General features: G+C 69.4%; 84 protein-coding genes and 5 pseudogenes (1 of these 89 cut by a window edge). 37 read left to right on the top strand and 52 right to left on the bottom strand.

Features of this window, described 5'->3' with window-relative positions; translation table 11 throughout:
• Positions 1 to 124: 124 nt before the first annotated feature.
• Genes ACIBLC_RS28990 through ACIBLC_RS29000 form a run of 3 tightly spaced genes read right to left on the bottom strand, consistent with a single transcriptional unit; the run spans position 125 to position 2,600 of the window.
• Complete coding sequence (locus ACIBLC_RS28990; RefSeq protein WP_399214222.1) at positions 125 to 862, bottom strand: hypothetical protein; 738 nt, start codon at positions 860 to 862, stop codon at positions 125 to 127.
• A gap of 29 nt (positions 863 to 891) precedes the next feature.
• On the bottom strand, positions 892 to 1,410 hold the full coding sequence (locus tag ACIBLC_RS28995) for a flavin reductase family protein (RefSeq protein WP_399214223.1): 519 nt from the start codon (positions 1,408 to 1,410) through the stop codon (positions 892 to 894).
• An 8-nt stretch (positions 1,411 to 1,418) separates the two neighbouring features.
• Positions 1,419 to 2,600: a hydroxylase gene (locus tag ACIBLC_RS29000; RefSeq protein WP_399214224.1), complete on the bottom strand. Its 1,182-nt coding sequence runs from the start codon at positions 2,598 to 2,600 to the stop codon at positions 1,419 to 1,421.
• Positions 2,601 to 2,938: 338 nt separating this feature from the next.
• On the opposite strand from ACIBLC_RS29000, the gene ACIBLC_RS29005 reads away from it, so the two are divergent.
• Positions 2,939 to 4,396 carry an MFS transporter gene (locus tag ACIBLC_RS29005; protein ID WP_399214225.1) on the top strand — a complete coding sequence of 486 codons (1,458 nt, stop codon included), beginning with the start codon at positions 2,939 to 2,941 and terminating at the stop codon, positions 4,394 to 4,396.
• A gap of 40 nt (positions 4,397 to 4,436) precedes the next feature.
• On the opposite strand, the gene mftF is transcribed toward ACIBLC_RS29005, so the two are convergent.
• From mftF to mftA, 5 genes are read right to left on the bottom strand one after another with little or no spacing between them, the layout of a single operon-like run.
• Positions 4,437 to 5,822 (bottom strand): mycofactocin biosynthesis glycosyltransferase MftF, encoded by a 1,386-nt coding sequence (gene mftF, locus ACIBLC_RS29010; protein WP_399214226.1) that lies wholly within the window; start codon positions 5,820 to 5,822, stop codon positions 4,437 to 4,439.
• Positions 5,819 to 6,580 carry a mycofactocin biosynthesis peptidyl-dipeptidase MftE gene (mftE, locus tag ACIBLC_RS29015; protein WP_399214227.1) on the bottom strand — a complete coding sequence of 254 codons (762 nt, stop codon included), beginning with the start codon at positions 6,578 to 6,580 and terminating at the stop codon, positions 5,819 to 5,821. Before mftE ends, mftF begins: the two co-directional genes overlap by 4 nt.
• Positions 6,577 to 7,806 carry a pre-mycofactocin synthase MftD gene (gene mftD, locus ACIBLC_RS29020; RefSeq protein WP_399214228.1) on the bottom strand — a complete coding sequence of 410 codons (1,230 nt, stop codon included), beginning with the start codon at positions 7,804 to 7,806 and terminating at the stop codon, positions 6,577 to 6,579. Before mftD ends, mftE begins: the two co-directional genes overlap by 4 nt.
• Positions 7,807 to 7,852: 46 nt before the next feature.
• Positions 7,853 to 9,367: a mycofactocin radical SAM maturase gene (gene mftC / locus ACIBLC_RS29025; protein ID WP_399214229.1), complete on the bottom strand. Its 1,515-nt coding sequence runs from the start codon at positions 9,365 to 9,367 to the stop codon at positions 7,853 to 7,855.
• Between the two features lie 8 nt (positions 9,368 to 9,375).
• On the bottom strand, positions 9,376 to 9,519 hold the full coding sequence (gene mftA, locus ACIBLC_RS29030; RefSeq protein ID WP_399214230.1) for a mycofactocin precursor MftA: 144 nt from the start codon (positions 9,517 to 9,519) through the stop codon (positions 9,376 to 9,378).
• Between the two features lie 274 nt (positions 9,520 to 9,793).
• Here mftA and mftG point away from each other — a divergent pair, with 274 nt between their 5' ends.
• Both mftG and ACIBLC_RS29040 read left to right on the top strand, forming a co-directional pair.
• Positions 9,794 to 11,338: a mycofactocin system GMC family oxidoreductase MftG gene (mftG, locus tag ACIBLC_RS29035; RefSeq protein WP_399214231.1), complete on the top strand. Its 1,545-nt coding sequence runs from the start codon at positions 9,794 to 9,796 to the stop codon at positions 11,336 to 11,338.
• Positions 11,339 to 11,760: 422 nt separating this feature from the next.
• On the top strand, positions 11,761 to 12,348 hold the full coding sequence (locus ACIBLC_RS29040) for a DoxX family protein (protein ID WP_399214232.1): 588 nt from the start codon (positions 11,761 to 11,763) through the stop codon (positions 12,346 to 12,348).
• A gap of 42 nt (positions 12,349 to 12,390) precedes the next feature.
• Here ACIBLC_RS29040 and ACIBLC_RS29045 read toward each other — a convergent pair whose 3' ends face one another.
• Together ACIBLC_RS29045 and ACIBLC_RS29050 are read right to left on the bottom strand one after the other, a co-directional pair.
• On the bottom strand, positions 12,391 to 13,674 hold the full coding sequence (locus ACIBLC_RS29045; RefSeq protein ID WP_399214233.1) for a HupE/UreJ family protein: 1,284 nt from the start codon (positions 13,672 to 13,674) through the stop codon (positions 12,391 to 12,393).
• The gene (locus ACIBLC_RS29050) at positions 13,671 to 14,876 is read right to left on the bottom strand and encodes a DUF3500 domain-containing protein (protein ID WP_399214234.1); all 1,206 of its coding nucleotides are present in this window, start codon (positions 14,874 to 14,876) and stop codon (positions 13,671 to 13,673) included. Before ACIBLC_RS29050 ends, ACIBLC_RS29045 begins: the two co-directional genes overlap by 4 nt.
• Before the next feature lie 177 nt (positions 14,877 to 15,053).
• Here ACIBLC_RS29050 and ACIBLC_RS29055 point away from each other — a divergent pair, with 177 nt between their 5' ends.
• Both ACIBLC_RS29055 and ACIBLC_RS29060 read left to right on the top strand, forming a co-directional pair.
• A complete protein-coding gene (locus ACIBLC_RS29055; RefSeq protein ID WP_399214235.1) occupies positions 15,054 to 15,794 on the top strand; it encodes a response regulator transcription factor in 741 nt (246 codons plus the stop codon).
• Positions 15,791 to 17,248 carry a sensor histidine kinase gene (locus ACIBLC_RS29060; protein WP_399214236.1) on the top strand — a complete coding sequence of 486 codons (1,458 nt, stop codon included), beginning with the start codon at positions 15,791 to 15,793 and terminating at the stop codon, positions 17,246 to 17,248. The genes ACIBLC_RS29055 and ACIBLC_RS29060 overlap by 4 nt, the downstream gene beginning before the upstream one ends.
• A gap of 336 nt (positions 17,249 to 17,584) precedes the next feature.
• On the opposite strand, the gene ACIBLC_RS29065 is transcribed toward ACIBLC_RS29060, so the two are convergent.
• The 5 genes from ACIBLC_RS29065 to ACIBLC_RS29085 all read right to left on the bottom strand — a co-directional run bounded on the left by ACIBLC_RS29065 (position 17,585) and on the right by ACIBLC_RS29085 (position 25,462).
• Entirely contained in the window at positions 17,585 to 18,493 is a 909-nt protein-coding gene (locus tag ACIBLC_RS29065; protein WP_399214237.1) for a glycoside hydrolase family 16 protein, read from the bottom strand.
• Between the two features lie 341 nt (positions 18,494 to 18,834).
• A complete protein-coding gene (locus tag ACIBLC_RS29070; protein ID WP_399214238.1) occupies positions 18,835 to 19,878 on the bottom strand; it encodes a LacI family DNA-binding transcriptional regulator in 1,044 nt (347 codons plus the stop codon).
• Positions 19,879 to 19,977: 99 nt separating this feature from the next.
• A complete protein-coding gene (locus ACIBLC_RS29075; RefSeq protein WP_399214239.1) occupies positions 19,978 to 22,479 on the bottom strand; it encodes a glycoside hydrolase family 3 C-terminal domain-containing protein in 2,502 nt (833 codons plus the stop codon).
• Between the two features lie 67 nt (positions 22,480 to 22,546).
• Positions 22,547 to 24,295 carry a discoidin domain-containing protein gene (locus ACIBLC_RS29080; RefSeq protein ID WP_399214240.1) on the bottom strand — a complete coding sequence of 583 codons (1,749 nt, stop codon included), beginning with the start codon at positions 24,293 to 24,295 and terminating at the stop codon, positions 22,547 to 22,549.
• 72 nt (positions 24,296 to 24,367) lie between these two features.
• On the bottom strand, positions 24,368 to 25,462 hold the full coding sequence (locus ACIBLC_RS29085) for a DUF1996 domain-containing protein (RefSeq protein WP_399214241.1): 1,095 nt from the start codon (positions 25,460 to 25,462) through the stop codon (positions 24,368 to 24,370).
• 325 nt (positions 25,463 to 25,787) lie between these two features.
• Between ACIBLC_RS29085 and ACIBLC_RS29090 the strand changes: the two are divergent.
• Positions 25,788 to 26,141 (top strand): annotated as a pseudogene (locus tag ACIBLC_RS29090) (hypothetical protein); the annotation flags it as partial.
• A 470-nt stretch (positions 26,142 to 26,611) separates the two neighbouring features.
• Here ACIBLC_RS29090 and ACIBLC_RS29095 read toward each other — a convergent pair.
• A complete protein-coding gene (locus ACIBLC_RS29095) occupies positions 26,612 to 27,091 on the bottom strand; it encodes a MarR family winged helix-turn-helix transcriptional regulator (RefSeq protein ID WP_399214242.1) in 480 nt (159 codons plus the stop codon).
• A gap of 87 nt (positions 27,092 to 27,178) precedes the next feature.
• Between ACIBLC_RS29095 and ACIBLC_RS29100 the strand changes: the two genes are divergently transcribed.
• Entirely contained in the window at positions 27,179 to 28,078 is a 900-nt protein-coding gene (locus ACIBLC_RS29100) for an alpha/beta fold hydrolase (RefSeq protein WP_399214243.1), read from the top strand.
• A gap of 255 nt (positions 28,079 to 28,333) precedes the next feature.
• Here ACIBLC_RS29100 and ACIBLC_RS29105 read toward each other — a convergent pair whose 3' ends face one another.
• Entirely contained in the window at positions 28,334 to 28,957 is a 624-nt protein-coding gene (locus ACIBLC_RS29105) for a cutinase family protein (RefSeq protein WP_399214244.1), read from the bottom strand.
• 282 nt (positions 28,958 to 29,239) lie between these two features.
• Between ACIBLC_RS29105 and ACIBLC_RS29110 the strand changes: the two genes are divergently transcribed.
• On the top strand, positions 29,240 to 30,763 hold the full coding sequence (locus ACIBLC_RS29110; RefSeq protein WP_399214245.1) for a LuxR C-terminal-related transcriptional regulator: 1,524 nt from the start codon (positions 29,240 to 29,242) through the stop codon (positions 30,761 to 30,763).
• A gap of 236 nt (positions 30,764 to 30,999) precedes the next feature.
• Here the strand turns inward: ACIBLC_RS29110 and ACIBLC_RS29115 are convergent, their stop codons facing one another.
• Positions 31,000 to 31,956 carry an NTP transferase domain-containing protein gene (locus ACIBLC_RS29115; protein ID WP_399214247.1) on the bottom strand — a complete coding sequence of 319 codons (957 nt, stop codon included), beginning with the start codon at positions 31,954 to 31,956 and terminating at the stop codon, positions 31,000 to 31,002.
• A 97-nt stretch (positions 31,957 to 32,053) separates the two neighbouring features.
• Between ACIBLC_RS29115 and ACIBLC_RS29120 the strand changes: the two genes are divergently transcribed.
• The 6 genes from ACIBLC_RS29120 (at position 32,054) to ACIBLC_RS29145 (ending at position 49,514) form a co-directional block, all read left to right on the top strand.
• Positions 32,054 to 33,259, top strand: a complete 1,206-nt coding sequence (locus tag ACIBLC_RS29120; RefSeq protein WP_399214248.1) for a glycosyltransferase — start codon at positions 32,054 to 32,056, stop codon at positions 33,257 to 33,259.
• 151 nt (positions 33,260 to 33,410) lie between these two features.
• A complete protein-coding gene (locus tag ACIBLC_RS29125; protein ID WP_399214249.1) occupies positions 33,411 to 33,800 on the top strand; it encodes a signal peptidase I in 390 nt (129 codons plus the stop codon).
• 580 nt (positions 33,801 to 34,380) lie between these two features.
• Entirely contained in the window at positions 34,381 to 38,376 is a 3,996-nt protein-coding gene (locus tag ACIBLC_RS29130) for an amino acid adenylation domain-containing protein (protein WP_399214250.1), read from the top strand.
• The gene (locus ACIBLC_RS29135) at positions 38,373 to 47,684 is read left to right on the top strand and encodes an amino acid adenylation domain-containing protein (protein WP_399214251.1); all 9,312 of its coding nucleotides are present in this window, start codon (positions 38,373 to 38,375) and stop codon (positions 47,682 to 47,684) included. The genes ACIBLC_RS29130 and ACIBLC_RS29135 overlap by 4 nt, the downstream gene beginning before the upstream one ends.
• Before the next feature lie 26 nt (positions 47,685 to 47,710).
• Positions 47,711 to 48,583 carry a TauD/TfdA dioxygenase family protein gene (locus ACIBLC_RS29140; protein ID WP_399214252.1) on the top strand — a complete coding sequence of 291 codons (873 nt, stop codon included), beginning with the start codon at positions 47,711 to 47,713 and terminating at the stop codon, positions 48,581 to 48,583.
• A gap of 265 nt (positions 48,584 to 48,848) precedes the next feature.
• Entirely contained in the window at positions 48,849 to 49,514 is a 666-nt protein-coding gene (locus ACIBLC_RS29145) for a class I SAM-dependent methyltransferase (RefSeq protein ID WP_399214253.1), read from the top strand.
• Between the two features lie 73 nt (positions 49,515 to 49,587).
• Here the strand turns inward: ACIBLC_RS29145 and ACIBLC_RS29150 are convergent, their stop codons facing one another.
• A complete protein-coding gene (locus tag ACIBLC_RS29150) occupies positions 49,588 to 50,118 on the bottom strand; it encodes a hypothetical protein (protein WP_399214255.1) in 531 nt (176 codons plus the stop codon).
• A 258-nt stretch (positions 50,119 to 50,376) separates the two neighbouring features.
• On the opposite strand from ACIBLC_RS29150, the gene ACIBLC_RS29155 reads away from it, so the two are divergent.
• From ACIBLC_RS29155 to ACIBLC_RS29170, 4 genes are all read left to right on the top strand, one after another.
• Complete coding sequence (locus ACIBLC_RS29155; protein WP_399214257.1) at positions 50,377 to 52,620, top strand: MMPL family transporter; 2,244 nt, start codon at positions 50,377 to 50,379, stop codon at positions 52,618 to 52,620.
• Positions 52,621 to 52,627: 7 nt separating this feature from the next.
• Entirely contained in the window at positions 52,628 to 53,959 is a 1,332-nt protein-coding gene (locus ACIBLC_RS29160; protein WP_399214258.1) for a sensor histidine kinase, read from the top strand.
• On the top strand, positions 53,956 to 54,648 hold the full coding sequence (locus ACIBLC_RS29165; protein ID WP_399214259.1) for a response regulator: 693 nt from the start codon (positions 53,956 to 53,958) through the stop codon (positions 54,646 to 54,648). Before ACIBLC_RS29160 ends, ACIBLC_RS29165 begins: the two co-directional genes overlap by 4 nt.
• Positions 54,649 to 54,835: 187 nt before the next feature.
• A complete protein-coding gene (locus tag ACIBLC_RS29170; RefSeq protein WP_399214260.1) occupies positions 54,836 to 55,534 on the top strand; it encodes a 2-phosphosulfolactate phosphatase in 699 nt (232 codons plus the stop codon).
• Between the two features lie 40 nt (positions 55,535 to 55,574).
• Here ACIBLC_RS29170 and ACIBLC_RS29175 read toward each other — a convergent pair whose 3' ends face one another.
• Positions 55,575 to 56,105: a pyridoxamine 5'-phosphate oxidase family protein gene (locus tag ACIBLC_RS29175; protein WP_399214261.1), complete on the bottom strand. Its 531-nt coding sequence runs from the start codon at positions 56,103 to 56,105 to the stop codon at positions 55,575 to 55,577.
• Positions 56,106 to 56,443: 338 nt separating this feature from the next.
• Between ACIBLC_RS29175 and ACIBLC_RS29180 the strand changes: the two genes are divergently transcribed.
• Positions 56,444 to 57,184, top strand: a complete 741-nt coding sequence (locus ACIBLC_RS29180) for a BTAD domain-containing putative transcriptional regulator (protein WP_399214262.1) — start codon at positions 56,444 to 56,446, stop codon at positions 57,182 to 57,184.
• 126 nt (positions 57,185 to 57,310) lie between these two features.
• Here ACIBLC_RS29180 and ACIBLC_RS29185 read toward each other — a convergent pair whose 3' ends face one another.
• The 5 genes from ACIBLC_RS29185 to ACIBLC_RS29205 all read right to left on the bottom strand — a co-directional run bounded on the left by ACIBLC_RS29185 (position 57,311) and on the right by ACIBLC_RS29205 (position 63,802).
• The gene (locus ACIBLC_RS29185) at positions 57,311 to 58,459 is read right to left on the bottom strand and encodes an MsnO8 family LLM class oxidoreductase (protein ID WP_399214263.1); all 1,149 of its coding nucleotides are present in this window, start codon (positions 58,457 to 58,459) and stop codon (positions 57,311 to 57,313) included.
• Positions 58,456 to 59,763 carry an MFS transporter gene (locus tag ACIBLC_RS29190; protein ID WP_399214264.1) on the bottom strand — a complete coding sequence of 436 codons (1,308 nt, stop codon included), beginning with the start codon at positions 59,761 to 59,763 and terminating at the stop codon, positions 58,456 to 58,458. Before ACIBLC_RS29190 ends, ACIBLC_RS29185 begins: the two co-directional genes overlap by 4 nt.
• Positions 59,760 to 62,513 (bottom strand): class III lanthionine synthetase LanKC, encoded by a 2,754-nt coding sequence (gene lanKC / locus ACIBLC_RS29195; protein ID WP_399214265.1) that lies wholly within the window; start codon positions 62,511 to 62,513, stop codon positions 59,760 to 59,762. Before lanKC ends, ACIBLC_RS29190 begins: the two co-directional genes overlap by 4 nt.
• Positions 62,514 to 62,655: 142 nt before the next feature.
• The gene (locus ACIBLC_RS29200; protein ID WP_399214266.1) at positions 62,656 to 62,778 is read right to left on the bottom strand and encodes a hypothetical protein; all 123 of its coding nucleotides are present in this window, start codon (positions 62,776 to 62,778) and stop codon (positions 62,656 to 62,658) included.
• Positions 62,779 to 63,019: 241 nt separating this feature from the next.
• Positions 63,020 to 63,802, bottom strand: a complete 783-nt coding sequence (locus ACIBLC_RS29205; protein WP_399214267.1) for an IclR family transcriptional regulator — start codon at positions 63,800 to 63,802, stop codon at positions 63,020 to 63,022.
• A gap of 652 nt (positions 63,803 to 64,454) precedes the next feature.
• Between ACIBLC_RS29205 and ACIBLC_RS29210 the strand changes: the two are divergent.
• Positions 64,455 to 66,821, top strand: a pseudogene (locus tag ACIBLC_RS29210) (ATP-binding protein); the annotation flags it as partial.
• A gap of 312 nt (positions 66,822 to 67,133) precedes the next feature.
• Here the strand turns inward: ACIBLC_RS29210 and ACIBLC_RS29215 are convergent.
• From ACIBLC_RS29215 to ACIBLC_RS29225, 3 genes are all read right to left on the bottom strand, one after another.
• Entirely contained in the window at positions 67,134 to 67,985 is an 852-nt protein-coding gene (locus tag ACIBLC_RS29215) for a carbohydrate ABC transporter permease (protein WP_399214331.1), read from the bottom strand.
• Positions 67,982 to 68,950 (bottom strand): carbohydrate ABC transporter permease, encoded by a 969-nt coding sequence (locus ACIBLC_RS29220; protein ID WP_399214268.1) that lies wholly within the window; start codon positions 68,948 to 68,950, stop codon positions 67,982 to 67,984. Before ACIBLC_RS29220 ends, ACIBLC_RS29215 begins: the two co-directional genes overlap by 4 nt.
• A 77-nt stretch (positions 68,951 to 69,027) precedes the next feature.
• Complete coding sequence (locus ACIBLC_RS29225; RefSeq protein ID WP_399214269.1) at positions 69,028 to 70,344, bottom strand: ABC transporter substrate-binding protein; 1,317 nt, start codon at positions 70,342 to 70,344, stop codon at positions 69,028 to 69,030.
• Positions 70,345 to 70,629: 285 nt separating this feature from the next.
• Between ACIBLC_RS29225 and ACIBLC_RS29230 the strand changes: the two genes are divergently transcribed.
• Together ACIBLC_RS29230 and ACIBLC_RS29235 are read left to right on the top strand one after the other, a co-directional pair.
• Positions 70,630 to 73,029, top strand: coding sequence for a glycoside hydrolase family 2 protein (locus ACIBLC_RS29230; RefSeq protein ID WP_399214270.1), 2,400 nt, complete (start codon positions 70,630 to 70,632; stop codon positions 73,027 to 73,029).
• Entirely contained in the window at positions 73,026 to 74,054 is a 1,029-nt protein-coding gene (locus tag ACIBLC_RS29235; RefSeq protein WP_399214271.1) for a LacI family DNA-binding transcriptional regulator, read from the top strand. Before ACIBLC_RS29230 ends, ACIBLC_RS29235 begins: the two co-directional genes overlap by 4 nt.
• Positions 74,055 to 74,300: 246 nt before the next feature.
• On the opposite strand, the gene ACIBLC_RS29240 is transcribed toward ACIBLC_RS29235, so the two are convergent.
• Positions 74,301 to 74,864 carry a TetR/AcrR family transcriptional regulator gene (locus tag ACIBLC_RS29240; RefSeq protein ID WP_399214272.1) on the bottom strand — a complete coding sequence of 188 codons (564 nt, stop codon included), beginning with the start codon at positions 74,862 to 74,864 and terminating at the stop codon, positions 74,301 to 74,303.
• Positions 74,865 to 74,969: 105 nt separating this feature from the next.
• Here ACIBLC_RS29240 and ACIBLC_RS29245 point away from each other — a divergent pair, with 105 nt between their 5' ends.
• The 3 genes from ACIBLC_RS29245 (at position 74,970) to ACIBLC_RS29255 (ending at position 78,824) form a co-directional block, all read left to right on the top strand.
• Complete coding sequence (locus tag ACIBLC_RS29245) at positions 74,970 to 75,893, top strand: NmrA family NAD(P)-binding protein (protein ID WP_399214273.1); 924 nt, start codon at positions 74,970 to 74,972, stop codon at positions 75,891 to 75,893.
• 487 nt (positions 75,894 to 76,380) lie between these two features.
• A complete protein-coding gene (locus ACIBLC_RS29250) occupies positions 76,381 to 77,322 on the top strand; it encodes an oxygenase MpaB family protein (protein WP_399214274.1) in 942 nt (313 codons plus the stop codon).
• Positions 77,319 to 78,824 carry an aldehyde dehydrogenase family protein gene (locus ACIBLC_RS29255; protein WP_399214275.1) on the top strand — a complete coding sequence of 502 codons (1,506 nt, stop codon included), beginning with the start codon at positions 77,319 to 77,321 and terminating at the stop codon, positions 78,822 to 78,824. The genes ACIBLC_RS29250 and ACIBLC_RS29255 overlap by 4 nt, the downstream gene beginning before the upstream one ends.
• A gap of 49 nt (positions 78,825 to 78,873) precedes the next feature.
• Here ACIBLC_RS29255 and ACIBLC_RS29260 read toward each other — a convergent pair whose 3' ends face one another.
• On the bottom strand, positions 78,874 to 79,500 hold the full coding sequence (locus ACIBLC_RS29260) for a TetR/AcrR family transcriptional regulator (RefSeq protein WP_399214276.1): 627 nt from the start codon (positions 79,498 to 79,500) through the stop codon (positions 78,874 to 78,876).
• 129 nt (positions 79,501 to 79,629) lie between these two features.
• On the opposite strand from ACIBLC_RS29260, the gene ACIBLC_RS29265 reads away from it, so the two are divergent.
• Positions 79,630 to 80,769: an acyl-CoA dehydrogenase family protein gene (locus tag ACIBLC_RS29265; protein ID WP_399214277.1), complete on the top strand. Its 1,140-nt coding sequence runs from the start codon at positions 79,630 to 79,632 to the stop codon at positions 80,767 to 80,769.
• Between the two features lie 78 nt (positions 80,770 to 80,847).
• Here the strand turns inward: ACIBLC_RS29265 and ACIBLC_RS29270 are convergent, their stop codons facing one another.
• The 5 genes and pseudogenes from ACIBLC_RS29270 to ACIBLC_RS29290 form a co-directional block, all read right to left on the bottom strand.
• Positions 80,848 to 82,680 carry an AMP-dependent synthetase/ligase gene (locus tag ACIBLC_RS29270; protein WP_399214278.1) on the bottom strand — a complete coding sequence of 611 codons (1,833 nt, stop codon included), beginning with the start codon at positions 82,678 to 82,680 and terminating at the stop codon, positions 80,848 to 80,850.
• 237 nt (positions 82,681 to 82,917) lie between these two features.
• A complete protein-coding gene (locus ACIBLC_RS29275; RefSeq protein WP_399214279.1) occupies positions 82,918 to 85,119 on the bottom strand; it encodes a 3-hydroxyacyl-CoA dehydrogenase NAD-binding domain-containing protein in 2,202 nt (733 codons plus the stop codon).
• 48 nt (positions 85,120 to 85,167) lie between these two features.
• Positions 85,168 to 86,382: an acetyl-CoA C-acetyltransferase gene (locus ACIBLC_RS29280; RefSeq protein WP_399214280.1), complete on the bottom strand. Its 1,215-nt coding sequence runs from the start codon at positions 86,380 to 86,382 to the stop codon at positions 85,168 to 85,170.
• A 78-nt stretch (positions 86,383 to 86,460) separates the two neighbouring features.
• Positions 86,461 to 86,824, bottom strand: a pseudogene (locus tag ACIBLC_RS29285) (acyl-CoA dehydrogenase family protein); the annotation flags it as partial.
• Positions 86,806 to 87,972: a CaiB/BaiF CoA transferase family protein gene (locus ACIBLC_RS29290; RefSeq protein ID WP_399214281.1), complete on the bottom strand. Its 1,167-nt coding sequence runs from the start codon at positions 87,970 to 87,972 to the stop codon at positions 86,806 to 86,808. The pseudogene ACIBLC_RS29285 and the gene ACIBLC_RS29290, both read right to left, overlap by 19 nt.
• Positions 87,973 to 88,234: 262 nt before the next feature.
• Between ACIBLC_RS29290 and ACIBLC_RS29295 the strand changes: the two genes are divergently transcribed.
• The 4 genes from ACIBLC_RS29295 to ACIBLC_RS29310 all read left to right on the top strand — a co-directional run bounded on the left by ACIBLC_RS29295 (position 88,235) and on the right by ACIBLC_RS29310 (position 92,199).
• Positions 88,235 to 88,972, top strand: coding sequence for a TetR/AcrR family transcriptional regulator (locus ACIBLC_RS29295; protein WP_399214282.1), 738 nt, complete (start codon positions 88,235 to 88,237; stop codon positions 88,970 to 88,972).
• Between the two features lie 193 nt (positions 88,973 to 89,165).
• Positions 89,166 to 89,675 carry a DUF4334 domain-containing protein gene (locus ACIBLC_RS29300; protein WP_399214283.1) on the top strand — a complete coding sequence of 170 codons (510 nt, stop codon included), beginning with the start codon at positions 89,166 to 89,168 and terminating at the stop codon, positions 89,673 to 89,675.
• Positions 89,672 to 90,763, top strand: coding sequence for an NAD(P)-dependent alcohol dehydrogenase (locus ACIBLC_RS29305; RefSeq protein ID WP_399214284.1), 1,092 nt, complete (start codon positions 89,672 to 89,674; stop codon positions 90,761 to 90,763). The genes ACIBLC_RS29300 and ACIBLC_RS29305 overlap by 4 nt, the downstream gene beginning before the upstream one ends.
• A gap of 239 nt (positions 90,764 to 91,002) precedes the next feature.
• Entirely contained in the window at positions 91,003 to 92,199 is a 1,197-nt protein-coding gene (locus ACIBLC_RS29310) for a TetR/AcrR family transcriptional regulator (RefSeq protein ID WP_399214285.1), read from the top strand.
• 124 nt (positions 92,200 to 92,323) lie between these two features.
• On the opposite strand, the gene ACIBLC_RS29315 is transcribed toward ACIBLC_RS29310, so the two are convergent.
• A complete protein-coding gene (locus tag ACIBLC_RS29315; RefSeq protein ID WP_399214286.1) occupies positions 92,324 to 93,523 on the bottom strand; it encodes an oxygenase MpaB family protein in 1,200 nt (399 codons plus the stop codon).
• Between the two features lie 791 nt (positions 93,524 to 94,314).
• Here ACIBLC_RS29315 and ACIBLC_RS29320 point away from each other — a divergent pair.
• Positions 94,315 to 95,544 carry a hypothetical protein gene (locus ACIBLC_RS29320; protein ID WP_399214287.1) on the top strand — a complete coding sequence of 410 codons (1,230 nt, stop codon included), beginning with the start codon at positions 94,315 to 94,317 and terminating at the stop codon, positions 95,542 to 95,544.
• A gap of 383 nt (positions 95,545 to 95,927) precedes the next feature.
• On the opposite strand, the gene ACIBLC_RS29325 is transcribed toward ACIBLC_RS29320, so the two are convergent.
• The 11 genes from ACIBLC_RS29325 to ACIBLC_RS29375 form a co-directional block, all read right to left on the bottom strand.
• Entirely contained in the window at positions 95,928 to 96,206 is a 279-nt protein-coding gene (locus ACIBLC_RS29325) for a hypothetical protein (protein ID WP_399214288.1), read from the bottom strand.
• Positions 96,207 to 96,423: 217 nt separating this feature from the next.
• Positions 96,424 to 97,422: an endonuclease/exonuclease/phosphatase family protein gene (locus ACIBLC_RS29330; RefSeq protein WP_399214332.1), complete on the bottom strand. Its 999-nt coding sequence runs from the start codon at positions 97,420 to 97,422 to the stop codon at positions 96,424 to 96,426.
• A 137-nt stretch (positions 97,423 to 97,559) separates the two neighbouring features.
• Positions 97,560 to 98,687, bottom strand: a complete 1,128-nt coding sequence (locus tag ACIBLC_RS29335; protein WP_399214290.1) for a sensor histidine kinase — start codon at positions 98,685 to 98,687, stop codon at positions 97,560 to 97,562.
• Positions 98,680 to 99,375 (bottom strand): response regulator transcription factor, encoded by a 696-nt coding sequence (locus tag ACIBLC_RS29340; protein ID WP_399214291.1) that lies wholly within the window; start codon positions 99,373 to 99,375, stop codon positions 98,680 to 98,682. The genes ACIBLC_RS29335 and ACIBLC_RS29340 overlap by 8 nt, the downstream gene beginning before the upstream one ends.
• Before the next feature lie 524 nt (positions 99,376 to 99,899).
• Positions 99,900 to 101,039 carry a hypothetical protein gene (locus tag ACIBLC_RS29345; RefSeq protein ID WP_399214293.1) on the bottom strand — a complete coding sequence of 380 codons (1,140 nt, stop codon included), beginning with the start codon at positions 101,037 to 101,039 and terminating at the stop codon, positions 99,900 to 99,902.
• Positions 101,040 to 101,226: 187 nt separating this feature from the next.
• Positions 101,227 to 101,379: a hypothetical protein gene (locus tag ACIBLC_RS29350; RefSeq protein WP_399214294.1), complete on the bottom strand. Its 153-nt coding sequence runs from the start codon at positions 101,377 to 101,379 to the stop codon at positions 101,227 to 101,229.
• Between the two features lie 275 nt (positions 101,380 to 101,654).
• Positions 101,655 to 102,464 carry a DUF1963 domain-containing protein gene (locus ACIBLC_RS29355; protein WP_399214296.1) on the bottom strand — a complete coding sequence of 270 codons (810 nt, stop codon included), beginning with the start codon at positions 102,462 to 102,464 and terminating at the stop codon, positions 101,655 to 101,657.
• A gap of 100 nt (positions 102,465 to 102,564) precedes the next feature.
• Positions 102,565 to 103,884 (bottom strand): Nramp family divalent metal transporter, encoded by a 1,320-nt coding sequence (locus tag ACIBLC_RS29360; protein ID WP_399214297.1) that lies wholly within the window; start codon positions 103,882 to 103,884, stop codon positions 102,565 to 102,567.
• Between the two features lie 115 nt (positions 103,885 to 103,999).
• Positions 104,000 to 104,686 (bottom strand): SDR family NAD(P)-dependent oxidoreductase, encoded by a 687-nt coding sequence (locus ACIBLC_RS29365; RefSeq protein ID WP_399214298.1) that lies wholly within the window; start codon positions 104,684 to 104,686, stop codon positions 104,000 to 104,002.
• A 90-nt stretch (positions 104,687 to 104,776) separates the two neighbouring features.
• Positions 104,777 to 105,169: an ester cyclase gene (locus ACIBLC_RS29370; protein ID WP_399214299.1), complete on the bottom strand. Its 393-nt coding sequence runs from the start codon at positions 105,167 to 105,169 to the stop codon at positions 104,777 to 104,779.
• 76 nt (positions 105,170 to 105,245) lie between these two features.
• On the bottom strand, positions 105,246 to 105,986 hold the full coding sequence (locus ACIBLC_RS29375; RefSeq protein WP_399214300.1) for an SDR family NAD(P)-dependent oxidoreductase: 741 nt from the start codon (positions 105,984 to 105,986) through the stop codon (positions 105,246 to 105,248).
• Between the two features lie 94 nt (positions 105,987 to 106,080).
• On the opposite strand from ACIBLC_RS29375, the gene ACIBLC_RS29380 reads away from it, so the two are divergent.
• Positions 106,081 to 106,689 (top strand): TetR/AcrR family transcriptional regulator, encoded by a 609-nt coding sequence (locus tag ACIBLC_RS29380; RefSeq protein ID WP_399214301.1) that lies wholly within the window; start codon positions 106,081 to 106,083, stop codon positions 106,687 to 106,689.
• Positions 106,690 to 106,772: 83 nt separating this feature from the next.
• On the opposite strand, the gene ACIBLC_RS29385 is transcribed toward ACIBLC_RS29380, so the two are convergent.
• Both ACIBLC_RS29385 and ACIBLC_RS29390 read right to left on the bottom strand, forming a co-directional pair.
• Entirely contained in the window at positions 106,773 to 107,123 is a 351-nt protein-coding gene (locus tag ACIBLC_RS29385; RefSeq protein WP_399214302.1) for a DoxX family protein, read from the bottom strand.
• 40 nt (positions 107,124 to 107,163) lie between these two features.
• The gene (locus ACIBLC_RS29390; RefSeq protein ID WP_399214303.1) at positions 107,164 to 107,934 is read right to left on the bottom strand and encodes an alpha/beta fold hydrolase; all 771 of its coding nucleotides are present in this window, start codon (positions 107,932 to 107,934) and stop codon (positions 107,164 to 107,166) included.
• Positions 107,935 to 108,406: 472 nt separating this feature from the next.
• Between ACIBLC_RS29390 and ACIBLC_RS29395 the strand changes: the two genes are divergently transcribed.
• Positions 108,407 to 108,775 (top strand): winged helix-turn-helix transcriptional regulator, encoded by a 369-nt coding sequence (locus ACIBLC_RS29395; protein ID WP_399214304.1) that lies wholly within the window; start codon positions 108,407 to 108,409, stop codon positions 108,773 to 108,775.
• A 10-nt stretch (positions 108,776 to 108,785) separates the two neighbouring features.
• Here ACIBLC_RS29395 and ACIBLC_RS29400 read toward each other — a convergent pair.
• Positions 108,786 to 109,435 (bottom strand): annotated as a pseudogene (locus tag ACIBLC_RS29400) (helix-turn-helix transcriptional regulator); the annotation flags it as partial.
• Between the two features lie 226 nt (positions 109,436 to 109,661).
• Here ACIBLC_RS29400 and ACIBLC_RS29405 point away from each other — a divergent pair.
• Positions 109,662 to 110,762: a winged helix DNA-binding domain-containing protein gene (locus ACIBLC_RS29405; RefSeq protein WP_399214305.1), complete on the top strand. Its 1,101-nt coding sequence runs from the start codon at positions 109,662 to 109,664 to the stop codon at positions 110,760 to 110,762.
• A gap of 120 nt (positions 110,763 to 110,882) precedes the next feature.
• On the opposite strand, the gene ACIBLC_RS29410 is transcribed toward ACIBLC_RS29405, so the two are convergent.
• The gene (locus ACIBLC_RS29410) at positions 110,883 to 111,926 is read right to left on the bottom strand and encodes an NAD(P)-dependent alcohol dehydrogenase (RefSeq protein WP_399214306.1); all 1,044 of its coding nucleotides are present in this window, start codon (positions 111,924 to 111,926) and stop codon (positions 110,883 to 110,885) included.
• Positions 111,927 to 112,024: 98 nt separating this feature from the next.
• Between ACIBLC_RS29410 and ACIBLC_RS29415 the strand changes: the two genes are divergently transcribed.
• The 3 genes and pseudogenes from ACIBLC_RS29415 to ACIBLC_RS29425 all read left to right on the top strand — a co-directional run.
• Positions 112,025 to 112,612, top strand: a complete 588-nt coding sequence (locus ACIBLC_RS29415; protein ID WP_399214307.1) for a TetR family transcriptional regulator — start codon at positions 112,025 to 112,027, stop codon at positions 112,610 to 112,612.
• A gap of 141 nt (positions 112,613 to 112,753) precedes the next feature.
• The gene (locus ACIBLC_RS29420; protein ID WP_399214308.1) at positions 112,754 to 113,503 is read left to right on the top strand and encodes an SDR family oxidoreductase; all 750 of its coding nucleotides are present in this window, start codon (positions 112,754 to 112,756) and stop codon (positions 113,501 to 113,503) included.
• A 550-nt stretch (positions 113,504 to 114,053) separates the two neighbouring features.
• Positions 114,054 to 114,479 (top strand): annotated as a pseudogene (locus ACIBLC_RS29425) (DUF899 family protein); the annotation flags it as partial.
• A gap of 53 nt (positions 114,480 to 114,532) precedes the next feature.
• Here the strand turns inward: ACIBLC_RS29425 and ACIBLC_RS29430 are convergent.
• Positions 114,533 to 115,343 carry the 3' portion of a transposase family protein gene (locus tag ACIBLC_RS29430; protein WP_399214333.1) on the bottom strand. Its footprint extends 104 nt past the window's final position, so 811 of the gene's 915 nt are visible here — the last part of the coding sequence; its start codon lies off the right edge, out of view — the gene reads right to left on this strand; it ends in the stop codon at positions 114,533 to 114,535.

Consider the following 115,343-nt stretch of genomic DNA (forward strand, 5'->3'; position numbering starts at 1 on the left):
CCGGGGCTCGAGGGGGTGGGTCTGGGGGGTGTGGGCGGTGGGGTGGTCGGGGGGGGGGGGGGGGGGGGGGGGGGGGGCCCGGGGGGGGGGGGGGGGGGCACCCCCCCCCCCCCCCCCACGAGCCCTACGCGCTCGCCAGTTGAGCTTCCGAGGTCTCCGCGAGCTCCGCCTCCTCGGATTTGACAGCACGCAACAGCACGATGGGCGTGGCGATCTTCCAGACGAGGTAGGCCATCGAGGGGATCACGTTCGCGAGCAGCCCGTTCCATGCCAGCGGACCGGTCTTGTTGAGGAAGACGAAGGCTCCCGGGATGAGGAGGATCCCCAGCACGATGTTGAGGTGACCGAACCATCGGGGGAACACCGGCTTGGGACCACGGTCGACAAGAGCCGCCAGCCCGATCGACCAGACCTGTAGGACAAAGATGCAGGCATTGCCCACATACATGAGCCAGAACGTGTCACTCATCGCGGACAGGAGGTCGGGAGAGTGGATCTCCGGCCGGTACGCCGCGGCCGCGAGTATCGCCAGCGGGAAGAAGAATCCGATGGGGGCGACCACACCGGTGGTGAGCTGGATCATCGACAGCATGCCCCACCCGCCCTCGATCCTGCGGATCTGCAGGCTGGTCACGATGACGAACGGATACTCGAACGGGATGAACAGCACCATGAGCGCGACGCAGAGCAGAATCCGCGTCTGGTTGTCGGTCAGGAAGTCGACGATCTGCTCAGGAGTGTTTGTGGGGCTCATGGGCCTGAGGAGGTTGCCTACCGCGAAGGTAGCCAGCATCCCCACCAGCAGGACGAATCCGAACCACGCCGAGAGGCGTTCCAATCTGATGTGCAGCTCTTTCCGCATGGACGATCTCCTTTGATCGTGTCTGCCCTCTACCAGCCGACGAGCCTGTCCAGCACGAGAGTTGTGGTGGAGAGGTAGTCGCCGTATCCGCCGCGGAAGAAGAGGAGTGGGGTCCGCTTCGACTCGACGCGAAGATGTCGGACGCGTCCGACGACCAGGAAGTGGTCACCTATTTCGACGACTTGCTCCAGCGCACAGTCGACCCACGCGACGATCCCTTCCAGAACGGGATTTCCGAGGGGGGACGTCTTCCAGGTCACGCCCTCGAACCGGTCGGTTCCCCGGGCCGCCAGCTGCCGGGACAGTCGTTCCTGGTTACCCGCGAGCGAGTTGCCGCAGAAGCGCCCGGCGGTTCGAATCGTCCGCAGTGTCGTGGAGGAACCGTCCACCAGGAACGAGACCAGGGGCGGGTCCAGGGAGACGGACATGAAGGTTCCGACGACCAGACCCTGGGGCCGCTGGTCGGTGTCCGTGGTGGTTACCGCGACCACGCTTGTCGGGAAGTGACCCAGGACGTTGCGGAAGTACCGCCCGTTGATGGTGTCCATGCGCGGCCTCAGATCAGGACGCGCATCGACTCGGGGAGCTCCAGACCCATCTGGGCCAGGGCATTTGCGTGGTACGCGGTGCCGGGGACGTGGATCATGTGCTGGAGTCCCACGTGCGCGTCCCGCCAGTACCGCTGCAGCGGGTTGCCGTGCCGGATCGCGTTCCCGCCCGACCTCGTGAAGATGTCGTCCAGCGCCGAGACGGCCCGCCAAGCACAACGCACCTGGTTGCGGCGGACGTTGGCCCGGTCCTCGATGGTGATGGGCCGTCCGGCCTCGACCTGGTCGTACAGCCGGCTGATGCCGTCGATCAACTGGACCCGTGAGGCGGCGATCTCCGCCGCCGCTTCTCCGGCGGCGTAGAGCACGTACGGATCGTCACGCACCTGGACGCCCGTCACGGCGACCCGCTCGCGCTGCTGGCTCAGATGGAGCGCCAGCGCTCCCTCACAGATGCCGACGACCGCGGCGGTGATCCCGAGCGGGAACATCGCGCTGAAGGGCAACTTGTACAGGGTCTCGGTGAGCCCGACCGCCTCGGCGGCCGCCCCCTCGGTGACCAACTCCTGGCGGATCGTACGGTATTCGGGGACGAAGGCGCCTTTCACGACGACGTCCTTGCTGCCGGTTCCCGACAGTCCGATCACGTCCCAGGTGCCATCGATGATCTCGTAGTCCGAGCGCGGCAGGACGACGTGCAGCACGCTGATCGGCCCCGCCGGCTTTCCCTTGCCGTCGCCGACGAGCGCTCCGAGAAAGTCCCAGGAGCAGTGGTCGGAGCCCGAGGAGAACGGCCAGCGTCCGTTGAGGACGTATCCGCCCTCGACGGGATCGGCGATTCCGTTGGGCATGTAGGGCGAGGCGATCCACGTGTCCGGGTCCTCGTCCCACACCTCGTGGGCCAGCCGGGAGTCCAACTGGGCCAGCTCCCACGGGTGCACCCCGACCACACCGCACACCCAGCCCGCGGCCCCGTCGTGGCTCGCGACCGCCATGACCGTTTCCGCGAAATCCCGGGGATGGGCTTCGTAGCCGCCGAACTCCTTCGGCTGCAGGAGCCTGATCACGCCTGCCGAGCGAAGCAGTGCGACGGTCTTGTCGCTCAGCTTGCCGAGCTGCTCGTTCTCTTCGGCGAGCGCGGCCAACTCGGGCCCGATCTCCTCGATACGACCGACTACTTCGTGCGCCACGCCGCACACCTCCTGCGTACCGGTGAATCACGTGTGCCGCGCGTCGGCGGCGGGATCGCCTCATTGTCATTTCGCGGCCCGAGCGGCCGCTGAGGGCTTTCCGCTGACCGGGACAGACACGGACGGGAACCGGCGTACCGGGCGCTCGAAAACTCCTTCTGCGCCGTTCATTGATTGTACCGACCGTTAGGTCTACGTTACGGACGTCGCGTTGCCGACAGGTCGAAACGGACGCCGTTCCCGATCCGTTCAACCCCGGCAAAGGTACGGCCACCGCGACACGGGAACCGACGAGCACCGCTCTCCCCGCACCCTCCGATCACCCACGGAAGGCCCCTATGTCCGAGACCCGAACCGCTCCCCCGCAGGCTCCCGAGCCCACCCGCTCCACCGCGCGTAACGCGTTGATCGTCGTCGCGCTGCTGTGGGCGGTCCAACTGGTGTCGCTCGTCGCCGCGTTGTCCGGCATCGCGCAGGCAGAGGTCGCGATCCACTTCCGCACCACCGAGATCGCCTGGTTCACTCTCATGACCCTGCTGACCGGGACCTTCTTCCTGCCCTTCGTGATCAAGGCAGCGGCCATCTTCGGCAAGAAGCGTGTCCTGCTGGTCGCCACCGGGCTCGGCCTCGTCGGCGACCTGATCGCCGCCGTCGCCACCGACTACCGCACCCTGCTGATAGGCCGCGGTATCGCGGGCCTCTACGCGGCGGCGGCCCCCCTGGGATACGCGATGACCCGTGACGTGTTCCCGCGCCGCTGGGTCGGAGTCGCCAGCGGCATCATCGCGGGCGGCGTGGGCCTCGTCGCCTTCGGCGGGCCGTTCCTGTCCGGCTGGCTCCTGGACAGCTACGGTTTCCGTGGCGTGCTGTGGTTCATGGCCATCGCCACCGCCGTCGGCTTCGTGCTGGTCGCCGTCTTCGTCCCCGAGAGCCCAGTCCGCGAGCGGGGTGGCCGGATGGACTGGCTCGGCGGAGTCCTCCTCGGCGGTGGGGTCACCCTGCTCATCTACGCCGTCGGCCGGGGGACGCACTGGGGTTGGAGCAGCGGCAAGTTCGCCTCGTGCATCGCCGGAGCGCTGATCGTGCTGATCGCGTTCCTGCTCGTCGAGCGCCGGGTCGCCGAACCGCTGTTCCCGCTGTCCATGACACGGCGCCGCTCGGTGTGGAGCGTCCTGCTGGCCACGTCCATCGCGGCCGGCTCACTCAGCGCCGTCGGCGTGGTGATACAGCTGCTGATTCTGATGCCGGACATCCCGTCCGTCTCCGAGGGGCTGGGCTGGTCCGGCACGCACAACGCCCTGGTGACCAGCCCGATCAGCGCCATGATCATCCTTGCCGCGGTCGGCACCGGCGTACTCGCCCGCCGCGTGGACGCCCGGATCCTGCTGGGCACCGGCTCCGCGCTGACGGTCCTCGGGTACGGGATCGGCACACAGTTGCACCACAGCGCCGCGCAGATCATCGAGATGGGCCTGATCGCCGGGGTGGGCACGGGCATGGTCCTGGCCGTCATACCCATCATGATCATCGAGGTGGTCAGCCCCGAGGAGCAGGCCCTGGCCAACGGCGCGCAGACCCTCGCGCAGGGCGTCGCCCAGATCGTGGTCTCCCAACTGGCCTTCGTCGTCATGGCCCAGAACGGGACGGTCCTGCACGGAACCCAGTTCTACCTGGACGCCGGCTTCACGAACGGGCTCTGGCTGGTCGTCGGATGCTGCAGCGTCGGCGCGTTGCTCGTCTTCCTGATCCCGAAGAGCAAGCGCCTCGACGAGGCCACCGTCGGTCAGGCGGCCTGACACACCGCGGCGGTGAGGGGGTGGCCGACGGCCCGCCCCCTCACCGCGTGATCCGCGGCTTGAGGGCCGCGGTGGAACGGCCCTTGAGGGCGGAGAACGATACGCCGGCTCCGTAGGCGAGGTCGTCGAGACGCCGGGCGACGCCGTAGCGGACCGGGTCGAGGTGCGCGCCGTCGCGCCGGTACTCAAGGACGGTGTCTGCCAGGGCGGCGACCGCCGTGGCCCGGCGCACCCGGCGCGACACCGTGCAGCCGAGCGCCGTGAGCGGCCACCAGTGCCGGGTCATCAGGGCGGAGGCCTGCGTCAGGGCGCCCGCGACTCCGTTGGCGGTGAGCCGAAGGGCCAGCCGGTGGGGATGGCCGGTGCCGTCCAGCTTGCGGGCGATGCCCAGGGCGGTCGCTCCGGCTACGGCTGCCGCGACGGGCAGCGACCAACGGCGTTGGGCGAGCAGTACGGCGACCAGCGCGGTGCTCCACGGGGCGAGTACGGCGGGAGCGATGAACTCGGGGTGGCGTTCGGCGAGCGGGTGGGCGCCCGTGCCGTAGACCGCCTTGCGCAGCAGCCAGTCGCCCAGGCGCCCGCGGTGTTCATGGGCGGCCTGGACCGCCGGCTCGTACCGTACCCGCCAGCCGTTCTCGATCAGTCGCCAGCACAGGTCCACGTCCTCCCCGACACGCATGCGCTCGTCGAAGCCGTCTGTCAGCGCGTCCACCCGCGCCACCGTGCAGGCCGTGGACGCCCAGGAGACAGGACTCCCCGGTCGTACAGCGGCCGGGTGAGCACCGAGGTCGAGCGAGGAACGAGCGTTCTCGTAGCGTCCGATCCAGGTCGTGGCCGCGACCGGCAGCCCGGTGATGCGGGGTACGGCCATGGCGAGGCGGGGGTCGGCGAAGTGCCGGAGCAGTGTGGGGACGGTATCGGGGGCGAGCACGATGTCGGAGTCGGCGAAAACCACGAAAGGGGTGGTGACGAGCCGGAGGCCGGCGTTACGCGCTCCGGCAGGGCCCGCGTTGGCGGACAGGGTGTGCAGTCGGGCCCCGTGCCTGGCGGCGACGGCGGCGACGGTCTCCGGGCGCCGTGAGGCGTCGTCGACCACGATCACGGGGTGGCCCCGCTCGATACTGCCGAGCAAACGGTCGAGTTGGCGGGGGCGGTCACGGACCGGCACGACGACGGTGTAACGCGGGTCGGGATTCGGTGGGAGCGCGTGGACGACGGGGTTGGCCATACCTGTGTCGAGCAGCCGGCCCGCCAGAAGCGCGCCCGCCGCGTCCCGTACCGCGACCGTCCGGCCGGTGAGGAGACAGCGGGCTCGCGGGGTCAGGCGCAGTAGTCGGGTCGGGAAGCCGCCGAGAAGGGCGCGGCCGCCGTCGATGACCCGGGTGTGGCGGTCGAGCGCGACAACGAAACCCACGGGAAGAGTCATCCGCGCGCCGCGTTCGGATGCGACCTTCCCGACGGCTCGACGAGGCGGCCCCGACCGTCCACCACGTGAGCGGCGATCCGGCGGACGACGGCGGCCACCATCGACTCCACGGTCCGGCGCCCCTCCGCGGCCGAGGCACCCGACGGATCACCGAGTACGCCCGAGGGCGAGACCGCGCGGACCCCGCGGGCCATCAGGTCCGGCAGCAGAACGGCCAGGGGCCGCGTGTCTCCGGCGACGGCCCTGTCCGTCCGCACCGTGTCGGGAGCAAGGTGCAGCATCACCGAGGTCTCCGTACGGCCGGCGTGTGGATCGCCTCCTGGCACGTCGCAGCCGGTCCACGCGGCGTCATGGCCCTCGGCACGCAGTCGGCTCACCGCCGCGTCCAGGGTGGTGAGGTTCCCGCCGTGGCCATTGACGAGGACGACGCGCCCGGCCCAGAGCGCCAGGGACCGCACCATCTCCACGATCACCGCCTCCAGCGCCTCGTGCCCCATCGAGACGGTCCCGGGGAAACCGGCGTGTTCGCCGCTGGCGCCGTAGGCCAGCACCGGTGCCACGAGCGGCGGGCCGGCCGGTCCCCCGGACAAGGTGTCGGCGGCCCGCCGTGCGACGGCTCGGGCCACGACGCTGTCCGTGTCGAGTGGCAGGTGCGGGCCGTGCTGCTCGGTGGACCCGATCGGAACCAGGACCAGCGCACCGTCAGGTACCGCCGGCCACACGGTGCGTGCGAGATCGCCGCCGCCCGGCTCGGTCACGCGACCGTTGCCCGGCCGGCGGCCGGCACATCCGGGCCCCGGGTGTCCGCGCCCGCGCCGAGGGCCAGGGTGAACCCCGAGGGGATCACCAGGTCGTCCGGCGACAGTTCGTGGACGGAGGAATGCCCCAGGCCCAGTACGGCCGAGTCGAGGCCACCGCGCAGGATGTCCAGGACGTTCTCGACCCCGGCCTGTCCGTTCGCGGCCAGGCCCCACAGGTATGCGCGGCCGATCAGAACGGCCCGGGCGCCGAGGGCGAGTGCCTTCGCCACGTCCCCGCCGCGGCGGACACCGCCGTCCAGGAGGACCTCCACCTGGTCGCCCACCTCCTCGACGACGGACGCGAGGACACGGATGGTCGCCGGTGTGGTGTCCAGGTTGTTGCCTCCGTGGTTGGAGACCGAGAGCGCCGACACGCCGGCGTCGACCGCGCGCCTCGCGTCGTCGACCCGGGTCACACCCTTCAGGAGGAACGGGCCGCCCCACTCCTCGCGCAGCCACCTGACGTCGTCCCAGATCGGCGGTGTGGTCCGCATCCATTCCCCATAGGCACCGAAGAACGTCGGCGCCTCACCGCCGGGTGGCCGGAGATTGGGCACCGTGAGGTCGGGGACACGGCCGGACTTCGCGTACCGCCACAGCCATCCCGGGCGGGGCAGTACGTCGGGGGCGTACCGCAGCACGGCCCTCAGGTCGAGTTTCTCCGGGATGGCCGGGCTGCCCCAGTCGCGGCCGTGGGAGAAGGACCAGTCGAGGGTGACGATGAGAGCCTTGGCGCCGGCCGTCCGGGCGCGGTCCATGCGCTGCACCATCGTCTCGCGGGTGCCGCTCCAGTACAGCTGGAAGAAGAGGTTCGGATTGGCCTGGGCGGCCTCCTCCACGGGCTTGCTCGCGTATGAGCTGAGCCCCATGATGACGCCGCGGCTCGCCGCCGCACGCGCCACGGCCACCTCTCCGTCCGGGTCCACCGCCTGGACCCCGGTCGGGGAGATGAGCACGGGAAGTGCGGTCGGCACGCCGAGCACGGTCGTGGAAAGGTCGCGCTCGGCACGCTGGCCCACGACGTGCGGGGCGAAACCGAGTTCGGCGAACGCCGCGATGTTGTCGTCGATCGTGCGGCCTCGCTCCGAGCCGGCGACGAGTGCGCCGTAGACCGAACTCGGCAACCGCTTCTTCGCCCGGCGCTCCGCCTCGGCGACCGTCTCGAACCAGGGGTTCCTGCCCATGTACGTCGTCCCCTTTCTCTCTGCGTGAAGCGCAGGCCGGTTGTCTCTACGTGAAGCGCAGGCCGGCCAGTGGATCCTCGGCGCAGTCGGCCACCGGGGGCCGGTCCAGCTCCTCACGGCGTGTGAGAACCAGGTCGACGGGGGCCGGGCGCCCGGGCGGAGAGGTCCGGTGGGAGTGGTCGGCCGACGGTTTGGGGAGGTGGGCCCTGCCCTGCGGGCGCCGGGCGAGTCGCTCCTCGCCGCACCCGCGCACGCACTCGGGGTCGGGGCCGTCCAGCGGGAGCCCGGTGAAGAACTTCGCGGCCATGCATCCGCCCTTGCATCTGTCGTAGAAGCCGCAGGAGGCGCAGGCTCCCCCCTGCTGCGGGGTACGCAGGCGCCGGAAGAGTTCCGACCCGCGCCACACCTCCGTGAAGCCGCCCGGCTCGCGGATGTTGCCCGCGAGGAACTCCTCGTGAATGGCGAACGGACACGCGTACACGTCTCCGACCGGGTCGATCAGGCAGACGACGCGTCCGGCGCCGCACAGGTTGAGGCCGGGAAGCGCCTGGCCGTAGGCCGAGAGATGGAAGAAGGAGTCACCGGTCAGCACGTTCTCGCCGTGCGCGAGCAGCCAGTCGTACAGCTCGCGCTGCTGCCCGGCCGTCGGACGCAGTTCGTCCCACACGTCGGCGCCACGCCCGGAGGGGCGCAGCCGGGTCAGGCGGAGCTGGGCGCCGTGCCGGTCGGCGAGTTCCTTGAACGCGTCGAGCTGCGGGATGTTGTGGCGGGTGCACACCACGGAGAGCTTGAAGTTCCGCACTCCGGCGTCGGCGAGGTGGCCCATCGCGCGCAGTGCCGTCGCGTACGAACCGGCGCCGCGCACCGCGTCGTTGACGTCCTGCGTGGCGCCGTCGAGGGAGATCTGGACGTCCACGTAGTCGTTGCTCGCGAGCCGTCGGGCGGCCTCGGGGGTGATCCGGACGCCGTTGGTTGAGAACTTCACACCCACCTGGTGCGTGGTGGCGTAGTCCAGGAGTTCCCAGAAGTCGGGGCGGACGGTGGGCTCGCCGCCGCCGATGTTGACGTAGAAGACCTGGAGCCGCTGCAACTCGTCGATGACGGCCTTGGCTTCCCCGGTGCTCAGTTCGCGTGGGTCGCGGCGGCCGGAGCTGGAGAGGCAGTGGGTGCAGGCCAGGTTGCAGGCGTAGGTCAGTTCCCAGGTGAGGCAGATGGGAGCGTCGAGACCGGACTCGAACAGGTCGGTCAGCCGTGTGGAGCTGGACGCGGTTCCGGGTGCCTGGGGTGATGAGACCCTTCCGACGACCATCGACGACTGGGCGAGTGCGGCCAGAGCCCTTCCGTAGTGCGGCAGTTCGGACTCGCGAATGCCGACGGCCAGGCAGGCGTCCCGGGCGGTGGGCGCGTGGGAGAGGGACTGAACGACCGCGAGCAGTCGGCGGTCCTTGAGGAACGTGAGCTTGCGGGTTCCGAAGTGGTACAGCAGCGCGCCGAAGGGTTCCGGTCGTACCGAGACCTGCGTGTGCAGGTCCCAGGCGTGGTCGAGGTCCGTCGTGGTCATCTCGTGGCCTAGTAGACGCCGCACATGCCGTCGATGGAGATCTCCTCGATCAGGTCCTCGGCATCGATCAGCGACTCCGTGGTCACGGCCTCCCCGGCCTGGACCTCTTCGGCCCGGACCTCTTCGGACGGGGCGGACTGGAGCTCGTTCATGTGACTCTCCCTAGGCATCCCACGGCTCCGCGGTCGTGCACCACGGGCCGCTCCCATCGGATGACGGGAGGCTATGGGCACCGTGAGCCGGAATCGAAGCCTCGGTCCCGGTCACCGGAACGGTCGCGCCGGGCCGTCGTCACGAGCTGATTCGCTTGCCCATGGAGCAAAGCGACCGCGAGGAGAACCTCTCGCGCCTACCGTTGCGCCGCGGCCGACAACACATGCGGCAGCGCGGCGAGTTGTGCACCGCGGACGACACGGATGCGGCCCGGTGAACCGCCCTGATGTCATCGTCGTGGGAGCGGGGGGCAGCGGTGCCGCACTGGCGGCCCGCCTCAGCGAGGACCCCGCCCGCACCGTGCTGGTGCTCGAGGCCGGCCCGGCGCCGCGTCACCGCTCGGCGTTCGCGCCCGAGTTGCTGGACGCACGGCTCGTCCCGGGTGCGCAGCCCGGCCATGCCGCTCTCCAGCCGTACGCCGTTCACCTCACCCCGCGGCATCCGTACACGGTCGTCCGGGGGCGCATCCTCGGTGGCTCGACCACCGTCAACGGCGGGTACTTCGTCCGCGCCCGCCGCGACGACTTCGACCGATGGTCGGCCGTCGGCGGCGCCGCCTGGTCCTACGACCGGGTGCTTCCGCTTCTGCGCGCGCTGGAGACCGACCTGGACTACGGTGCCGACGACCTGCACGGTGCCCGCGGGCCGGTACGGATCCGGCGCACGGATCTCCGTCACCCCGCTGCCGTCGCGTTCCGGGAGGCCGCCCGCGAACTGGGCTTCCCCGCGGAACCGGACAAGAACGCCCAGGCCGCTGCCGGGTTCGGCCCACTGCCGTCCAACGCCGAGGACGGACTGCGCATCAACACCGGCATCAGTTACCTCCTGGACGCGCGCGGTCGCCCGAACCTCACGGTGGTAGGCGACAGCACGGTCCGCGGTGTCGTCGTCGAGCGTGGCCGGGCCACCGGCGTGGCGGTCGAGCGCGACGGGCGCCGCAGCACGGTGGCGGCCGGCGAGGTGGTGCTCTGTGCGGGGGCCTTCTCCTCCCCTCACCTGCTGCATCTGTCGGGAATCGGACCGCGACACGATCTGGAGCGTCTGGGCCTCCCTGTTGTCAGGAACGCTCCCGCCGTCGGGGCCCGTTTCAGCGACCACCCCCAGGTGGTGATGGAGTGGACGCCTCGGTGGCCGATGGCCGAACCCACCGGCTCGTGGCTCGGCGGCGCCCTGCATCTCTCGTCGTCGGGCGGCGCCTACCCGGGCGACCTCGAGATCCTTCAATCTCTGGTCCCCATTACGGGGTTGGTCAGCGGGACGGTGGCCCACCCCGGCGCACCTCTCGCGTTCCTCGTGTCGGTCCAGTCACCAAGGCTCAGTGGCCGGATGCGCACCCGGTCCGCCGACCCGGCCACTCCCCCGCGCCTCGACTACGGATATCTGAGAACCTCCGAGGACAGACGCCGCATGCGTGAAGCGGTCCGCACCACGGCCGCGCTGGTCGCCACCAACGCCTTCGACGAGATCTCCGTCGGGCTCGCGGAGCCCGGACCGGAGGAACTGGACGACGACGATGCGCTCGACCGATGGATCCAGAGGCGCCTCGGGACCTCCCAGCACACTTGCGGCACCGCTCCGATGGGCCCTGCCGAGGATCCCCGGGCGGCCGTCGACCACTACGGAAGAGTGCACGGCGTCAGCGGTCTTCGAGTCGCGGACACCTCGATCCTGCCCGCGGCACCGCTGCGCGGCCCGGCGGCAACCGCCGTTCTGATCGGCGAACTCATAGCCGACGCCATGCGGCGTGACCTGACCTGAAGCGGCTCGAACCCACGGACCCGTACCTGGGACACGGCAGCTCGCGGCTCCAGGAAGGCGCCGTCCAAAGGCACTTGGCGGATGCTACGCGCGGACCGGAGCCTGCGTGGCAGGGATCACATCCGAGCGCCAAGGCGCTTGTGGGCTAGGGTAGTTGCTCTGTCGCCGCCTCCCTCTCGGGAGGCGGAGCTGAGTCCGCCGAGCGGCTTTCGCGCTCGGTGCACCGCCTCAGCGACCGGGGCGGATGGCCGGTCCCGAGGAGCGCTTCGCAGGGCTCGATGGCTGACGCGATCAACGGGGACACCCTCCCTTGGTGAGGCTCCGCACGTCCGGGCGGTTCGCCCGACCCGGAACCGACCCGCCCTCTCCAGTTGCCAGGCTTCGAGATCCGAGCAAGTTCCGCCACCGACAAGGAGCTTCCGATGGCAGACCCGAATTCGTCCCAGCCGGCCGCCGCAGGAGTGGGCCGGGACGCGGCAGCTCTCGCCCTGCGCGGCGTTCTGGGGCCGATGCTGTTCGCACACGGCTGGAACAAGGTCGCGGGACCGGGGGGTCTCGAGGGCACCACAGGCTGGTTCGAGTCCCTCGGCCTGCGCCCTGCCGCGGTACACGCCCGGTTGGCCGCCGGCACCGAGATGGCAGCCGGGGCCGGACTCGTCCTCGGGCTGGCCAACCCCCTGCCGGCTGCCGCCGCCGTCGGGCTGATGGTGGTGGCCGCCCGCACCGACCACCGCGGCAAGGGCTTCTTCGTCTTCAAGGGCGGTTGGGAGTACACCGGAGTTGTCGCCGGCGCTGCCGTGGCCCTGGCCACGCTGGGCCACGGCCGCTTCTCCTTGGACGGCTTGCTGGGCCGCCGCAGCGAGGGTCCCGCGCAAGCCGTGTTGGCCGGCACGTTGGGGGCCATAGCTGCCGCCGGGATGTTGAAAGCCTGTTACCGGCCGAACCAAGCAGAGGTGGAACCAAGTGACCAAGCGAGTGGCCTGATCCAGCCAGGCACCACAGTCTCCTGATTCGTCCTGCCTCCGAGGCGTCCTGATCGAGCCGCGCACGGCTCATTTCCCGGCCGGCGTCCAGGGCACCCGGCATCGGAGGCGGGCGGCGACGGCGAGTGAAGCGACCGATCCGGCAACCAGCAGGGGGTGCCCGACCAGCCAGGTCTGGACGCCCTCGAAGGGGTCGGAGGGCGTCAGCGTCGCGCGCTCCAGCATCCAGGACACCGAGAACACCAGCCCGATGACGGCCACCCCGATACGGAAGGCGGGGTAAAGAGGCGTGCGGGCCAGGAGCAGCAACGACGGCATCATCAGGGCGACGACGAGCAACTGGGTCAGTTCGATGCCCAGGTTGAAACCCAGCAGCGTGGTCACGAGCGAACCGCGGTCGAGGCCGAGGTCGCCGATGAGCGAGGCGAAGGCGAGGCCGTGGACCAGTCCGAAACCGGCCGCGATCAGTACTTCGCCGCGTGCCACCAGAGGCCGTAGCGCATGGACCGCGGACACCGCGATCGAGAAGGCGATGAGCGTCTCGACCGGCCGGGAGGGTACGTGGACCACTCCAGAGGCCGCCAGGGCGAGGGTGAGCGAGTGGCCCACGGCGAACGCCGACACCACGTGCACGACGCGTAGGACACTGCGGCGGGGTGGGCTGTCTCCGGCACGCCATCGGCCGCGGGCCGCCACCAGCGGAGCCGGGATGAGCAGCATCAGCAGGAACAGCAGGTGGTCGGCGCCCTCGCCGACATGCTCGATGCCGAGTCCCGCCGTGGTGGCGAAGCCCTTCAGCCAGGAGCCCTCGGCGGCCGGCACCTTCAGGCTCTTGGTGTCCCAGTCGAGGACGCCCAGGGTCTCGGCGTCGTCCGTCTTGAGGATGCCGCGGTCGAAGTCGTACCGGACTGTGGCGATGACCTTGTGGGTGAGGAGTTCCTCGACGATGACGTCGTAGCGCAGGTCGAAGTCGGTGACCTGGCCGTCCGGCGGACGGATGGTGAGCGGATAGACGAGGTGCGCCGTCCCGTCGATCGTCCGCACCGACCCGGTGCCGAGCGTGACGGTCCAGGAGTCGCCGTCCTCGCCGGCGGCGCTGATGTGCCGAGCCGCGTACCGCTTCAGGAACGCCCGGTCGGCGCCGAGGACGCTCTCCCGGGTGAGGTCGCGGTCGACGGCGATCGCCAGGCGGTCGATGGGCAGCTGCACCTCGCCCTCGACCCGGTCGTCCCGGATGTCGAGCAGGACGGCCGAGGTGCTCATCGGGTGGGCGCCGGCCGGCGACGCGAGGCCGCCGACCAGCAGGAACGCCGCGAGCAGGAGCGTGGTGAAGAGACGGCGCACGGACGTCATTCCCAGCCGTAGTCGGAGGTCTCGTCCCGGAAGATCGTGTGCTGGTGGATCTCGTCGGTCGAGGCGCCGGGCTGGTTGGAGAACTCGATCCAGGCGGACGGCCCGTCGAGACGGACGTACGTCTGGTCGTTGTCGATGGTGGTTCCGCCGCTCCACCCGATGTATGTCTCGTCGTACTCGGAGACGTACTTCTTCAACAGCCGTGACGCGGCCTGCTCGTCCAGGTCGTCGACCCAGGTGCGCAGCATCGCGGTGACCTTGGCCTGCTGCTTCTTGGTGAGGTCGCTGACGAGGACGCCCTCGGGATCGGTCGGGAAGGGGCCGTCGTTGCCGGGGCCGAGGTAGAGGTCGTCGAAGCTGCCGTCGATCTCGGCGGCGGCCAGCTCGTCCTCCGTGAGCGACTGCACGGCGCCGATGGTGGCGGCCCGCTTGTCGGCGAGCGGGGCGTAGGCCTTGTCGTTCCAGATGAACTCCTCCGGCTCGACCGCCGTCAACGTGGGCGACATCGTCACGTTCTTCCCGGCGTAGGTGATGTTGTACGCCGCGTGGTGGCCGCCGTACTGCACGGTGAACTCGCCGGTCTTGCTGGGCGTCCCGAAGAACGAGATGTAGTACCACTCCGAGCCGAAGTTGGCGCCGCCTCCGCCTCCGCCGCCTCCGGGGCCGCCACTGGGCGTACCGGACGGTGTACCGGACGCCGTGGCCGTGGGCGAGGCGGTGGACGTGGCGTTGTTGCCGCCCTCCGAGGCGTCCGTCTCCGCGGCGAGGTAGTCGTCGGCCTTGCGGATCTCGACGAGCTCCTCGTAGCCCTGCTTGCTGAGCGCGGCCTCCATGACCTTCATGGCCGCCGCGTCCTGCTCGGCGGTGAGGTCACCCAGCTTGAGGCCGTTGCGTTCCACGACCGGCGTCGGGAAGTTCGACCAGCCGGTCGTCTTCGCCTCGTCGTCGAAGTCGTAGAGAACGGTCTCCTTCTGCTCGTCGGACAGCGTCGCGAGGAAGGCGCCCGCGGCCTTCACGACCTCGGCGGTGTTGGCGCCACCGGCTCCGGTGCGGGCCGCGGACGCCGGGATGGCCTTCTTGGCGACCGCCGCCGAGGCGGACCCGGGGTCGAACGCGAGGTAGCCCGCTGTGCCGAGGGCGATGCTCAGGCACGCGGCGAGCACCACGGGACGGCGCAGCACAGGGCGAGTATGGGACGGCATGGCACTCCTGTGGCGTGAGGGGTTGGTGCCCTCATCATCGGAGCGCGGTCTCAGAGCCCGGCGGGATCCTGTCCGGAATCCGATGAGAACCGGTTCGACCGGATCACAGGATGCTCTGGCCCTGACCCACAGGATGCTCCGGCCTCGACTCACAGGGTGCTCTGCCACGATGCGGGCATGCCGGATCGTGTGCTCGTCGCCGACGACGACCGCGCCGTCAGGGAAGCTGTCGCGCGGGCCCTGAAGCTGGAGGGGTATGACGTCGTCACCGCTGACAACGGGGTGGAAGCCCTTGTTCTGACGCGCCGGGACTCCTTCGGCGCGCTCGTCCTCGACGTGATGATGCCGCACATCGACGGTGTGGCCGTGTGCCGGGTGCTGCGCGCCGACGGTGACCGCACCCCCGTACTGATGCTCACCGCACGAGCCGGGATCCCCGACCGGGCGAACGGTCTGGACGCCGGCGCCGACGACTACCTTCCCAAGCCCTTCGAGGTGCCCGAACTGCTCGCGCGCCTGAGGGCACTCCGGCGCCGGGCCGCCCTGACGGCACCGCCCGCCTCGCCGGTCGAGGAGGACGAGGCGGGAGAGGTCGGCGATGCGGGTGAGCGCCCCGGTGACGTGCTGCGGATGGCGTCACTGCGCGTCTCCCCCGGCACGCGACGCGCGTGGTGGGGCACGGTGGAACTCCAGCTGACCAGAACCGAGTTCGACCTGCTGGAGCTTCTGGTGCACAACGAAGGTCTCGTACTGGACCACGCCGCGATCTACCGGGACGTGTGGGGACCTGACGCCGGTGTGGACACGAAGAACCTCGCCGGTTACGTCGGCTATCTGCGGCGCAAGCTCACTGAAGCGGGCGCACCCGACCTGATCCGCACGGTACGCGGCGTGGGTTACGCGGCGCGGCGGCCATGAGCCTGCGCTCGCGGTTCGCGCTCGCCTTCGCCGCCGTCGGTGCCGTGGTGGCGGTGGCGGTCGGTGCGCTGAGCTACCTGGCCGCCTCCGACCGCGTCTTCGCGGAGGTCGACCGGACGCTGCGATCGACCACCGTGGCGCTGACCCGTGGCATGGAGGAACGCCAGGAGAAGCAGGTTCCGGCCGACGCGGTCACCCGGAGCCCCGTCCCCGCCCCCTTCTCCGGGCTGGACCTGCCCGACCTGGGAGAGGCGGCACCACAGCCGGTCCTGCAGGCCGTGGGCCGGGACGGTACACCCATCCGCCTGAGCGGCCCGCTGGAGGAACTGGCGGTGTCCGACGCGGCGCGCGCCCTCGCCGCCTCCGGCAGGGCCGGGCAGTCGGACACCACCGAGATCGACGCGGACGGCCACAGCTACCGCCTGCTGACGACAGCACTCGGCGAGAGCCGCGGCGCGCTGCAGGTGGCCGTCCAGGTCGATCAGACCCGCCAGGTGCTGGCCGGCATGGCACGCCAGATCGCGGTGGTCAGTCTGGCGGTCATGCTCGTCGCGGCGGCTGCGGGCAGACTGCTCGCCGGACGCATCACCCGGCGCCTGGCCCGGCTGGCCGAGGTCGCCGAGGAGGTCAGCACGGACGGACGGGTCGCCTACGTCGGCACGGAACTGGTGGGCGGACGCGACGAGGTCGGACGGCTGTCCGCGTCCCTCGGCACGATGCTCGGCCGCATCGTCGCCGCCCGCGAGGCCCAGGAACGCCTGGTGCACGACGCCGCTCACGAGCTGCGGACCCCGCTGACCAGCCTGCTGGCCAACGCCACCGTGCTGCACCGGGTCACCGAGCTGTCCCCGGACTCCCGCGACCGGCTCCTCCACGACGTCCAGGACGAGACGCGCGAACTCAGTCACCTCGTCGACGAACTCGTCGAACTGGCCCTGGCCGGTGGCCGCGAGGAAGCCGAGGAACCCGTGGACCTGACCGAGGTGGCCCGCCGTGCGGCGCGGCGCGTGTACCGGCGTACCGGCCGCCTGGTCCATGTGGACGCCGATGACTCCGTGGTCCGCGGCCGCCCCCTGGGCCTCGAACGCGCGGTGGGCAACCTCCTGGAGAACGCCGCCAAGTTCGACGCCGATGGCGGCGAGCCCATCGAGGTACACGTCCGCCGGGGAGCGATCACCGTCCGCGACCGGGGCCCCGGCATCGCCGCTGACGACACCCGCCGGGTGTTCGACCGCTTCTACCGGGCCGACAGCGCTCGCGGTCTGCCCGGGTCCGGACTCGGCCTCGCCATCGTCCTCGACGTCGCGGAGGCCCACGGCGGAACCGTGTCGGCGGGTACGCGGCCCGGCGGCGGCGCCATCGTGGGCTTCACCGTGAGCCCGTCACGTCTCCTGCCCGGGTCCGGCCGACGAAGGACGACCGCGGCGACGGACAGGACCACGACCACAAACTGAACACACGGCCGGCCTCACCGCGCAGCGGCTACCGGGAACTGGTCCGCGAGGACTACGGCGACCGGGCCGGACACGTCCTGGAGCTGTACCCGCTGCAGAACTTCGACTACCCGTGGGACGCCATCATCCAGAATCCGGCCGGACGCCCAGCGGGCCTGCGGCAACCACCAGGCCGCGCAGGGCCGGAGGAGGACTACTGCGGGCGGCCGAGCCGGTACTGCTGTCGGGGGGGGAGGCCCCTCTTGGCGACTCGCGCCACCACGACCAGTCGGGCGGGTGGCACGGTTCGGGGCGGTGAGGGGGACGGGCCCGCGCCCCATGGCGTGGGGCGGCGGGTCACTTCCACCCGTACGCGTACGCCGCCACCCACGTGATGTCGATCTGAGCGCTGCTGCCGGGCGCCGCCCCAGGGCCTTCCAGGGCACTTTCGTTCTGCATCACCCAGGAGAGAGGGCCGTCCGGCACACCGCGGTTGTCGTGACCCGTCTCACGGCCGTCGACGAAGAACCGCACATGGCCGGGCGTCCATTCCGTGGACACGGTGTGCCACTCGGTCCAGTCGTCGGCGCCGGGGAAGTAGCCCTGTTCACCGCCCCCGCACGGATGGTGGAAGGCTGAGAGCGCGCCCGTCCACTCCCCCTCGGGATGGTCCATCTCGCATCCCCCGCCGTAGTGCAGCCAGGCGGACTTGTAACCGGGCGCTGCTTTCGTCACCTTGATGCGTGCCGAGTACTTGCCGTAGGCCATGCCCATGACCGCGCGAGGCACCACCGCCGCGGAGTGGACGGGTCCGCCGTCGGCGGGACGCCACATCCGGATGAACATCCGTCCGTCGCCGTTCGGAGCGGGACCCACGCTCACGGTGTCCTCCGGGTGGTACACACCCACCACCTCCCGGCCCCGGTTCTCGGCCGTGTCGGGCCAACCAGTGGGATAGGCCCACCAGTTGTCGCGGAACGTGCCGCGTAGTCCTCCGCAGTAGGCACCGGAGGTGTCGACGTGGTGATCGCAGTCGCTGAACGAACCGCGCGGCACGCGGTCGCCGTTGAAGTCCTCCGCCAGAACCTGCCAGAAGGGACCACAGTCTCCGCGGGGCAGACGCACGGCCGTGGAACCGCAGGCGTCGGCCGAAGCGGGTGCGGCGTCGGCACGGGGAAGCCACAGGAGCGCGGCCACGAGCACGACCACCGTGGCCACCAGCAGGAAAGCGGGCCTTACCCGGTGCGTCGCCGCGTGCGAACCCATCACAGACTCCTCGGCTCTCGACTGCCGGAGTCGTCCGCCCGCACGAAGAACCAGGCGCCGAACGCCTGGAACCGCCCGGGAGGACGCCGCGTTACGTGAGAACATCCTCGCCGCTGGGATCGGCCGACGCCATCCCCAGTACCGCGGTACCGTCCTGGATCCGTCCGAGCGTGTTCCTGGGCGGCCGGGCACGATTCACCCCACGTCGACCCCGGCGGCGACGAAGCAGGGCCGTGCGCAACGCAGTTGACGGAGTCCGTGACCAGAGGAGCGCCGCCGTCGCCCCACGTCAGGACGGTCGCCCCACAACACGCCGATGGTGCAGCGCGGCGGAACCGGCCCTACGCCGATTCCCGAACCACCAGCTCGGGATCGAAGATGATCGAGGTCGGCTCGGTGCGCACGCCCCTGATGTGCTCGGCGAGCAGCCGGGCCATCGCCGCCGCCATGTCCTCGACCGGCTGACGGACGGTGGTCAGCGGTGGCCTGCAGGTGACCGCCACGCTCGAATCGTCGAACCCGACGACCGCGACGTCGTCCGGCACCCGGCGCCCCCGCTCCCACAGCACCTGGCAGATCCCCTGAGCCATCAGATCGTTGGCCGCGAACACCCCGTCCACGTCCGGGTGTTCGGCGAGCAGCTCCGTCATCGCCGCCATGCCGCTGTCGACCGTGAAGCCCCCCTGGACGAGCGGGACGTACGCGTGTCCATGACGGGCCATCGTGTCGCGGAACCCGGCCAGTCGCTCCTGGCTCGCGGACACGGCCAATGGCCCGGACACGGTGACGATCCGTCGGCAGCCCCGGCCCAGCAGGTGCTCGGCCGCGAGACGCCCGCCGTCCCGGTGCGCGAGGTCGACATAGCTGAGGGCGACCGGCCGGGAGGGCCGGGCGAACAGCACGGCGGGCAGTCCCGCACCGGCCAGCAGCGCGGGCAGCGGATCGTCCGCATGCGTCGAGACCACCAGGGCCCCGTCCGCGCTGCCCTGCCGCAGATACGTCACGACTTCCTGTCGCGCCTCGGCGGTCTCAGCGAACATGAGCACCGGATGCATCGAACGCGGACGCAGATGACCGACGACCCCGCTCACCACCCGGCCGAAGAACGGGTCGGCCAACGCCCGCGCGGCGAAGGCGTTCTGCTCCTCGTCCGAGACGTCACCGGCGCCGGACACCACGAGTGCCACAGTCTCGGTACGCCGGGTCACCAGCGATCTGGCCGCCTGGTTGGGCGCGTAACCCGTTCTGCTGATCGCCTGGCGGACTGCTTCCTGGATGGCGGGGTCGACGTTGCGGACACCGTTGATGACGCGGGAGACGGTCGCGCGGGAGACGCCCGCCTCCCGGGCCACATCCTCCAGGGTCGGGGCCAGTCTGCTGCTCATCCCCGCACCCTAACGGCACAGGTTACGGACGGCATAGAGCGCTCTCCCGGAGCACCGGATCACCCGCTCACCCGCTCACCCGCTCACCCGCTCACCCGCTCACCCGCTCACCCGCACCTCCACGCCGAGGGCCAGCGGGAGGTTCCCCGCCGAGCACCCCGCGAGCACCTGGCACGGGCCCGGTTCCGTGCGCCACGCCCTGTCCCCGATGGACCAGTGGCGCAACGCCCTGGCCGGTACGTACACCGACGCGGTCACCGTCTCACCGGGCCGCGCGCGTACCGCGGTGTATCCCGCGAGCCACCGGTGTGGGTACTCCACCTCTACGCCGGCCCGCACCAGGTAGACCTGAACGACCTCACGGCCTGTCCGCGAACCCGTGTTGCGGACCCTGACGTGCACGGTGAACGGCTGGCCGGCGGCGACCTCGCGCGGCCCGGTCAGCTCCTCGTAGACCCAGTTCGTGTAACCGAGTCCGTGACCGAACCAGTAGGCGGGGGTGCGATGTCGGCGGAGCCATGCGCGGTAGCCGGTGTGGAGGCCCTCGTCGTAGTCGAGTCCGCCCCTGACCGGCTGCGTACAGCTGATCGGAGCGTCGGAGAGTGCGACCGGCCAGGTCGTGGGCAGGCGCCCGCCCGGTTCGGCCCGCCCCAGGAGCACGTCGGCCAGGCCGGCGCCTCCCTCCTGCCCCGGGAACCAGGCCAGCAGGAGGGCGCCGACCTCGTCGCGCCACGGGAGTTCGACCGGGCCACCGCTGTTGACGACGGCAACCGTACGAGGATTGGCGGCGGCCACCGCACGGACCAGGGCGTCCTGCGCGTCCCCCAACGCGAGGCCGGAGCGGTCGTATCCCTCCGACTCGCTGTGCTCCGGGGTTCCCACCACCACGACGGCCGCGTCCGCCGAACCGGCGGCACGGGCCGCTGCCGTGATCGACCGCAGGACGTCGGGGTGCGGCGGGAGCGCGCTCACGATCGTCGCTCTGCCGGTGCCGGGCGCGAGTTCGCGCCGCGCCACGAGCAACACGTCCTGCCCCGCTGTCAGTTGCGCGACGGCGTTGTGCACCGGCGGGTTCACGTGCACGAGTGCGGGATCGTCCGTCTGTCTGGTGAACTCGTCGTCCACCAGGACGTGTTCGTCCAGGCTGAGCCACAGGCGCCCGAAGCCCGCGATGCCCAGTGTCCAGTGCCCCGTCACCAGCGGGCGCAGCCGGGCCCTGATCTCGACGGTGTGGGCGCCGGGAACAAGGGGCGGCTCCAACTGCCGTGCGCTGCCTCGGTGTTCTGCGTACAGCTCGGCTCCCGACGAGTCGAGCACACGCAGCAGAACCCCGGGCCGGCTCGACCGGGGATCCTCGCACAGGTCGACGCCCAGTGCCCGAGCGGGCTCGTCGGGTGCCGGACCGGGAACGTGGACTACCTCGGCCCGGCCGCGCAACAGAGCCCGCAGGCCCTCCAGGACGGACACCTCGTGCCGCGGGAAGACACCGGCGCTGCCCCCGCCCTGCGAACGCGTGCGAGCGGCGTACGTCCCGATGACGGCGAGTGTCCGCAGCTCCCGCCCCAGAGGGAGGACGCCCCGGTTGGCCAGCAGGACCGCCCCCGCAGCGGCCGCGCGACGCAGTTGAGCCCGGGCGTCGCGAGAGCGTACCCCCGTCGGCGCGTGGCGCTGCCGTTCATCCCGATCGCGCTCATCCGGATCGCGGTCATCCGAACCGTGATGATCCGAATCGTGGTCAGCCGATCCGCCGAGTGCCCCGACGTGCGCCGCGAGCCGGAGCAGGTGACGCACCTTGTAATCGACGGTCGATTCCGGCACGCCGCCGTCCTCCACCGCCCGGGTGAGGGCCTCGCCCCAGACGCTGTCGGGCCCCGGCATCGCGAGGTCGAGACCGGCCCGTGCGGTGTCGAGAGTGGTGCGCACGGCACCCCAGTCGGATATCACCACCCCGTCAAAGCCCCACTCGCTCCTGAGCGGGTCCGACAGCAACGGACTCGCCGTCATCGTGCGGCCGTTGACCGCGTTGTAGCCTGCCATGACGGCCATCACCCCGGCGGCGACGGCGGTTTCGAACGGGGCGAGATACACCTCCCGCAGGGCCCGCTCACCAACCCGCACATCGACGGTGAGCCGCTCGGTCTCGGAATCGTTGGCCACATAGTGCTTGGCCGCGGCGGCGACACCCTGCGCCTGGATACCGCGGATCAGCGCGGCGCCGATACGGCCGGTGAGCTCGGGATCCTCCGAGAAGCACTCGAAGTGCCGACCACCGAGAGGGCTGCGGTGCAGATTGAGGTTCGGCGCAAGGACCACGTCCACGCCCTTGCGCCGTGCCTCGGCGGCGAGGAGTGTCCCGAGCCGCTCGACCAGGTCGTCGTCCCACGTGGCACCCAGCGCCGATGCCGACGGCAGCAGCAATGCGGTCCGCCGCTCGTCCCACGACTCACCGCGTACCCCTGCCGGGCCGTCCGACATCACCAACTCCCGCAGGCCGACCGCCGGTTCGGCCGCGGTGCGCCAAGTGGACGCCCCGCTGAGCAGCCGGACCTTGGCCCGGAGTGTCAGCTTGTCGAGCAACCGGTCGAGATCGTCTTCGGTCATCCTCGCCCGTTCGTCCCTTCTCCGGGCCCGCGGGACAGGCCGGCTGCCCGCGCCGGCCGTCCGCAGGTCAGTTGTAGACGCCGAACTCGTAGAGGGAGTAGCCCCATCCGGTACCGCGTGCGGTGCCGTTGACGCGGACGTAGCGAGCGGTGCCCGAGAGGTCGAAGTCGTCGACCCCGCCATTGCCGTCGGTCACCTCGCGCAGGGTCTGCCAGTTCTGACCGTCGTCGGACGTCTGGATCGTGTACGCCTTGGCGTACGAGGTCTCCCAGACCAGTTGCACGTGCCTGAACGTGCTGCGCGTACCGAGGTCGACCCGCAGCCACTGCGGATCGCTCCAGTCACTGGCCCAGCGGGTGTCGTTCTTCCCGTCCACGGCACCCGCGGCGGTGCAGGGGCAGTCGCCGCCGCCCGTCTGGTACGAGGAGGCGGTCGCCGGCCTGCCCAGGGCGAGGTTGGTCCCGTCGACGATCGGCGGCACCACCCGGACGGAGCGCGTCTCGACGCCGACGTTGCCCCTGCCGTCCGTGGCCTTGACGTAGATCTTCCAGACACCCGGCCGGTCCGGTGCGGTGACTCTCAACCGACCACCACCGAGGTCGGTGTGCGGCCGTGGCGTCAGCTGCTTGCTCTGGTCGACGTAATTGCTGTTTTCCAGGACCTCGTACGAGATCACGTCCCCGTCCGGGTCGCTCGCCCTGACCGACAGCGTGAGGTCACGCCCCGCCTGCACGTTGCCCGCGTCGCCCTCGACGGACAGAGCGGAGACGACCGGCGGAGTGTTGTCGCGCGAGGTGTCGGTGCCGTACGCCCGCTTCACCGCGTAGTACGACAGCCGCTTCTGTCCGGCGGGCAGCAGGTTGAACCAGATACCGCCGAAGTCGTACTCGGTGCCGTAGTGGAACATCGTGGCGCCGAGCGCGACACCCCGGTGCCCGGTGACACAGCCCCATGCCCTGGTGTACCCCTCGGCCTTGGCCTGGTCGGTGGGCTCCCGGGGGACGCCGTTGGCGTCGTCGGGCACCTCCCACTCGCCCGCTGGGCCGCTCTCGGTGACGATGTAAGGCTTGGTGTAACCACCCTGCTCCCAGGCCGACTTGATGTCGCACACGGCGTTGTAGGCGTTGACCGCGTACAGGTCGAGGTCGGGTGCGTTCCTCTTGTAGTAGGGCCATGCGCCCACCCACGCGTCGGTCGAGGTGACCGGATGGTTGGTGTCGACCGCGTGGATCTTCTTCGTGACGTCGTTGACGAAGGTGGTGTAGGCGTTGCGCTGCCGTTCGAGCTCGTCGCCGCTGTAGCAGTTCTGCAGGCCGAGCACCGACTCGTTGCCGACGTTCCACATCAGCACACCGGGGTGGTCCTTGTACTCCTGGACCCACTTCGGGAACTCGTCGAGCATCTGGTTCTTGTACGCGGTGTCCGTCAGGTAGTTCACACAGCCGCCGCTGCCCGGACCACCGCCGGGCTGCAGCCAGAACCCGGCGACGACCTTGATGCCGTTGGCGGCAGCGGAGTCGAACAGGGCCCTGCTGGAGGCGTCGGTGCCCCAGGTGCGGATGGTGTTGACACCCATGGATCTGACGTCGGGCATGTACCGGCCGGCGTCGGCCACCGCCGGGCCCCAGGTCAGGCCCTTGACCTGGTACGGGCTGCCGTCCACGGTCAGCTGCCAGTCGCCCTGGGAGCCGGTCACCCTGACGACGCTGCCGGCGGCGTGTGCCTGCTGCGCGGGCAAGGAGAGGGCGCCGGCGGCCAGCAGCCCTGCGGTGAGAGGCGCCGCGATGCGGCGCGTGCGGGTACGAGGTGGGCTCATGCGGGGTCTCCGATGTGGGGGTGGAGGAGGCGGCCGGGCCGTGGCGGGGTGTTCCGGCCCGGCCGCCCCGGTTCAGGGAAGCTCGTAGTTCTCGTTGAGCGCCGCCCCGGCTTCGGGGTGTGTCTGGTCGTAGCCGCGCGCGTCGCACTGCAGGCCGCCGACGAGACAGTGACCGACCAGCGCGTTGAGGGTGGGCGCGTCCCAGGCGTTGAAGAAGTCGTAGTGGAACGACCAGCTCGGTCCGCTGGCCAGCCTCACCTGGGAGAGATCGCCGTTGACGGGGAACGCCATCTTGAACTCGACCATCGGCAGGGCGACCGGGTGGCTCGCGGGGCAGATGTTGTTGTTCGTTCCGGGATTGACCACGGGATAGGCCATGTGGCTCTTGTGGTCCGGTGTGTCCAGATACCGGCCGTCCCAGCAACTGGGCGCCTGGAAACGGATGTTGAGCTGAACGTCCGGACGGCTGGGGCAGTTTGCCGGGAAGTCGACGTTGAAGAAGCTGTCGCCGCACTCCCAGCCCTCGACGAAGCCGCGGTGACCGCGGAACTCCTCACGGGTCTGGGTCGGGCTACCCACGAGGAACCGCAGCCCCTTGGGGAAGGGACGCACGCTCGTGTAGTCGGTGACGCCCGCCTTGTAGTAGATGACCTGCGGGCCGACGGGCCGTACGGGCTGGTCCCCCTTGAAGAGGGTGGGCATCCAGTAGCCCGACCTGTCACCGGGCGCGTTGCAGGTGGTGGTGGCCCCGCCGAGCGAGTCCGTCGTGCTGTTCGCGTTCGTCGACCGGTTGCCCATGAAGGTGTGGTCGTGGGACTTGCCCGGCTGCTGCGGGTAGACGATCGGGTCGTCCGGCTTGGTGTGGCTCACCGAACAGTTGGCCTGGAACTCGTGGAAGTAGCGGTGGGGCGGTTCGTTCGTGGACGGCTGAACGCCGGTCACCGGCGGGTTCGCGGGGATGTAGCCGTCACCGTCGGGGTCCTCCGGGGAGGCGGCGGTCGACACCGCCATGGTGTGGCCCGCGTGCTGGGCGGTGGACGCCGCTGTCGCATCGTTCGGCGGTGTGGAAGTGCCGGCGGTGGCCGCGACACCGCCCAGACCGAGCGAGGTCAGCAGTAGGGCGCCGGCGATCAGGGTTCCTGAGACGATCCGCGATCTCCGTGGCATGGAGACCTCCTGAAGACGTCGATGGGGGAACTGCGTGTGTGGGGGCGGCCCATGAGACGGAGCCGCGGAAGCGGGAGATCAATGGGAGAGCGCTCTCCCGTGACGGAGTGTTGAGGCGGGGTGCAAGAGTGTCAAGGGATCCGACGGAAGGGGCGGCTGGGTTTCTCTCGAATACCTCTTGAACACGCCACCGAGCGGAAGATCGGCCATCAGGTGGGTGAAAGACCGTCAAATGCGCCTGTAGTTGCAGGACTTACTGGGTGGTGAGTCACAACCTCCTTGACTCCGGTCGCAACTCTTGACGCGCGGTTCACACGGATGAAGCATGCAACGGCGAGAGAGCGCTCCCCCACTCCCCCGCCGTTCGTTTCCTGAACCGGGAGAGCCGCCCTCATGCCCGCTTCCCCGATGGATCCCCCCCAACTCCCACCCCTCCGTGGGCCGTCGAACCGTTCTCGGTGCCGCAGCCGCCGTGGCGACCGGTTCCGCTCTGTCCGGACTGTCCTCATCCGCGTCGGCCGCCTCCACGGCGACGAAAGCCGCCCGTGCCCTTCCCGGCGGCGGCGACCTCGGCCCGAACGTGATCGTCTTCGACCCGTCCATCGCCGGGATCCAGGCCGAGCTGGACGAGGTGTTCCGGCAGCAGGAGTCGGCGCAGTTCGGCGACGGCCGCTTTGCACCACCTCCTCGCCGTCTCGCTCGGCGGTGCGGGTCAGTACGCCCACGTCGTCAACGACATCGGGGCACCCACATCGGGCACGTCCACGGTGCCGTCCACGGTGGTCTCGTATCCCTGAACGGGAACCTGCCCCTCGCGATCGCCCCGCCCCGCCTCCGCCTTTGACCGGCGGGGACGGCGGCGGAGGACGGGTGTGCAGTCGGCGAACGGATTACCGCGCCCTGACAACTGGTCCGGATCCACGCGCAGGCACGCATCACCTTCCTGTTGCCATCCAGGGCTGGTGTGCATGCCACCCCGTCGGAACCGGCATAGGTCGTCAGGAGAGGACCGTCCCAGGGAGCGTTGGCGCTTGGGTGACGTTCGCCTCGGGCGGTGCGGTGCGCACGGTTATGCCTCAGGGGCGAGATCCGGACGCGGCAAGTCACTCCACTTTGGATGCCTGCGGGCGGTAGACCGACGGTTCCCGGCTACACCGACTCGCCGAGGTCTTGCGCGATCCAGCCGGGTGCGTCCAGGCGCACGGGCTGGGCGCCAAGCAGCGCCGCCAAGTGCGTCTCAAGGCTCGCGAGTTCGGCAGAGCCGATCTGCCGCTCCCACTGGTCGCGCAACTCGTCGAAGATCGCTTCACCCTGTCGCAGCACCTCGAAGCCGAGTGCGGTGACCTGAAGGCGTTTGCGGCGGGCGTCCAGGGGGTCCGTGTCGCGTGCCACGTATCCGCGTTCCTGCAGCACCGCGATGGTTTTCGCCGCTGCCTGCTTGGAGACCGACAGGCGTCGGCCCAGTTCTGAAGCGTTGTCCGCACCGGCGGTGATGGCCCGCATGGCGAAGTCGTGGACGGGACGCACGTCCTCGTAGCCGCGGCGGGCCAGTTCGGCGGTCGCGGCGTCCACCAGCGAGCGGAAGCCTCCGAGCAGGAGCAGTGCGAGATCAGCGCCGGATCGTGACATGGAAGAAGAATACGGCCACGAGCTGGACAACGACAACCTTGTTGTCTAACGTCATGGACAACAAGGTTGTCGAAATGAGGAGAAGCAATGGACGCCATGCCTACTGGCCGCACACTTCCGGGGATCACGCACCACCGCGCGGAGGTCAACGGAACCCGGTTGCACTACGCGGCGGCGGGAACCAGCGGATCGCCGGTCCTCCTGGTCCACGGGTTTCCCGAGACCTGGTGGACTTTTCACAAGCTCATCCCGCTCCTTGCGCAGACCCACCGAGTCTTCGCCGTCGACCTGCGCGGCTTCGGCGACTCCGACAACGGACCTGGTCAGTACGACAGCACGACCTCGGCCGAGGACCTGCACCTCCTCATCGAACATCTCGACGTCGGCCCGGTCCACCTCACCGGGCAGGACATCAGCGGGGCGACCGTCTTCCGCCTGGCGACCACCCACCCGCAGAACGTCCTCAGTTTCACCGCGATCGAGATGGGCCTGCCGGGGTTCGGCCTCGAAATGCTGGCCGACGTCACCCACGGCGGAGCCTGGCACATCGGCGTTCTCGCCGCCCCCGGCATCCCCGAGATGCTCCTGGCAGGCCGCGAGCGCGAATTCCTCGGACAGTTCGCATTCCCCGCCTTGAGCACGACTCCCGGAGCGATCACTGACGCCGACATCGAGGAGTTCGCCCGCACCTACGCGCGCCCCGACGGCTGGCGCGGAGCGATCGGCCTCTACCAGTCGATGCTGCGGGAGGGCCCCGAAATCAAGGTTCTCGCCGACACACACGGCCTGAACGTGCCCGTACTCGCGGTCGGCGCGGGCGGAGGTCCCTTCACGGCCGGCACCATGTCCCAGGCCACGGCCACCGAAGTGGACTCGGTATCACTCGACGGCGTAGGCCACTATGCCGCGATGGAGGCCCCCGACGAGTTGGCGAAGGTCATTCTCGAATTCGTCGGAAACATCGACGCCGTCCAACAGTCCAGGTGAACAACGGGAAGGATCACCCTGCCGTGGGCCTTGACCCGGAATCCTGGACACCCACCCCGAAGCCGCCCTCACCCTCCACGGAATCCCTCGACCAAACCGGACGAACGTGACTCTCCCCGGGGCCCTGGAGAACCGTGAGAGGTGGCAACCCCAGGAAATCAGGAACTGAACCATGTCAGTTCGCGGTACATCGCACCGTACTGGCGTGGTCCCGCCGTCGGGCCGCCCGCGTGGAGCGGGGCGGCCCGATCCGGCTCAGCCGAGGTTGATCTTGTCGACGGCGAAGCGCGCCCCCGTCTGTACGCTGCCGTTGACGTGGTAGGTGAGGTGTGCCGCCGTATTGCGGCCGTTGCCGCACACCGGGTCGCCGGTGTTGCAGAATTCCTTCGCCTTCGCGCCGTAGAGCCCGCCGGCCGAGTTGATGGTCCGCCCCGACAGCCGCAGCGGGTTGCCGAAGACCACGACGGCCTTGACCTTGGGAGCCAGGTCGGTGGGGATGGTCCGGCCCCTGCCCAGCGTCGTACGGATACCGAGGGCGATGTCGGTGACGCTGGCGCCCTGGGAGTAGCCGCCGAGAACGAACGAGGTGTTCGGGCAGTTCGCGGCGGTGGACCGGACGTGGTCCGTCATCTCTGTGGCGCCCGGTCCGGCGCTGGTCTGCGAGAAGTTCGCCGCGTAGTCGACGGCGTGGGAGGTGACCGTCTTGCCGGGCAGCCCGCTCTTGATGTTCCGCACCAGCGGTGCTCCCGTGATGCCGAGCCCCGGGGCCTCGCCGGAGCCGCGTGCGAAGACGACCTCGACGTCGGAGCACGGGGCGGCGGAGGCCATCGACGGCAGGAGCGTGAGTCCGGCGGCGCCGAGAGCACCTGCGGCGGCCACGGACACGATCGTGAGCCGACGGCGTGATGCGCGGTGAGACATGGGAGTACCTCTTTCCTGAGCGGTGGTACGAGCGCTCCCGAGGCATCCGTTCGGACCTGTTCGTCGAGCGCAACAGCAACGTAGGAAGCGCCGCGCCCCGTGCGTATCAGTGGAATCACCAGTCGCCCACCGGTCAACCTCTTGCCGAACGGCAGGTCGAGCAATACGGGGAATCGCGCCCGAGCAGATCCGTCGCTCGCTACGCTCGGCACAGCGAGGCCACAGGGAACGGTGGTGCACGTGGGCCATGAAGCGACCCGGGAGGACTCCGACCACCGGGCCACTCCCCCTGTCGGCGACGAACTCCCGCAGGCGCACGCGGAGATGAGCCAAGGTCTCCTGCTGCTGCGGGACGGCCCGGTCTCCGACGCGTACAACCTGCTGCTGCTCACCTCCACGACCCTGCGTACGGCCGACCCCGCCCGCTCACGCACGGCCTGCGTGCACGCCACGCTCGCGGCTTGGGCAGGCGGTGATCGTGACGGCTACCGCAGAGCTCTCGACGAGCTGTGCACCCCCCTCGGGCCCCGAAGCGCTGTCGTGCACGACGCGGATGACCGCGGCCCGGCCGACACCCTCTGGCGGACCTACCGCGACGGCATGCGCTGCCTGGTGGACGGGGACTTCCACCGCGCCAACGCCCTCCTCCGTCCCGTACTCGGCGTGCTGACGGCTCAGACCGAGGTACCGGGCTTGATGTCGGCCGGCACGATCGCGCTCATGCTGGGCGACCTCGCGACGGCACGCCATGTGCTCGGCGTCGCGCTGGCCACCGCCCGTGCCGACGGAGCGACGGCTCTCGTTCCCCGCGTCCTGGAGCATCTCGCGTACGCCGAACTGCGGGAGGGCAGCTACCACCAGGCCCGCGTACACGCCGAGGCCGGCCTGGAGGCGGTGGGCGAGCACGGGCAGCGGAACGTGGCGGCAGGGCTGTCGGCCGTGCTGGCGCTGGCCGCCTCGATCGCGGGCGGGGCGGCGACTGTCGCCACGCACGCCCAGGCGGCACTGCGCACCGCCCACGCCCACGGACTCAGTCAGACGAGCACGCTCGCGGAGTGGGCACAGGCCCGCGCCGACCTCGGGAACGGCAATGCGGAGCATGCCGCCGCACGGCTCGCCCCGCTCGTCCACAGCGGCCCGCGGCAAGGGCATTTCGGACTGTGGGTGATGACGGTTCCCTGCTACGTCGAAGCCGCCGTGCTCGCGGGTCACGACGTCGAAGCGGGAGAGGTGATCGACCAGTACGCCGTCTGGGCGGCCATGGGTGCCGACCCGCAGGCGCCGGCGCTGCTGTCGCGCTGCCGGGCGCTCGTGGCGGGTGACGAGCGGAGCGAGGAACTGTTCGCCGAGGCCCTCGCGCGGCACGAGAAGGCCAACGGCCCCTACGAACACGCCCGGACGCATCTCGCGTACGGGATGTGGCTGAGGCGCAGGCGCCGACCCGGCGAGGCCAGGGTCCAACTGCGCTCCGCCGTCATGGGGTTCGAGCAGAGCGGCGCGGACGTATGGACCGACCACGCCCGCGCGGAACTGCGTGCGGCGGGTGAGGCGCCGCCCGCCGGCACACCCGGACCCGGACCACTGAGCCTGCTCACTCCCCAGCAGTTGCGCATCGCCCGCTCCGTCGCCGGAGGCGCCACGAACCGCGAGGTGGCCCGGCAGCTCTCGATCAGCACACGCACGGTCGAGTACCACCTGCGGAACGTCTTCACCCAACTCGGAGTCCGCTCCCGGGTCGCCCTCACCCGGCTTCTCGCGGACTAGGTGTGCGCAGACGCGGGGCCCGCTCGCGTACGGCCGACGGGACGGCCGCAACAGCTACTGCCCGACCGCGGCCGGACCGCCCTGGACCTGCTCGCCGGGGAGGACGGTGCGGGAGGGGACCGGCCGTGCAGACATGAAGGCGATCCCTCTGCTGGACGCCCCTTCGCGGAGAAGCCGCTCAGGACATCGCGCGTGCGCCGTGCCCACCGCGCACGAACGCGTCGACGCGCAGGAAGTCAGCCCGCGGGCGTGTTGTAGTTGACGATCCCCTCCACCATGAGAGCGACCGCACCGGCCAACGGGTTGGTCGTTCCTATGCCCACGACGTCGGGCAGCTTGTGCGCCTCGGTCTCGGTGACGGCCACCATGCCCCAGAACGCGTTGAATCCCGAGGGATCCGCAGGCTTGTCGGTGGCCGCCCCCACGGTCAGAACGCCTTCCGTCTCGGTCACGGCCAACGCGCCCATCTGCCGGAGAATGTCGTGATCCCGTTCCTTGGCGGCCACTACGCTCCAGCCCGCCACCTCCACCTGCCGTAAGGCGTCAAGGAGCTTGCCGGGCGTGTCCGACCCCACGACAACGATGTCGGGAAGCACGAGGGCCACGGGCCCCTGTGTCATCGGCAGGGCGGACCGGATGGCCCCGTCGAGACCAGGTCCGACCGACTCGTCCTGGTAGACGAAGACCATCTGAAAGGTGTCGGCATAGCGAACGAGATAACTTACCGTCTCCAGCTTGTGCGTTCCGAACACGACGACCAGGCGCACATTGAGTCCGCTCTTGGCGAGTTCGACGACGGCTTCCAGGCTGCGGTCCAGCACGGTGACCCCAGGAGCCAGACAGTGCAACTCCTTCGGGTAGGGCGCCCCGAAACGTGATCCGTATCCCGCACAGGGCAGGATGACCGAAACATCAGGTACGGGTGTGGACGAACTCTGCATCGAGTGGCACTCCGGTCGTGTGGACGATGGGGGAACTTGCACACCTCGCCGAGCACAGACTGCCCAGAGCCGACCGAAGCTGAACCTCCAGCCCCACGCGCACCGTAGCCACCGCGCTGACTGTTCCCGATACCTCCCGATGGCACAAGTCTGCTGCGAAATAGCCGAGTTGACCATCGCAACCAGGCGCGAGGATGCGAGGCGACCATCGCCTACCCTGGCCGACACGCGACCTACACTGCTGCCGATCATTTCCGACGATCGACGTGTCGCCGCCGCCCGCCAACACCCCAGAGCCTGGGCGGAAACGACAGAAACGCATGGAAGACCCGACGAAAGAGGACGCTGAATGCGGGTGCTGTTGTCTACATACGGGACACGTGGCGACGTCGAACCGCTGGTGGCACTCGCGGTACGGCTACGGGCGCTCGGCGCGGAAGTGCGGATGTGCGCCCCGCCGGACGAGGAGTTCGCCGAGCGGCTCGCGGGTATCGGGGTGCAGCTGGTGCCGGTCGGGCTACCTGTCAGGGAGTTGATGCGCGGGAAGACCCTGCCCTCGGCGACGGACCTGGCCCGCTACAGGAACGAGTTGGTCGAGACGCAGTTCGACGCCTTCCCTGCGGCGTTCGACGGATGTGACGTGGTGGTGGCGGCAGGTCTGGGGCAGGTCGCCGCGCGATCCGTGGCCGAGGCCGCGGGTATCTCCTACGTGTACGTGAGCTATGCGGCGGTCCACCTGCCGTCGCCGTACCACGCGCCACCGCCGCGGCCGGGCTGGCCGGAGCCCGAGGCCGCCGACAACCGGACACTGTGGGAGTTGGACGCCCAGAACGTCGACGCGCAGTTCGGCGAGGCACTCAACGGTCACCGGGTGGCGCTCGGCCTGCCGACGGTGGACAACGTGCGCGATCACATCCTCACCGACCATCCATGGTTGGCGGCGGACCCAATCCTGGGATCGTGGCGGGAGACCCCAGGCCTCGACGTCGTACAGCCAGGCGCGTGGACCCTCGCGGACGAACGACCCCTCCCGGCGGACCTGGCGGGGTTCCTGGACGCGGGCACCCCGCCGGTCTATGTGGGCTTCGGCAGCATGTCCCCGGCCGAAGGCATCGGCGGCATGGCCGTCGAGGCGATCCGCGCACAGGGGCACCGCGTGCTCGTGTCCCGCGGTTGGGCCGACCTGGATCTCATCGACGGCGGGGACGACTGCTTCGCCATCGGCGAGGCCAACCATCAGAACCTGTTCGGCAAGGTGGCCGCTGTGGTCCACCACGGCGGCGCGGGTACGACGCTGACGGCGGCCCGAGCGGGCGCGCCGCAGGTGGTGATACCGCTCCGGCTGTCGGACAACCCGTACTGGGCCGGCCAGGTGGCGGCATTGGGCCTCGGTGCGGCCCTCGACGCTCCGACCACGACCGTCGAATCCCTGGGCATCGCGCTCAAGGCTGCTCTGGCACCCGAGACCCGGGCGCGCGCGAAGTCGCTGGGAAGCCGGCTCCGCACCGACGGAGCGGAGGTGGCCGCACGCTGGTTGGTCGACGCGTCGCGGTGAACGAGGCCGGCCCGCAGTGCCCGGACCGATCCGGGCGAGGGGACCCCGGGCGGGGTGAACCCGTCCGGGGCTTCGCCATGTGGGGACCATGGCCCCGCAGTTGACCGCGCTGCGGCTGACACCGCACCCTCGGTTGCTACCGTTCGGGTTCATGGATGACGGCGTGTACGTAGGCAATGCGGGCAGCGACGCGGCAGGGAACCAGGGATGGCTGCTCGGGCACTTCAAGGAGCAGGGCGATCCCCGACACAGTGACGCCGTCGAGGTCAAATGGGGTGTCCATCCACGCGGTGAGCAACGAGCACAGTGGGTGCAGGGCGAGGTACGGACAGCTCTGCTGGTTCTCATCACAGGACGCTTCCGTATGGAGTTCCCCGGCCGCAGCGTGCTGCTGGAGCGACAGGGCGACTACGTCGTCTGGGGCCAGGGGGTGGATCACTCCTGGTTCGCCGAGGACGACTCCGTGGTCATGACCTTGCGATGGCCCTCTGTCTCCGGATACGCCATCCCCGACGAGGCGCGCGCGGCACGGCCGAGGTGAACCATTGACCTATTGTCGTCCACTATCTCCGGGCAAACCCCTTAATGTCGCACGCCTAGCGCGAACAAGGTTCCCTTACCGATTGGGTGTGACGTGGGTCACGGTTGACCACCCTTCAATCGGAGCACATTTAGCAACAACGGAAATCAGCCACCGCAAGGGTGGCCGAGCAAACAGAAGCGTCCGCAACCGTCACGTCGCATACATTTCGCGAAACTTTACGGAGTTCTGGTAGACAGATGGCGATTCTCAGAAGCTTGCGTGAGCCCTCACCGAGTCCGTGAAAGTCCGGTTCGAAATCCGGAACGGCCCGCGCTCCGTGTTGCTCGCACGGCAGCCAAGCGCGCGCTGACCAGGCTGGACAGCCGATCGCCCCAGTTGGGGCCCCCTGGAAGGACCTGGACCCGTAGGCATTACTTTCGCCCTACTTCGATTGCAACGCACACATTCCGGACGTCGATCTGAAGCCGCGCGAAGGTGACCATTCCGGCACGCTCGTGCTGGATCGCGTGAACCACTGATACTCCGGGAACGCCTGGAACTGTTTTCCGCCGCGTTCTCTTCTCGTGAAGGGTAATCCGTGTCTTTACCCCGGATCGCAGTCAGCACTCATTCCGACGAAGAGACGAAATCCGCGCCTTTGTCACTGGCGCAGGAACGTCTGTGGGTCATGGCGCGCATGGACGGAGATGCCAGCGCCGCCTACAACGAGCCGATGCCCTTCGATATCCGGGGACCGCTGGACAGAGACCTGCTCATCAAAGCACTGCATCTGCTCGCGGCCCGGCACGAGGCCCTGCGCACCCGGCTGGTCCCCTCCGAGGGTTCGGCCCTTCAAGTCGTCGATCCGCCGGACACGGGGTTCCCCGTGACCTTCGAGGATCTGACGGGACTGCCGGACGGGCCCGAACGGTTCACCCGAATACGGTTGGAGGTGGAGAGCACCCCGTTCCGCCTGGGCGAGGAGCCCATGGCGCGCGGCTGCCTGATAGCGCTCCAACCACACCATCACGTACTTATCCTGACGGTGCATCACCTCGTCTTCGACGGCTGGTCTCGCTCCCTGCTGCTGAGAGAGCTGGGCCTGGTGTACTCCGCGCTTCAGCAGGGACAGGACGTCACGCTGCCCGAACTGACCTGGCAGTACAGCGATTACACGCGCCGGCAGTGGGAGTGGATGTCGGGAGACGAGCCCGCCTCACACTCCGACTACTGGACCAGCGCACTGGCCGACACCCCGGCCGTGATCTCCCTGCCCGCCGATCGGCCCCGCCCGCCCGAACAGGACTTCCACGGCGACCGGTTGCCCGTGACTGTCGACGAGGACCTGACGCGAGCCCTGCGCGCGCTGGCCGCTGACAACGATGTCTCCCTCTACGCGACCGTCCTCACCGGCTGGTCCGTACTGCTGTCCCTGCTCTCCGGGCAGGACGACATCGTGGTCGGCGCCCCCACGTCGAACCGCCGAGGCGGCGACGTCGAGGGTCTGATCGGCTTCTTCGTCAACACCCTCGCCCTGCGCGCGGACCTCTCCGGCTCACCCAGTGTCAAAGACGCCCTGAAGCGGGTGAACCAGCGGATCCGTGACGCCCTCAAGCACGTCGACCTCCCCTTCGAGCGAGTCGTCGAACTGGTCAACCCACCGCGGAGTCCCGCCTACACGGCCCTGTTCCAGACCGCGTTCGCCTGGGTCCCCTCCATGCGGAGGGAATTCGAACTCCCGGGTCTGGAGGTCGAGTTGCGGGAGGACGCCGCCCACGTACCCGCGAAGTTCGACGTGGTCCTGGCCCTGGCCGACGAGGGCCGGCACCTCACCGGGGAGATCGACTACGCGGTGGCGCTGTTCGACCGGGCGACGATCGAACGGTGCGTACGTCAGTTCCTGCGCGTGCTGCGTCTGATGACCGAGCGGCCCGATGCCGAGATCGCCGACCTGACGCTGCTCGACGAGGAAGAGCAGCGGGTACTCCTCGCCACCTTCAGCACAGGGCCCACCGTGGCCGACCCGGCATCGGCGGACGTGCTGGAGCGCTTCGCCGCGCAGGTCCGCGAACGACCCGAGCAGTGTGCGGTGGTGGCCGACGACACGGAACTGGACTACGCGACGCTCGACCGCCGGGCCAACCGTCTCGCCCATGCGTTGATCGCCCGCGGTGCCGGCCCCGACCGTGTGGTGGGCCTGCACGCCGGACGTACGGCCGGATTCGTCATCGGTGTGCTCGGGATCCTTAAGTCCGGAGCCGCCTATCTGCCTCTCGACCCCGGCCAGCCCCCGGAGCGGCTCACCGCCATGGTGAGCGACGCCGCACCGGTCCTCGTGCTGACCGATCAGGGGGACACCACGGAGGGCGACGGACAGCTGTGGGAGCACCTGGCGAAGGTGGAGGCAGCGGGGACGCATGACGAGGCACCGACCATCGACATGGACCTGACTCGGCTCGCCTACGTCATCTACACCTCGGGCTCGACCGGTCGGCCCAAGGGCGTGGCGGTGACGCACGGCAGCGTCGTCAATCTCCTCGACCACTGGCGTGACCTCATGGGGGATGCCCCCGGCGAGGCGTCCTCAGCCTGGTCGAGCATCGGCTTCGACGCGTCGGTGCACGAACTCCTCGTCCCGCTGACCACCGGCGCCGTGCTCCACCTCGTTCCCGACGAACTCCGTGGTGACCCCCGGGCATTGATGGACTGGATGCGCGAACGCAGGGTCACCCAGGCGTTTCTGCCCCCGTCCTACGTCCTGTGGATCGGCGAGGATCCGGCCACACGCTTGGCCGGATCAAGCCTGCGTCAGCTCCTCACCGGAGTGGAATCCCTGCCTGAGAGCACCCTGCACCGTATGCGTGAGCTGCTGCCCGGCCTGCGCATCTGCTTCGGCTACGGCCCGACCGAGGCCACGCTCTACTCCACCGCCTACACCGACCCGCAGCCGTACGAGCGGTCGTGTCCCATCGGGCGGCCCCTGCGTGGCACACGCCTGTACCTGCTCGACGACCGAATGCGCCCGGTACCCGTGGGAGTTGCCGGAGAGGTCTACCTCGGTGGAGCGAGTCTGGCCCGTGGATATCTGAACCGCCCCGACCTCACCGACGAACTCTTCGTGCCCGACCCGTTCGTCCCCGGTGAACGCCTCTACCGCACCGGCGACTTGGCGCGTTGGCTGCCGGACGGCAACGCCGAGTACGTCGGCCGCCGCGACGAACAGCTCAAGCTGCGCGGCTTCCGTATCGAACCCGGCGAGGTCGAGGCGGCGCTGCTGGCGGTCCCCGGGGTGCGGGAGGCCGTCGTCCTGGCCGATCGCGAGACACCCGGTGGCCCTTACCTGATCGCCGGTGTGGGATGTGACGCCGAGGGCACGCGGATGTCGTACGAGTGGCGAGCGGCCCTCAAGGACCGTCTGCCGGACTACATGATCCCCTCCGTGGTGGCCGAGTTCCCGCGACTGCCGTTGAACCGCAGCGGCAAGGTGGACCGGACGGAGGTGCTGCGCGCAGCGGCAGGAGTCCGCACGGAGCGGGTCAACACGGCCGCGCCCCGTGACCATGTGGAGATGGCGCTTTACCGGGTCTGGCGCGGGGTACTGCTGCACCCGGACATCGGAATCGGTGACAACTTCTTCGAGCTGGGCGGCACTTCGATATCGGCGATCAAGATGGCGTCTGCTGTCCAGGAGGAACTCGGTGTCGCCCTGGCCGTCCGGGACGTCATGCTGCACCCCACCATCGAGGCGCTCGCCGAGCGGGTGCGCGGAGGCGGAGGCGATGCCGCGCGGTCCACGGAACGCAGCAACCTGGTCGAATTCCGTGCGGGTAGCGACCGGCAGCGTGTGGTGTGTGTGCACCCCGCCGGCGGCACCGCGTTCTGCTACCTGCCATTGTCCGCCGAACTGGCCGACGACATCGGCGTGGTGGGGCTTCAGGCGCCCGGTATCAATCCCGGCGAGCCCACCCTGCCCGGTGTCGAGGCGATGGCCGAGGAGTACCTGCGACTCGTCGATCCCGGCGCCGACGAGGCACTCGTGCTGTGCGGGCTCTCCTACGGCGGTCTGATCGCGTACGAGATGGGCCGCCGTCTGGTGGCGGCCGGACACGACAAGGTCAGCGTGGTCCTCCTCGACACCCACGGTGCCCAGGACGACGAGCAGCGCGCCGCGATCGCGCCGGTCGGCATGGAGGAGTTCCGGGAGAAGCTGGTGCGCTTCAACGGCATGTACCCGGGTATCGACGACGACCAGGTAGCCCGGTACCTGAACGTCTACAACCACCATCGCGAGACGGCGCGTGACTACGCCGTACCCGAATCGCCCGCCCGTACCGTGCTGATGCAGGCGACGGCCGTGGAGGACGAGGACGCGAACGGCGAGGGTGCCGCTCGTCTACGCGCGTTCTGGCGCCAGCGGGTCAGCGGTGAGTTCGTGGTCGAGCCGGTTGCCTGCGGCCACTGGGACATGTTGGAGAGCGACGAACTGCCCCGCGTCGCCGCCGTACTCACCGCCGAACTGCACCGGATGACGTCCGCCGCCGGCCAGGGCGACACGGAACGCACAACACCTTCAGGCACGTCGGAGGCACGATGAAACCGCGCGTGGAAACGTCCCCCACCGGCGTGGCCGAGGACGTGAGCGCCCCAACCGGGATAGCCCTTGAGATTCACCGCCGAGCCCTTCGCACACCACACGCCGAGGCGGTCGTCGACGGCGAAGTCAGCCTCGACTACGCGACGTTGAACAGGGCGGCCGCCACCGTCGCCGAGGAGCTGAGGCGCCGGGGCGTCACCGCGGGGCAGGCCGTGGCGGTGGCGCTGCCGCGGTCGTGGCGGCTGGTCTGCGTGATGCTGGGCATTCTGCGGCTGGGGGCGCAGGTCGTGCCCCTCGACACACAGAGCCCCGCCGAACGGCGTCGCTTCATCCTCCGGGACTCCGCCGCGGTCGCCACGGTGTACGAGACGCTCGAGAGCGTCACCGGGATCCCGCAGGACGTGAAGGCGCTCGCCGCGGACAGCCTCCTGCCCGAACTTCCTGATAGCGCTGCCGCCGTAGAGGCACCGTCCGTCCCCGGCGAGGTGTCCTTCCTGTTCTACACCTCCGGAACGACGGGGCAGCCCAAAGGAGTCGAGGTCCGTGACGCCGGAGTCCGGCGACTGGCACAACCCGGCTACATCCGCGTCGACCCCGGTCTGCGCTATGCCTGCCTGGCCAATCCGGCGTTCGACGCGCTGAGTTTCGAAGTCTGGGCGCCCCTGCTGACCGGCGGTTGCTGCGTGATCCTGAGCGACTCGGACGTGCAGACTCCCGAGCGGTTCGCCGCCGCACTGCGGCACGAGCGCGTGGACACCGTCTTCATCACCACGGCGCTGTTCGACGCTATGGTCACGGCTGTGCCGGACTGCTTCGCCACGGCCGGCGAGGTTCTTGTGGGCGGTGAGCCGCTCAACCCTCAGGTGATGCGCCGCTGGTACCGGGACAACGCCGACAGCGGCACCCGTCTGTTCAACATATACGGGCCGACGGAGTCCACCACCTTCGCCCTGTGCCATCCGATCCCGCGGGACTTCGACGGGGACGTGGTGCCGATCGGCCGCCCCTTGCCGCAGAGCGGTGCGGTCCTGGTCGTACCGGGCCGGGAACGGGTCGCCGCGCCCGGTGAGGTCGGCGAACTCCTGTTGAGCGGAGCCGGACTCGCCGTCGGATACCGCAACCTTCCCGAGGAGACCGAGCGGCGTTTCGTACGGCTTCCGTGGCTCGACGGTGGTGAGGAGCCGTACTACCGCACCGGTGACCTCGTACGGGCCGACAACGAGGGTTTGGTGGAGTACGTCGGACGAACCGACCGCCAGGTAAAGGTCCGTGGCTTCAGGATCGAGCCGGGCGAGGTGGAACGGCACGTTCTCACCCACCCGGCGGTCCAGCGGGCCTACGTGTGCACGCACCGCGCGGGCCAGGAGGGTCCCAACGAACTGCTGGCGTTCGTCGTCCTCCGTCAGGAGCTGTCCTACGAGGAGTTCACCAGCCACCTGACGACCCACCTGCCCGCCTACATGCGCCCCCACCAGATCCATCTCGTAGCTGAGCTGCCGCTCAACGCCAACGGCAAGGTCGACCGGGCCGCCCTGCTGCGGCAGGCCGACCAGCCCTGGCGGGCCGCCGCCTCCGACTCCGACGGACCGCCCGCGACGGAGACCGAGCGCCGGGTCGTCGAACTGGCCGAGGAGATACTCGGCACCACCGGTCTCGGGCTCGGCGACCGGTGGATCGCCAGCGGCGGTGACTCGTTGAAGGCGCTTCGGTTCTGCTTCGCCGTACGACAGCGATGGGGCCGCGAGCTGACTCAGGCGGCCGTCCTTCACGGCGACCTGGCCACCGTCGCCCGGTCCCTCACCATGGTCCGTCCCGGCGAGGAGAGCGCCCTGCCGGCACCGGTGGTCTCCGGTGCCCGCTCGGCGCCCGCCACCAGCGAACAACAGCGGCTGTGGCTGGTACAGCGCCACACCCCGGGCTCCCGGGCCTACTCCGTCAACCAGGCCTTCCGCCTGGACGGACCCGTCGACACCACTGCCCTCCGGCAAGCGCTGCGCAGCCTGGTGGCACGTCATGAGTCGCTGCGGACGAGCTTCGGCCTCGGGCTGGACGGCCTGGAGCAGACCGTCGGCAAGCCGTACGACCCCTGGCACGAACCGGGCCCCCAGCGGGCCTGGGACGAGGAGGAAGCGCACGCCTTCGCCGACACCTTCTTCGCCGAGCCCTTCGACCTCGCCGTCCCCCGCATGCTCCGGGCCTGCTGGCTGCCGCGTGAGGGCGGCGGCACTCTCCTGCTGCACCTGCACCACATATCCGTGGACGGCTGGTCGTTGAGCATCCTGCTGCACGACCTGTCGGCCGCCTATGCCGAAAACGGCCGGCACGAGGTCCCCGCTCCGACCCCACTGGACTTCGCGGTCTGGCAGAGCGACCGGTTCGCGAGCACGGCCTACCAGGTGCGGCGGGATGAACTGCTCGCCTTCTACCAGGGTTTGGAGGAGCCGCAGGAGCCGCTGCCCGCCCGGGACACGGGTCCGGCACCGCGGGCGCACCTGCTGCACACGTCGCTCGACGTCGTTCGGCGGGCCCAGGTGGACCAGCTGAGCGCCGAGTTCGGACTGACCCGGTTCCAGGTCCTGCTGAGTGTCTTCTCCTGGTGCTTGTACGGTGTGACCGGCCTGCTCCGCCCACGCATCGCCGCCCCGGTCGCCAACCGCCAGGTACGCGAGTTCGAGAACAGCGCGGGCATGATGGCGAACACCGTGCTGCTGCCTCTGACCGTCGTGCCCGGTGAGGACCTACGCTCACACCTCGCCCGCACCAAGACCGATACGGGGCAGGTACTGGGACGCCAGGACGTGGCGCTCGCAGACGTCCTGACCGGCTGGGAGGGCGTCGGCGACAGCACACCGTTCGACTTCCTGTTCGTCCTGGAGAACACCGACTTCGGTGCGCTGCGGCTGCCCGGCTGCGCCCAGCAACCCCTGTGGTGGGCGGCACCGGAGGCCAAGTGCCCGATGACGGTCTCCGTGGTCGAGCACGCGGACGGACTCGACGTGCTGTGGGAGTACGCCGAGGACCGGTTCACCGGCGAAGACATCGAGGCCATGGCGGAACTGTTCCGGCGGGGCGTGGACGCGCTCGCGGCCGGTGGCCGCTCCACCGCTCGTGACCTCGTCGTGCCGTACCGGCGGTCCCTTCCGGAGCACGGGCGCGGACCCGCAACGGAACCCGGCTTCACCACGGTCGCCGAAGGCTTCGGCCGGCAGGTCGCCCGTACTCCGGACGCCCCCGCCGTCGTCACGGCAGACGGCGACACCCTGAGCTACGCGGCCCTCGACGCACGCGCCGAAGCCCTCGCCACGGAACTCGCCGACCGCTACCCGATCCCGGCAGACAGCAGCCCCTGCCGGGCGGCCCTGTACCTGGACCCCTCCGCCGAACACGTGGTGGCGCTGTTGGCGCTGGCAAGGCTCAACGTCACCGCCGTCCCCCTCGACCCCTCCTACCCGGCCGACGTGCTGCGCCGCGTCCTGGAACAGATCGACCCGCTGTGCGTCCTCACCACGCAGGACAGCTCGCCGACACTGGACACGCTGCTCCCGGACGGTGTGGTGCGCCACCTCGTCGAACCGGCGGACCAGGCGCCGCGGAAGGGCGACGGCACGAGTGCGTCGTACGACGGGCACACGGATGACCGACGCACGGTGGACGCGCCGTCACACGACGGCGCCCGCCCCCTGTACACGCTGTTCACCTCCGGCTCCACCGGCGTCCCCAAGGGCGTGCAGATCCACGACCGCACACTGTGCGACCTGATCAGGTGGCAGTCCGGTCCCGGCGGCCTGAACGCCCCCGCGGCAACCCAGCAGTTCTCGATGCTGGCGTTCGACGTGTCTTTCCAGGAGATCTTCGGGACACTGTGCACAGGTGGCAGCCTCCAGCTCATACGTCCCGAGTGGCGTCAGGACGCGCCCGCGCTCCTGGACCGGCTGGACTCCGTGGGCGCCGAGCGGATCTTCATGCCCTACGTGGCCCTGCAACTGCTCGCCGAGTACGCCGTCCGTCTGAACAGGTATCCCTCCCGGCTGCGTGAAATAGTCACCGCGGGCGAGCAGTTGGTGTGCACTGACAGCATCCGGCGCTGGTTCGCCGGACTCCCCGGCGCACGCCTGTTCAATCACTACGGGCCGACCGAGACACATGTGGTCAGCGCCCTGTGTCTGGAGGGAGATCCTGGGCAATGGCCCGAGCGGCCAGCCATCGGACGCCCGGTGGCCGGCGCCGATCTGCGTGTGGTGGACGCCCAGGGCGATCCGGTCCCGACCTGGTGCACCGGCGAGCTGCTGATCGGCGGCACCATGACCACCCGCTGCTACCTCGACGAACCCGCACTCGTCGACACCCGCTTCGTCGAACTGCCCGGCGCGGGCCTGTTCTACCGCAGCGGTGACCGGGCGTTCTTCGACGGTGAGGGCCTGCTGCACTACGCGGGGCGCGACGACCAGCAGATCAAACTGAGCGGGCACCGGCTTGAACTCGGCTCCGTCGAGGCGGCCCTGCTGCGCCATCCGGCGGTGGTCAACGCGGTCGTCACACGTGTGGGAGACCGGTTGACGGCCGGCCTGGAAATCCGTGGCGAAGCGCCGTCCGCCGACGACCTGACCGCACATCTGTCCGCCCTTCTGCCCTCCTACGTGCGTGTGGACCGCTTCCGCAGGCTGGAGAGGCTGCCCCGCACACCCAGCGGCAAGCTGGACCGGCAGGCGGTCGTCCGGGCACCTGGGGAGGAGATAAGCCGTTCCGCGATCGCCCGCACGGGCCTGTCGGCCGAGGAGGAGCGCCTCACCGCCGCCTTCGAGGAGGTCACCGGGTCGACGATCGCACCGGACCAGACCTTCTTCGAAGCGGGTGCCTCCAGTCTCGCCCTGATGCGCTTCCACCTGCGCTGCACCACGGCACTCGGTCTACGCTTCAGCGTCGCGGACCTGTTCGAGCACGTCACCGTCCGCTCCCTGGCCCGCCACCTCAGCGCCCCGCGGCCACTCACCCCATCGGCCGCGACGAATGACGGGACCCCCGAACCCGGCGAGCCGATCGCGGTCGTCGGCATGGCGGTGCGGGTGCCCGGCGCCCCGGACCTGGCCGCCTTCTGGGAGCTGGTGGTCTCCGGCGGCACCGGGATCCGCCGCATCGACGCGCCGGAAGGAGTCGTCGGCGCGCACAGCACGCTCGACGGCATGCTCGACTTCGACCCGGGCCATTTCGGCATCAGCCTCCAAGAGGCACGTCTGATGGACCCCCAGCAGCGCCACCTGCTGATGGCCGGCGTGCAGGCCCTGGCGCACGCCGGAGTGGCGGACACCTCGGCCACACGGGTGGGCCTGGTGGCCGGCGCCGGGGAGAACACCTACTTCCAGTCCCTGCTGCGCGAGGCGGACCCCGGCCGACTGCCGGACGGCTTCCAGCTCGCGCTGCACCATGAGAAGGACTTCCTGGCCACGAAGGTGGCGTACCACCTCGGGCTGACCGGCCCCGCCTTCAGCGCCCAGACAGCCTGCTCCAGCTCTCTCGTCGCCGTGCACCTCGCCGCCGGTCTGCTCCGGCAGGGCGAAGCCGACGTGATGCTCGCCGGAGGAGTACTCATCGACCCCGGGCTGACCGGCGGCTACCGCTACCGCCCGCAGCACATCTTCTCCGCGGACGGCGACTGCCGGCCCTTCAGCGCCGACGCCACCGGCACGGTCGGCGCGAGCGGCGTCGGCGTCGTGGTCCTCAAAACACTGCGGGAGGCACGGCGCGACGGTGACACCGTCTACGCGCTCATCACGGGCTCCGCGATCAACAACGACGGTGCGGCGAAGATGAGTTACACAGCGCCGTCCCTGGCCGGGCAAAGGGAGGTGATCCGGACCGCCCTGTCCCGCGCCGGACGCACAGGCGCCGACCTCGGCTATGTGGAGGCCCACGGCACCGGCACCCGGCTGGGCGACCCGATCGAAGTGGCGGCTCTACGGCAGGCGTTCGACGTGAGTGAGTCCGGCCGCTGCGCCCTGAGCTCCGTCAAGAGCCAGCTCGGTCACATGGGCGCGGCCGCCGGTGTGGTGGGCCTCGTGCGCGCGGTCCTCGCCGTGCACCACGGGACGCTTCCGCCCAACCTCAACTTCCGTGCCTTCAACCCGGAGATCGGCCCCGATCCCACGCCCTTCTACGTCCCGGTCGAGGCGACGCCCTGGCCCGAGGGACGCGAACGGGTCGCCGCGGTCAGCAGCTTCGGGATCGGCGGCACCAACGCCCACGTCATCGTGGAGCAGGACACCGCGCCCGTACCGATGAGGGCCCGCGAGGTACCCAAGTGCCTGGTGCTGTCGGCCTCCAGCGCGGACGCCCTCGCCGCCGACGCCGCTCGGATCGCCGACCACCTCCAACTGCACCCGGAGCGCCACGGGTTCGTGCTGCGTCATCTCCAGGCCGGGCGGGTCGCCCGCCGCCTGCGGACCGCGACCACCGTGACGGACGCGGCTGCGGCCGAGCACTGGCTTCGCGCGGTGGCCACGGGAGCGGTGCCGCTCGGCACCGCGGACCCGGACGCCGTAACGGTCTCCGCGGCCGGTCGCACGGCCGACGACCTCGCTGAGGACTGGACCGCCGGTCGCCCTGTCGACTGGGGGGCAGGCTCCGCTCCGGCGCCCTGGGACTTCCCGCCCCCGTCCTTCTCCCTCGCGGAGTACGACTTCGACCGACTGCCCGAGGAGCCGCGCGAGGCCCCGGCCGCCACACCCCGGCGGCTGCCCCGGGCGAACTGGCTGCACCAGCCGCACTGGGTCCGGCTGCGCCGCGCCGCCGTCGCGGACACCACCGTGCCGGCCGGCCGCGCGTCCGCCGTGGTCGTCGTAGCCCCGGAGAACACCCCGCGGACAGCGCTCGCGCCCTTCAGAGCGGTGGCGTCACAAGTGATACGGGTGCACCCGGCCGCCGCCTTCGCCCGCAGAGGGCCGGACGCCTACGACGCGGACCCTGCGAATCCGGCGTCTCTGCGCCGGCTGCTCGATGCGCTGTCCGAGGACGGCGTCCCAGCTTCCGCCGACATGGAGTGGGTGCACGCCCTGCCCCTCGACGTGACAGGGCCGGTCGGTCCCGGCTCCCTGGAACACGCCCGTCACACCTGCGTGGACAGCACGGCGGCCCTGGCCCAGGCGCTGGCAGGGCGAAACGACTCCCCGCGTGTGTGGTGGCTGTCGTACGGCGCCCGGCCCGTGACGGGAACGGTGGACAGACCTGAATTGGCGCTCCTCGCCGGGCCGGTCGAGGTCGCCCACCAGGAGTCCGCCCTGAACGGCCACTGGCTCGACCTCCCCGACGGCGACCTCACCCGCTGGGCCGGACACGTGGCCTCGGTCGTCGCCGATACACGTGGGGCCGGTCATCCCGACGGACCGGCACTACCGCGCCAGCTCGCGCTGCGGCAGGGTTTCTGGTGGCGGCCGGGCACCATGCCGGTACCGGAGCCTGAGGGTACGCGGTCCCTCGTACCGGCCGGAGCGGACACCGTCCACCTGGTGCTCGGCGGCACGGGCGGCATAGGCCGCGCCATCGCCGCCTGGCTGCTCGAACACACCCGTAGTCGCGTCCTGTTGCTGTCGAGAAACCCGCGGCTGCCCGAGGAGTTGAACGGATGGGCCGACCGCGTCGGGCTCGTCCCGGCGGATCTCGCGACCATGCCCGTTCACGAAGTGGCGGCGGCCGTCGCCGGCCAAACGTCTCGGCTGGACGGCGTCATCCACGCGGCCGGTCTCGGACACGGCGCGCTGCTCGTGCGACGCGACGCCACCGCCATGCGCGACGCCGCCGCGGTCCGCGAGAGGGGCGCACTCGTCGTCGAGTACCTGATCGGAGCCTTCCGACCCGAGATCGCGGTCTACTGCTCCTCGATGTCAGCCTTGCTCGGCGGTGTCGGCCAGAGCGACTACGCGGCCGGCGCGAGCCTCCTCGACGGCTTCGCCCACCACCGGGCCTCCGAGACGGAGACGACCGTCCGGATCGGCGTCAACTGGGACATCTGGAGCGAGACCGGAATGGCGACCCGGGTCCTGAACACGGACAGCCGCCATCAGGCCCACCTCGCGGTCGGCCTGACCGTCGAGGAGGGCAAAGCGGTCTTCGCCCACGCCCTCGCCCTGCAACTGCCGCAACTCCTCGTGTCCACAACCGACATCGATGTCTCCCGAGCCTTCTACGCTCCCGCCGAGAACGCGGATCGGTCCTCGTGCTCCGGACCACCGCACCCGACGGACGGGAAGGAGGGGGCCACCGACGCGGGCAGTACCGGAGAGCGAGGGGACGCCATGGCCAGGGTGATCCAGGATCTGCTGGGCGTGGCCGAACTGGACCCCGAGGACTCTCTCTACGACCTGGGCGCCGACTCGCTGACCCTGATCAGCCTGATCGACCAGATCGAGGACGACTACGGCGTCGAGTTCGACCTGGCCTCGTTCAGTCACCGCGTCAGTCTGGCGGAGATCCTGAAACACATCGAGGCGGCTCTCACCTCCGTCGAGCCCAGCACCGAGGCGGCCGGAAGCACCTCCCGGGTCGTCCTCGACGTCTGGCAGGAGGGAATCGGTTCGGCCGTCCTGTGCCTGGTGCACCCCGTGGGCGGTGACATCCAGGCCTACCGCTCCCTGGTGGCAGCGCTCGGACCCGCCCCGACGGTGTGCCTCATCGCCGACCCGGCCCTCCGCGACACCGAGATGCCCGCATGGTCACTGGCCGAGCGGGCCCATCACTACGACGCGGCACTACGTGAGCGCTTCGGCGGACCGGACCACCGGCTTCACCTGGCCGGATGGTCCTACGGCGCCCGTGTGGCGATGGAGATGGCGTGCCTCGCCGAGTCGGCCGACCGGCCGCTGGAAGCGCTCTATCTTCTGGATCCGCCACCGCCCCGGGCGGAGGCGCTGGTCGCCGCCTACGACGAGGCTCACCTGGAGAAGGTGTTCGCCGCCGAACTCGGCACCGGCGCCTCCTCGTTGCCGACCGAACACGCACAGGCGTACGCCGAGAGGCTGGCCCGCTGCTGCCGAGCGAACCTGCGCAGCCTCGGGGAACATCGCGTACGGCCGCTCGCCTCCGTCCCTACGTATCTGTGGCTGGCCGAACACCCCACGGCGGGCATGCCCACTCCCGCGGACCCTCAGGAGCCGGACCGGCAGTGGAACACCTGCCTGCCCCCGTCCGCCGTACGCAGGTATCTGCCCACGGACCACTACGGCATCGTCGCGGCACCCCATGTGGACACGGTGGCCGAGACCATCAGGGCGACGCTGGCGTCCCCTGGTACCGGTACTCGCGGGACCGCTGACCTGTAAACCCCACCCCGCCTCTGGAGGATGACATGGAGTCATACGAACGCGAAGCACTGGAAGCGGTGACCACGCGTCCCGCGTACCCCTACCGCACTCTCACCGTCGAACGGATCACCCCTGTTCTGGGGGCGGAGGTCTCGGGCGTCGACCTGTCGCAGGAGATCCCGGCGGAGCAACTGGAAGAGATCCGGGCCGCCTTCCGCGACTACCACGTCCTCGTCTTCCGCGATCAGACGATCACCGCCGAGCAGCACAAGGGCTTCGCCGCCGCGTTCGGCGAACTGCGCCCCGTCAACCCGCCGCCGCCCGAGGGCGATCCCTACGTCCTGGAGATCCGCACGACGTCGGCTGCGGCGGACGTGGCGGGCAACGGCTGGCACGCGGACGGCACCGCCGACGCCGAACCGTCACTGGGGTCGATGCTCTACATCACCGAGATACCCGAGCCGGGATGCGGCGGCGACACCCTCTTCGCGAACATGCACCTCGCCTACGGCATGCTCTCACCGGCCATGCGCGCCCTCCTGGACCCGCTGACCGCGATACACGACGGCGCGCATGCCCTGGCGGGGTACACGCCGCCCGCGGACTACGTCATCCCCAAGAGCGAACACCCGCTCATCGCCCGGCACCCCGAGACCGACCGCAAACTGCTGTACGTCAACAAGGCCTACACCAGCCGCATCCCCCAGCTCTCCGCCGACGAGAGCCGGGCCCTGCTCGACGTACTCTTCGACATCATCGCCCGCAGGCCGGTCCTGCACTGCCGCGTCCGCTGGACCCCGGGCACGCTCGTCTTCTGGGACAACCGCTGCGTCCAGCACCACGCGACGTACGACTACTACCCCTACGCCCGCTACGGCCAGCGCGTCGCCATCAACGGCGGCCCCGTCAAGGGCTGATGTCCTGACCCCGGTGAGGCGTCGTGCACGGACCCCGGTCCCGCGTACGACGCCTCACCGCGCTGCCTGCCGCTGCCACGGCGGCGGGCATGACAGTGCTGATGTCGGAGTGGGGCCTCGATGCGGAGCGGCACCGACCTCATGAGCTGCCGAGTCCGCACCATCGCGCTTCACAAGAGCGACAGCGACAGCCCAACTCCACAGGGATCAGGGAAGACCAAGATTCCCGCGACCCTCCCCAGCACCAGGAACTACTGTCGCGCCCATGGTCGAACACGACACCCTCAACGCCACCCGCCAGGCTTACGACGCTGCCGCCCCCACCTACGCACACCTCTTCCGCGACACACTGCGCGACAGACCTCTCGACCGCGCGATCCTCAACGCCTTTGCCGAAATCACCGGCGCCGGCACGAGTGGGAACAGCGACGGGAACGGCCAAGTCGCGGACCTGGGATGCGGACCCGGCCACATCACCGCCCACCTCCACGAGCTGGGACTCGACGCGTTCGGCATCGACGCCTCACCCGCGATGATCGACCTGGCCCGACAGGCCTACCCCGGCCTCCAGTTCGACGTCGGATCGATGGCCGCGCTGAACATCGCGGACGGCACACTGAGCGGGGCACTCTCGCGCTGGTCCATCATCCACACTCCCCCGGAACAACTCCCCGCCATCCTCGCGGAGTTCCACCGCGTGCTCGCGCCCGGCGGACACCTCCTCATCGCCTTCTCCGCAACCGATGGCCCATCTCACCCCACACAGGTTTTCGACCACGCCGTCACACCCGCCCACCGGTGGTGGCCCGATCACCTCGCCGCACTGCTCCACAAGACCGGGCTCGTCGAAACAGACCGCGTGATCCGTGAACCCCGGCCCACCGACCAACGGCAATTCCAAGAAGTCCACATCCTCGCCCGCAAGGACTGAGGGGCTCGGAGAGCGAGGCGAGCCACCGATGTCCGCGTGCTTCGTCGAACCGCGTGGGCGTGCCGCTTCCCGCTCAGTCCTGCGGAGTGGGGAAACGTCGGCGGGGGAACTTCCGGTTGATCTCAGCGCGCATGGCCTCATAGGACTTGGATTCCGCGTGGACGGCAAGATGCTCGAACGACCCCCACAGACCGCCGGCCTGTCGCTCCTCGAGCCGTCGGCGTTCCGCCCGGATGAAGGGCTCCAACGCTCGCCACACGGTCTTGATTCCGGTGTAGTGCATCACGATGGCGATGTCTTCCTCCAGGACCCGGGTGACCACGAGGGTTCCGAGGTCTTGGTAGAACCCGCCGACCAGCATCACCTGCTCCCGCTCGGGCGACGGCAGACCTGAGATGCCCAGAGCGGGGTCGTACCCTTCCAGCCCCGTCGTGATGAACACCGCGGCCTGCTTGAACTCAGGCGTACGCGTCCGGCTTCCCAGCTCCGCAGTGAACAGCAGAAGGTTCGTGCGCCGCGTGTCCGAAGCCTGCCGCAGGGCCGAAGCCGCAGCGATCGTTACCGCCACGAGAGCGACGACCAACGTGAGGATGTTGAAGAACACTCCTGCCTCCACACCCCAAGTGTGGTGCAAATCAGGCAACTTCGACACCCCGACCGCGGCTTCGCCGATGCCCTCTCATGATGTTCCCCGATCCGGCCCGTAGTGCGTGGGCACCAGGACACGCGAGTGGCTGGTCCGGTCGCACCAGGGGAAGACGGCGGCGGGTGACGATGCCCGGCGGGACGCCCGAGGGAAGTGTTGGAGGCGCGTAAATATCGCGCATTCCCCTTACCTATTGGTGTCTGGAGTGATCAACAGGTGGCAACACTTCTTTACCGGATCGGACGATGGGCCTTCCGGCGGCGCCGGCTCGTGGGCGGTCTGTGGCTGGGTGTCCTGGTGGCGGCCGTGGTCGGCGCCGCCGTGGCGCCGGCCGGGGAGGAAGAGGACCTGTCCATGCCCGGCACCGAGTCGCAGAAGGCGTTCGACCTGCTGGACGAGCGCTTCCCCCAGAGCAACTCCCAGGGCGCAGAGGCGCGCTTGGTGTTCCAGGCCCCGGACGGACAGCGGGTCACGGCCAAGGAGAACAGGGCAGCAGTCCAGGACACGCTCGACTCGCTGGACGGGGGCGATCAGGTCGCGTCGACCACCGACCCCTATGAGACCGGCGCTGTCAGCGAGGACGGCACCATCGCCTACTCCACGATCACCTACACCGCGGACGCCGTCGACCTCACCGACCCGACGAAGAACGCCCTCGAGGACGCCGCGATCCAGGCCCGGAACGCGGGGTTGACCGTCGAGATCGGCGGCTCGGCCCTGGATGCGGAAGTGGAACTTGGCGGTACGACGGAGCTCATCGGCGTGATGGTGGCGGCGGTGGTGCTGGTCCTCACCCTCGGATCACTGGTCGCGGCCGGATTGTCACTGCTGACCGCCTTCTTGGGCGTGGCCATCGCCTTCGGCCTGATCTCCGCGCTGGCCGTTCCACTGGGCCTGACGTCCACCGTCGCCATCCTGGCGCTGATGCTGGGGCTGGCGGTCGGCATCGACTACGCACTCTTCATCACCTCCCGCTTCCGCGACGAGCGCGCCCGGGGCAGCGAGCCGGAGGAAGCCGCCGGCCGGGCGGTGGGCACGGCCGGATCCGCCGTCGTCTTCGCCGGCGCGACCGTCTTCATCGCCCTTATCGGGCTGGGGGTCGTCGGAATCCCCGAACTCACCAAGATGGGCATGGGCGGCGCGGGCGCCGTGGCCCTTGCCGTACTCGTCGCACTGACCCTGGTCCCCGCGCTGTTCGGCTTCTTCGGCCGACGGGTACTGTCCCGCCGTTTCCGCGAGGCCACCCGGCCGGGAACCGGGCGCCCGCACCCTGACCCCACCGCGGCCGGCCGGCCTGGGCTCGGCATCCGCTGGGCGCGGTTCGTGCTGCGCCGGCCGGGGACCGTGCTGATGATCGCCGTACTCGGTCTCGGCTGCGTCGCCCTGCCGGCGCTGAGCCTCGAACTCGGGCTGCCCGGAGACGAGTCCAAGCCGGTGGAGACCACCCAGCGCCGTGCCTACGACTTGCTGTCGGAAGGCTTCGGCCCCGGCTTCAACGGCCCGCTGACCGTGGTCGTCGACACGTCGGAGTCCGGGGACACCCGGGCCACCACGAACCTGGTCGTCAAGGCCGTACAGGGAGTGGACGGGGTCGAGTCGGTCGGTGATCCGGTTCTCAGCCAGAACAAGGACACGGTCGTCCTCACCGCTGTTCCGCGGACCGCGCCGAACAGCGGCGAGACCAAGGACCTGGTGAACGCGATCCGGAGCGCGGCCGACGGCGTCGAGGCCGACACGGGCGCCGGCATCGCGGTGACCGGCACCACCGCGCTGAACATCGACATCTCCGAAGCCATGTCCGACGCCCTCATCCCCTACCTGACCGTGGTCATCGGCCTGGCGGTGCTCCTGCTGATGGTGGTCTTCCGCTCGGTCCTGGTCCCGGTCAAGGCCGCGCTCGGCTTCCTGCTGTCGGTGGGTGCCGCCTTCGGGGTCCTCGTCGCCGTCTTCCAGTGGGGCTGGGCGGCAGACCTGCTCGGCATCGAGCAGACCGGACCGGTCATGTCGCTGATGCCGATTCTCATCATCGGAATAGTGTTCGGCCTCGCCATGGACTACGAGGTCTTCCTCCTCACCAGGATGCAGGAGGCCTACGTCCATGGCGCGCCCCCCGGCGAGGCGATCGTCAGCGGTTTCCGGCACAGCGGGCGCGTGGTGGCCGCGGCGGCGATCATCATGATCAGCGTGTTCGCGGGATTCATCGGGATGAGCAGCCCGACCATCCAGACGATGGGCGTCGGCCTGGCCTCCGCAGTCGCCTTCGACGCCTTCGTGGTCCGGATGGCGATCGCACCCGCGGTCCTGGCGCTGCTCGGCCACCGGGCCTGGTGGCTGCCTCGTATCCTGAACCGTGTGCTGCCGAATGTGGATATCGAGGGTGAGGCACTGAGCAGGCATGTACCTGCCTCCGCGACCGAGCAGGACGCAGCGGTGCGGCGGCTCCCCGTCGGCCGCGACTGAGCCGGCCATGACGAACACGGGTGGCGGTGGCCCACGACCACGCGGCACGTGGCGGCGGGAGGGAGCGATCACGGCAACGGCGTTCGCGCTCTGTCTGCTCGGCGGCGTGGTGCAGGACGACGGCAGCACGCTGTCACCCCCGTCTGCCGCCGCCTACTTCGTCGCCGTGGTGTCCTGTGCCGTGATTCCGGTGCGGCACCGGGTGCCCCTGGCCGCCATGGCGGTCACGACCGCGAGCGGCGTGCTGGCGCCGTTCCTGGGCCTCCTGCTGAGCCCGCTCATCGCGGCCCCCGCCGTGATCACCGCCTACTCCTACTCGCTCACCGCGCGCACCGAACGGCGCGCGGCGAGCGCGGTGGCGCTCATCTCCGTGGCGCTGCTGGTCGCCTCGACCCCCTTGTTCGGGGCCCTCTCGTGGAAGGACGCGAGCAGGGTGGGAGCGGTGGCGGCGTTCCCGCTGGTGGCCGGCGTACTCGGTCACTCGGCGCAGAACCGACGGGCCTATCTGGCAGCCGTCGAGGAGCGGGCGCGGCGGGCCGAGGAGAGCCGGGACAGCGAGGCGCGCCGGAGAGTGGCCGAGGAACGGGTGCGCATCGCCCGGGAACTCCACGATCTGGTGGCCCATCAGATCACCCTGGCCAACGCACAGGCCACTGTCGCCGCCCACCTCTTCGACACCCGCCCGGAACAGACCCGCAAGAGCCTGAAGGAGCTGGTCGCGACCACCAGCGACGCGCTCGACGACCTGCGGGCCACGGTCGGTCTGCTGCGCCAGTCCGGGGACTCGGCCGCGCCCGCCGAACCGGCGCCCGGGCTGTCCCGGCTGTCCACGCTCCTCGAGTCCTTCCGGCGCGCGGGTCTGGATGTGTCGGTTCACCAGGAGGGCACGGCCAGGCCGCTGCCGCCGGGAGTGGACCTCACCGCCTACCGCATCGTCCAGGAGGCCCTGACCAACGTGACCAAGCACGCCGCTACCGGCAGCGCCCGGGTGCGCCTCGCATGGCACCGCGATCGCGTGACCATCAGCGTCGCCGACGACGGAGGGGGCGCCCGTACGGCACCGAACACGTCCACGGGATCGAGCGCGTCCGCGGTGCCGGACCGCCCGCCCGGTTACGGTCTGATCGGGATGCGGGAACGTGCCACCGCGGTCGGCGGACACCTCTCCGCGGGCAGGCGCCCGGAGGGTGGCTTCCTCGTCTCCACCCAACTGCCCCTCCCGCCCGCCAAGGACACGACGCGGATGACTGACGGAGCGACAACCACCGAGGGACGGATGGCCGACGGAGTGACCGGCTACGGACGGACGGGCGACGGACAGGCCGGTGATACGCCGTGACGCACCGCGTACTACTCGCCGACGACCAGGCCCTGCTGCGCCAGGCCTTCCGGATGCTTCTCGACACCGCCGACGACATCACCGTGGTCGGCGAGGCCGGCGACGGCAGGGAGGCGGTGAGACTCACCCGGGAGCTGCGCCCGGACGTAGTGATCATGGACATCCGCATGCCCGAGGTGGACGGCCTCACCGCCACCTCGGAGATCTGCGCGGATCCGGAACTGCGATCCAGCCGCATCCTGATCCTCACCACGTACGAGACCGACGAGTACGTCGCTCAGGCGCTGCGCGCGGGGGCCGGCGGCTTCATCGGCAAAGGCATCGGGGCCGAGGACCTGCTGAACGCCGTGCGTACGATCGCCGACGGCGACACTCTCCTGTCCCCCGCCGCGACGCGCTCCTTGGTCACCCGTTTCCTGGCCACTCCGGACAACCCACCGCCGCACCACCCCGAACAGCTCGCGGCGCTGACCCCGCGCGAACGCGAGATGGTGGCTCTGGTCGCAACCGGTCTGTCCAACCAGGAAATCGCCGAGCGGATGTTCCTCAGCCCCTTCACCGTCCGCGCCCACGTACAGCGCGCCATGACGAAGCTCGAGGCCCGCGACCGGGCACAACTCGTCGTCATCGCCTACCGGACGGGCCTGGCCCAGACCTCCCCCGACGACGGCACCGAGCCCCTGGCGTAGTCAGACACGGGCGACTCCACGCGTCCGGCCGCGCGGTCGCGAGAGATGGACCGCTGGTGACCTTCGCCCGCAGCGGCGTCTCCGTGCCATTCCCCCGACGGCCTGCGCAGCGCGCTCGAACTCGCTGACGCCTGCGACGTTCCCAACATCCCGCTCTCGGATGATCCAGGGGCGTCAGAATGGCGTGATGGATCATCACTTCGTCGGCATACCAGAGTTGACCGACGTTCCCCGTGTCGCCGTCGTCATCGACGTCATGCGTGCCTTCACCGTGGCTGCGTGGGCCTTCGCGCGCGGCGTCGAGAGGATCGTCCTGGCCCCGACGGAGGGTGAGGCACTTGCCTTGAAGGAGAGTCACACGGGCTGGCTGGCTTTGAAGGACGGACCTCCGGCAGCGGGCTTCGACGCGGTGAACTCACCTGGCCTGCTCAGGTCACGCGATTTCGCCGGGCGCACGCTGGTGCAGAAGACGACGGCAGGAACCGTGGGAGCGCTGGCCGTCGCGAACGCGCCGCTGGTCCTGTGCGCGAGCTTCGTGGTGGCCGGCCCGACCGCACGGTTCCTGCGGACCAGGGATTCCGGTCCGGTCACGTTCGTTGTCACCGGCGAGGCAGGCCAGGCCGACGAGGACCTGGCCTGCGCTGAATACATTGCTCGATGTATGGCCCGAGACGATGTCGAGGCGACCCCGCATCTCCACCGCGCGAGGACTTCTCGTGCCGCGACGGAGCTCGTCGGCGGGCTGCGGAGCGGATACCACCCAGACGACGTCGACCTCTGCCTGGAAATCGACAGGTTTCCCTTTGCGATGATGGCTCGCCAGGAAGAGTCCCTGACGGTGCTCCGCCCCGTCACGGTGCCTGACATCCCGCCAAGTAACCAATGACCAGCTGGCGCACCGACGTCGCTCGTCATGGCGTGATGGCTCACTGAACCGCGTCGGACCGCACGCTGCTGTCACTCTTCCGCTGACGTTCCGCACGCTGCTGGACGAGTTCCTCGACGGCGCTGGGCAAGGTCGTCTCGAAGTCGATCAGCTTCGCCCAGGTCGGCGTCATCACGATGCGGACCATGCCGTCGTAGAGCGAGCGGATCTCGGCCTCCCACTCGACCCGTTGCTCGGCCGTCATCTCGTAGGAGCCGTTCATCTCGAGGTACTCCTCGGGAATGCCGTCGACCTCGTCGAGTTCGACAGTGCCGCGGACGAGCAGGATCGTGGGCGGGTGCACCTCGGTGTCGATCGTGATGGCGACGGCCGGGTTCTGACGGAGCGAAGCCAGCTTCGGGGCGTTCTTCGACGTGCACATCACGGCCTCCTCGCCGTTCCAGGCGAAGGCGATCGGGATGTTCCGCGGTGTCCCGTCCTTGGCCACGTATGCCAGGCGACAGAGGTCACGAGCCAGCATCTCCTGGCTCAGCGGGCGGTTGAGGATCTCGATGATCTGGTCGTTCGTCATGGCGGGCCTCCTGAGGACCGTGCGACCGCGGTGGTCGCTTCTGCCCTGGGACGGAGCCAGCACGCCGTTCTCGACATCCCTGCCCGACTTTCCCCCGCGACCCTGCGGACACGTATCCACAGGGTCGCGTAAACGGTGCCGCCGACCGCCCCCGATCCGCTCAGCGGAACAAAGCGTGACAGAACCAGTCCGAAGGACCACCCTTTCTGTCAGCAGTCCTAGAGGTAGCTCTCGGACATGTCCGGGGAACCGAATTCCGTCGGCGCACCGAGTGCAGTGGGGGACACGTGAATCCAGGCTCGGTCGATTCTCGGCCTCGCGGTACCCGGTTCGCGATATTGGGCCCGCTCTCCGTCGTCGGCGGTGACGAGCGCAGACCGGTCCCGCTCGGGCCCCTCAAGCAACGCATTGTTCTCGCCGTACTGCTCTGTCATCCCAATGACCTGGTGTCCGTGGAGTCGCTGGTGGACGCGCTCTGGGACGGCGGCCCGCCAAAGACCGCACGGAAGAACATCCAGGTGTACGTCTCCGCACTGCGCAGGCTGCTGGAGGACGTGGAAGCCGGCGGACGACTCGTCTGCCGGGCGGGCGGCTACCTGCTACAGGTCGGCGACGAGGAGCTGGACTCCCTGCGGTTCCGCGATCTCAGCCACGCCGCCAGAGTGGCGTCGAGACAGGGCGCTCTCGATTCCGCGGCCGGGCTGCTCAGGGAGGCGCTGAACCTGTGGAGCGGTCCGTCACTGCCGGAACTGCGCTGCTCCCGGGCGGTGTCCGACGAGGCGGACCGCTTGGGCAAGCGCTATCTGCAGGTCTACGAGGACTGGGCGGAGACCGAACTGCGGCTGGGTAATCCTGAGGTGATCGCCGACACCATCGGTGAGTTACTGGAGCTGCATCCGCAGCGTGAGCGCCTGCGGGCCGCTCACATGGACGCCCTGTTCCAACTGGGTCGGCAAACCGAGGCGTTCGGCGTCTACGACGAGTACCGCCAGTTCCTGGCAGGCGAGTTCGGGCTGGATCCCAGCCCGGCACTAGAAGCCCGGTACCGCTCGATGCTCACCGGCGGCCGGTCCCTGTAGCCAGACCGATCAGAGGCATTGGGCGGATTGGACGGATCAAGCGGATCAAGCGGATCAAGCGGATCAAGCGGCCGGACGATCGCCGGACGTGACCGCGATGTGCCGCGCCCCAGCGGTCAGCCGCAGTCATCGTCGCGGTCCCCGTTCCGGCGTGTGGACACGAGAGCCGTCCTCCGCGCGGATGGCGCCGGTGCTTCGGAGCGCCGCCACGGCGGCCGGGGCATGCGCCTGTCGCCCCGCGAGCATCCGCAGCGTCCGGATGCGCCCGGTGCCGGTGAGGTCGAACGGTACGAGGACGATCTCGTCGACGTCCAGAACGCCCACGATCCGCTCGATGCCCTCGATCACCTTGACCCGGCCCCCGTGGACCACCTGCTGGTCCTCAAGGAACCTGCGCGCGAGGAACTCCTCCCGGACCGGCGCCGGAGACTCGTCGGGCGTGGTCCCCGTGCGGTGCCGTACGGCGTGCGAGGCGGCGTGCAGTGCCAGCCGTTCGGCCTCGTCGTCGTTCGCGGCGCACAGTACGTTCAGCGAGGCCATGACGTAGGGCCGGGCGTCGTGCGGGCCGGACACGAAGGTCGCACGATAGCGCTCGACCGCCGCCGGACGGCACTTGGACCGACCCAGGTGGTGCCCGTAGACGAAAGGCAGCGAGCGCTCGGCCGCGGTGCGCGCCGCGCTCTCGCCGGCACCCAACACGTACACCTCGGCCGGTGCGTCGACCCGCGGGGACAGGAGAAGGGCCGGGCTCTCCGACCGGAACGGTTCAGGGGCCCGGACAGCCGGGTCCATGAACCCGACCAGCTCGTCTATCAGGGCGGGAAACTCGATCGTCACCCTGGGGTCGCGCCGCAGCGCCGCGTCCAGCAGTCGACGGTGGTCCGCGGTCCCGGCGCTGCTCGGCGAGCGGCCCACACCCAGGTCGATGCGGCCGGGATGCAGAGCGCCCAGGGTGGCGAACTGCTCGGCCACCACGTAGGGAGCGTGGTTGGGCAGCATCACCCCGCCCGAGCCCACCCTGATGTGCCGGGTGCGGGCCGCGACGTGCGCGATGAGGACCACCGGGGCGCTGCTGAGGACGTCGGGCGAGGCGTGGTGCTCGGCGAGCCAGAAGCGGTGGAACCCGCACTCCTCACTGACCTGGGCGATGTCCACGACCTGTTGGACGACCTCCTCGGCCGGCTGCTTCCGGTCCGTCGCGCCCAGTTCCAGCACGGACAGGAGGACGGAGGGACGGGCGCCGGCGGCGCCGACGGGTATCTGTGGTGTGATCACGAGGAACTCCCGGCAGATTCTGGTGTGTTCGACGGCGACGGGTCGGGAAGGGCGAGGGGAACACCGGCCAGCAGGGCGAGCCCTGTCGCGAGGACCGCCGCGGTCGTCGACAGCGACAGATGGGCCAGCAACAGCCCGGCGGCCAGCGGCCCACAGGGCTGGAGGATCTGCGCGACCAGGCTGCTCGTACTGCTGACCCGGCCGTAGATCTCCTCCGGCACCGTGACCGCCATGATCGTGCTGAACCTCGCCGAAACCACCGGGGTGAGCAGGCACAGAGCGCAGAATCCGGCGACGAACGCGACCAGGCTCCCGCTGATCCAGGCGACAGCCAGCAGCGCGGCGCCGGCGGCGGGCGCCGCGCCGAGGGTCGCTCTCAGGGAGACGCGGCGCTGGACGAACGGGGTGAGCACGGAGCCGGTCAGGCCGACCACGGCCGCCGCGCTCATCGCCGCTCCCACCATGACCGCGCCGTCGGGCCGGCTGCCCACACCGAGGATCAGGGCGAACGCGAGGGCGGAGAACGCCAGGTTCAGCCCGGCGAAGTACACCGCGGACCAACGCATGAACCGGTCCCGTAACAGGTATCGCCACCCTGCTGTGAACTCCGTCGTGAACCGCGCGCCGGCCGACCGCGCTCCCCCGGCCCTCGCCTCCTTGCCGCGAGACGCACCGGCGGAGACGGAGCCCCCGCCGGCACGTCTGGCACGGACCGCGGCGGCCACACAGAGTGCCGAGCACCCGAAGGTCAGCGCGTCCACCGCGAGCGGCACCGAAGGTCCGAGCGCCAGCAGCAGCCCGGCCGCCGCCGGCGCGGCGATGTCCGCGCCGTAGGCCCGCGCCTGGTTCAACGACACCGCGGCGCCCAACTGCTCGGTCGGCACGATCCGTCGGACCACCTTGTTCTGAGCCGGCCGGAACACTTCCAGCGCCGCGTCCGACACGATCACCATGACCAGGGCCAGCACGATCGGCACAGGGCGAAGAAGCACGTACACCGCCACCGTCCCGACAGCGAGGAGCCGCACCATGTCGCAGCCGAGCATCAGCGCACGCTGGTCGTAGCGGTCGCTGAGGTAGCCGGCCGGTATCCGCGTCGCCAGTCCGACGACCAGGGAGACCGTGCCGATGGTCGCGGCGACCGTGGTGGAGTAGCCCGCCGCCAGGAGCACGAGCGGCAGCACGACGTACGTCATCGAGGACCCGAAGTCCGACAGTGCCTGGCCGATCCACAGCAGCCGGAAGTCCCGGTTGCGGCTCAGCCGCGGCGCGGCGGCCGTCGTCGGCGCGGCGGTGGCGGTCATCCACTGTTCCCGGGGGCTGTCGGCAGGTCGCCGAGCAGGTCGTCCAGCAGGAAGTTGGTGTTGGTGCGGGCGCCCGGGCGGGTGCTGCGGAACCGGTCCAGGAAGAGCGCGACACCGGCCGAACCGCTCGCCAGGTCGCAGCTCTCGCGCACCGTCTGCTCGCCGGGGAACACCACGCCCTCCGGCCGCCGCACAGCACTGCACAGCACCGCCTCGGCCGCCCGCTGCGCGTCCCCCAACAGGTCCGGGTCGCCCAGGAACTCGTAGGCGTCCAGCAGGACGTTGCCGATGCCGCTGATCCCGTGGAACAGCTGGGGAAATGTCGTGTACTTTCGCCGCACGTCCGGCAGTAGTTCTTCGACGTGCTTTCCCAGGGCGCCGTCCCCGGTCACGTGGTGGTAGCGCAGCAGGGTGGTCAGGACGCCCGCCGTGCCCTCGTCCCAGTAGTGGCGCAGTACCGCGGCAGGTTCGTCGGTGCCCGCGACGGCCGGGAAGGAAAGCAGGCCGGTGGGCGAGTACTCCGCGCAGGACAGATCGAACTCCAGCCCCGCACGGCCCAGTTGCAGCGTTTCCGGGTCGCCGGTGGCCGCGTGCAGGGCCAGGAGGAACATGGCCACGCCTGACGCGCCTTCGCCGTAGCCGACGGGAATGTCCTTGCCGGAGCCGGACCAGTGGGCCCGCCCTCCCTCGTGCCGTGCGCCGCGCGCCAGGTGCTCACCCGTCTCGCGGGCACGGTCGAGGAACTCCGGATGCCCTGTGTCACGCCACAGCCGCAGACACGCCATGCCGTGCCCGGCCGCTCCGGTCAGCACCCCCGGCTCGGTGTACAGCAGCGGATGCCCGGCGGCGTCGCGCAGCACGCGGGCCGCCACCTCGCGGTGGCCCATCGCCGACAGCGCCCAGGCGACACCCGCCGAACCGTAGTACAGGCCCGGTGGCAGCGCCCTGTGCGAGGTCGGCTTGCGCAGCGCCCAGGCCAGGAAGGTGTCCGGGACCGGGCAGCCCATGGTGTGCAGCGCGTAGAGGCAGCCGTACGCACCATGCGCGACGGAGAGCGGATTGGTCTCGAAGACCAGCATGTCCGCCGGAAAGAGCCGGTCCTCACGCTGTACGTCGGCGGTGCCGTGAAGGTACTTCGCCACGCCGTCGAGCGTGGTCGCGATCCGCTGCCGCAGGTCGGCTCCGGATTCCGGGTCGGCCGCCACCGGGTGTGCCAGCGGCGGGGGTTGCCGCCAGGCCGTGGTGAAGGGCAGGTCGGTGAGGCGGCGTCGCAGGGCCGCCGGATCCGGCAGTGGCGCGTTCTCGTCATAGAGGTCCCGGATGAGCGAGACCAGTTCTTCGGGCAGAGCCAGATCGGCGGCCAGCTCGTCGAGCAGCCGCAGCGGTACGGCGTGGTCGACCAGGTCATTGGGCTGGCAGGTCAGCACGCAGCACAGCATCACTCCGCCCAGCGCGTAGTAGTCGGAGCGCCGGTCGCCCTGTCCGGTGGCCATCGCCCGCCGGGTGACCGTGCCCGGGGTGCCCAACCCCGCGCCGCCGCCGCGTCCCTCGTGGAAGGCGGATTCCAGGTCGATCACGCGGATACGGTCGTCCAGGGTGACCATGATGTTGGTCGGTGACAGGTCGCCCAGCACGATGCCGCGCTCGTGGCATGCGGCGATCGCGTCCGCCACCTGTAGCCACAGCAGCCGGAACCGGTCGTAGTAGTCGGCCAGTCGGGCAGGGGTCAAGTCCAGGCCGTAGAGGGGATTCTGCGCGACGCTGAGGTGACCCAGGTGGTTGCCGTCGATGTAGTCCTCGGCGATGAACGCGTGCTCCCATTGCTCGAAGTACGCGACAGGACGTACGAACAGGCCGGTGTCTGCCAGTTCTGTGAGCAACTGATGCTCATGGCTCAGCAATTCGACCGCGTCGATGCCCAGGGGGCCCACTTCGACCCCGGGCCGGGCCTCACGCAACACCACGTCAGCGCCCGTCTCGGTGTCCACACCGCGGTAGATGCCACCGCGGTTGCTGAACGCCAGCGCGCTCTCGACCTTGAACCGGCCGCCGAGCAACCCGTTGCCTGCGCCCGAGCCGCCTCCCGCTTTCGTCGCCGGTGGCCGGTCCGCGCTCGTGTACGGGTCCTGCGTCCAGTCCGGGACACTCCAGTAGGGGGAACGCACATCCGGGACGAGTGAGCCGTCCGGGGCCTGGATCATCAGATCCCGGAGGCCCAGCGGAGTGAGTTCGAAGCGGCTGGTGAACCCGCCGTACCGGTATGACACCACACGTGATCCCGGACAACGCCGGTCGGACAGGATGTACGGACCTTCCAGCCCCGTCAGCGCCTTCGTCAGTTCCGACGCCACCAGGTGGAACTGCGCGTCGTCGACGGGGTAGACGGTGATGAACTTGCCGCTCGAAGCACGGGGAAACGTCTTCCCGTTGGCCTCGCGCACCGCTAGGGGATCCATCAGGAACTTGAAGCGCACCCCCGCGTCGCGCATCACCGGCAGTGACCGTTGCAGGGTCTCGGCGCTGGTGCGTGAGGTCGCCGAAACGTGCAGTTTCCAGCCCTCCCCGACCACGGGCGCGTCCGGCGGCTCGACGATGATCCAGTACCCACGGCGCCAGGTGCGCCAGCCGTCGGGCACAGCCGCCTGGTACGCGCGCAGGTGCTCGCTGCTCGGCGCGCGCCTGCCGAAGTCCTCGAACCACCGCGGATGGTGACTCATGTAGGACAGCACGATCTCCCATGGCAGTTGCATGTGAGTCCACCCCTTCTCGCGCTCGTATTCGCAGCCGTGCTTCAAAACTTGTCGTCCTGAGAACGTGACACCGCGGGCGGTCCCGGACGGAGTTACGGCCGTTGACCGACGCCGTCCGGGACCACACGCGCTCAGATGCTGGTCAGCAGCTCGTGATGGCGCAGGAGCTGCAGCTGAAGACGATGGAGCTCGTCGGAATGTCGATCTCCATGCTCTGCAGTGCCAGGACGAACTCCGCGTCGACGGATCCGGTGTTGTCGGTCATGACGGTCTCCCATTTCGATCAGAGGCGAATCGCTGCGCGGCGACGCCCGACCAGTGCAGGCACGGGTTCGGACACTCCGTCAGCCGATGTCAGCGGCTCCGCTGACATCGCCCATGCTGGGTATGGCCGCTTCAGAAACGGTTCGCCATCGGTATGGATCCCGCATATCTCCAGGTCCACGGGAAGCCAGCGGGCATGAACTCCCCACAGCCACACCCTGCTACTTACGATGGACTGGTCTTCACCCGTCCGAGCGTGGCTCGACCCGCCGGCCGTTCAGCGCGGCGCTGATGGTCCTGCCGGTCACCTGCACGGCATGCGTGAGCCGGTCCAGTCGGTGTACGGAATCGGTCACGGCGGACAAGGACGCCACCGGCACACCACTCGGGCCGAGCAACGGCACCGCGACACAGCACACCCCGGCCATCAGTTCTCCGCGGTCGAGCGCGACGCCCTGCTCCCGGATCGCCGCTGCCTCCCTCCGCCAGGCGGCGGGCAGCGGTCCCAGCAGAGGCGGCGAAGGAGACCCCGCCACCAGTACCTTGCCCGCGGCGGTGAACCAAGGCCAGGTGACGCCGTTGTGCAGCGGATCGAGCAGCTCGTTGGTCTCGCGAGCCGTCCAGTCCAGGACCAGCGTCTGTCCGTCCCGCAGCACGTTGACTCCCACCAGCGCACCCGTGGCGCAGGCCAGACGGCGTGCCGGTCCCCGGGCCACGGACCGAAGACCGGGGTAGGGCTGCCAACCCTGGCCGAGCCGGAACATCCGCGAGCCCATCCGGTACCCCGAACCCACCCGCTCCACGGCATGAAGCCTGATGAGTTGCTCCAACAGCCGGTGAGCGGTCGACTTGGGCAATCCGCACTCCGACGCCAATCTGGTCAGACCGGCCTCTCCGGCCCGTTCCACCGCTGCCAACAGCCCGAAAGCGCCCTCCAGCACACCTCGCCCACCGGCATCCGGCGAAGGCACGGCTGCCGGCTGGGACGGCCGGACCAGCTGCCGCACCGACAAGGAGCGGGACATTCCCGTCTCCGCTTCCCACGTTGTCCTTTGGTCGTCCACACCCATCGCACCGTCACTCCCCCTGGGCGGCCATGTAGCGGACGGGGCCCCGAACATGCCCGGAGGACCACCGCTCGGCCGATCGCATCTGTCATCCGGTCAGTTCCTGTCTCACTCATCCACGCGCCCCCCGGTCCTGGCACCACGAGCGTGCGACGGCCGCAACGCGCGGACGGATATCGACAGTCGTTCGTCAGCGTGGGCTCCGGGTGTGGGCGGGGACGTTGTCGATAGGTTGTCGCTGAGCGCGAGCGCGTACGCAGAGGGGTGACTCGGACCTGTACGGGGGGTGTGACTCGTGGTCGAGTTGAGGCTGCTGGGGCCGGTGGAGCTTGGAGTACGAGAGCGGACCGTGGAGATCGGGCCGCCGCAGCGCAGGGCTGTGCTGGCAGCGCTGGCCGTGGACGTCGGTCGCCCCGTGGCAGTCGCCGTTCTGATCGGACGGGTCTGGGGTGCGGACCCTCCGGACGGGGCACGACGTGCGCTGCACGCGCACATCGCCCGGCTCCGACGATTGTGCGAGCGGACCAACAGTGAGGCCGGGGACGTCGAGTTATGCCTGGCACGCCGTTCGGGCGGGTACCTTCTCGAGGCGCACGCCGACCAGGTGGACGTGTTCCGGTTCCGCCGACTCTTCCACCGGGCCCGGGAAGCCGGTCGGACAGACGCCGTGCGGGCCTCACTACTGCGTAGGGCACTCGGCCTGTGGCGCGGTGAGCCGCTGGCGGGCTTGGGCGGACAATGGGCGGAGCAGGTGCGCGAGGCGTGGCGACGCCAGCGGGTGGACGCCGCCGTCGCGTGGGCAACCGTGGAGTCGCGTCTCGGGGATCCCGCCGCCGTGATCGGTCCGCTCGCAGACCTGCTCGACGAGTATCCGCTGGTGGAGCCGCTGGCCGAGGCACTGATACTGGCCCTGCATGCCGCCGACCGCAGCGCGGAGGCACTGAACTGCTTCGCCAGCGTCCAGCAGCGGCTGGCGGAGGAACTGGGTGCCGACCCCGGTCCCAGACTGTGGGAAGCACACCGGACGATCCTGCGGGGAGCCCGAGACCTCTCCACCTCCGCAGGACGGCAGACACCTCGGACAACGGCCAGGACCGCTCCCGTCACGCCTTCCCGCCCATCGCCCGCACCGGAGAGAGCGCCGTGGCCCGCCACGGTCCCCGCACAACTACCCCTGGGTGTAAGGGCTTTCGTCGGACGCCGCAACGAGCTCGCGCACCTCGACGTGATCCTCGCCTCTGCGGCTGTCCAGCCGTCGACGGTGGTGATCTCGACGCTGTCGGGCACCGCGGGAGTGGGCAAGACCACGCTGGCATTGCGGTGGGCACGCCACGTGCAGAAAACCTTTCCCGACGGGCAGTTGTACGTGAACCTGCGCGGGTTCGGTTCAGGCGCGTCGGTGATGAGTCCGGCGGAGGCGGTGCGGGGATTCCTCGACGCCTTCGGGGTACCTCCGGCCCGCATCCCGGCCGGCCTGCAGGCGCAGACCGGCCTGTACCACAGCCTGCTGGCCGGGCGGCGGGTCCTGGTGGTGCTGGACAATGCCCGCGACTCCGAGCAGGTCCGTCCGCTGCTGCCCGTGGCGCCCGGCTGTCTGGCACTGGTGACCAGCCGCAAACTGCTCATGGGCCTCGGCGTCGCCGAAGGCGCCCATCTGCTCACCGTCGGACTGCTCACACCCGACGAGGCCCACGACCTGCTTACGGCCCGACTGGGTACGGACCGGGTCGCGGCCGAACGCTCCGCCGTCCGGGAGATCGTCGCACGGTGTGCGGGACTCCCGCTGGCGCTCGCAATCGTCGGGGCCCGCGCCGCCAGCCGGCCCCGGTTTCCCCTTGCCGCACTCGCCGAGGAGCTGCGCCGGACCGACAACCGCCTCAACGCCCTGGACGGCGGGGAGGCAGCGACTCAACTACGAGCCGTCTTCTCCTGGTCCTACGACGCGCTGAGCCCCGAGGCAGCCCGGCTCTTCCGGCTGCTGGGCCGGCACCCCGGTCCCGACGCCGCACTGCCCGCCATCGCCGCGCTGGGCGGCGTACCGGCGACTCGCGCGGCAGCGCTGCTGGCCGAGTTGGTCAGCGGCCACCTCCTCACCGAACACTCTCCGGGCCGGTACACCTTCCACGATCTGCTGCGCGTGTACGCCGTCGAACTGCTCACAACGATCGACAGTGACAGGGACCAGCACACCGCGGTGCATCGGCTGCTCGACCACTACGTGCACACGGCCCACACCGCGGACGTCCTGCTCACCCCTCAGCCCAACCCGGTTCCGCTACCGCCCGCCCGCGCGGGCGCCGCCCCCCAGGCACTCTCGGACCACCAGCAGGCACAGGCCTGGTTCACCGCGGAGCACGCGGTTCTCGTCGCCGCCGTGGAGCAGGCTTCCGGCGAGGGCTTCGACAGCCACAGCTGGCAGCTCGCCGCGGCCCTGACCACCTTCCTGGACCGGCATGGTTACTGGCGGGCGCTGGCCGCCCTCCAGACGACCGCTCTGCATGCCGCTCGGCGTCAGGGCGATCGGGCGGGCCAGGCCGGCGCCCACCGGGGGCTCGGACTCGCCCAGGACCGGCTGGACCATCTGGACAACGCCCGCTACCACTACGTGCTCGCCCTCAAGCTCTTCGGGGAACTCGACAACGACGCCGGCCAGGCCCGTACCCACCAGCACCTCGCCCGGATGTCATCCGCTCAGGGCCACCACCAGCAGGCACTCGATCACGCGCACCACAGCCTCAGGCACTATCGGGCCGCCGCCGACCTGGCAGGGCAGTCCGCGGCCCTCAACCAGATCGGCTGGCTCCACGCTCAGCTCGGCGACCACCGCCGAGCCCTCGCACAGTGCCGCCAGGCCCTCGACCTGGCCCAGGAGACCGGAGACCTCAACGGGCAGGCCCACACGTGGGACAGCCTCGGCTACATCCGGCATCATCTCGGCCAGCATCTCCGGGCCGTCGACTGCTACCAGCAGGCCATCGACCTCTTCCGCCGGACCGGGGCCCGTCAGAGCGAAGCCTCCGGCCTCCTCTGTCTCGGCGAGATCCACCGCGTCACGGCCCAGCCCGACACCGCGCACACCGTATGGAGCCAAGCCCTGGCCATCACCAACGAACTGGGTCTCCCGGACGCGGATCCGCTCCGCGCTGAACTCCTCCGCCGTCTCGGACATGCCCCGGTCATCCGGAACGGCTCGCTGGAGACATCGGGCGAACCGGAAGGGCGATCGGTGTCGGACAGTGCGGCCAGGCCGACCGCGTTGAACAACACGCCTCGGTCGTCAGCACTCAGTTCACTTCGTGGCCCCGCGGGCGAAGCCGTTGTAGATGTACCGCTGGAGGAAGAGGAAAACGGCAAGCGTGGGCAGGATGACCAGGACCGTACCGGCGGAGATGTTCTCCCAGTGAGCGCCGAAGGGGCCCTTGAACCGGAAGAGAGCGGTGGACATCGTGCCCAGTTCCTCGGAGGGCATGTAGAGGAAGGGGATGTAGAAGTCGTTGTAGACGGTGATGCCCTTGACGATGACGACGGTCGCCACGGCCGGCTTCAGAAGCGGAAAGATGATCTTCCAGTAGATGGTCAGCGCGTTCGCGCCGTCCATGCGTGCGGCCTCGTCCAAGGATCGGGGGATGCCTCTGATGAACTGGAGGAAGATGTAGATCGACAGGATGTCCGTCCCCATGTACAGCAGGATGGGGGCCCACCGGGTGTCGAACAGGCCGAAGCTGTTGACCACTTGGAAGGTCGCGACCTGGGTCGTCACACCGGGGACGAGGGTGGCCACGAGGAACAGGCCCATCACCGGTTTCTTGCCGCGGAAGTCGAAGCGGTCCACGGCGTAAGCGGTCATGGATCCGATCAGGACTGTGCCCGTGATGGAGAAGGCAAGGATGAAGGCCGTGTTGCCGAACGCTGTGAGCAGGTGGCCGTCGGCGAAGGCGGTGGCGTAGTTGTGCAGGTTGAGCCAGTCGCCCGGCAGGCTCAACGCCCCTCCCCCGTCGGCTACTTCGCGCGACGTCTTCAAAGAGGTGAGGAAGACGACCGCGAGAGGCGTCAAGACGACGAGTGAGGCGATGACCAGGGAGACGTAGACGAGCGTCCGGGCGACAAAGGGCCGTCGGGGACGGTGGGTGACGGCGCTCATACCAGGTCCACCTTGTCGTCGGGCACGAGGAGTCGCTGCAGCCAGGTGATCAACAGGATGATGAGAAGCAGGACCACGGCCGCGGCCGACGCCAGTCCCGTCTTGTTGAACTGGAAGGCCAGCTTGACGGTCTGGATGACGAAGGTGGACGTGCCGGTGGCGCCGCCGGTCATGACGTAGGGGATCTCGAACACCGACAGCGATCCGGAGATGGCGAGGATGACGCTGAGGCTGATGACCGGCCGGATCCCGGGAAGGATCAGGTGCCGGAACTGCTCCCACCGGTTCGCCCCGTCGAGTTCCGCGGCCTCGTAGAGCTCTCCGGGGATCGACTGGATGGCGCCGAGGAAGAGCACGAAGTTGAGCCCCGTGAACCGCCACACCGAGACACCGGCCAACGAGACGTTCGCCGATTCTGGATCACCGAGCCAGGCGTGGCCGGAGCCTGCTCCGAACCACGACAGGATGGTGTCGAGGGTGCCGCCGTCCTGGAAGAAGTACAGGAAGACGAATCCGATGGCCACGCCGTTGATCAAGTAGGGGAAGAACAGGATTCCCTTGAAGAGGTTACGCAGCCGCAGGTCGAAGCTGAGGACCGTGGCGAAGTAGAGAGCCACGGCGATCTGGACCACGGAAGCCGCCAGATAGTAGAAGCTGACGAAGAACACACGGAACAGCTCTGGGCTGGTGAACAGGTCGGTGTAGTTCCGCACGCCGGTGAGATCGCGGTCCGGGCTCACCCCGTCCCAGTCTGTGAAGCTGTAATAGATCATGTTCCCCACCGGTACATAGGTGAAGGTGATCAGCAGCCCGACGGGGATCAGGAGGAACAGCCAGGGCGTGAGCTTGCGCATCGGAGCGGAACGCCACGAGCGCGGCGGGACTCCCTTGCCCGCCCGAGTCATGGCGCGGCGCGGGGACGGTGAGGGCCGGGGCGCCGCCGGGGCGCGAGTGGTGTCGGACATCTCGGCCTTTCGTTGTCCATTGGACGCGAAGGATGGCGAGGGCCGACCATGGCGCATCGCCGCCCCCGCACGGACCCTCACGAACCTGCGGTCTTCCTCGCCTCGGTCCATCGCTTGTCGAGCTCTTCGAGGAAGTCCTCCAGGCTGCCCTTCTGCGCTCCGCGGGCCAGGTCGACGAGCTTCTGACGGTAGTCGGGCTTGTTCAGGCCGATCTCTGCCGCGTCGTCAATGGAGTTGACCTTCCCGGTGTCCGCTTCGGAGCGCTCCACGAACTGGACGTCGCTGTCGGTGTAGGCCTTGAGCGTGTCCGGCATGGGCGCGGACTTGAGGGCCGATACCGCTCCCTCCTTCTCCGCGTACCCGGACTTCTCGGTGAACCAGTCGATCCAGGCACGGGCTGCGGCCTTGTGCTCGGAGTGGGTGTTGACGGCCTGTTGGTAGTCGGACAGCAGGGTCGCGCAGAACTTGCCGTTCTTCTGGGCCGGGAAGGGCATGAAGCCGATGTCGCGTGGGTCGGCGCCGGCCGTCCGTGCCGCGTCCTGCATCTGAGTGATCGCCCAGGAGCCCAACTGCATGCTCGCGATCTTCCCCTGGGCGATAAGGGTCTTGGAGCTTTCCCAGTTGGTGGTGGTGGGGTCCTTCTCGGACAGCTTGTCGTGCACGATGTCGTAGAGCAGCGTGTCGATGACGTTCAGGTCGCTGCCGGGACCCCACGGGGAGTCGGTCGTGGCCAGCTTGTTGCTCGACTGCGGGTCGCAGCTGACCGAGCCCAGGTTGTTGGTCCAGGCGGTCAGTGGCCACATGTCCTTGAAGTTCGTGTAGTACGGGTCGGAGCCGGTACCCGCCTTGATCTTGCGCAGGGCGGCGATGAACTGCTGGGGAGTGGCCGGCCATTGCGTCACACCGGCCTCCTTCCAGACGGCCTTGTTGTAGACGAAGCCGTTGGCCGTGCCGAAGCTCGCGACGCCGTACACCTTGCCGTTCACGTCCGTCTTGTCGGTGAACCGGTACTTCTTGGCGAGTTGCGCGGTGCTCCCCAGAGGTGCGAAGAACTTGGGGTAGTCGTCCTTGGAGATGGCGGCGGGAATCATGAGTACGTCGCCGTAGTTCTCCGTGTTCATCCGGATTTTGACTTCACCCTCGTAGTCGGTGATGCCCTGGAACTTCACCTTCACCTTCGGGTAGGTCTTGTTGAACTCCGTGGCGTACTTCTTCATGGTGCCGTTCTGCACCAGGTCCGTCCGCTGCGTCAGAACGGTGATGTTCCCCGACACGCTGCCGGGATCGGCCGGCGCGCTGGCCGCCTCGCCGGACGGCGCGCCCGCCCCGCTGCATCCGGCGAGTGTCAGTGTCGTAGCGGTGAACACGGCGGTCACGAATGGCCTCTTCGCCATGTGCCCGGCTCCCTTCCACGGTTGCGGCTCGAGCTTCCAGGTGGGCTGAGCGGCACTATGGCAGCGGCCAAGTGAACCGGTAAAGCTTGCGGTCCTCCTATGATGCGCAATCGTTATGGGACAGTGGCGGCAACATGCTGTCTTCCCATTTCAGAGCCGTAGAGGCAGGTGAATCCAGCCAGGATGAGTTAACTGAACCGGTCTATGGACAGAGCTTCTGGAGAGGGCCTAGCTTGCCTGTAGCCCGTGGACGGCGGGCAACGGGCCGGCGATGGGAGCTGCGTCATGAAGGACATCACCCTGCTCACGAAGGGGTGGAGTCTGCATCACGAGGGGAAGGCGCTGAGCGCCGAGGTTCCCGGCTGTGTGCACACCGACCTGCTGGCCGCAGGGCTGCTGCCGGACCCGTACATCGGCACCAACGAGCTCGACGTCGCCTGGGTGGCGGAACGGCCGTGGACGTACTCGACGCAAATCGACGCGGCGACGACGCACGAACGCACCGACCTCGTCTTCGACGGTCTCGACACCGCTACCGAAATCATGCTCGACGGCGCGGAGTTGGGTCGAACGCGCAACATGCACCGGGGCTACCGCTTCGACGTCACCGGCCGGTCCGGTGAACTGACGGTGCGCTTCCTGTCGGCGTACGCGGAAGCCGAGGCCGTACGGGAGCGGACCGGCGACCGTCCCAACGTGTATCCGGCGCCTTCGCAGTACATTCGCAAGATGGCCTGCAGCTTCGGCTGGGACTGGGGGCCCACCCTCGTCACCGCCGGCATCTGGCGTCCCGTCCGCCTGGAGCACTGGTCCACGGCCCGCGTGGCCCGAGTGCGCCCGGTGGTCACCGTGACGGAAGCGGCGGGACGCCTCGAGGTGCACCTCGACGTCGAGCGGTCCATCGCGGGCGACGGGCGTCGGCTGACGGCCTGCGCGACCGTCGCCGGAGCCCGCGCCGAAGCGCACTTCACCGGCGCTCGTGCGGTCCTGACGCTGGATGTGCCGGACCCCGCCCTCTGGTGGCCGCGCGGCTACGGCGAACAGCCCCTGTACGACCTGGAGTTGACGCTGTCGGAAGGTCAGGGCGTGCTCGACGTGTGGCGGCGGCGCATCGGCTTCCGTACGGTCGAACTGGACCGCACACCCGACGAGTTCGGTACCGCTTTCACCTTGGTCGTCAACGGTGTACGCGTCTTCGCGCGCGGCGTGAACTGGATCCCCGACGATGCCCTCCCCTCCCGCGTCACAGCCGAGCGCTACCGTCGGCGGCTCACCCAGGCCGCGGAGGCCAACGTCGACCTCGTCCGGGTGTGGGGCGGCGGAATCTACGAGGACGATTCCTTCTACGACATCTGCGACGAACTCGGCCTGATGGTCTGGCAGGACTTCCTCTTCGCCTGTGCCGCCTACCCCGAGGAGCAGCCGCTGCGCGGTGAGGTGGAGGCCGAGGCGCGCGAGAACGTCGTACGCCTCATGCCGCACCCCTCCCTCGTGCTGTGGAACGGCAACAACGAAAACCTCTGGGGGTTCCGCGACTGGGGCTGGGAGCCGGAGCTGGCCGGTGATTCCTGGGGCGGGGGGTACTACCTCGATCTGCTGCCGCGCCTCGTCGCCGAACTGGACCCCACCCGGCCCTACACCGCCGGAAGCCCCTGGTCCGGCAGTTGGGAGCGGCACCCCAACGACCCGGCCCACGGCACCCATCACTCGTGGGAGGTGTGGAACCGGCGCGACTACGCCGAGTACCGGGACAGCGTGCCCCGGTTCGTCGCGGAGTTCGGCTGGCAAGCCCCGCCCGCCCTGAGCACCCTGTGGCGGGCGCTGCCGGGAGAGACACTCTCGCCCGGGTCGCCCGGCATGCTCCACCACCAGAAGGCGGAGGACGGCAACGGCAAGCTCGACCGGGGAGTGAGCCGGCACTTCGACCTGCCCGAGGGCGACTTCGACCGCTGGCACTACCTCACCCAGGTCGTCCAGGCCCGTGCCGTGGCCGCCGGGATCGAGCACTGGCGGGCGCATTGGCCCGTGTGCGCGGGCACGGTGGTCTGGCAGCTCAACGACTGCTGGCCGGTGTCGTCCTGGTCCGCCATCGACGGGGACGGACGGCTCAAACCGCTCTACCACGAACTCCGCCGCCTCTACGCCGACCGTCTGCTCACGATCCAGCCCGATCCGGGCGGACCGACCGTGACCCTGGTGAACCAGTCGGCTCACCCCTGGACCACGTCGGTCACCCTGCGCCGGCTCACCACGGACGGCTCGGAGACCGGCCGCATCACCTGGGACGTCGAGATAGCTCCGCGCACGGTTGCGCGGACGCGGGTATCACCGAAGGTGGCGGTGGCGCCGGGCGCCGACAAGGAGTTCCTGGTGGCCGACGCGGACGGGCTCCGCGCTCTGCACATAGCGGTGGCGGACCTGGCCTTCGACTACCCGAGACCGCGGTTCGACGTACGGATCGATCCGGTGGATGGGCAGGGCGATAGAGTCGATGTCGTGGTCACCGCACACACCCTGGTTCGCGATCTGCTTCTGCAGCCCGACCGCCTGGCCCCCGACGCGACCGCGGACCGCGGGCTGATCAGCCTGTTGCCCGGTGAAGAGGCACGCATCCGCGTCCAGGGATGGACGGGGCACGACGTCCAAGCCGTACGAGCTGCCCTGTTCTGCGTGGAGCCGGCGTGAGCGCTCCGTCCGACCGTGTCACCATCCGGGACGTCGCCCGGCACGCGGGGGTGTCCACGGGGGCCGTCTCCATCGCGTTCAATGACAAGCCCGGCGTCTCCCCGGCCACCCGCGAGCGGATCTTCGAAGCGGCGCGCGAACTGGGATGGACACCCAACAGCAGGGCGCGCAGCCTGTCCGGGACCCGGGTGGACACCGTGGGGCTCGCGATCTGCAGGCCGGCGCGACTGCTGGGGCTCGAACCGTTCTACATGGAGTTCATCTCCGGCATCGAGAGCGTATTGATCGACCGGTCCTGCTCACTGCTGCTCCGGCTCGTGCGGGATCTCAACGAGGAGGTCGGGCTCTACAAGGAGTGGTGGCAGGGGCGGCAGGTCGGTGGCTCGATCGTCGTCGACTTCCACCAGGACGACCCGCGCGTCTCCGCGCTGGAGGATCTCGGCATGCCCACGGTGGCCGTGGCCCACCCCTCCCTCACGGGGGCCCTGACGTCCGTTTGGACCGACGACGCCACCGCGGTCGGGGAAGCCGTCCGCTATCTGGCCGCGCTCGGACACCGCCGCATCGCCCGCGTGGGAGGTCCAGCCGGTCTGGGACACAGCGCCATCCGCGCCACAGCATTCGAGTCGGTGGCACGTGAGCTCGGACTCGAGGACGGCCCGCAGGTGGCCACCGGATTCGCGGGAGAGGACGGCGCCCGCGCCACTCGCTCGCTGCTCCTCACTCGCGATCGGCCCACGGCCATCGTCTACGACAACGACATCATGGCGGTGGCGGGCGCGGCCGTGGCACAGGAGTTCGGGCTCGTCGTCCCCGGTGACCTGTCGCTGCTGGCTTGGGACGACTCACAGCTGTGCCGTCTGACCCATCCCCCGCTCTCCGCGATGAGCCACGATGTGCACGGCTTCGGAGCCGAGGTGGCCCGCACGCTGTTCGCCGTCATCTCCGGTCAAGGTCCCGCTTCCCACCAGGTCTCCACACCAAGCCTCACCCCGCGCGGGTCGACGGGGCCCCCGCTGCGCTGACGGGGTCGGCCGGGGGCGCTCTTGGGCAGCCTCAACCCGCCCGGGCGTCGGCGGGTGAGGGAGCCTCGCGCGCGGGCTGGAGTCGAGGTCGTGACCACTCCGCTCGGTACGGCCGTTCCATGCGGACTGGTCGCACCTTTTCAGAAAGCCCGACGTCCGACCGGCCGACTGCGGACTGTTCCCGAGTATCGGCTTCGTGCGGTGTTGACGCGCCGAGCCAGGGCCGTAACGACCGTGTGTGAGCGCTCAGGTGCCGGTGGGGTCGAAGCCTGCGACGGCGAGCCGGAAGGCGCGGTCCGCCGGCGTCGCCGGGTCGGTGTAGTTCTCGGTGGCCAGGGCAATTCCGACGATCAGCGTGAGCAGATCGTCGATGGTGATGTCCTCTCGGACAACCCGGTCGTCAATGGCCTTGCGCAGCAGCAGGGCGCCGGCCGCCCCGATGTCCGCGGCACAGGAGTCCTGGGTGGCCTCGTCCTGGAGAGGCTCGTACGAGAGGACGTCGGCCAGACCACGTGCGGCGAGCGAGTAGACGAGCAGCTCCCGCAGCCACTCCACCAGCGCGGAGCGGCTGTCGTCCTCGCCGCGGAGGGTGTGAGCGCGATCGCACAGAACATGGACACGCTGTTTGAAGACCGCGTCCAGCAGGGCTTTGCGAGTGGGGAAGTGGCGCCGCACGGTGGCTGATCCGACGCCTGCGTTGCGGGCGATCTGCTCCAGGGAGGCCTGGGCTCCATGGGCCGCCACCTCGGCCTCGGCCACAGCGAGGATGTGAGCGTAGTTGCGGCGGGCGTCCGAGCGCTGGCCGGTCATGTTCTCCCCAACGTTGTTAAGTGGCGGGCCCCACCGTATTGTAGCGAACACGAAACGGCGGGCCCCGCCATTTCGTGCGTACGTGACCGCTGGGGAGATGCACTCATGACCAATGCCGCAGCACCAGTCCTCGTCACCGGTGCCACCGGCCGCCAAGGCGGCGCCACCACCCGCGCCCTGCTCGCGGAGGGAACACCGGTGCGCGCCCTCGTGCGCGACCCGAGCACACCGCGCGCACGGGCTGTCGAAGAACTCGGCGCCCGCCTGATCGTCGGCGATCTCAACGAGCCGGCGACCCTGAAGACAGCCGTGGACGGAGTACGGGCCGTCTTCTCCGTACAGATGCCCGCATACACCGATCAGGGGTTCGACTTCGCCGGCGAGGTCAGCCAGGCGGACAACCTCATGACGGCCGCACGGGCCGCCGGGGTCGAGCAGTTCGTCCAGTCCTCGACCAGCGGCGTGGATCAGCACGTCAAGGCTCCGGGCTGGGCCGAAGGACGGTGGGCGATGCTGGAAGCCCCGCTGGGCACGAAGGCCGCGATCCAGCACCGACTGCGCGAACTCGACTTCCCTTACTGGACGTTGCTCAAGCCGTCGTTCTTCATGGAGAACTTCGAGCCGTCCATGCGGTTCTACTTCCCCCGCGGCGTCCAAGGCGGTCTGGTCACCGTCGTCAAACCGGACACGCACCTGGCGCTCGTGGCGGCCCAGGACCTGGGCCGAGCCGCGGCAGCCGCCCTGACCGCACCCGCCAAGTTCCACCGGATGGAACTGGAGCTCGCCAGCGACTACCTGACCATGACTCAGATCGCCGGAGTCCTCTCCCGCGCCCTGGGAATCCCGCTGTCGGCGCCGGACATGACCGAGGAACAGGCCCGCGCCGCCGGCATGCCGGACATGGGTGCCACTCACGAGTTCATGGAGGTGGTCGGCCAGCCGGCCCGGCCACAGTTCGCCCGTGCGCTGGGCATCAACCTGACGAGCTTCGAACATTGGGCGCACGAACACCTGCAGACCACCGCCTGAGCAGAAAGCGCGGAGCGTCGCCGGGGTACGGGCACGCGCCGGGGTCCGTGAGCTACAGACCATCCACGCGACAGGGACCGGCCTCCACCCGAGCGGTAGCGACTCCGGCCGGTGTGGTCTCCCGTAGGGCTCTGACCGATCGTCACCAAGCGTGAAAGCTCGCGTAGACGTGTCTCCTGTTTCCATGACGGCCCGTCACCTGCCGCGACCTGTGCGGAAGTTGACGGCGTGGACGAAGCCAAGGCGCGGGCATGGACGCCTCCGCCGTCTTCATCGCGTCCGAGGTATTGACGCCCCATGAAACAATTCAATAGTTTCAGTATCATCGACTCACAGAGGGCTCCGATGGAATCCAGAACAGCCGGATCCCCCGCTCCAGGGCCGTAGAGGCAGGCCAGGTGCTGGTCATGTCGGAGAACGTGCCCTTCTCCGACATGACCACTCGCACCGCGAGCCGGTGGCCGCGATTCCGACAGGAGGGATCACCATGGGCCGCTACAGCCGGCTCCGCCGCATCCAGCAGATGGATCCACAGCAGGACTTCGAGCAGATCTTCCGGTGGATCATCCACTACGAGTTCCCTCGCTCCTACCTCAACGGGACGTCGATCGCGTTTTTACGCGACTACGGCGTCCCGCGCATCTCCCGGCTCCTGGACCGCACGCAGGAGTTCGAACGTGCCGGCCAGAAGCGGTACGACGACACGGTGCTGATCACGTACGAGATGGTCCGTGAGGGGATGGACTCGGAACACGGCCGGGCGGCCGCCCGGCACCTGAACCGCATCCACGGTCGCTACCAGATCCCCAACGAGGACTTCCTCTACGTCCTGGCCACCACGGTGGTGGGGCCAAAACGGTGGATCGACCGGTTCGGCTGGCGGCGCCTTTCCGAGCAGGAGACCGAGAGCCTGGCGCTGGTGGGCCGGCGGATGGGCGAGATGATGGGCATCTCCGGCGTGCCCGGCACCTACGCCGCGTTCGAACGACTCCACGACGAGTACGAGCGGGAGATGTTCGCCTACGACCCCGCCAACCGCAGGGTCGCCGCCGCCACCCTGCGGATCCTGGCCTCCTGGTACCCGGCCCCCGCACGACGACTGGCGACCCGGGTCCTGCTCGCCGTCCTGGACGAACCACTGTTAAAGGCGCTCGGTTTCCGCCCTGAGCCGCGCTGGCTGCGCACCGTCGCCCACCGCGGATTCCGCGCCCGGGCCGCCTTGACCCGCCTGTTGCCCGGGCGGCCGGAGCGATTCCCTCGCAAGCCCAAGTCGCGCACCTACCCCTTCGGCTGGACCCTGGACGACCTGGGTCCGCACTGGGCACATACCCGTCCGCTGACCCCGCTCGGGGACGAGACGCTCCCGGAACGGGCCCCCGTCCCGGAGCAGCCGTCCGCCCCCGAGGTTCCCCATCAGGAGACCCGATGACCGACACAGCCCCGGCCGTCGCACCACCCGCCTCGGTCTTCACCACGCATTCCCCCGCGAACGGCGAACCGCTCGCCGAGCACCGGGTGGACGGGCCGGAAGCTGTCTCCCGCGCCACGGCCCGCGCCCGGACCGTCCAGGCCGGCTGGGCGGCGCTGCCCGCTTCCCGGCGACGCGACCATCTGCTGCGCTGGAAGAAGTCCCTCGCCACCGACCTGGACGCCATAGCCCGCACTATCGCCGAGGAGACCGGCAAGCCGGCCGGCGACGCGGCGCTGGAGGTCGTACTCACCCTGGAACACCTGGGCTGGGCCGCCCGCAACGCCGAACGCGCACTGCGCCGGCGGAAGGTGGGCACGGGACTGTTCACCGTGCACCAGCGGGCCTCACTGGTGTACCGGCCGCTCGGCGTGGTCGGTGTGATCGGTCCCTGGAACTACCCCCTCTACACACCGATGGGCTCCATCGGGTACGCCCTCGCGGCGGGGAACGCCGTGGTCTTCAAGCCGTCCGAACTGACCCCGGGCACCGGGGTCCTGCTGGCCGAGCTCTTCGACGCAGCCGTGCCCGGGTACGCCGGGCTGCTCACCACTGTCACCGGCGCGGCGTCCACCGGGGAGGCCCTGGCCCGGTCCGGGGTCGACAAGCTGGCGTTCACCGGTTCGCCGGGAACGGCTCGCACGGTGATGGCGGTGTGCGCCGAGACGCTGACACCGTTCCTCGCCGAGTGCGGAGGGAAGGACGCGGTGATCGTCACCGCGGACGCGGACCTGGAGGCGGCCGCCGACGCGATCGTGTGGGGCGCGCTGAGCAACGCGGGCCAGACCTGCGCGGGAGTGGAACGCGTATACGCGGTGCGGGAGATCCATGCGGAGCTGTGCGAACGGGTGGTCAAGCGGGCCGAGTCGCTGCGCACGGGTGCCGAAGCGGACGCCGCCTACGGCCCGATGACGCTGCCGGGCCAGGTCGCGGTCGTCGAGCGGCATGTGACCGGTGCGGTCTCGGCGGGTGCGCGGGCTCTGCTGGGCGGGCCCGAGTCGGTTCAGGCTCCGTACGTCGCACCGGTCGTGCTGAGCGGCGTTCCGGAGGACGCGGCGGCGATGACGGAGGAGACCTTCGGGCCGGTCGTGGCGATCAACCCGGTGGCCGACGTTGACGAGGCGGTGGAGCGGGCCAACGCCTCGCGTTACGCCCTGGGTGCCGCGGTGTTCTGCCGCAACGGGCGGGCCGGTGCGGCGATCGCGGCGCGACTGCGCGCGGGCGCGGTGTCGGTGAACTCGGTGCTGGGCTTCGCGGCCGTGCCGGCGCTGCCGTTCGGCGGTTCGCAGGACTCCGGCTTCGGGCGGATCCACGGCGAGGAAGGGCTGCGTGCCTTCACCTCCGTGCAGTCGACGACGGTGCAGCGGTTCACCCCGCCGATCGCGCTGACCTCATTCGATGTTCCGGCCGCCACACGGGAGCGCGCGGTGCGGCTGGCCCAGGCTCTGCACCGGCGGCGCTGAACGGCCGGGCGGCACCCCGCCGGAGCGTCCGCCCGGACGGTCCGGCCGGTCAGGCGTCCAGCAGCGGGGCCAGGTAGCGACGGGCGAAGGCCCGGGCCTGGTCCTCGTCGTCCATCTCGATGCAGCTGGCGGGGTTGAGCAGGAAGGACACGGCGACTCGCACCATCAGCTCGGCGACCGGACGCGGATCCTCGTCGGGACGGCCCTCGGTCTGTTGCGCGCGACGCAGATGGACCGTCAGGTACTCGACGGTGGCGGAGAGCGAGGAACTGCCCTGCACCGTCAGGTAGGGCAGAACCACCTCGGGCTCGAGGAGCAGCAGGCCGCCGAAGAGCGGATGGGCGCGGGTGTGGCGCAGGGCGACCACGAAGCCCTCGACGACCCGCTCCTTCATGGTCGGCAGCGCCGCCACCGTCGAGTCCAGTTGCTGGAAGAACCGGCTGAGCTCGCGCAGCAGGGTTTCCTCGACCAGCTTGTCCTTGGTCTGAAAGCGCCGGTAGACGGTGACCCTGGAGACGCCGGCCCGCTTGGCGACGTCGTCCACCGAGGAGCGGCGCAGGCCCAGGAGGGTGAACTGCTCCAGTGCTGCGTCGAGGATCCGCCGGGCCATGCGGTCCTCCGGCTCCGGCTGGGCGAGCGCCCGGGCGAGCCACGCGTCGTTCGTGTCAGTTCTCATGGTGCTCCTCACAATACCGGCGAACGTTTCCCCGGAGAGGCTCTGAAACATCTACCATCTCTTTGTAACTCAGCTGCCGGCCCGAACCTGACCGAGCCGCCGACCGGCACCCGGATCCCGGAGGACCTGATGGGCAGTCGACTCACCGAGGAACAGGCCGCTTTCGCCGCGGCCCTGCGCGATTTCACCAAGCGCGAGTGCGGTACCCGAGAGCAGCGCGACGCGCTGACAGAGGGCGGTCACGAGGCCCACCACCCCGAGCTGTACGGAAGGCTCGCCGACCTGGGCTGGCTCGGGGTGTGCCTGCCCGAGGAGTACGGAGGCTCCGGCGGCGGGCTGGCGGACGCCTGCCTCTTCCTGGAGGAGACCTCGTACGGGATGGTCCCGTGCGGTGGATTCATCACCACCGTCATCGCCGCGAAGGCGTACGAGAAGTTCGGCAGCGAGCAGCAGCGGCGGGAGGTGCTGTCCGGCGTCGTGCGTGGTGACGTGCTGGCCATCGCCATGTCGGAGCCGGGGGCCGGGTCGGACGTCGGCGCGCTGCGCTGCCGCGCCCGGCAGGAAGAGGACGGCACGTGGGTGATCGACGGTCAGAAGACGTGGATCTCCAACGCGCACTGCGCGAAGGGCATTCTGCTGGTGGCTCGCACCGGCGAGGACAAGCACGGCGGTCTGACCATGTTCCATCTGCCCGTCGACGCCCCGGGCGTGGAAGTGCGGGGCATCGAGACCATGCGCGGCCGGGAGGTCAACGACGTCTTCCTCACCGGCGTACGGCTGCCCGCGGACGCCGTCGTCGGCCAAGTGGACAACGGCTGGCGGCAGTTGATGGCCGGCCTGAACTACGAGCGGCTCTTCCTGGCCGCGAACATGCTGGGCCTGGCACGCCGCGCCTTCGACGACACCGTCGCCTACGTCCGCGAACGTGAGCAGTTCGGGCGGCCCGTCGGCTCCTTCCAGGCGTTGCGGCACCGGATCGCCGATCTCGCCACCGAGATCGAGTGCACCCGGCTACTGGTGCGCGAGGTTGCTCTGGACTGCGACGCGCAGCCGGACAAGCTGTTCCCGCGCGAAGCGTCCATGGCCAAACTGAAGGCCACCGAGATCGCCAAGCGGGCAGCCCTGGAGGGCATGCAGATGATGGGCGGCTACGGCTACACCACGGAGTTCGACATGGAGCGCCACCTGCGGGTCGCGGTCGTCTCCACGGTCTACGGCGGGACCAGCGAGATCCAGCGGGACGTCATCGGCAAGACCTACGGCCTCTGAGACTGCCCGGATACGACAGGGCGGGCACCCAGGGGTGGGTGCCCGCCCTGTCGTATCGGCGAAGCGAGATGCGCCGGCTCAGCCCTGATAGAGCCTGGACAGTGAGTCGGCATGCCTGTCCCGGATCACCCGGCGCCGCATCTTCAGCGAGGGCGTCAGTTCGCCGGTCGCCGGACCCCATTCCTCCGCGAGCAACTCGTACCGCCTGACCTGCTCGGTGCGGTTGAGCCGGGTGTTGGCGGCGGCCACCGCGCGGTCCACCTCCGCCCGGACGGCGGGGTGTTCGGCCAGCCCGGCCAGTCCCCCGTCCGCCTCGACGCCGTTGGCCGCGGCCCAGGCGGGGGCGGCCTCCGCATCGAGCACCAGCAGCGCGACCAGGTAGGAGCGGTTGTCACCGTGCACCATCGCCTGGCCGATCAGCGGGTGTTCCTTGAGCGCGTTCTCCACCAGCGCCGGCGAGACGTTCTTGCCGGTGGAGGTGATGATCATCTCCTTCTTCCGGTCGGTGAGCCAGAGATAGCCGTCCTCGTCGATCCGCCCGATGTCGCCGGTGGCCAGCCAGCCGTCGGCGTCCAGGCCGGACCGCACCGAGCCGTCCGGCTGAAGGTAGCCGGAGAAGACCGACGAGCCCCGCACCAGGATCTCGCCGTCCTCGGCGACGCGAATCTCCACGGAATCCACCGGGCGTCCCACCGAGCCGAGCCGGAAGCCGGTCTTCGGGCTGTTGCTGGTGGCGACGCCGGTGGTCTCGGTCAGCCCCCAGGCGTCCATGATGACGATGCCGAAACCGGCCCAGAACTTCACCACGTCGACCGACATCGGCGCCGACGCGCTGGCCGACCAGGTCACCCGGCCCAGACCACCCGCGGCCAGCATGGGCAGCAGCACATCCTCGCGGGCGCGGACGTAGCGCTCCTCGAGCTCGGCGGGCGGCGTCTCGCCCCGCTCGCGGTACCCGACGTGCTCGCGGGCGATCTCGAACGCCTCGTCGATGACCGCCCGTTGCTCGGCAGGCATCAGCGAAAGGATGCCCCGCACGGTGGCGGACAGCTTCTCCCAGATCCTCGGCACCCCGAAGAACTGCGCGGGGCGTACCTCGCGCACCACGGCGGCGACGCGCGTCGGGTCGGCACAGAGGTAGACGTGCGAGGCCCGGTGGCAGGGGAGGTAGATGCCGAGCATCCGCTCGGCGATGTGGGCGAAGGGCAAGTAGCAGATGTGCTCGACGTGTGGGGGGAGTTCCACCACGGCGTCCAGTGCCAGGGCGTTGGACATCACCTGCCGGTGGGTCAGGACGACGCCCTTGGGCTCGCCGGTGGTGCCGGAGGTGTAGACGACGGTCAGCGGATCCTCGGGTTGGGCGGCGTCCAGTTCCTTGGCGAACTGCTCCGGCACCGGCTCGCGGAGCAGCGCGGCGTACGGGAAGTGGCAGTCCTCCGCGCCCTCCTCGGCCACCACCAGCCTCTCCAGCGGGGTGTCCGCGTCGGCCAGCAACGGCTCCCACACCGCCACCTGGGCCGCCCCCTCCACGACGGCGAGGCGGGCCCGGCAGTTGCGGGCGATGTGAGTGATCTGCTCAGGTGCCGAGGTGCCGTAGACACTGACCGGGATCGCGCCCAGGCGGACCAGCGCCAGATCCGACAGCCAGTGTTCGGGCCGGTTGGACATCATCAGCAGCACATGGTCGCCGCGGCCGACGCCGAGGACCCTGTAGCCGGCGGCGAGGCTGCGGGTGCGCTCGTGGATCTCCGCCCAGCTGAAGGTCGACCAGCCGCCGTCCGGGTCCGGTGACTGCCAGGACAGGCCGGGGAGTTGGGGATAATCGCGTGCGTTTCGGGCCAGCAGCTGCGGCAAGGTCCGGTCGGCCGGATCGTCGGGCAGGTCGCCGGTGGTGCGGGGAGCTGATGTCATCGGGGGCCTCCTTGCGGGTCGGAAGGGAACGGCTGGGGAGACCGGGGGCCGGGTGCCCCTGCGGGCTTGCTCGGCGGAGCTGAGGTGAGGGGCGGGGCGGGCGAGCCACTCGTGGATGCGCCCGTGGATCCGCCCGTGGATGCAGACCCGGGGAAGACGGCCCTGCCCATGGGAACCGGTCAGTGCTCAGGAGGTGCGGACTCGGGCCGTGGGGGCGACGCAGGCCCGCGGAAAGGATCAGGTGTCGGTGAAGGTCTCGCCCCGCTCGGCCTTGCGCTGCAGCAGTTCGGGCGGGGCGAAGCGCTCGCCGTACTTCCCGGCCAGCTCACGCGCGCGGGCCACGAAGCCGGGCAACCCGGTACCTCCCCCGGCGCCGCCGTCGTAGCCGTTGATGTACTGCAGCACGCCGCCCGTCCACGGCGGGAAGCCGATACCGAGCAGCGAGCCGATGTTGGCGTCCGCCACCGAGAGCAGCACACCCTCCTCCAGGCAGCGCACCGAGTCCAGCGCCTCGACGAAGAGCATCCGCTCCATCATCTCGGTCAGGTCGGCGGGCTGCTTCGCGGGATCCGTGAAGTGCTCGCGCAGTCCTGGCCAGAGCCCGGCGCGCCTGCCGTCGGCGTAGTCGTAGAAGCCCGCTCCCCCGGACCGTCCGGGGCGGCCGAACTCGTCGATCATGCGGTCCACCACCGCGTCCGCGGGGTGCGGCTCCCAACTGCGGCCTGATGCCTCGACCGCACGACGGGTCTCCTCGCGGATCCTGCGTGGGAGGGTGAGGGTGAGCTCGTCCATCAGGTTGAGGACCTTGGCCGGGTAGCCGGCCTGGGCGGCGGCCTGCTCGACGGAGGCCGGTTCGATGCCCTCGCCGACCATGGCGACGCCCTCGTCGATGAAGCGGCCGATGACGCGGGAGGTGAAGAAGCCGCGCGAGTCGTTGACCACGATCGGCGTCTTACGGATCTGCCGCACCAGGTCGAAGGCCCGCGCCAGCGCCTCGTCCCCCGTCTTCTCGCCCTTGACGATCTCCACCAGCGGCATCTTGTCGACCGGCGAGAAGAAGTGCAGTCCGACGAAGTCCTGTGGCCGCTCCACCCCCTTGGCGAGGACGGTGATGGGCAGGGTGGAGGTGTTCGAGCACAGCAGCGCGTCCGGGGTGGCAATCTCCTGTGTCTCCTGGAACACCTTGTGCTTGACGCCCGTGTCCTCGAAGACGGCCTCGATCACCGCGTCGCAGCCGGCCAGGTCTCGGACGTCGGCGGTCGGGGTGATGCGGGCCAGCAGGGCATCCGCCTTCTCCTGCGTCGAGTTGCCGCGCGAGACCGCTTTGGCGCACAGCTTCTCGGAGTAGGCCCTGCCCTGTGCCGCCGCCTCGGCGGAGACGTCCTTCAGCACGACGTCGATGCCCGCCTCGGCGCAGGAGTAGGCGATACCGGCGCCCATCATCCCCGCGCCGATCACGGCCACCCTGGTCACCTTGCGCGGCTCGACGCCCTTCGGTCGGCCGGAGCCGGAGTTGACCGTCTGCAGGTCGAAGAAGAAGGCCTGAATCATGTTCTTGGTGATCTGCCCGGTGACCAGTTCTGTCAGGTATCCGGCTTCCACCACGAAGGCCGTGTCCATGTCGACCTGGGAGCTCTCCACGGCCGCCGCGAGGATGTTACGCGGGGCCGGGTACGGGGCGCCGCCCGTCCTACTCGTCAGCATCGCGGTGAGGACAGGGAGTTGCGCGGCCAACTCCGGGTCTGCGGGGTTGCCGCCGGGAATGCGGTACCCGGGGGCGTCCCAGGGCTGCGTGGACTGCGGGTGGGCGTCGATGAACGCCTGTGCCCTGGCGAGGAGTTCGTCCGGGTCGTTGGCGATCTCGTCGACCAGGCCGGCGTCCAGGGCACGCGCCGGTCCGTACTGGGTGCCCTCGAGGAGGACCTTCCGCAGGGCGTCCGCCACGCCGAACATGCGGACCGTGCGGGTCACTCCCCCGCCTCCGGGCAGCAGGCCCAGGGTGACTTCGGGCAGTCCGACGCGGGCGGCCGGTCCGTCCAGCACCACACGGTGGTGACAGGCCAGGGCGATCTCGTAACCACCGCCCAGCGCCGCTCCGTTGATCGCGGCGACGACCGGCTTGCCCAGCGTCTCCAGGACACGCAGCGAGCGCTTGACGCGCATCCCGGCCGCGAAGGAGGCGCCGGCGGTCTCGGGAGTGACGGAGATCAAGTCGCGCAGGTCGCCGCCGGCGAAGAAGCTCTTCTTGGCGGAGGTGACGATGACGCCCCTGATGGCGTCGCGGCGTTCCGTCAACCGCGCCGCGACGGCGTCCAGCGAGTCGATGAACGCGGCGTTCATGGTGTTGACGGACTGGTCCGGGTCGTCGAGGACGAGGGTGACGACATGGTCGTCGGACTCTTCCCAGCGGATGGTGGAGGGTCGTGCGGTGGTGTCCATGGCTGAGATCTCCCGTGAAGGCGAACGGCTGTGGAGGTGGTCGGCCGGTCAGAGGCGTTCGACGACGGTGGCGATTCCCATGCCGCCGCCGACGCACAGGGTCGCCAGCCCGTACCGCAGGTCACGGCGCTCCAGTTCGTCCATCAGTGTGCCGAGGATCATCGCGCCGGTGGCGCCGAGGGGGTGTCCCATGGCGATCGCGCCGCCGTTGACGTTGACCTTGTCCAGGCTCAGACCCATGTCCTTGACGTAGCGCAGGACGACGGCCGCGAACGCCTCGTTGATCTCGACCAGGTCGATGTCCTCGACGGTCAGGCCGGCCCTGGCGAGCGCCTTGCGGGAGGCGGGCGCGGGCCCGGTCAGCATGATGGTGGGGTCGGCGCCGGAGACGGCGGCGGAGACGATCCGGGCTCGTGGGGAGAGGCCGTGGCGCTCCCCCGCCTCCTTGTTGCCGATGGCGACCAGAGCGGCGCCGTCGACGATGCCGGAGGAGTTGCCCGCGTGATGGACGTGGTCGATCCTCTCCACCCAGTGGTACTTCCGCAGCGCCACCGCGTCGAAGCCGGCCAGTTCGCCGGCCTGCGCGAAGGAGGGCCTGAGCCCTGCCAGGCTCTCGGTCGTCGTGCCGGGCCGGATGTGCTCGTCCCGGTCGAGGACCAGCAGCCCGTTGCGGTCCCGCACAGGGACGACGGAGCGGTCGAAGCGCCCGTCCTTCCAAGCGCCGACGGCACGCTCCTGGGATAGCGCCGCGTAGGAGTCCACGTCGTGCCGGGAGAAGCCCTCCAGAGTGGCGACCAGGTCGGCGGCGATGCCCTGCGGGACGAATCCCGTGGCGTGGCTGGTCCGCGGGTCCAGCGCCCAGGCGCCGCCGTCACTGCCCATCGGAACACGCGACATGGACTCCACGCCGCCCGCCAGAACCAGGTCCTCCCAGCCGGAACGGACCTTCATCGCGGCCATGTTGACGGCTTCGAGCCCGGACGCACAGAAGCGGTTCTCCTGTACGCCTGCCACCGTCTCCGGCAGACCAGCGAGGATGGCGGCGGTGCGGGCGATGTCCGCGCCCTGGTCGCCCACCGGGCTGACCACACCGAGCACGATGTCGTCGATCGCCGCCGGGTCGAGCTCCGGGAAGCGGTGGAGGGTCTCGTGGATCAGGCCGACGACGAGGTCGATCGGCTTGGTGCCGTGCAGGGCCCCGTTGGCCTTGCCGCGACCGCGCGGGGTGCGGATCGCGTCGTACACGTACGCTTCGGTGCTCACCTTGGGTGCCTTCCATCTCGGGTCTGCGGGAAGCCTCGGACGCAACACACGTGTTGTTGAGGGAAGTTGGCCTGGCGCTCAACCAAGCAGGGAGCGACCGATGATCTCCTTCTTGATCTCGGTGGTGCCGCCGTAGATGGTCCGGATGCGGCTGTCGAGGAACGCTCGGGCCACCCGGAACTCACTCATGTAGCCGTAGCCGCCGTGGAGTTGCAGGCAGCGGTCGACGATCCGCTTCTGCAGCTCGGTGGGCCCACCACTTGGCCATCGAGGCGTGCACGGCGTCGAGCCGGCGCTGGCTGTGCTCGGTGACGGAGCGGTCCAGGAGGGTTTGGGTGACCGCGGTCTCGGTGGCGATCTCGGCGATCTCGAAGCGGACGCGCTGAAGCCTGGCCAGTGGCTTCCCGAAGGCCTCGCGCTCCTTCACGTACCGCATGGTGACGGGTCCTTCAGCAGTTCGGGCACGCCCCAGTCGCGGGCCACGTCGGGGGTGTGCGCACCGGGGACGGCCGGGGGGAGCCGGATGGTGCCGGGGGTGTCGGAGAACCGGGGCGCGGGAGCGGGCTGGGTGATGCCGTACGCCTCGGTGTAGGTGCCACGTCCGGTCAGGTGCGGATGGCCGGCCGCCTCGTGCAGCGAAAGCACGGGCGATACGCAGGCGTCGGTGCCTTCGAAGACGGCTGTCCACTCCTCACGGCCTGCGGCCCTGAACCGGTTGGTGAACAGGGCCCGCAATTCGGGCCAGTTGCGCGGGTCGGCGCGATCCGGCAGGTCCTCGCCGTCCAGGCCCAGCAGGGAGACGAACACGGCGTAGAACTGCGGTTCCAGGGCGCCGACCGCCATCCAGCCGCCGTCGGCGGTCTCGTACACGCCGTAGTGGGGGCAGCCGCCGTCGAGCAGGTTACGGCCGCGGCCGTCCTGCCAGGTGCCCTCGGCGAGCATGCCCCAGAACATGGCGGTGAGGTGTGCGGCACCGTCCACGATCGCGGCATCGACCACCTGACCGCGACCGGTGGCACGGGCGGTGAGCAGCGCGGCGAGGACGCCGGTGGCCAGATAGAGGGAGCCGCCCGCGTAGTCGCCGAGCAGGTTGACAGGGAGAACGGGTGGTCCGTCCGGTGCGCCGATCATGGACAGGGCGCCGGTGGTGGCGATGTAGCCGATGTCGTGTCCGGCCAGGGGCGCAAGGGGGCCTCGCTGACCCCAGCCGGTCATCCGGCCGTACACCAGCGCGGGGTTGACGGCCATGCACTCCTCGGGACCGACCCCGAGCCGCTCCGCGACACCGGGTCGGTATCCCTCCACCAGGATCTCGGCGCGCGCCGCCAACGCCCGCACCGTTCCCGGCCCTTCGAGCGACTTGAGGTCGACCAGGACGGAGCGTTTGTTGCGGTTGGTCACGTCGTAGACGGGATCGCCGCCGAGCGGCGAGGGACCGGGGCGGTCCACGCGCACCACGTCGGCGCCCAGGTCGGCGAGCAGCATCGCGGCGAACGGACCGGGACCGATCCCGGCCAGTTCAACCACTCGGACGCCGTCCAACGGGCCCGCCATGTCGTGGCCGGGCAGGTCGGTGGAGTGCCTGCTCATGTGTTCCCTTCTCAGCGCAGAGCGGGCTCACTGCCGCCCAATCGCTAACTTACTGAGCGTTCGCTAAGAACGTAGAAGTGTGACGCCGGTCGGTCAACTCCCCGCGTAGCGAGAGTTTTTGTGGACCCGCACTGGGGAAGTGACATCAGACCGGACGCCGGTTACCAGGTTCTACTGATCGATCGCTAAGCAGCTTGAGGGAGGGGTTTCCGACTCACGGCCATACGATGTCGCCGATCACCGCCCGCTACGAGGAGAGTCGTTGAACGCCGAGCCGAGCCAGGACACCACGCACCCAGCAGAGCACTGGCGCTCCTACGAACCGCTCGACCTGCACCCGATCCTGATGCACACCATGGAGGCCTTCAACGAACAGGGCTACCACGGCACTTCGGTCCGGGACATCGCAAGCAGGGTCGGCGTCACCGTGCCCGCGCTGTACTACCACTACGAGAACAAGCAGGCTCTGCTGGCCACGTTGCTGGAGACGTCCATCAAGGATGTCCTGGACCGCTGCCGGGCAGCGGCGGGAGAAGCCGGGGACGATCCGCTGGCGCGGTTCTGCGGCACGGTCGAGTCGATCGTGCTCTACATGGCACACCGTCAGCAGTTGGCCTTCCTGGACACCGAGATCCGAAGCCTGGAGCCCCAGAACCGGGCGCGCTACGTCGCCCTGCGCGACTATCTCGAGCACATGCTGCTGGACACGGTCGAGGCGGGCCGCGCCCAGGGCGTGTTCACCACGCCGATCCCGGCCGACGCGGTGCGTTCGGTGCTCGTCATGTGCCAGGGGGTCGCCAACTGGTTCCGCGAGGACGGCCCGCTCACCGCGGAGGAGGTCGCCGAACGCCACGTGCTGCTGAGCCTTGGCACCGTGGGCCACCCCGGCGCGGTTACCGGCGACCTTCCGTTCCCGTTCCCACGCCGCTCTTCCCTCCAGCCCCGCTCCCTCTCACGGACCTACGCCCCCCAGGGTTCCGCTCCGCGCAGCTCCGGGTGACGCGGCGCGGCACCGCGCCCACCGGGCTCCACCGGGCTCCACCGGTCGGCAGCGGTCGGCAGCGGTCGGCAGCGGTCGGCAGCGGTCGGCAGCGGTCGGCAGCGGTCGGGCGACCGTCTCCGGTACATCCCGCAGCGGCAACATCCTGACGTTTCACTTCCACGGTGTCAGCACCGACGAGAGGTCATACAGCATGGACATGCTCGATGCCCGCGCCCGGTTCCAGGAGTTCCGGAACAAGGACGGCATGGTCGCCCCCGCTGAACTCGACCAGATCTGGGCGGCGTTGGCCCCCACCCGCCCCGAGGAGATACTCGGTGAGTGGAAGGGCGGCGAGTTCCGCACCGGCCACCCTCTTGAGGGCATGCTGGCGGAGGCCAACTGGTACGGCAAGACGTTCGTCACCGTGCACGATGCCAAGCCACTGATGTGCCGGAACGAGACGGGCGAGCTGTACTCCAACCGCGAGCTCGGCCAGGGCGAGGCCAGCCTGTGGACCGTCGAGTTCCGCGGCGAGCCGACAGCCACCATGGTCTACGACGGCCGACCGGTCTTCGACCATTTCAAGTGGGTGGACGACACCACGCTGATGGGGATCATGAACGCCAAGGGGGTCCCCGCCGAGGGCCCCTTCTACTACTTCTTCCTCGATCGCGTCCCCGGACCCCCGCACGAGGGCCCGCGTGCCGAAGAGTCCGCGTGAGGCATGTCCGCGCCGCGGTCACCGAGGAGCCGGGTGCCCCGTTCGCCCTCCGGGACGCGGACCTCGAGGACCCGCGGCCGTGCGAGGTCCTGGTGAGGATGGCCGCGGTCGGCGTCTGTCACACCGATCTGGTCATGCGGGACACCTGGCCCCGGCAGCTCACCCCGATGGTCTTCGGCCACGAGGGCGCCGGCCGGGTCGAGGTGGTGGGCGCGGAGGTGACCGGCGTCGAGCCGGGGGACCATGTCTGCCTCACCTTCGCCAGTTGCGGTGCCTGCGATCAGTGCGTGGCGGGCCATCCGGCCTACTGCCTCGCCGCGCGGGCCCGGAACTTCTCCGGTGGACGCGCCGACGGCACCACTCCGCTCTCTCTGGACGGCACACCGCTGCACGCCGGCTTCTTCGGCCAGTCCAGCTTCGCCACGCACGCCGTCGTCGACCAACGCGGTGTGGTCAAGGTGCCCTCCGACCTGCCGAGCGCGGTCGCCGCGCCGCTGGGCTGCAGCGGCCAGACGGGAGCGGGCACGGTGCTCAACCGGCTGCGCCCCGAACCAGGCTCCTCGCTGGTCGTCCTGGGCGCGGGCGGGGTCGGTCTGAGCGCGCTGATGGCCGCGGTGGCCTTGGGCTGCGACCCGGTGGTGGCCGTCGATCCCGTCGCCGCCCGCCGTGTGCTGGCCACCGAACTCGGCGCCAAGGCGGCCCTGGCCCCCGGAGGCGGTCTGGTGGCGGCGCTGCGCGACCTCACCGGCGGTGGTGCGCACCACGTAGTCGAGACCACCGGCCGTCCGGAGATGGCACGCCGGGCCGTCGGCGTGCTGCGCCCGCGCGGCGAACTCGCCCTCCTGGGCCTCGGCGGTGAGGTGACGTTCGACGTGATGGGCCTGCTCGCCAAGGGCGTCCGCGTCCACGGGGTGATCGAGGGAGACTCCGACCCCGGCCGCCTCATCCCCGAGCTGATCGGCTTGCACAGGCGTGGCCTCTTCCCAGTCGACCGGCTGATCACTACGTTCCCGTTCGAGGACATCGGATCGGCCGTGGCCGCCATGGGGGACGGCAGCGTCATCAAGCCTGTTCTCACCTTCGCCTGACCGACTGCTACGACAGTGTGACTGTCGGACGGCGCGGATCCGTCGACAGACGACAGCCGCCTCCTGACGGCTGCCTGCCCTCAGCTATCAGCCCTCAGCTGTCAGCCGCCCCGGCGGTCGGCACGAGCCGATCACGCCGCGGGGCAGGAAATCAGCTGGTAAGTGATCCTGGAGTCACGTCCTGCGCGGCCGCGCCGAGACATCCCTGCCTCCTGACGGAGTGTGATTGACTGATTCGTATGGCCTCCGCCTCCCCGTCCGCCCGTTCGGCGGCGACAGCCGATGCGACCGCGGCCACTCGGCCCCGCAACCGCAAGCAGCTGATCATCGACGCGGCCGGGCGGGTCTTCAGCGAACGCGGTTATCACACGGCGTCCATGGAAGAGGTCGCCGCCGGCGTGGGCATCTCCGCGGCCGCTCTGTACCGGCACTTCCCGAACAAGTACGCGCTGTTCGCCGAGTGCGCCGACGTCATGGTGGACGGACTGGTCGCCGCGCTCGACGAGGTGCCGTCCGGAGCGACCCTCACGGATGTGCTCACCGCCATCACCCGGATCACCATCGCTCATCGTGCGTCAGGCGGCGTGTACCGATGGGAGGCCCGGTACCTGAGCCGCGAGGACCGCCGGCGTCTCGGGGCGAAGTTCGGTCGCCTCGTCGAGCGGGTCGACGAGGCGGTACAGCGCGAGCACCCGCTGCCTGACGAGCGCCTACGGGCCATGGCTGCCCTCGGTGCGATCGGCTCCATCACGATGCATCACACCTCGATCGCCCAACGCCGGGTCGAGGAACTGCTGTTGGCGTCCTCGCTGGGCGTGGCCGCGACTGATCCCGCGGCGGGCCGACTGGGCGCGCACCCCGTCGAACTGCCCGCCCGGCCGGTGCCGCGCACACGACGCGCGGAGATCCTCGCGGCTTCCATCCCGCTGTTCGCCCGGGACGGATTCGCCAGCGTCACGAACGGACAGATCGCGGAGGCGGTGGGACTGACCCCGTCCGCGCTCTACCGCCATTACCCCGGAAAGATCGACATCCTGGCGGCGGCTTGCCTCCAGGCGGCGGGGCTGCTGGCCCAGGGGGTGGAGCAGAGTCTGCACGAGGTGGCGGGCCCGCACGACGCCGTCGTCGCGTTGGCAGCGACGTATGTCGCCTACAGCTTTGAATACACCGAGCTCAACAGCGTTGCCGAGGCCGAGATCGCCGGCTTGCCGACCGGTCTGCGGCGGCCCGTGGTCCTCGCGCAGCGGGAACACATCGCCGTCTGGGAGCAGCAGTTGCGGCTGGCCCGTCCGGAGCTGGACCCGCGCCAGGCTCGGGTGCTGGTGCACGCGGGGTTCGGCGTGGTGGTCGAGGCGGGCCGCAGACTGCGGTGGCGGGCCAGCCCTGACCATCGTGAGGCCGTGACCGCCCTGGTCCTGGGCGCCCTGGGTATCTGAACGACCGTCGGAACCCAGCGGCGACGAGGCGCCTCAACCTGCCGTGCCTCGTGCGGGAGCGCCCTGATGCCCGCCCCTCGACTCATCTGCCGCGGGGGCGGGCACGGGAGATCGGATCGCCGGGTCACCCCGCCCTGTTTCCGGTGGGGATCGTGATGGGGGTGGTGGTTCCGGATGAGCCCTTGTTGAGGAACAGCATGGCCAGGGAGCGCACGAACTGGTCGAACATGTAGAAGGTGCCGGGCATGACGGGCGACAACCCCTCACGGAACAGGATGAACGTCGGCCATGCGGTGCGGACCAGGGCCGCCGACGCGTAGTCGCGTTTCAGTCCCAGCCAGTCGCCGACCTCGTTGCTGAGGACGTAGCGCACGAACTCGTTCAGGAACCCGCGCGTGACGCCGAGGTCGATCTGTGCGGTCAGGCCGAGCAGGTCCTCGGCCAGTGCGATGCCCTCGGTCGACGGGGTGAGGATCGGTGTGAGCACCTGCGCCGACTGCCTTTCGGCGGCCGCCCATGTCGGGGGGATGTGCTCGTCCGGCACACCGAGCAGGTGGACGGCGACCTGCCATGAGTGCAGGAACGCCTCCTGGTCCGCAGCCGGGAACGGGATCTTCCAGTCGAGCAGCTTCCTGTATACGTAGGTGCCCAGGCTGTGGAAGGTGACCAGGATGTCGGCGGCGCTGATCGGAACGGTCTCGTCGGCGACCGCCCGCCAGTGCGGCGACTGCGGCAGCAGATGACGCACCGCCGCGTGCACCACCCGCGTCTTGTTCGCGGTGACGACGAACTGCCCTGTCGGCTCGAAGGCTCCCAACTGGGACAGGTCGTAGCCGAACGTGAACGTCTTGGCCGCGCGGTCCTGCATGTTTGCGCCACCGGCGGACCAATAGACGCTCTTGGCCTCGCGCGGAATCACGGTGCTCATGATTCCGCTGCCGAGGCCGTACAGCATGAAGAGGTACGTGTCCCTGCGCCGGTTGAAGTCGGCGGCGCGGGCCAGCTTGGCGGGGTCTGCCCAGGAGGGCAGCCGGTTGACCTGCTGCAGGTATGCGGTGAACTCGGCCGGCAGGCCGCTGGGCAGGGGGTGGTTGTTGTTCACCCACGGCGCCCATGCCGTGTTGATCGCCGGCACGTGTCCGTTGTCGAGCATCGAAGCCATCAGAGGGTCCGCCGCGTTGTCCCAGATCCACTCCGGACCGGTCCCCGCGGCGGCTCCGGTCGCCGAGCCGGTCGACGCCCACGCCCGGACGGGGTTCGCCGCGCCCACGAGACCGAGTGCGACACCGAGGGACAGAGCTTTTCGCCTACTGAGGTTCTCCATTGACTTACCTGCTTCCCTGATGGGCCAGATGGTTCCAGGTGCACTCGCAGACTTGCCAGTTGCGTGTCCAGTGCGTGATCAACCTTGTCGCACAGATGTGATTTTCGATTAACATAGCGAGGTGTGTTGCCGTCGGCAATGGTGGTGCCCGAAGGCTCGGCGCCAATGTTTGTCCACGGTCCGCCGGCGCCTCGCCGGCTGCGATCCCCGGCAGCGTTCCGACATCCACTCCGCCCGTCGACGTGGTCGCGACGGGCGGTCGCCGTCATCAGCCCGCTTTCTCCTCGCTGGTGGTCGGCGACACCCGGACCAGCACCCCCTCTCCCCCGCTTCCAGCCCTACCAACAGGCGCAGCACGTATGAGAGTTCGTGCAACCTGGCGCCGCCTGGACGGACCCGGTTCTCTACCGTGGCTCGTAGGGTTGATGCGTGTCAGCCGCTGTCCATGCGGCACGCACCGAGCGGGGCCAGGCCTCCTTCGCCCACCGGAGACATCTCCAGGCTGCGGCCATGAGCACCCCACCGAGAGGCAGCGGCCAAACTCGCCCTGCCAGTTGTCCGGCCGATGGACTCTTCACACTCAAACCGGTTCCGGCCCATGTCACACGTGTGCCGCATCCCAATGGCGGCGTCCGGCACGGGGGCTTAGAAAGGATCGAACGCAACTCTCGGGCCGCACATTCGGGCCACGACAGTGACTGCACCCTCCGTAGGAGCCGAGTATGACAACCCAACCACCTTTCGACTCCGATCGAGACGGTATATCGCCCGAGAACACGACCGACGCCCTCATGTCGCCGCCACCTGTCTCCGCCCCCTGGCCCACCGCGCCGGACGAGACGGCGGACGGGCCGCGCAAGGCTGGTCAGCGGTACCCCGAGCCCGCCGAGGCTGTCGACCGGCACGCCGACCCGCTCGACCACCCGCACCCCGACCCGGCGGACGAGGCCCACCGCTCGTACTTCAACCCGGTCGACGGACTGGTGCACGCCGCCGTCGCCGACCGGCCCCTGGGCGAGGTGATCCAGCTCATCGAGTTGCTGGAGCAGTCACCGACGTACGCGAGAGCCACGGTCGACGCGCTGCGAGCGGTCGGCACGGACCGGTCTGTGGAGGACGTGTCCCGGCTGGTGGCTCTCTTGACCCGGCCGCCGAGAAGCGCGGACAGCGCAGACGAGGCGATTCGCGCGGCGGCCGAGGTCCGGCCCGTGGAGGACGTCACCAGGCTGATGTCGCTGCTGCACCAGCCCTCGCTGGAGCCACACTGCGGCGAGGCCGCGGTACGGGCGGCCGCCACCAGCCGGCCGGTCGAGGAACTGGTGGAGCTGATCGGCCGCATGGCCCAGGAACAGGACGTACGCGAGGACCGGCAGCGGGATTCGTCGACGCGCAAGGGGACGCACGGGGCCGCCGACCGAGCTGACGCGGCCTCGTCCGAGGACGGACCCTCCGGAAGCCGCCTCAACACTGAGAAGGACACGGTCGCCATCGGCCGTACGGCCCGAGCACGCCGTGGCCGGACGGCCAAAGGCGGTGACTCCCCCGCCTGGCCGCGGTTGGTCGCGGTCCTGCTGCTCGTGGCGTGCGGTCTTGCCCACTTCCCGCCTCATCGGGACGGAGCCTCCGTCAACGCCTACGGGTTCGCCATCGGCGCCTGCGGCCTGTGCGTCCTGCTGGGTCTGGCCCTCGTCCGCAAGAGCACGTTGCCGGTTCTCGTCCTGGGAGTCGTGGCTCCGGCGGCGCTCGCCGTCGCCCAGCTCCTGGAAGGCCGGATCCAGTCGGCCGGACTGACCCGGGCCCTGGATCTGACCCTCGCGCCACCGTTGCTCGCCGGTCTCGCGGCCGTGCTCGCCGCGCTGGCGTCCCTGACGGCGCTGGTCACGCTCCTGGCCTCGATGAGGCCCCGTCCGCGGCCCGACGGGCGACGTCTCAGGCCGCTGCGCTGGGCATCCCCCCAAGACGTCACCGCTGACGCTCGCGGCGTGTCCACGGATCCAAGCGATGCCAGAAAGGTTCGCTGACGTCCGGGTGAGTTGGGCCGGCTTCGAGTGAGACGCCTCAGGGCACGTCGCCGAGGTCTGCAACGCACCGACGTCTTCCTCGTACCTGCTGAGTTCGTTCAGCAGGAGAGCTGCCAGCTCTAGGGGCGCGGACGTGGCGGGTTGGGCCGGGCCGGTCCTGTGGTGTGACGATGGGACAGCAGGAGAGCGGCGGCACCGCTCCTCGCAACATGGCCGACCATCGTGGAACCACTGCTGGGCCCCGGGCCGACACGTACTCCACCACGCTCGAACAGGCGTAGCAGATGTTCCGGGCGGCTCAGGATGGGCGGCCTGTAGACCCGGCCTCTGCTGGTGTTCTACGCGGACGTCACGGTCAGCGGTCAGCGGTCAGCGGTCAGCGGTCAGGGAGTGTCGCCGGACCAGTCCCACTGGCGCCGGGCGCCGGGGCGTGGGTCGTACATCGCCCGGCCGCCGGGGCCGAACTGCCCGAGCTCCGTCTGGAGGGCGCCACCGGTGTCGATCTCGTCCGGCGTCCAGCCGGTGATGTCGAGCAGCAGACCGTCGAGCGGCCCGCCGACCAGTTCGACATAGTTGCGGCCGGGTTGCGGGCCTTGGCGTGGGTCGTCGTGGTCCTGACCGTAGACCCGGCCACGCAGCAACTGCTCATCATCCCTGTCCATACCGTCCAGCGTCCCAGCTGCCACCGACAATGCGGGCTCCTCCGGGGCCGCCTTGGGCTTGCGCGCGAGGTCGGTGAACTTGTGACTGCGATCAGTGCACCGCACTGGCACCCGCACGACACGTGCTTTCCGGTCAGCCGCAGTTCTCGCAATCCGCGGAGCCTTCCAACTGCTCGAACCCGAGTAGTCGGGCGAGATCGGAGCCTCTACGCGGTGTTCACCAGCTGATCGCGGCCGCCACAGGCAGGTGATCGCTGCCGGTCGCGGGCAGTATCCACGAGCTCTCCGGGTCCACGCCCCTGACCAGGATCTGATCGATCCGCGCCACCGGGAAGGACGCCGGCCAGCTGAACCCGAAACCGTCCCCGGCCGCGTCCTGGGCCGAGTGCAGCTGCGAGGTGAGCCCGTCGAGCGCGCGGTCGTCCGTGGTGCCGTTCATGTCTCCGAGCACCATCACCCGCTCGACCTGCTCGGCGGTGACGGCCTTGGCGAGCGCGACCGCGCCGAAGTCGCGCGAGTCCGTCCAGAAGCCGTTCCTGGGCATCACCCGCACGGACCCCAGGTGCGCCACATACACCGCCAGCGGCCCGTGGTCCGTGGACACCACGGTGCGCAGCGCCCGGGGCGCGTCGACCGGGATGTCGACCGGCCGGGTCTCCGCCAGCGGCCCGACATTGCCCCGTACGACGTTGACCGGCCGGGTGTCCGACAGCGGCAGCTTGCTCCACAACCCGACCGTGCCCTTCACCGCGTGGTACGGGTACGCCTCCGCCAGCTCCTTCTCGTACGTGGCCGTGGCCTGCGGGGGCATCTCCTCCAGCGCCAGCAGGTCCGCGCCGGAGGCGGCCAGGTCGCGCGCGGTGCCGGCCGGGTCGGGGTTCTCGGCACCGACGTTGTGGCTGACCACGGTGAGGTCGCCGCCCGACCGGGACCTGTCGAGGAGCAGCCCGCCGAAGAGGCTCAGCCACGCCACGACCGGCAGCAGCAGCGCGACCACCGCCGCGGCGGAGCGGCGCCACAGCGCCCCGGCAAGCAGCCCCGGGATGAACAGGCCGAACCACGGCAGGAATGTCTCCACCAGGCTGCCGAGGCCACCCCTGTCCGTGATCTCCGCGTGCATCAGCATGAGCAGGCCGAGCAGCAGCGCCAGCGCGGCGAGCACCGGGCCGCGCTTCCAGGGCCCCGGCCGGGCGAGTGCGCGGACAGCCCGGCGGATACGCGCGCGCCAGGCACCCGAGGCGGTATCCCCGCGAGGGGCTCCGCCCTGCCCGGTCTCCCCCGTGTCCGGGATCTCGGCGCGCTCCTCGACGTCGACCTGCTGTCGCGCATCCGGAAATTCTCGTAGTGCTTCACTCACTGCTCAGACGTCCTATCGGTGAAATGTGCCGGCGGGGCGGGCAGTCGAACGGCGATACGGAGTCCGCCCGCAGCGCGCGGGGTGATGGCGAGGGATCCGTCGTGCACCTCGGTGATCCGTTTGACGATGGCCAGGCCGAGGCCGACACCTGCGTGGTGGCTGCGAACGCGTTCGGTGCCGCGCTGAAACGGCTCGGTGAGAGTCGAGACCAACTGCGGGGAGAGCTTCTCGCCGCTGTTCTCGACCGTGAGCAGCACGGCCTCGGGGCCGACGCCGGTCTCGACCCTCACCGTGCCCTTCTCGGGCAGGTTGTGCACGATCGCGTTGTGCACCAGATTCGTCGTCAACTGCATCAGGAGCGCCCCCGACCCGAAAGCCGGGGCGATGTCGCCGGAGGTCTCGATGGTGACACCGCGCTTCTCGGCGAGCGGGAGCAGTGTCTCGGTGGCCTCTTCGACGAGCAGGGACAGGTCGACCGCTTCTCGGGTGAAGGACCTCTGGTCAGCACGGCTGAGCACGAGCAGCGCCTCGGTGAGGTCGATCGCCCGGGCGTTGACGGCGTACAGGCGGCCGATGACTACGCCGAGGTCCTGTGTCGGATCGCTGCGAGCCACGTCGAGAAGCGCCTGCGAGATCGCCAGCGGGGTGCGCAGTTCGTGCGAGGCGTTGGCCGCGAATCTCCGCTGCTCGGCGACGTGCGCTTCGATCCGGGCGAGCATCGTGTCGAAGTCGTCGGCGAGTTCGCGGAACTCGTCCTTACGGCCCGGCAGCCGGATCCGGTGGGAGAGGGATCCTTGCGCGGCCATGCGTGTGGCGTCCGTGATGCGGGTCAGCGGGGCGAGCATGCGGCCGGCGAGGAGCCACCCTCCCAGGAGGCCGAAAACCAGCAGGAACGCCAGTACCGCGGCTGCTCTCGGAGCGAAAATGTCCAGGAGTGTGGACCGGACGGGGAAAACGCCATTCGTGGGCTTGTCATCGGCGTTGATGAGCATCGCGCGATCGGGGACGTAACGCAGGAGGAACACCCACACCGCCGCGAGCAGCAGGACGCCGGCAAACATGAGGAATCCGGCGTAGCTGAGGGTGAGTTTGAAGCGCACGCTGAACCCAGGCGCCCTATCCATGCGCTTCCCCCTCACGTCCGGTCTCCGGCTGAGTGTCGATGCGGTATCCGGCTCCAGGCACCGTGGCGATGAACCAGGGTTCGCCCAGCCGCTTGCGCAGAGCCGAGACCGTGATGCGTACGGCATTGGTGAACGGGTCCGCGTGCTCATCCCACGCCTGTTCCAGAAGCTCCTCAGTGCTGACGACGCCGCCTTCGGCGGCGACCAATACTTCGAGCACGGCGAACTGTTTCCTGGTCAGTGCGACGAAGAGGCCGTCGCGGTAGACCTCGCGACGGAACGGATCGAGCCGCAGGCCTGCGATCTCCCGTACAGGCGGTCTGTTGTGCGCGCGTCTGCGGTCGAGTGCTCTGAGTCTGAGCACGAGTTCCTGGAGCGCGAACGGCTTCGTGAGGTAGTCGTCCGCGCCGAGCTCGAACCCGGTGGCCTTGTCGTCGAGACGGTCGGCGGCGGTGAGCATGAGAATCGGCATTCCGCTGCCGGAGGCGACGATGCATTTGGCGATCTCGTCGCCGGTGGGTCCGGGGATGTCCCGGTCCAGGACGGCGATGTCGTAGGTGTTGACGCTCAGCAGCTCCAGAGCAATGTCGCCGTCTCCTGCGATGTCCGCCGCGATCGCTTCCAGGCGCAGGCCGTCGCGGATGGCCTCTGCCATATATGACTCGTCCTCGACGATCAGCACTCGCATGCTCCGAGGCTACGAGTCGGCACATATCGTGGGCATATCGAAAACCACATACCGCACTGCGGCCATCCGCCAGCGCTGCTCATCAGGAACGAGCGCGTCTGGTCGACGGGGCGTCGGCCCGCGAGGCGGACCCGCCCATGGGGGTGGCAGCCACACTTCTCGACGCCGAGCACAGCAGGCTGCGGGACGACGCCACCACCTGATGGTGCCTTGGCAGCCGCCCAAGGCGTGACGCCCCGTCACGCCGCCTCCGTAATTCGTTGGCGGACTCGGGAGTTCGCGGCCCCAGGACGTACCAGCGGAATCAAGCGTGCGCAGGTGCCGCTCATCGGCTTCCCGACCGTGGAATGCAACAGCGGCCGCGCGCGGGACCTTGCCCCGTGAGCCTGTCTGAGGCGGCGGGGCGCCCGGCTGGAAAGCCTCAGCCGGGCGCCTGCTCGGACCGCTCGCGGTCTGATCACCGCGACCACGTGATGCGGGGACCTTCGGCTAGGAGCCGATGTTGCGCCCGGCCCGGGGCGGGTTCAGCGAGTCGAACGCTGGATCAGCTCGTACTGGGCGGAGGTGGACTCCCCGGTGATGAGTCCGTAGTCGCCGACCGACCAGAACTGACCAGTGCGGCCGGCGGGCGCGAGGGCCTCGATTTCGTACGACTGAGTCTGACCGCCGGGGACGGCGTCGCCGGCGACCGAGGTCCAACCACCGTCGCGCAGACGCCAGTAAAGAGCGGTGCCCTCGTAGCCGTAGGGATCGCCCGAGACCCACACGGTGCCCTTGCCGTCGCCTGTGATGGCGTTGGCCCACAGTCCGTCGACCGGCCCGGTGACGTCGCGCCAGCTGAGACCGTCCCAGTGCAGCACCTTGGTCCGCTGGGGTTCGTCCTCGACGTACGGGGTGAGAGCGGTGACCCACACACTGCGCGCGGACTCCTGGTACACAGCCGTCACCGCGAGATCGCTGCCGACCGGCGCGACGTCATTCCACGAACGGCCGTCCCAGTGCAGGAGCACCGACCGGCCCGGCCGGCCGGCATACGCGAACTGCCCGACCGCCCACGCATCACGGGAGGACCGCGCCTCGACCGCGCTGATCATGACACCCTCCGGGAGAGTCGTGCTCCGCCAGACGCCATGGGCGTAGACGCTGATCGCGGTGTCGCCGACCAGCCAGGCCTTGCCGGGCACGGCGGCCAGCTTCGCGAAACCGTAGCTCTCCCCCGCAGGCAGCGGCACCGACTTCCACCGCCTGCCGTCGTAGTGGGCCAGCGTCTCGCCGTCCTGGCCCCAGCCGTACGCCCATACGTCCTGCGCCGACACCGCGTCCACGGCATGCCACACTCCGGTTCCCGGCATGCCGGGGGTGGCCTGCTCCTGCCAGGTCCTGCCGTTCCAGCGCAGGATGACGCCCTTGCCGATGCCGTCGACGTACTGAACTCCCACCGCCCAAGCCGCGTTCGGACCCACCGACGCGACATCGAAGAGCGCGGAGTTGTCCGAGAGCGTCCCCGCCAGAGAGGTGCGCCAGGCCGGAGCCGACACCCGGCTCGTGGCCGACACAGCCGGAATCGCCGCGTCCGCCGCTGCGACTCCGGCCGGGGCCACGGCCACGGTGGCGGCCGTTAACGCCGTGACAATCGAGATCCTGAGGTACTTGCCTGTCTTCATGACTGCTCCCCGTTGTGCACGGGGGTGCCGCGTGGATCCCGCGACTTGGCCCCCGTTGTCGCCTGGTCACTCATGAGACCGCCCGCCCCGCCCGACGGTTGTACCGACCACAGGAATACGCGCAGGCGTCGGCCCAGGACCGCACCAACCCCGGACCCGAGCTACCCCCGGCCTTGGCCGCGCGGGGTCACTTCACGAAGCGGTACTTCAGGTGGGTGGCCAGGGGCGTGCCGACCACCCTGGCCGGGTCGAGGCTCCGCTGCCCGGCGCGCAGTCCCGCAAGGTTGTGGATCCACTCGAACAGGGGCTCGGCGCCGTCGCCTCCCGGGTTTTTATTCACACGTCGATCGGCAACCGGCGCTTTCGACACTCCCCTGACCACTCCGATGAACTGCCGAGTCCCCCCACTGTGAGAACCCCGATGCTCGCGGCTGGAGTACGGGCGGCGGCGCCACCGGGGTGGGCGACAACAGGTCTATCAAGCGGTGTTCGCGCCGGTGACCACCACGGTGCGGCCGTGCCCCGACGCATACGACAGCGGGAGTACCAGCGCGAGAGAAGGAACCCGCAGTGGACTCCCGGAGTGCCCTCTCTCCGCCATCAACACCCCGGGGGCTAGCACTGCTGCTCGTACTGGAGGCCGTCATACTTTCGGGCCGCGATGTCCTCCCGTGTGCCCACGATCAGGTTCATGGTGAAGACGTTGTAGTCGATCGCCTGCCCGGCCATTTGCGCGAAGAGCACGAGTTCGCCCTCGTCCGGTGCCATGTCCCACGGGTCGGAGAACCCGCCGATCTGCACACAGACACCGGGGCACTCTCCACCAGCGGCAAGGTCGAGGACGGCTTCCTCGAAACTGTCCAGCGCATCCTCGTCACCGCCGCCGGCCAAGAACGCGCGGGTCTGCGGGCCCTCTTGCCACTCGTTGTCGAAGGTCAGTCCGGCCACGGGATACAGGGTGAGTGGTTCATAGACTCTGACCTGCATGGCCTCACCGTTCAACTCGTACGTCGCGGCGCGCTCCGTGGTGTGTGCTCCGGCAGGGACGTGGAGCACCACAGACGACTCCGGCGGGTACTCGATCTCGGTGAAGAACAACAGATGCCCGTCCGCGGGGAGTTCGATGTCCAGCACGTCCTGGGGCAGGGCCGCACAGTCGACACTCAGCACGAGGGGCTCCCTCCCCTCAGGCCATTCGACCCCCACCGGCAGCGCGGGTAGCCCACCCGTTCGTGCCACTGGGCGGACGTTCTCCCGCCGGGACACAGGCACTTCCTGGTGCGGCACCAGGTAGAGGCACGGCCGGGACCGGGCCATCAACTCCTGTGCGACGGGGCCGGGAACGCCGTACTCGGCGGCTGTCTCATGGACGAGCCGCTCGTCGATCGATGTCATGCCCGCGATCGTGCCACGGGCCACTGACATGCCGCCGATCGTCTCACTCCGACGGCGGCCAACTGCGGTACGGCTGACGCTCGCAGGACGAGTTCGTCGTTCGTGACTTTGTCCTGTCCTGCCCTGAGGACTAGAAGAAGTCCGCCCAGGGCTGATCCCAGACCTGCTTCACGCACAGGACCAGGAAAAGCAGTCCGGCGATGGCGAGCATGGCGTTGCTGAGCGGCCCGTTGCGCCACTCTCGCGGCGTGCGGGAGGAGTTGAGGAGCCAGATCAGGGTGAGGGCCAGGAAGGGGAGGAAGGCGGCGCCGAGAACGCCGTAGAGAATCACCAGGCGGAACGGCTGGCCCTGGAAGAGGAGGACGATCGGCGGGAAGGTCAGCCAGAGCAGGTAGGCACGGAAGGGCCAGGACTTCTCCCGGGTACCCGACGCGACCTCCTCCCCTGTCGTCCTGGTCCCGCGATAGCGCTCCACGAAGTCCGCGAACATCAGGCTCACGCCGTGCCAGACGCCGATGAGCGAGGTGAAAGAGGTGGCGAAGAAACCGATCAGGAAGAACTTGGCGGTCGCCGTGCCGTACTCAGCCTCCAGGATGTCGCTCAGCTGGATGAGGCCCTGGTCGCCGCTCGCGATGGCGACGTTCGCGGAATGCAGGAGTTCCGCGCCGACGAAGAGCATCGAGATGACGAAAAGGCCGGTGGTGATGTACGCGACGCGGTTGTCGAGGCGCATGACCTTCATCCAGCCCGTGTTCGTCCAGCCCTTCGCGTTGACCCAATAGCCGTATGCGGCAAGGGTGATGGTGCCGCCTACCCCGCCGATCAGACCGAGTGTGTTGAGGATCGAGTCCTTCTCGTCCGGGAGGACGGGGAGCAGGCCGGCGAAGGCGTCGCCGAGGTTGGGGGTGACGCGAATCGCCAGGTAGACGGTGACGACGAACATCACGCCCACCAGCACGGTCATGACCTTCTCGAAGACCTCGTACTTGTTGAACCACACGAACACGAGGCCCACCAGGCCGCAGATGACCGCCCACGGCTTGATCGACCAGTCGTCCGGGAAGACGTCGGGGAACAGCGCCTGTAGCGGCAGCGCGCTCGACGACATCGCCGCCGCGCCGTACACGAAGCCCCAGATGACCACGTAGACGACGAAGAAGTACGTCGTCCACCGGCCCAGGCTCGCCCAGCCGTCGAAGAGGGTACGGCCGGTGGACAGATGCCAGCGGCCGGCCGCCTCGGCGAGAGAGATCTTGACTACACAGCCGATGACCGCGGCCCACAGCAGGGTGTAGCCGAAATTGCTGCCCGCAACGAGCGTCGCGACGAGGTCACCGGCGCCCACGCCCGTCGCGGCGACGACAATGCCGGGTCCGATGTACTTCCAACTCGACTTGCGCGGCTGGGCGATGGACTCCCCTGACTCTGACTTCCCAGTGGTCTCCGTCATACGAATCAAGAAAGCGTAAAGAGTGCCTGGCCACAAGAGCGCGCGCTTCGATCACCACTTGACGTACACAGCGCCCGAAAATGGAGACGCGCGGTGCCGTCCGCGTGCGCCACGGTTACCAGGGCACTTCCCCGTTTTCGTCCTGGAAGGTTCCTGTCGGACCGTCCGCGTCGAGAGTTGCCATACGCACGACGACCCTGGCGCTCTGCTCCGGCGCCCTTCCGATTCCGAATGCCGCGGTCAGATCGGTCGCGGTGGTGCCGGGCTCGACAGCGTTGAACTTGATGCCCGGCTGGGACTTGGCGTACTGGACCGTGAGCATGGTCGCCGCGGACTTGGACGCGGAGTAGAGCGCCAACGGCAGGTTGAATTCCGGCCGGTCCGGATTGGTCACTGCCCAGAAGGATCCGGCGCTGCTGGATACGGTGACCACGGTCGGGTTCGAGGAATTGCGCAGCAGGGGAAGCGCCGCCTCCGTGACGCGCACGATTCCCACCGCGTTGGTGTCGAAGGCCCGGAGTGCGGTGGGACCGTCGGTGACTCCGTCCCCCAAGATGCCCGCGTTGTTCACCAGGACGTCGAGCCTTCCCTCGGCCGAGCCGATCGTCGCCAGCGCGCTGCTCACCGATGCGTCGTCGGTGACGTCGAGTTGGACGAATCGTGCGCCGAGCACAGCCGCGGCCTTCTCACCTCGCTCGACATCACGAGCGCCGATGTAGACAACGTGGCCCAACGCCAGAAGCTGTCTGGCTGCCTCGAAGCCGATGCCCTTGTTTGCCCCGGTGATCAGTGTGACCGTCATGCGTATCCTCACGAGTCATCTGGCCCAAGTGGGCGGTTCAGTTGGTGATGTACGGGCTGTTCTTTGAGTTGCCGGCGCCGACCTCGGAGGTCAGCCGGTCAACTGCCGGAGAAGTTCGCCGGCGTCGTGCAGGGCGGTCATATGCACGAACCGCCCGTCGCGGACCTGATAGATGGCGTACTCGACGATCTCGAACGAGGCGCCGGTGGGAGTCACGCCGAGCCATTCCTTCGCCGGGGTACCCGTGTTGACCAGACGCGCGGCCAGACGGTCACCGTCGAAGAGCAGTTCCTTCAGCTCCCAATGGAGGTCCGGAACCGCGTCCACATCATGCTTCTGAACCGCGATGAGGTCGTCCCGGGTGGCCGGTTCACCGTTCAGAGTGGTCCGGTCGTTGATGAACTCGTCCATTCCATCGAACTTGTGGGCGTTGAGCGCCTCGATGTAGCGCAGGTAGAACGCACGCAGATCGCTGTCGGACATGACGATGACCTTTCTGTGGGGCAGCTCCGGATCGGGGCCGCGACCGGATGTCGACAAGGTCCTTCAGTCACGCCTCTCATATCTGGTTCAGGCCGCCGTCGACGTACAGGCTCGAACCCGTGATGAAGCTGCTCTGTTCGGAGGCGAGGAAGGCCACGGCGGCGGCGGTCTCCTCCGGGCGTCCGAGCCGGCCCAGCGGCACACGCGTCGCCAGTTTCCGCTTGAACTCCTCCGGGGCGGGGGTGAGCGCCGACAGTGCCGGAGTGTCGGTCGGGCCGGGCGTGATGGTGTTGACCCGGATGCCGCGTCCCTTGAGCTCGTTGGCCCAGGTCCGGGAGAACGATCGAGTGGCGGCCTTGGTCGCCGCGTACACGCCGAGCGCCTCGTCGCCGACGTCCACGTTGGTGGAGCCGTTCAGGATGACCGAAGCCCCGTCGTTGAGCAGGGGCAGTGCCTTTTGGACGGTGAACAACGTGCCCCGGACGTTGATCCCGAAAAGGGTGTCGAAGTGCTCCTCGGTGACCTGCTCCAGCGGTACGAGCGAGGCGACGGAGGCGTTCGCGAACAGCACGTCCAGGCCCCGTCCCCGGCTGCGGATCGTCTCGTAGAGCCGGTCCAGGTCGGCCAGGTTCGAGATGTCGCCGGTCACCGCGGTGGCCGCTGAACCGATCACTTCGACGGCCGCGTCCAGTTCGGTTTTGCGCCGACCGGTGATGAACACGTGTGCGCCCTCGGCCGCCAGCCGGACGGCGCTGGCCAGGCCGATTCCGGCACTGCCTCCGGTGACGAGAGCGGTCTTTCCTTCAAGCAGTCCCACGTGAGTAGCCCCTTCCACTTCCGCAGCGATCGCTGCGGAAGTCCGACGTTAGCACTTCTGCAGCGATCGTTGCGGAAGAGGTAGACTCGTGGGTGTGGAGACGAGACAGAGCGGCCCCATCGGCCGACCGCGAGGATTCGACGCCGACGAGGCTCTTGAGCGCGCCATGCTGGTCTTCTGGCAGCACGGCTACGAGGGAGCCAGCACGGCCGGCCTGACGAACGCGATGGGCATCTCCACCACCAGCATGTACGCAGCCTTCGGCAACAAGGAGAAGCTGTTCCGCAAGGTTCTGGAGCGCTACACCGAAGGCCCGAGCGCATACCTGGCCCGAGCCTTGGAGGAGCCGACCGCTCTCGGCGTCGCCACCGCGATCCTGGCCGGCACCGTTCGGACCACCACCCGCCCGGCCAATCCCCACGGGTGCCTGGGCGTCCAGGGCGCCCTGACCACCAGCGAGTCCGGGCAGGAAGTCCGTGACCTCCTCGTCGCCTGGCGCCACAAGGGCTACTCCTGCGTCCGAGAGCGGTTCCAGCGGGCCGTCGACGACGGCGACCTGCCTCCGCGGACCGATCCAGGGCTACTGGCCCGCTACCTGACCACCGTCGCCTACGGCATCGCCGTACAAGCCGCGAGCGGTGTCTGCCGCGACGAACTCCAGGAGCTGGCCGACGCCGTCCTGCGCAACTGGCCGATCTCCTGAGAACCTGAGAACCCCGGCATCGGCCGTTCCAGCTCACGAGCAGTCTCCGCGAGCGAGCTGGAACGGCCGATGCCTGTCAGCTATCAGAGGGTGGCGGCGCGCAATCCGATGAGGACGGCGGCGACGATCGCTAGGACGGCTGCCGGGGGCGCGCCCTTGAAGTCGCTGACGTGCAGGTGTGTGGTGACCGCGCCGATGAAGTAGAGCGTCAAACCGACAGCCGCGGCGATTCCGAGGGGCCCCCACCAGAGCCCGACGACAAGGCCAGCCACTCCGGCGATCTGAGCTGCGCCCAAGAACGGCAACATGCCAAAGGGCAGTGCAAGGGTGGACATCTGATCAACGAGCCGCTTCGGCCGGGTGAACTTGGCACCGGCCGAAGCCAGGAGCACCGCCGACATGAGTGCGGCGACGACGGCGTAGGCGATGAACATGCGAGACCTCAACTGTTCGACGAGGGCGTGTAGTTACACATCAGATGCCTTGGCGGGTCGTGCCCTGTTTCGCGAGGCGGGCGCCTTTCAGCAGCAGGTCGCTGAGTTCCACGGGCTTGGTGATCATGCAGTCGTGACCGCACTCCAGCTCATGGACGCGAGACGGCTCGCCGTTGGGCTGAGTCCCGGGGATGGGTCGCCGGGTGACGCCATCGAGCTTGCTGCCGACGCAGAGAATGTGAGACCGGGGAATCGACGCCTGCGCGGGGTTGTCCAGCTGGACCGGCTGCTGAAAACAGAGGACCGACTCATCTGCGAGCGTGGTCTTGAGCCAGTCGATGTCATCGGGGTCTATGACGCCGAACAGGCCGAGCGGCGACGGGAGTTCCGGTAGCGGCGGAATGCGCCAGGGCTCGGCGCTCTCGGCGGCAGCGTCGATCAGAACCTGCGTGAGCGGCATGACGTCGATGGCGTTCTCACCGTGCGTCGGCACCATCGCGTCGATGTACACCAGGCTTGAGATGCGTTCGGGGACCTGGTTCGCCACGCTCGAGATGACCATCCCCGCGTAGCTGTGCCCGACGAGCACGATGCCGCTCAGATCGTGGTCGAGGATGAGACCGACGATGTCGTCCACGTGGGTGCCGAGCCCGACTTCGGGACTGAGCAGGTGCGCCTTGTCCCCGTGGCCGGTGAGGGACGGGGCGAAGACACGGTGGCCGTGAGCGGAGAGCAGTGGGGCGACGCGGTTCCAGGACTGCCCGTCGTGCCAGGCTCCGTGGACGAGGACGTAAGTGGTCGGGTTGGCCATGGATGCTTCCTTGGGGTGAGGCTCGAACTGTTGGCAGGTGAATTTGCGCGCGTACGGACACGCACGTGCACGGGCGTGGATGTGTACGGGCGTACGGGCGTACGGGCGTGGATGGTTGAGGAATCCAGGCAGGTTGCCCAGGCAGGTTGCGGTTGAGCAGACGACTCAGCCGGATTCGCGCCGCATGTCGGGCGAAGAGTCGGAGGCGAGCTTCTCCGAAGACCCCAGAACGCTCGTGCGCGGCGGCCCGTCGAGATCGAATCGCCCGATGAACCGGTGGGCGCCGAACGGCCGGTCAGCCGCACCGGCGGCTTGCGGCTCGGGCCCGGAACGATGGTGACGTTCCGCGGCGGGGACGGAACCGCCCGGCCCACGTGATGGCACCCTCGGTGCCTGGGCATTCATCGGGGTTGTGTGCTGCATGCTGTCGACGTTAGGGATCCGATAGGTACCCGGAGGTACCCTACGGATCATGAGCCTCCGTCCTGGCACCGTCTTCCTCGCGGACTGCCCCGCCAGGCTGGCCATCGAGATCATCGCCAGCAAATGGTCCGTCGTCACACTCTTCGCGCTGAGCGACGGTCCGCTGCGGCACGGCGAACTGGTCGAACTGATCGGGGGCATCTCGCGCAAGGTGCTGACGCAGACGTTGCGTCACCTTCAGGACAACGGGCTCGTCGAGCGCCATACCTACGCCGAAGCACCACCGCGAGTGGAGTACAGCTTGACCGAGCTCGGGCGCACCCTCGAAGAGCCCATCAGGATGTTGACCCAATGGGCGAAGTCCCACGGTGAAGCGGTGGTCAGTTTCCGTCAGGAGTCGGCTGAGGAGGACGTCTAGAGACGTGTCGCGGAGGGTCCGCGTTCGCGTAGCGTCGGGCCAAGTGGGCGGCGGTGTCAGTGAGTTCGGGTGGAGCCACGCCGCCTTCGGGCAGGTCGCGTGGGGTGAAGCGGGGCCCCCTGGGGATGCGCGGGGTTATCCGTTCGGCGCGGAACGTGCGCCAGTCCTCACAGTCGAGATCCCAGACAAGCCAGTCCTCACGGTCGAGAACCCCGACAAGGAGGTACCAGCGTCCGCCCCAGGTGACGAGGTGGTGAGGCTGCACCCGGCAGGGCGGGGTTGCTGGGCGTCGATGCGGCTGCGCAGCCGGGCAGGCATGACCTGCCGGACAGTGGTGAGCGCGCGGGTCGCGGCTTCCTCGATACCGGCACCGGTGGCAGCACCGGCGGCGGTGGCGATCTGGAGTGCGATCGCGAGGGCGACGGCCTGCTCGTCGTCGAACAGCGGCGGAGTCAGCTCCGAGCCGGCGTCGAGGCGGTATCCGCCGTCGGGCCCCTTGACGGCCACGATGGGCTACCCGAGGTCGCACAGGCGGTCGACATCGCGGCGTACGGTGCGCGGGCTGGTGTCGAGGCGCTCGGCCAATAGCGCGCCCGGCCAGTCGCGGCGCGCCTGGAGCAGCGACAGCAGGCGGAGCAGTCGCGCTGAGGCCTTCGGCACGACTCCCATGACGCCCAGAGATGCGGACACACCCTGACCGCTTCCCTTGCGATCGTCATCCCGTACCGGAGAACAACCGGAAGGACCTCAGCACGATGACCGCCACCACTTACATGGCGACGTTCCCGACGACGGGTGACCTGGCCGCGAGTACGGTGTGTCCTGCACCCCGGCCGCCATCGAGCACTCTGTGCCGCACTGGCGAGCGGCCGATGAGCGTGACGCGATGACGGTTCTCGACACCCGGGCGCTGGGCCGCGCGACGCTCGCCCGGCAACTGCTGCTCGACCGCGCCGACCTACCGGTCCTCGACACAGTCGCGCACCTTGGCGGCCTGCAAGCGCAGGAGCCTCAGGAACCGTTCACCGGGCTCTGGTCGCGGCTGCGCGCGTTCGATCCGCTGGCGCTGGACGACCTGTTGACCGGGCGGCGCGCGGTGCGTACGCACCTCATGCGCCGTACAGTCCACCTCCTCACCGCCGACGACGCCCTGGCCTGGCGGTCCCGCCACGACACCATGCTGCGCCAGCGGGTGATGGGCACCTACCGCCGCGAGCTCGAAGGGGTGAACCTCGACGAGCTCGCGGCGGCGGGCCGGGCGGTCATGGCCGATGGCGAGCCCCGCACGATGACCGAACTCGCACGGGTACTGGCCGACCGCTGGCCCGCGCCGGGCCGGAGGGCACTCGGCGAGATGGTGATCGCCGCCCTCGTCCCGATGGTGCAAATGCCACCGCGCGGGCTGTGGCGCACGAAGGCGGGAGTGCGCAATGTACCGCTCTCCTCCTGGCTGGGGCGTGAGATCCACCCGTCGGCCCCGAACGGCTCCGATCCGGTCGGTGAGTCCCTGGTACGCCGTTATCTGGCCGCGTTCGGCCCCGCGGCGTCGGCCGACCTGCGCGCCTGGTGCGGTCTCGCCGGACTGCCGGCCGCGGTCGCCGCCGTCCGCGGGGAGCTGGTCCCCTTCCGCGACGCGCGCGGCCGCGAACTGCTCGACCTTCCCGACGCGCCGCGCCCCGACCCCGACACGCCCGCCCCGGTACGGTTCCTGCCCGCGTTCGACAACGCGATCCTCGGCTACCACGACCGCAGCAGGATCATCGACGACGACCACCGCGGCCTGTCCGTCGCGGGTGCCCGCGTTGTGCTGGTGGACGGCCGCGTCGCCGCGACCTGGAGCGTCGACGCGGGCACCGTGATCGTCACCCCGCTCCGCGCCTTCTCGCGAGCCGAGCGCGACGCCGTCGCCGAGGAGGGCCATGGACTGGCTTCCTTCCTCTCCGACAAGGACAGCGACCGCGTACGGATCACGGACTGTCCCCGTTGAGCGCCGCACCAGCGACGCTTCCCGTGGCTCCGACACCCTCTAACTCCGGCTCTGCCACCTGGATTTCCCCACGCGATGCTCCCAGGCTCCCCCGTGCTCCGGCGCTATCCACCGAGGCGTTCAGTCCAGGTCGGACATGTCGAGGACGAAGCGGTAGCGGACATCGTTGCGCCGGAGCCGGTCTAGAACCTCGTTCACGCGGGCCGAGGGGAACAGTTCGATGTCGGCGGTGATGCCGTGTTCGGCGCAGAAGTCCAGCATGGCGGCGGTCGCGAGCCTGCCGCCGCTGCCCGCGGAACTGAGCTTCTTGCGTCCCAGGAGCAGGTCGGTGGTCTCCACGGTGACGGGTCCCAGGTACCCGAGGTGGCTGAGTGTCCCGTCCATGGCGACCAGGCGCAGGTACGGGCCCAGGTCGTGCGGGGCGGAGATGGTGTCGATGACCACGTCGAACCGGTCGCGGGCGTCGGCCAACTGCGCCTGGTCAGTGGAGACGATGACACTGTGAGCGCCGAGACGACGAGCGTCGTCGGCCTTGTCGGGTGAGCGGCTGATGACCGAGGTATCGGCACCGAGCGCCACGGCGATCTTGACCGCGAGGTGACCCAGGCCGCCAAGCCCCGCCACCGCGACGCGGGTTCCCGGCCCCACCCCGAGAGCGTGCAGCGGTTCCCAGACAGTGATCCCGGCGCAGAGCAGTGGCGCCGCGCCGGCCGGATCCAGACCGGCGGGAAGAGGGTAGGCGAAACGGTCGCGGACCACGTACTCGCGGGAGTAGCCCCCCAGTGTGGTCGATCCGTCCTTCCGGTCGATGCCGTCGTAGGTCAGGGTCGGGAAGGCGTGGCAGAAGTTCTCCTGGTCTGCCCGGCACATGGCGCACTCGCCGCACGAATCGACGATGTTGCCCACGGCGACCGGGTCGCCGACGGTGAAACGCGTGACCGCGGGTCCGGTCTCGGTCACCACGCCCGTGAACTCGTGCCCTGGCACCAAGGGGCTACCCCCTTCGCCTCCCCGGGCGCTGACGGCGTGCAGATCGGTGTGGCAGACGCCGCAGTAGTCCACCCTGACCGCGAGGTCGTCAGGGCGCAGGTCCCGGCGTTCCAGTGGCACCCGCCGCAGCGTCGTCGACGGTCCTTCCACCTGCCAGCCAACGGTGTTCCTCATGATGCCGACTCCTCATAGACAGACTGGTTGGTCTATTTGAGGTTAGGACCATCCGCCGCTCCAGGCAAACCAACTGTTCTGTTTGGTAGCGTGGGAACATGCCCGATCAGCCTTTGACCTCGCGTGGAGCCGCGACCTACCAACGCATCCTCGATGTGTCGACGCGGGAGTTCGCCGAGCACGGGATCGCCGGAGCGCGCGTCGAGCGGATCGTGGCCGCCGCCCGCACCAACAAGGCGCAGCTCTACGCCTACTTCGGCAGCAAGGAAGGGCTCTTCGACGCCATCTTCTTCGGCTCGCTGGAGCGGATCATGAATGTCGTCCCGATCGACGCCACGGAGCTCGCGGACTGGGCCGCACGCCTCTACGACGAGTACCTCCGCCGTCCCGACCTCATCCGGCTGGCCACCTGGGCGCGCCTGGAGCGACGCCCGGTCGGCCACCTGGTCGACGACCCTGACCGCCTCGACGACCACAAACTGCGTGCCATCGCCGAGGCCCAAGCCGCCGGCCTGGTCCGCCAGGGCGACCCGTTCGACGTCATGGCCATGGTCATTGCCATGTCCATGGCCTGGTCGCCGGTCAGCAACGTCTACGCGGCGACCGCGGAGGAGCCCTCCGAAGTGCACGAGCACCGTCGCGCCCTGCTCCGCGAGAGTGTCCGCCGCGCCATGTCGGCCGACTGAGGCCGGTTCAACCCTCGCCGGCCGGCTGCGCGCCCTCCCGGGCAGCACCTCAGGTATTCGGCGTCCGAGATTCATCTTAGAGTTGCCGTAGCGCACAAAAAAGGCTTACCGGACAAAGCAATTCGAGAGAAGGCGAACGCCATGAAGTTCGCAGTCATCGGCGGCACCGGGCTGATCGGGTCACGGGTCGTGGAAAACCTCAACGCGGCCGGTCACGAGGCCGTACCGCACTCCCCGTCCTCCGGCGTGGACATCATCACCGGCCAGGGAGTTGACGCGGCCGTGGCCGGCACCGACGTCGTCATCAATCTGGCGAACTCGCCGACCTTCGACGCCGCTTCCATCGCTTTCTTCCAGACCTCGATGGACAACCTTCTCGCCGCGAGCGAGAAAGGCGGGGTCGGGCACTTCGTCATCCTCTCGATCGTGGGTGTGGACGAAGTTCCCGATCTGGATTACTACCGGGCGAAGGTGCTTCAGGAGAACGTTCTCAAAGCCGGGCCGATCCCGTACTCCATCGTCCGCGCCACGCAGTTCATGGAGTTCATGGAGTTCATGGAGTTCATGGACAGGACCCTCGCGATGACCACAGACGGCGACACCGTCCGCCTGCCGCACACACCGATCCAGCCGATCGCCGCCGCGGAGGTCGCCCAGATTGTCACCGAAGTCGCTGAAGGCAGCCCTCTGAACGGGATCCTCAACATCGCAGGTCCCGACGTCTGCCCCCTCGACGAGCTTGGTCGGCTCACCCTGACCGCCAAGGGCGCCCAGCAGTCCGTCGTCACCGATGACACCGCGGGCATGTTCGCCGCCGTCCCCGGCGACGTTCTCACCGCCCCGAAGGATGCCCGCATCGCTCCCATCCGTTACACCGACTGGCTTTCCTGAGCCACCGGGCCCGTCGAGTGAGGAGCCCTTCGTCCTGATCTGGGCGGGGCAGCAACGCTGAACTCGTCAGCCTCGCCCGCTGGACCGCTCACGCCTCGGTGATCAGGCGTGCGACGTCACGGGGGTGCAAGACGCTCACCGCGTGGGAGGCGACGACGGAGACCGAAGCAGCCTGGCGCGCTCGGCCATGAAGGTCTGCGTCCCCGGGGGGATGTTCAGGTCCTCCGTGGCCACGAGAACTCAGGATGGGATCTCTCTCCACGCCGTGGCGGAGGCAGCTTCAGCCAGGGCGGTATTGGTCACGGAACGCCGCCCGAGCCACGCTCGAAGCGGCGATCGAACGCCGCGTGAAGCCCGCGGAGTCTCCCCCCTCAGGTGTTCCGTCATCCGGCACACCTGCCTCCCCCGTCTCTGTTCGTGCGGACTCGGCCATGGGCCACCACTCGCAGCGATGAGTTCCGGCCGGGTCGCGAGTCAGTTCTGGTGACCGTCGTGCGACGTCGTACGGCGTCGTCGGCGTTGCCTGGCACGAAACACCACGGAGGCCACCATGACAACCGCACCGGACGATCCGACCACCGCGCTGCCTGGCCGTCCGCCCGTCACTGACCTGGCCACCTGGCGGGTCGCCCGTGACGAGCTTCTGGTCCGCGAGAAGGCTCATACCCGCGAGGGCGACGCCCTGGCCTCGGCCCGTCGTCGGCTGCCGATGGTGGAGCTCGACGGGATGGTCGAGGTCGTTGGACCCGACGGCCCGGTCCCGTTTCTGGACCTGTTCCAGGGGCGCGACGAGCTCGTTGTCTACCAGCACATGTGGTACGACGGCGCGCCGCACCAGGGGCAGTGCGAGGGCTGCACCACCACGGCCTGGCACATGAAGGACGCCGTCTACCTCAACGCCCGGGGGGTCTCGTTCGCCGTCCTGGCCCCGGGACCGTGGGACGAAGTGGCCTCCCACGTCGAGTTCATGGGTTACGAGTTGGTGCGTGATAGCGGGTGGGCCGTGTTTGGCCTGGTCGTGGCCTGATGTCAGGCGGTGCTGGTGCGGTCGGAGACGAGGTTGGCGATGGCGCGGTAGGTGTCGGGCAGTCGGTCGCGTCGGTGGGTCCAGCGCAGCAGTTGCTTCCAGCGTTTGTGGTCGGCGAGGGCGTGTTCGACGGTGATGCGGTCGGATGAGTGCCAGTGGCGGTCGCGTTCCCATTGTTCGACTCTGCCGGGCAGTGCTCCGGGCCGCGGTTTTCTGGGCGGTGTGATCGCTTGCCCGCGGTGGTCGCGGCTCAGGCCGAGGTAGCCGTCGTCCAGGAGAACCTCGACGTCGGGGAAGTGTTGGAAGCACACGGCGATGCCCTCGTTGCGGGCGGCCGTGGCATCGTGCATCCGACCGGGCCGCAGGGTGTCGGTCCATAACGTGCGGCCCCGCCAGTCAGCGATGACGGTGGCTTTCATGGTGTTCTGCTTCTTCTTCCCGGAAACGAACGCGCGCCGTCCGCCGCGGCCGGCCGGTGGCCTGCGGACCTGGATCTCCGTGGCGTCCAGGCGCAGCTCGATGCCATCGGCCTGGGCGTAGGCGAAGACATCCGGCAGCGTCCGAAGTCGCAGGCCGGGACGGTTGGGGACCGCGCATCCCCGCTCGGCCAGGAGCGGTCGTATCTCTGCGATGGCGCGGGTGATGGTGGAGCGGTCGACGCCGAACAGCAGGCCCAGTACCGAGTGCGGCAGGTCGTGGCGCAGATGGATTAGCGTGGCCACCAGCCGGTCGACGAACACCAGTTGGTGGCGGGCTCCGGCCCCTTCGGCCCGCTTGCGGATTCCGCCCCGCGCAGCGTGACGGCGGCCTTCA

This window comes from Streptomyces sp. NPDC050535 (genome assembly GCF_044457665.1).
In the GTDB taxonomy this organism is placed as follows: Bacteria; Actinomycetota; Actinomycetes; order Streptomycetales; family Streptomycetaceae; genus Streptomyces.

Coding starts and splice junctions, on each gene's coding strand:
- ACIBLC_RS29300 (WP_399214283.1), top strand. CDS start 89,166: ATGGACATGCTCGATGCCCGCGCCCGGTTCCAGGAGTTCCGGAACAAG.
- ACIBLC_RS29260 (WP_399214276.1), bottom strand. CDS start 79,500: ATGAGAACTGACACGAACGACGCGTGGCTCGCCCGGGCGCTCGCCCAG.
- ACIBLC_RS29270 (WP_399214278.1), bottom strand. CDS start 82,680: ATGACATCAGCTCCCCGCACCACCGGCGACCTGCCCGACGATCCGGCC.
- ACIBLC_RS29205 (WP_399214267.1), bottom strand. CDS start 63,802: ATGTCCCGCTCCTTGTCGGTGCGGCAGCTGGTCCGGCCGTCCCAGCCG.
- ACIBLC_RS29420 (WP_399214308.1), top strand. CDS start 112,754: ATGAAGTTCGCAGTCATCGGCGGCACCGGGCTGATCGGGTCACGGGTC.
- ACIBLC_RS29200 (WP_399214266.1), bottom strand. CDS start 62,778: ATGACCGACAACACCGGATCCGTCGACGCGGAGTTCGTCCTGGCACTG.
- mftA (WP_399214230.1), bottom strand. CDS start 9,519: ATGAACGAGCTCCAGTCCGCCCCGTCCGAAGAGGTCCGGGCCGAAGAG.
- lanKC (WP_399214265.1), bottom strand. CDS start 62,513: ATGCAACTGCCATGGGAGATCGTGCTGTCCTACATGAGTCACCATCCG.
- ACIBLC_RS29125 (WP_399214249.1), top strand. CDS start 33,411: ATGGATGACGGCGTGTACGTAGGCAATGCGGGCAGCGACGCGGCAGGG.
- ACIBLC_RS29055 (WP_399214235.1), top strand. CDS start 15,054: ATGCCGGATCGTGTGCTCGTCGCCGACGACGACCGCGCCGTCAGGGAA.
- ACIBLC_RS29320 (WP_399214287.1), top strand. CDS start 94,315: ATGTCGCCGCCACCTGTCTCCGCCCCCTGGCCCACCGCGCCGGACGAG.
- ACIBLC_RS29340 (WP_399214291.1), bottom strand. CDS start 99,375: ATGCGAGTGCTGATCGTCGAGGACGAGTCATATATGGCAGAGGCCATC.
- ACIBLC_RS28990 (WP_399214222.1), bottom strand. CDS start 862: ATGCGGAAAGAGCTGCACATCAGATTGGAACGCCTCTCGGCGTGGTTC.
- ACIBLC_RS29225 (WP_399214269.1), bottom strand. CDS start 70,344: ATGGCGAAGAGGCCATTCGTGACCGCCGTGTTCACCGCTACGACACTG.
- ACIBLC_RS29170 (WP_399214260.1), top strand. CDS start 54,836: ATGGATCATCACTTCGTCGGCATACCAGAGTTGACCGACGTTCCCCGT.
- ACIBLC_RS29385 (WP_399214302.1), bottom strand. CDS start 107,123: ATGTTCATCGCCTACGCCGTCGTCGCCGCACTCATGTCGGCGGTGCTC.
- ACIBLC_RS29360 (WP_399214297.1), bottom strand. CDS start 103,884: ATGACGGAGACCACTGGGAAGTCAGAGTCAGGGGAGTCCATCGCCCAG.
- ACIBLC_RS29335 (WP_399214290.1), bottom strand. CDS start 98,687: ATGGATAGGGCGCCTGGGTTCAGCGTGCGCTTCAAACTCACCCTCAGC.
- ACIBLC_RS28995 (WP_399214223.1), bottom strand. CDS start 1,410: ATGGACACCATCAACGGGCGGTACTTCCGCAACGTCCTGGGTCACTTC.
- mftF (WP_399214226.1), bottom strand. CDS start 5,822: ATGACTCTTCCCGTGGGTTTCGTTGTCGCGCTCGACCGCCACACCCGG.
- ACIBLC_RS29005 (WP_399214225.1), top strand. CDS start 2,939: ATGTCCGAGACCCGAACCGCTCCCCCGCAGGCTCCCGAGCCCACCCGC.
- ACIBLC_RS29365 (WP_399214298.1), bottom strand. CDS start 104,686: ATGACGGTCACACTGATCACCGGGGCAAACAAGGGCATCGGCTTCGAG.
- ACIBLC_RS29135 (WP_399214251.1), top strand. CDS start 38,373: ATGAAACCGCGCGTGGAAACGTCCCCCACCGGCGTGGCCGAGGACGTG.
- ACIBLC_RS29080 (WP_399214240.1), bottom strand. CDS start 24,295: ATGAGCCCACCTCGTACCCGCACGCGCCGCATCGCGGCGCCTCTCACC.
- ACIBLC_RS29120 (WP_399214248.1), top strand. CDS start 32,054: ATGCGGGTGCTGTTGTCTACATACGGGACACGTGGCGACGTCGAACCG.
- ACIBLC_RS29140 (WP_399214252.1), top strand. CDS start 47,711: ATGGAGTCATACGAACGCGAAGCACTGGAAGCGGTGACCACGCGTCCC.
- ACIBLC_RS29410 (WP_399214306.1), bottom strand. CDS start 111,926: ATGAGGAACACCGTTGGCTGGCAGGTGGAAGGACCGTCGACGACGCTG.
- ACIBLC_RS29395 (WP_399214304.1), top strand. CDS start 108,407: ATGAGCCTCCGTCCTGGCACCGTCTTCCTCGCGGACTGCCCCGCCAGG.
- ACIBLC_RS29085 (WP_399214241.1), bottom strand. CDS start 25,462: ATGCCACGGAGATCGCGGATCGTCTCAGGAACCCTGATCGCCGGCGCC.
- ACIBLC_RS29160 (WP_399214258.1), top strand. CDS start 52,628: ATGACGAACACGGGTGGCGGTGGCCCACGACCACGCGGCACGTGGCGG.
- ACIBLC_RS29215 (WP_399214331.1), bottom strand. CDS start 67,985: ATGAGCGCCGTCACCCACCGTCCCCGACGGCCCTTTGTCGCCCGGACG.
- ACIBLC_RS29255 (WP_399214275.1), top strand. CDS start 77,319: ATGACCGACACAGCCCCGGCCGTCGCACCACCCGCCTCGGTCTTCACC.
- ACIBLC_RS29245 (WP_399214273.1), top strand. CDS start 74,970: ATGACCAATGCCGCAGCACCAGTCCTCGTCACCGGTGCCACCGGCCGC.
- ACIBLC_RS29325 (WP_399214288.1), bottom strand. CDS start 96,206: ATGGACAGGGATGATGAGCAGTTGCTGCGTGGCCGGGTCTACGGTCAG.
- ACIBLC_RS29265 (WP_399214277.1), top strand. CDS start 79,630: ATGGGCAGTCGACTCACCGAGGAACAGGCCGCTTTCGCCGCGGCCCTG.
- ACIBLC_RS29045 (WP_399214233.1), bottom strand. CDS start 13,674: ATGACGTCCGTGCGCCGTCTCTTCACCACGCTCCTGCTCGCGGCGTTC.
- ACIBLC_RS29370 (WP_399214299.1), bottom strand. CDS start 105,169: ATGTCCGACAGCGATCTGCGTGCGTTCTACCTGCGCTACATCGAGGCG.
- ACIBLC_RS29145 (WP_399214253.1), top strand. CDS start 48,849: ATGGTCGAACACGACACCCTCAACGCCACCCGCCAGGCTTACGACGCT.
- ACIBLC_RS29190 (WP_399214264.1), bottom strand. CDS start 59,763: ATGACCGCCACCGCCGCGCCGACGACGGCCGCCGCGCCGCGGCTGAGC.
- ACIBLC_RS29315 (WP_399214286.1), bottom strand. CDS start 93,523: ATGGAGAACCTCAGTAGGCGAAAAGCTCTGTCCCTCGGTGTCGCACTC.
- ACIBLC_RS29040 (WP_399214232.1), top strand. CDS start 11,761: ATGGCAGACCCGAATTCGTCCCAGCCGGCCGCCGCAGGAGTGGGCCGG.
- ACIBLC_RS29070 (WP_399214238.1), bottom strand. CDS start 19,878: ATGAGCAGCAGACTGGCCCCGACCCTGGAGGATGTGGCCCGGGAGGCG.
- ACIBLC_RS29310 (WP_399214285.1), top strand. CDS start 91,003: ATGGCCTCCGCCTCCCCGTCCGCCCGTTCGGCGGCGACAGCCGATGCG.
- ACIBLC_RS29050 (WP_399214234.1), bottom strand. CDS start 14,876: ATGCCGTCCCATACTCGCCCTGTGCTGCGCCGTCCCGTGGTGCTCGCC.
- ACIBLC_RS29175 (WP_399214261.1), bottom strand. CDS start 56,105: ATGACGAACGACCAGATCATCGAGATCCTCAACCGCCCGCTGAGCCAG.
- ACIBLC_RS29230 (WP_399214270.1), top strand. CDS start 70,630: ATGAAGGACATCACCCTGCTCACGAAGGGGTGGAGTCTGCATCACGAG.
- ACIBLC_RS29240 (WP_399214272.1), bottom strand. CDS start 74,864: ATGACCGGCCAGCGCTCGGACGCCCGCCGCAACTACGCTCACATCCTC.
- ACIBLC_RS29060 (WP_399214236.1), top strand. CDS start 15,791: ATGAGCCTGCGCTCGCGGTTCGCGCTCGCCTTCGCCGCCGTCGGTGCC.
- ACIBLC_RS29250 (WP_399214274.1), top strand. CDS start 76,381: ATGGGCCGCTACAGCCGGCTCCGCCGCATCCAGCAGATGGATCCACAG.
- ACIBLC_RS29220 (WP_399214268.1), bottom strand. CDS start 68,950: ATGTCCGACACCACTCGCGCCCCGGCGGCGCCCCGGCCCTCACCGTCC.
- ACIBLC_RS29355 (WP_399214296.1), bottom strand. CDS start 102,464: ATGTCAGTGGCCCGTGGCACGATCGCGGGCATGACATCGATCGACGAG.
- ACIBLC_RS29100 (WP_399214243.1), top strand. CDS start 27,179: ATGGACGCCATGCCTACTGGCCGCACACTTCCGGGGATCACGCACCAC.
- ACIBLC_RS29075 (WP_399214239.1), bottom strand. CDS start 22,479: ATGACCGAAGACGATCTCGACCGGTTGCTCGACAAGCTGACACTCCGG.
- ACIBLC_RS29290 (WP_399214281.1), bottom strand. CDS start 87,972: ATGAGCAGGCACTCCACCGACCTGCCCGGCCACGACATGGCGGGCCCG.
- ACIBLC_RS29405 (WP_399214305.1), top strand. CDS start 109,662: ATGACGGTTCTCGACACCCGGGCGCTGGGCCGCGCGACGCTCGCCCGG.
- ACIBLC_RS29115 (WP_399214247.1), bottom strand. CDS start 31,956: ATGATCGGCAGCAGTGTAGGTCGCGTGTCGGCCAGGGTAGGCGATGGT.
- mftD (WP_399214228.1), bottom strand. CDS start 7,806: ATGGGCAGGAACCCCTGGTTCGAGACGGTCGCCGAGGCGGAGCGCCGG.
- ACIBLC_RS29095 (WP_399214242.1), bottom strand. CDS start 27,091: ATGTCACGATCCGGCGCTGATCTCGCACTGCTCCTGCTCGGAGGCTTC.
- ACIBLC_RS29390 (WP_399214303.1), bottom strand. CDS start 107,934: ATGGCCAACCCGACCACTTACGTCCTCGTCCACGGAGCCTGGCACGAC.
- mftC (WP_399214229.1), bottom strand. CDS start 9,367: ATGACCACGACGGACCTCGACCACGCCTGGGACCTGCACACGCAGGTC.
- ACIBLC_RS29275 (WP_399214279.1), bottom strand. CDS start 85,119: ATGGACACCACCGCACGACCCTCCACCATCCGCTGGGAAGAGTCCGAC.
- ACIBLC_RS29065 (WP_399214237.1), bottom strand. CDS start 18,493: ATGGGTTCGCACGCGGCGACGCACCGGGTAAGGCCCGCTTTCCTGCTG.
- ACIBLC_RS29415 (WP_399214307.1), top strand. CDS start 112,025: ATGCCCGATCAGCCTTTGACCTCGCGTGGAGCCGCGACCTACCAACGC.
- ACIBLC_RS29345 (WP_399214293.1), bottom strand. CDS start 101,039: ATGAAGACAGGCAAGTACCTCAGGATCTCGATTGTCACGGCGTTAACG.